We start from the raw sequence: 113,659 nt of genomic DNA, 5'->3' as shown, positions 1-113,659 counted from the left end.
TCTCGCCGCTGCCGCCGTGCACCAGAATCAGGCGCTCGCCCGCCTTCCACCGCGCCGCCAGATCCGCACACACCGCGTCGTAATCGATTCCGGCGCTTCCGCCGACCTTCACCACAATCATGCCCGCACCTTCATGCGCGGCATGCTAGAGCATGCAGCGTCCGGCCGAGCGGCTCTGTCTTTACCCCCTTTACCCCATGGTGCGCGGCAGCGGCTGCGTGGGCAGGATCTTCTTCGGCTCGCGGAACTCGATGTTCTCCCACTCGCCCTCCTCGATGACTTCCAGGGCGGGATTCAGCGCGCGGAAGTGGGCCACGACCTCCTGCACCAGGTCGTCGGGCGTGCTCGCCGCGCTGGTGATGCCGACCGAGCGCACGCCGCTCAGGTCCAGGCCGGCGAGGTCGGCGGCCGTCTCCAGCCGCTCGGCGCGGCCACAGGTATCGTGGGCCAGTTCCAGCAGGCGCATGCCATTGCTGGAGTGTGTGCTGGTGAGCACCAGAAAGGCGTCCACCTGCGGCGCGATGGCCTTGACCGCGTCCTGACGGTTCTTGGTGGCGTAGCACAGGTCCTCGCTGGGAGGCACGATCAGCGCCGGAAAGCGGGCCTTGAGGATGTCCACCGTGCGCCGGGTGTCGTCCACGCTCAGGGTAGTCTGGGTGAGCACCACCAGCCGCTCGGGGTCGGGGACCGTGACGGTATGCGGGTCATGCAGTCCCTGGCCCGTCTTGCCCAGCACGCCCACCAGAATGGTGTGCTTAGGGGCCTCACCGCGGGTGCCGATGACCTCCTGATGCGTGGCGCTGTCGCCGATCAGCAGGATGGTGTAGCCCTCGCGGGCATATTTCTTGGCCTCGCTGTGAACCTTGGTGACCAGCGGACAGGTGGCGTCGATGGTGGCGAGTCCCAGCTCGCGGGCCCGCCCGCGCACCGCCGGGCTGATGCCGTGGGCCGAGAAGACGACCGTCTCGCCGCCGTGGGGCAGGGCCTCGATGTCGTCCAGATTCTCCACGAAATGCACGCCGTGGCCGCGCTGCAGCCGCTCGACTACCGTGTGGTTGTGAACGATGGAGTGGTACACGGTGACCGGCCCTGTCTCGGTGCGCGCGGCCTTTTCCACCGCGCCGATCGCCATGACCACGCCCGCGCAAAAGCCCCGGGGCTTGGCAAGATGAAGACGCTCAACCATGCGGCGTGTCCGGCAGGAGGGTGGGGGAGGGGGTGCTCATGCCCTCAGTTTAGGGGCTGGGGCAGGCCCGGACCGTGGCCGTCACCGCTGCCGGGCGGGTCCGGCTTCCCGGTCAGGTCACGCGGCACGTGCTGGAGCCAGCGCTCGGGCGCAACCGGCACGCTGGCTCCCCGCCACTGCTGTTCAAACCTGGCCTGCTGTTCACTGACCGCCGCCGGGTCACCCGTCGCCAGCGCGGCCTCGGCCAGTCCCAGTGGTCCCCACGAGCTGAAATGAAGGTTCATGCTGCCCACCACGACCATGCGGCGGTCCACGGTCAGGGCCTTGGTGTGCATGGCCCGGGTGACATAGCGGACCTCAAACAGGGCGTCCAGGCCCCGGCGGCGGGCCTCGCGGCGCATCAGGGCAATGCCGCTGCGGTTGGGCCCCGCTCCCACACCGTAGTTGACGGTGAGGACGCGCACATGCACGCCCCGTTCCAGCGCCGACAGCACCGCCCGCAGGTAAACCGGCCAGCTGTCCACCCCACAGCTTCCGGGCTGAAGGTACGCGTACCAGCACTCCAGAGAGGGACTGAAGTCGGCGTGCATCACGTCGATGCTGCGCCGCGCCGCGCCGAGCAGGGCCAGGTGCGCGCGGTCGGCCTGATCCACCCCGCTGCGGCGGTACAGCAAGAAGGCGCGCGCCTGGCTGCTGGGCACCGCCTCCTGCGCCGCCGGGGGATGGGTGACCGGATCGGGCGGCCCCATCTGGCAGCGGGCCTCCAGCTGTGCGGCGCTTACGCCCGGTGGGCAGCGCAACTGGTCGCTGTGCCGCCACAGGTCGTCGAAGGCCGCCACCCCCTCCTGGGCCACCGGGCCGGTCAGCTGCAGTCCCAGGTCCTGCAGGTCATGTCCTCCCGGCTCCACCCCGCCCGCCTGTGGCGAGGGCAGGTGCCAGTCGGTGAAGTTAAACCCCCCCACCGCCACGGTGCGCCCGTCAATGACGTGCATCTTGACGTGGCTGTGCGGCAGGTAACGGTAGTTCAGGAGGCTGAGGTGCCAGCCCACGGCAGGGTCGTCCAGCGGCACGCCCAGCCGCCACAGGTCGCCCGCGAGCGCCAGCGGCTGAGACCGGCCGTCGGGGTGCGTCAGGTCCGGAAAGCCGCCCATCAGCACCCGCACCGCCATGCCGTGGGGGTAGGCGGCAGAATCCTCCCGGACCCGCCCGTACAGATTGGCGACGGCCAGCGCGAAGGTCCAGCCTGGATGGCCCGGCCCGGCGTTCCACTCCATGCTGGAGAGCAGCACCTCGCTGCGGGCGTTGGCCACCTGCGCGGCGATGGCCTCGAAGGCGTCCAGGCGTACCTCGGGGCTGCGCGGGGTCCGCAGGTAGCCGGCAAAGGCGTTGCCGCAGCTCAGGTCAGGCCGTCCGCCCTCCGTCACCACCCTCCAGACGGCCTGTTCCAGCGTGTCCGTGGGGGGCAAGCACCCCGGCAGACTTCGGGGTGCGGGCGGCAGCTGTGGCCCCAGGAACAGGGGCAACTGCGCGGCGTGGCCCGGTTCCGCCGCGCAGAGCATGACGGCCACAGTCAGACAGAAGCGCAGCACGCGGGGCAACACAGCCGCAGCATAGGCCCGCCGGAGCGGGACAATGGGGGCGGTTTAAGGCAATGCCGCCCGCTTCTCAGAGAGGCGTCAGCTGGCGCGGACCGGACGCACAGGCCAGACGGGTGGGACAGACGCACCGGGCAGGACGGTCCGGGGTCGCGCCCGTCGGCCCTTTGGTCTGCGCGCTCAGTCCACCCTTGTTTCGTCCATCTGTACTCAGTCCACCACCGTGAAGCCCAGACGCGCCGCCTGCTCCACGAAGAAATTGATGTTCTCGGTCCGGGTCTGTGGGCCCAGGCTCTTGCGGTCGTGTTCCCCGGTAGCGGCGATGATCAACGTCTCGGCCAGACACGCGGGCACCGCACCCTCGCCGAACTGCAGGTCGATGTGCGAGGTCATGCCGCCGGGGGGGCGCACCACGCCGCCGGGAATGATCCTCACGCTGGGGACCTCGGCCACACTGGGGTCCACATCCGCCGGACGGCCCTCGTCGAAGATCCAGGTGCCCGTTTTGACATGCTGCGGGAAGATTACCGGGTTGGGGTCGCTGGTGGCCGAGAAGATCAGGTCGGCCTCCTTGAGGGCGGCGTAGTCGGTGGTGGTGATGATCTCGGTGTCCGGGTTGGCGCGGCGCAGGGTGGCGGCGCTGCGCTCGAGCTTTTCCAGATTGCGGCCCAGCATGATGATCCGGGCGACCTGCGGCGCAATGGTGCGCGCGATCCCGAAGGCCACCACGCCATTGGCCCCCACAATGCCGGCGGTGGCCGCCTTCAGGTCGCGGCCCTCCTCCTGAAAGTGCTTGAGGATGCCTGGAATGGCGGCCTTGATGGTGCCGGAGGTATAGGCTCCGCCGTTGGTCACGGTGATCTGCGGCACGGCGGCCTGCACGTCCACTCCCTTGTTGCCCACCACCGACCAGAACGCGCCCAGCCCGAAGACCTCTGCCCCCAGTTCATGGGCCAGCCGCGCACCCTCGATGGCGCGGCGGGTCGCCAGCTCGGGCTGGCTGTCGAAGACATCGGGCAGCAGCGGGCTGGACAGCAGGTAGCAGCGGATGCTCTGGCCCTCGGGCGTGCGGATGCCGCGCAACTCGCCCACCTTCATGGGGCGCAGGTTCTCGGCCATCTGACGCACGGTGGCCTCGCTGACCAGACCGTTCTGCACCAGTGGCCGGAGCCACGCAAAGCGGCGCGCCGACCAGAAATTCTCCAACGTCATCGGGTGGATCATGAAGGCCGCGACCACCTCGTCGCGGCGCTTGCCGGCCAGCGGCACGCTCTCGCCAAAACGCGGCTCGGTGCCGTCGAGCATACGTCCGATGTTCTCCTTGAAGCGCCACGTCGCGGCGACCAGCAGGCCCAGCGCCGCGAGTCCGGCGGGTACGCCCAGCGGCAGCAGCGCCACCGCCACGGCGAAGCTGAGCAGCGCCGCCAGGGTCGCCGCACTGACATAGCCCCAGTAGCCGGTTACGCCCGCGTACACGACCACCGGCAGGGCGGCCGTCCACAGGGGCACGGCTCCGCTGACCGCCAGCCCCGCGAGCACCCCCAGCAGCACCAGGTTGCCCCGGCCGCGCGGGAGGGTCGGGCCGTACAGGGCCGCCGGAGGATTGAGGTGTCCCAGGTAGGCGGCGAGCGCCGCGAGCACGGTGACCTCGGGCTGGTCCAGGCTGGAGGCCATCAGAACAGCGAGGAGCCCCTTGCCCGCATCCAGCGCGGCGCTCGCGGCGGCCAGCCCCGGCCCCACCAGCCGCAGCATGTTCTCCACGCCCAGGTTGTGGGCATTGCTGAGCCGGACGTTGACCCCAGCGCGAGACAGCAGCGCGTGCCCCACCGGCAGGCTGCCCACCAGGAACGCGACCAACAGCAACAGGGCCGACAAAAACAACATGGGGGGCATTCTAGGGCTTTTCTGGCCGGCCACGAACCGGCGCTGGACAGGCGGCGCGGCGGGACCTTGGTGACTGCCCCGAACCGCCACGTACATAGCTTAAGGAGTACACAGCTAAGGAGTGGGGTGCAGCTCGGCCCTGCCCCTGAGTCAATTGATCGTGGTGGATCCGGACCCGGCGGAAGAAGACGGAACACCGGCAGGCGGGCCGCTGTGGCGCTGTTCCCAGATCAGGTCGCGCAGAACCCAGCCGCTGCCCGGAAAGCGCAGCCCCAGCCGCAGCTCGCCCAGCAGGTAGGTGCGGGCCTCGTGAACGGGTACGCCCTGGGCGATCACGTTGCCCAGGGTGCGCTCGCCGTCCATGCGGCGGGCCACCGGGTGAAGGGCCGCCCGCTGCCCGGTGGGTTTCAGGCGCAGCCGGAACCATTCGTGGCGCTCCAGGGGCAGAAGGTGACCGGCCCGCACGGCCGCGGCCACCTCCTGCGCGACCTCAAAGACGGGGCGCTCCAGTTCACGGGCCGCGCCCCGGACGCTGCGGCCCGTCTGAAAGGGCGTCACGTCGCCCTGAAAGACCCGGCTGGGGCTGCCGATTACCGCACAGACCTGCTCCCATTCGTCTCCCACCCGCGCCCAGTCGGTGATCAGGTGATCGTAGGTGCCCAGCGGCTGGCCGGTGATGCTGCGGCGCGTGAAGGCAAAAGATCCGCTGTCCGACACCAGCGGGGAGGCGTACAGGGCCTCGACCCCCAGCCAGTCCAGAATGCCGCCCGAGACGATCTCGCCGCCCAGAAACGCGACGGTGTACGGCACATCGGCCTCAACGTCCAGCACGCCGGTCTGGCGGGTGGTGTGGATCAGTTCCAGCACGCCCAACAAAGGAAGGTCACTCAGGAGGCCCTGCATCGGTGTTCTAACCTAGCAGTCCGGCGGCGCGGACGTGACCATTTGTAGGATCTGCGGGCGGGAACGTCGGGGGGACCCGTCTGGGGGAAGGGTTGGGGAAAGGGTCCCGCGCAGGTCCAGCCACGCCGCCCCCAGTTCGGCGCACACGTCGGTGGCGATCAGACCGTAGCCGTGGGCTGCGCCGGCCCGCTCGCCCGCCCGGGCGTGCAGACGCACCCCGGCGACGGCGGCGTCCTGGGCGCTCAGGCCCTGACCCAGCAGCGCCGCCAGGATGCCCGACAGGGTGTCGCCCATGCCGCCCGAGGCCATGCCAGGATGTCCGCCGCGCGCCACGCTCAGCGTCACCCCACCGGAACTGTCCGGAAAGGCAACCACACTGGGACCGCCCTTGAGGACCACCACGCCGCCCAGCAACTCCTGCAGCCGCCGGGCCGCCGCCAGCGGATCGCGCGTGACTGCGCCGCTCGGGGTGCCCAGCAGCCGCGCCGCCTCGCCGGGGTGCGGCGTCCAGATGCAGGCGTCGTGGCCGTGCCCGGCGAGTTCGGGGTGCAGGGCGTCGGCGTCCAGCACGGTGGGCACACGCCAGCCCAGCACCGTGCGCGCCACTGCCCGCGCCTGCGGGCCCAGGCCCATGCCCAGCGCCACGGCGTCCGGAAGGCCCAGGCCATGCAGGCCGGGCAGGGCGCTGGACCAGTCGGCGTGACGGCGCATCATCAGCTCCGGGGTCACCAGCGGCACCTCGGCTTCCGAGTGCACGGTGACCAGTCCGGCCCCGGCCCGCAGCGCCCCCAGTCCGGCCAGCGCCGCGGCTCCCACCGTGCCGGGATGCCCGCCCAGAATCCATATCCGGCCCGCCGTGCCCTTGTGGGCGTCGGCAGAGCGGCGGGGCAGCAGCGCGCCCACCTGCGCATCGGAGGGGCGGGTGCCCAGCGCCTCCCCGCGCACCCAGCCGGGCGGGGCACGCAGCGGCGCGAGGATCATCTCCCCGGAGCGCGCCGCTGCCTCGCCGAATAGCAGCGCGGTCTTGAGGCCCATCAGCGTGACGGTCTGGTCTGCTGTGACGCTGGGTCCGTCTGGATGCGCCGAGCAGGCGTCCAGGCCACTGGGCAGGTCGATGGACACGACCGGCGTGCCCGCGTCGTGGGCGGTGTTCACCACGTCCACCACCGTTGCCAGCGCGGACCTCAGCGGCGGCGTGAAGCCGGTTCCGAGCAGACCGTCCACCACCACACCCGCTCCGGCCAGCGCCCGGCGCAGCGCCGCGGGCGTCAGCGGACGAACTTCGCCGCCCACGGTCCGCAGGCGGCGGCGGTTCAGGCGGGTCAGGGGGTGCCGGGCGGGCTGGGCGAGTACGTGAACCTCACGGCCCAGGGCAAGCAGGTGCCGGGCGGCGACCAGCGCGTCCCCGCCGTTGGCCCCCCCACCGGCGAGCAGCAGCGCCGGACCCACCGGATGACGGGCCATGACCGCGTCGGCCACCGCCCGCCCCGCCTCTTCCATGGTCAGGTCCAGCAGCCCGGCCCGTTCCAGCCGGGCGTCGATCTCCCGCGCGCCCCGTGGGTCCAGTACATACTCGCTCACGCCGGCCACGGCTAGCCCATCAGCCCGCGCAGGCCGAGCATCAGCACCCCCCCCACTCCAGCGATCAGCACCCAGCGCAGCGACCGGAACACCCGGCTGGAGGCGAACTGCGCCTTGATCTCGGCGTCGGTGTCCTCCTTGGAGCGTTTCATGCCCAGCTGTTGGCCGCGCCGGATCGAGCGCACCGCCTCGCCCATCTTGCCCTGACGCCGCAGCGCCACGCCCAGGTTGTGGTGGCCGCCGTCGTATTCGGGGCACAGCCGGATCACCTCGCGGTAACGGACCTCGGCGGCCTTGAAGTCTCCGGCCTCCAGGTCCAGGTTGCCCAGGTTGGTCAGCGCGCGGTAGTGCCCTGCGTCGGCGGCCAGCGCCGCTTCGAAGTGGGTGCGGGCCTCGGTCCCCTCGTCACGCACGGCGCGCAGCACGCCCAGCATGTTCAGCGCCTCGGCGCGGGTCAATGGCTGCGCCAGCGCGGGTTCGAGGGCGCTGTGCAGCGCCTGCGGGTCCGGCTCCTTCTGGTGGGCGATCAGGGCGTCCAGGGCCGTGCCCAGCGCGTCGGGATCGGCGGTGCGGCGAATCACCCCCGACTCTCCGGGCGTCGTGTCGGTCGTCCCGGGTCCCAGCGCTTCCCGGTAGGCCGCGAGTGAGCGCTGGGCCGATGGATAGCGCCGCGCCCGCACCGCCTCCTGAATCCCGAAGACTGCCTCCAGCGCTTCCTGCACCTCGGGGGTGGCTCCCGACAGGCGGGAGACTGCCAGGGCCCGCCGCCACTCGCCCGCGCGGATCACCTCGTTCAGGTCGGGCAGGGGAGCGGTGGGGACCGCGGCGGGACTGGGGCGGGCGGGGGCCGGTTCTGGGGCGGTGGGCGGCCCGGTGCGGGCAGGATCGGTCATGACGGGAATACCTCCGGGGGGTGGGCGGGTCGGGGCGATGATACGGTCCTCGGCCAGGAGCGAGGGGTGTTTGCTTCTCATTGTGCCGCGCCGGCCCCCGCTCTGCCGGCGGCCCCGTTGGGTGCCCGGGACGGGTATACTGACGGGCCCGCGCCGGCACCGGCGCTGCTTTTTTTCCGGAGATGCCCCCTTGACCCCAGCCGACAAACCCGCCGATCCCCCCGCCACCGCCCCGCTGTACTCCCCCGCGCGGGTGCGGGAACTGCTGACCCGCCACGGCCTGAAGCCCACCAAGAGCCTGGGTCAGAACTTCCTGATTGACGGCAACATCCTGCGCGCCATTGCCGAGGCGGGCGGGGCCCAGGCGGGCGTGAGTGTGCTGGAGGTCGGCCCCGGTCTGGGCGTGCTGACCCGCGAGATCGCCACGCGCGGCGCGCACGTCACGGCGCTGGAAAAGGACGAGCGGCTGCGCCCCGCGCTTGACGAGACGTTGGAGGGGCTGGACGTCACGGTGGTCTGGGGCGACGCGCTGGAGTACGACTACGCGGCCCTGCCGCCGGGCACGCGGGTTATCGCCAACCTGCCGTACTACATCACCGGGCCGCTGCTCGCGCGCTTCATGCGCGCGCCGTCCATCGTGTCGGCCACGGTGCTCGTGCAAAAAGAGGTGGGTCAGCGCCTGACCTCCGGTCCCGGCGAGGACAATTACGGATTTTTAAGTGCCCTGGCCGCCCTGTACGGCAGCGTGCGGCATGTGCGTGACGTGCCCAAGGGAGCGTTCCTGCCGGCCCCCGACGTGACGAGCAGCGTGCTGCGCCTGGACTTTGACCGCTCGCGCCCCGGCCCGGCGCCGGAGTTGCTGCGCTTTATCGAGGCGGCGCTGCACCACAGGCGCAAGACGCTGCGCAACAACCTGCGCATGATCGGGCACGCGGGCGAGGCCATTGACGAGGCCCTGGCCGACCTGGGGCTGCGGCCCGACGTGCGGGCCGAGGATGTGCCGCTGGACGCCCTGCGTGGGCTGGCCGGCCGGCTGGGCGTGGTACTTTAGCAGCACGTTCTGCTGTTTCCCTTCCTTTTCCCCGACTCCCTGCGTGGCGGGACGGGCCGCGAGGTGCGGGGCCCCTGGTGCCTGTGCGTGCCGCCCCACCACCCGATGACCGAACAGTTCACCTACAGACAAGGGGCTGGTCCCCGGAGGTTTTTTTCGTGAAGTTCTATGTGATTGGCGACGTAACGGTCGACCACCTGTACCACCTCAAGCGCCTGCCGCGTCCCGGCGAGGAGGTTGCGCCGATTCGCGCGAGCATGAAGCCGGGCGGAGCGGGCGGCACCATCAGCGTCACGCTGGCGCGGCTGGGCCACACGGTCACGCTGGCCGCGTGCGTGGGCGATGATCCCTTTGCCGAATACGCCCTGAGCCGCGTGCGTGAAAGCGGGGTCAGCGAGGTGGCCATCCAGCGCAGCGCCGAACACCTGACCAGCACCATCACCGTGATGCAGACCGGAGACGGCCAGCGCACCATGATCAGTGACGGCGCGGCCAACCGGCAGCTCGACCCCGCCAAGCTCAAGAAAAAAGACATCGAGGGAGCCGACGCCCTGGTGATCAACGCCTACAGCCTGATCGAGGGGCCGCAGCGCGAGTACACCCTGGCGGCCATCGGGTACGCCCGCAATGCCAAGAAGCCGGTGCCGGTCTTCATTGATCTCGGCACCGGGGCGGTGAACAAGGTGGGCACCGGCCTGCGCGACGAGGCGCTGGGTTCGGATTACCTGATGCTCAACCAGCACGAGCTGCAGGCACTGACCGGCACGAGTTCCATCAGCGCCGCGCTGGGCCAGCTGGGCGAGGCCGGGGCGCAGCGGGTAATCGTGAAGGTCGGCAAGATGGGCAGCATCATCTGGACTCCCACCGAGACCGAACTGGTGGACGCCGTGCCCCCCGAGGGTGCGGTGGTGGATTCCACCGGGGCCGGCGACACCTTCACGGCCGCTTTTGCCCACGCGGTGCTGTCCGGCTCCGGCATGGCGCAGGCGGCGCGGGCTGCGAACATGGCTGGGGCGCTCTCGGCGACCAGCTTCGGAGCCCAGGAACGCCCCATCACGGCGGCCGACCTCGCCGACGTTCTGCCCAAGAGCAAGAAAGAGAAAGCGTAGTTCCCTGATCTGGGGATAGCGGGGCGCTGGGAGTTTTGCTTCCGGCGCCCTCTGCGTTGCCTCTGCTGTTTTGCCTCTACCGTCTATAGGGTGCTACAGAGCCCGCGTCTGAAAGACCATCACCTCGCTGCCCTTTTCCAGCGGACCTCCCTGAAAGCTGCCGCTGACGCGCGGGGCCTCAAAGCCTGCGAACCGCAGCAGCCACTCCATCTCGTAGCGGGTGTAGTAGCGCTGCGTCAGGGTGTAATGCCGCCGGGTCAACTGCCCACCCGCGTGCGTGGTGTCCACGTGGTACTCGGTGGTGATGTGCTGGCGCACCTTGTCGTGGCGCTGCACGAAAAAGACGTCGGTGCGGCGACCGTCCGCCGCGTAAAAGGTCTCGCCCTCATGCCGCAGCGTGTTGGATTTGCCAAAACGCGGCAGGTACAGGTCGAAGGCAAAGGTGCCGCCCGTTCCCAGATGCGCGTGCAGGTTCTCCAGGGCCCGCACCTGTTCATTGGGCGTGTACAGGTGCATCAGCGCGTTGAAGGGCGCGATCACCAGATTAAAGCGCCGTTCCAACCCGAAGGTCTGCATGTCGCCCTGTTCCAGGCGCAGTTCCAGACCGCTCTGCGCCGCCCTTTCCCGCGCCCGCTCGATCATGCGTCCGCTCGGCTCCAGACCGGTCACGTCCACCCCACGACGTGCCAGAAAGGCCGTCACGCGCCCGGTTCCGGCCCCGACCTCCAGCACCGGCCCGCCCACCCGCTCGGCCACGCCCGCATAGAAGTGCAGGTCGTCGCGGTACAGGTCGTACTGGTGGTCGTACAGGTCGGCGAAATCGTCGTAGTTCACGGAAGACAGGGTACGGTTAAATAGCGGCATGCCACACGCTTTCAGCGGGCCGCCCACCGAGGTACTGGTGCTGGGCAGCGCCCACCTGGACCACCAGACCACGGACGCTGCCCTCCAGCCCACGCTGGCTCGCCTGCTCGCCTGGCACCCCCAGGCCGTCGCGGTGGAACTCCTGCCGGGTGACGTGGTTCAAGCTTACCGGCAGGAGGGCGACCTTTACGCCGATCTGCGTGTGGGCGGGTATGCCACGGCCCTGCGGCTGGACGCGGCGGCCAGGAAATACTGTTCCTGGAGCCGGGATGAGGCGGAGGCGCGGGCGTTGCATCCCGGCACGCCACCCGCCGAGCGGGTGCTGGCGTGGCTGGTGGCCCTGGAGCCAGTCAGTGCGCTGCTGACCTGGACCCCGGACCTTCCCCTGCCTCCCGATGTCGCCGCCAGATTGGCCGAATACGCCGGCCATACCGGCGAAACCCACCGCCTGGCCGTGCCGCTGGCCCGCCGCCTGGGGCATGTCCGGCTGCATCATTTCGACGACTTCACGACGAACAGGCCGCTTCAGCAGCGTCTCAGCGCCGTCCCTCAGCTCTGGGAGGACGACAAGTTCAGGGCTGAGATTTACAGCGCCCCGGCCATGCTGGAAGGAGGTGAGCGGATGAGGCAGGCCCAGGCGAACCAGGACTACTGGGAGTATCTCAGCTACGCCAACAGTTCACGCTGCGTTCAGGACAGCGAGGCTCTGGAGGTGGGATCGTACCTGAATCACCCGCTGCTCACTGGGGAGCACCGCACGCAGGTGGCCGACTGGAATGCCCGCAACATCTTCATGGCGGCGCGGCTGCGGCAGCTCACGGCGCTGCATCCCGCCGGGCGCGTCCTCGCCATCGTGGGGGCCGCCCATAAGGGGCCGCTGGAAGCCGTATTGTCGGCGATCTCCCCTGATCTCCGACTGGTGGAGCTGTCGGAACTGGACATGCCTAGTTAGGCTCGTCGCCGTACCGTGCCAGAAACGCCTCCCGGCTCAGGATGCTCAGCCTCGGCGTGGGCGCGTCGGGTGGGCTGCCGTAGGCGCGGCGCAGCACGGCGGCCCAGCGCTGTAGGCGGCGGGCTGCCGTGGGCGGCAGGTCGTGGGCCTCGAACCCCAGCGCCGAGAGCAGCGGCGACAGCGCGCTCAGGCAGTAGACGAACTGCGCGCCCTGAAGGTCGGGCCGGTGCTGGAGGTCCCCTGCCACCGCCTGAAAATCCTCACGGGCCTGACGCACGCTGCGGCGCAGCCCCAGGTCCACCAGCAGCGGGTTGTTGACATGGAACTCGGCGCTGGGCGCTCCCCGCTGGACGGGCGTGCCGTCGGCCAGCGTCACGCCGCCCAGCGGAAAGGCCGTGCGGCCAGTGCGGAACAGGGTATCGGCCCGCCCCGCCGTCGGGTGGATGCCGCCGAGGCGGTCGAACACGCCGTCCAGCGCCACAAAAGCCCGCCGGACCAGCGCCCGCCCGCCGACCGGACCCGCGCCGTCCAGTTGCGAGACCGTTTTCAGGGTATAGCCCCGGTCCCGCAGCGCCCACAGCAACTCCGGCAGCATCGGCACGGTGTTGCGCGCGCCGGGCCCGGCGTCGTGCAGCACGACGACCGCTCCGGGCATGGCGCGCTTCAGCACCCCTTCGCGCACCGTTTCCGGAGTCTGCTCCGCCCGCCAGTCTTCGCCCTCGATGCTCCAGTGAACGCCGCGCACCCCTGCCGCCCGCTGGCCTAGCACCGTGGCAAGGGTGTAGGCCCCGTGGGGCGGGCGATGGTACTGCGGGCGCTGGCCTGTGATCCGTTCCAGGCGGCGCACCGCCCGCAGCGGATCGAGAAACGCGTCCCACGGCGTGCGCATCCAGGCGTGGACATGCCGGTCGGCGTGTGCGGCGACCTCGTGCCCCTGTGCGAGCATCCGCGCAATCAGGTGCGGGTACGCTTCAGCGTGTGCGGCGATCACGAAGAAAGTGGCGGATGCACCTGCCGCCTGCAGCGCGTCCAGCACGGCGGGCGTGGTCACGGGGTCCGGGCCGTCGTCGAAGGTCAGGGCCAGTTCCCGGCGGGCATGCCGGCCCTCGCGGATCACGCCGAGGTTGAGCAGCTGCACACTCAGGAAGGGAAGCAGCAGGTAAGCGCTGAGGCCGGCCAGCGCCGCCCACCCGGAGTGGACCGGGGCAAGCTGCGGCAGCGGCACGCGGCGTCCCGCCGGAGGCCTGCCGCTCACCGCCCGAGCCTGCCCAGCAGCGCCGCCGCCACCCGGTCGGCCGCGTCCGGCACACTGATGGCCACGGCGCACCGTCCCAGGCGGGCATTCTCGTCCGGATCCAGCGCGCGCAGCACGGCGGGCCGCAGCGCGCGGCGCTCGCGTGCCCACACGCCCGCTCCGTGGCGTTCCAGATAGTCGGCGTTGTGTTCCTCCTGGCCCGGAATCGGCTCGTGGATCACCAGCGGCACGCCCAGCGTGGTGGCCTCGGCCACCGTGAGGCCGCCCGCCTTGCCCACCACCAGATCCGAGGCGGCCAGCAGTTCGGGAAAGGCGGTGGAGAAGCCCAGGCGGTGGACTGTGGCCCCGCCCACCTGCGTCACGCCGCGTCCCCGGGCCCCGGCCAGCACGAGCACCTGCACCCGCCGCCCCAGCGCGCTGAGTTCGGTGAGCACGGGCCCCAGCGCCCGGAAGGTGCCGGTGCCGCCGCCGGAAATCAGGATCAGGGGCAGGGCCGGGTCCAGCCCGTGACGTTGCCGCAGCGCCGCCCGGTCCGCGCCGATCAGCTGGCGGTAGGCCGGGCCGATGGGAATGCCGGTGACCTCCACCCGTTCCGGCGGGATGCGCCAGCGGACCATCTGCTCGCGCGCCTCCTCGCTGGCGACCATCAGCACCTCGGCCTCTGGACGTGCCCAGTGGTGGTGAACGCGGTAGTCGGTCACGATCAGGGCGTTCAGAAAATCCGTGCCCAGCCGCCGGCGGGCCGTGTCCGCCAGGGCGACGGTGGTGGGATAGGAGCCGACGACCAGCTCGGGGGCCACCTCCTGCACGTCGCGCGTCATGCCGCGCAGCCCCAGCCAGCCGAAGGTGCCGGTCAGCGCACGCGGCTCGGTTTCCGAATCGGTCCAGTTGTAAAAGGCCTTGTACATGCCCGGCGCGTGCCGCAGCCACAGGTCATAGGTTCCGGCGGTAACGGTCCGCTCCAGCGGACTGAGGTAACTCAGAAAATCGGTGTGCCGGGCCGAGAGCTTCATGCCCGCCGCACGCAGCGAACGGTCCAGCGCGTCGTTGGCCTGATGATGCCCGCTGCCGAAGGAGGCCGAGAGAATCAGGGCCCGCAGTTCCGGGCCCTGCGCTGTGTTCACGCGCGCCTGAGCAGCCACAGCCCGGCTCCGGCAAAGAGAACATTTGCCAGCCACGCGCCCAGTTCCGGTACGGCGGGCAGCGCCGCCGCCAGCGTCAGTCCGATGAAGAAAACGAGGTAATACGCCACTGCGATCAGCAGCGCGATGCCCAGGCTGACGCCCAGCGTGCGCCCGAAGCGCAGCGCAAAGGGCAGCGCACACAGCGCGAGCACCACGTTGCCGAAAGGCAGCGCCAGCTTGCGGTTCAGGGTCAGCCGCGCGGCCTCCCGTTCGGCGGGCTGCGTGTTCGGTGCCGTCAGCGCCGTGATGAGTTCCGGCCAGCCCTGGGCATCCGCTCCGATGGCGTCGGCGTAGGCGGCAATGGTCTGCTTGCGCGACAGCCCGGTGTCCACATTCAGGGTGTCGCTGGCGCTTTCGGGAATCACCACGCTGGGAAAAACGTTCTGCACGGCTTCCCGGAAGGCCTGCGGGTCGTTGTCCGGCACGGCCGAGAGCTGTGCCGCCGCCGCGTAGTCCACCGTATAGACGCTGTAGCCCTGCAGGGCAAGCTGGTTGCCCTCGAAGGTGCCGCCGTCCGCGAAGATCAGGGTGGCCCGCCGCTCGCCCCCCGGCGTCCACTTCTCGACCCGCACGCCGCGCAGCTCACGGGTGTCGGGGTTGTAGCCGGCAATGGCGAGCGTCAGGCCCGCACCCAGGTCCACCGTCTTGCCCACCAGCCCAGTCAGCCCCGCGCCGGTCAGCACATCCCAGTACAGCCCGCGCGCGTCCACGTTGGCACGCGGGGCCACCCACAGGCTCAGCCACACGGCCAGCGCCGTCACCAGCGCCGCGATGATTCCGGCCGGACGCGCCACCCGCCCCAGGCTGATTCCCCCCGATTGCACTGCCACCAGCTCGCGCTCGGTGCTCATGCGCCCGTAGGCCACCACGGTCATCAGCACCACGGCCATCGGAAAGACCTTGACCAGCGTGTCGGGCACCTGCAGGGCGATCCAGTGACCGATCAGGCCCAGCGGCACGCCCACGAGCCACTGGCTGGAGATGAAGAAGTACCCGAAGCTCAGGATGGCCGTGAACAGCAGCGTGCCCGCCAGCAGCGGGGGCAGCAACTCGGCGGTCACGGCGCGAGTGAGGCGGCTCATGCGGTACCTGACGGGGGCAAGGTGTTCTGCGCCACACGGCACGCAGGCGGCGCGTGTGCCCCTGGCCCGGGGCCGGGCCGGATTGCCCGCGCCCGCGTCACCCCTTCGCCACCGCGAACAGGATGGTCGCCTCCGCCGCCACCTCGCCGTCCACCTCGGCGCGGCAGGTGGTCTTGCCCAGGCCGCGGCGCAGGAATTCCAGCTTGGCGTGCAGATGCAGCGTATCGCCGGGCACCACCTTGCGCTTGAACCTCGCGCCCTCGAGGCCCGCAAGGTAGCCGACGGTGCCGGGTTCCAGCGTCTCATGCATGCAGAAGAAGCTCGCCTGTGCCAGCGCCTCGATGATCAGCACGCCGGGCATCACCGGCTCCTGCGGAAAATGGCCGGTGAAAAAAGGTTCACCGATGGTCACGTTCTTGATGGCGTGGACCTGCCCATCTTCCACGCTCAGGACGCGGTCGACGAGCAGAAACGGAAAACGGTGGGGCAGGGTTTTCAGGACTTCCTGAATCATGATGGGTTGCATGGGGACTCCTTGCGGGACAGGGGGCGGGGCCAGGCGTACGGGGGAGTCCCGGCCGCCCGCCCTGTGGGAGAGCGGTGCTCAGCGGCGCAGGTACTGGTCGCTGGACACCAGGCTGTCGCCCAACAGTGAGATCATGTCCAGCGCCATGCCGGTGCCCACGGCCACGGCCTCGACGGCGTTCTCGGCCACCGCGACCGGGATGCCGGTGGTCTGACGCAGCAGTTCGTCGAAGTTGCGCAGCAGGCTGCCGCCGCCGGTCATCACGATGCCCCGGTCAATGATGTCGCTGACCAGTTCGGGCGGCGTGATTTCCAGCACCCGCTTGACACCCTCCACGATGCGCGTGACCGGCTCGGACAGGGCCTCGACCACGTCGCGGCTGTCCAGTGTGATGGTCTTGGGCAGACCGTTGATCAGGTCGCGTCCGCGCACCTCGGCCATCAGGTTCTCGGAATCGTCGAGCAGCATGGCCGCTCCCACCTTGACCTTGATCTCCTCGGCGGTACGCTCGCCGATCAGGACATTGTCCTTGCGCCGCACGTAGCGGATGATGCTCTCGTCGAACTCGTTGCCCGCCACACGCAGCGATTCGCTGACCACGATGCCGTTCAGGGAGATCACGGCGATGTCCGCGCTGCCGCCGCCGATATCCACGATCATGCTGCCCACGGGTTCAGAGATCTTGAGGCCCGCGCCGATGGCCGCCGCGAGCGGTTCCTCGATCAGGAAGGCGCGCTTGGCATTGGCGTTCAGGGCCGCGCGCAGCACCGCGCGCCGCTCCACGTCGCTGACGTTGCTGGGCACGCCGACCATCAGCTGTGGCTTGAAGCCGAACAGCCGGCCCGCACTGCCCTGCACCTTGTTCAGGAACATGCTGATCATCTTCTCGGTCAGGCCCTCGTCGGCAATCACGCCGTCCTTGATGGGCCGCACCGCCACGATGCCGTTCGGCGTGCGCCCGATCATGCGGTACGCTTCCTCACCCACCGCCCGCACCTGCTTGGTGTCACGGGTCATGGCGATCACGCTGGGTTCCTGCAGGACAAGGCCGCGGCTTTTGCTGTAAATCAGGAACGTGGCCGTTCCCAGGTCGATTCCGATGTCTTCTGAGAGCCTCACACGCGTCCTCCGCTCAAAACGGCCCTGATCGTAGCACGGGTCACCCGGCGCGTCGGGCACGGGCCCCGCGGCGTTCAGTCACGGGGTTTGACGTAGGCGGCCAGCCCCACCACGGCGCTGGTGAGCACCGCCAGCACCAGTGCCCGCGTGAAGTCCGGCCACTCGCCCGTGCCCAGCTGCTGGCTCAGGGAATGCTCCACGCTGCCCAGCGAGCGCAGCCACAGCGGCGCGCCCGAGCCCAGCGCGGCAAAGGCCCCCAGGGTCAGCGCGCCCAGGACCAGCGCCAGCCCGAACAGCAGCAGCATGGCGGTCCACGCTAAAAACCGCACAATCGTTTTCTCCGGCGCACGCCCATCCGGCGCATTGTATGCGGGAACCGCAGGCCGTCAAGTGTGTCCCCGGCGTGTCCGCACACTTGGCCGGAGGCCGCGCCTGCTCCTAGACTGCCGGACATGAACCTGCCCGCCCGAGTCCGCGTGACCCGCCCGCCCCTGCCGCTGGCCCCCGCCCTGCGTGCCGCCGCCGCCCGGCTGTGCCCGGACGCCCCCCTGGAGCGCCTAAATGCCGCCGCCCTCGCCATTGCCGGGGGCGCGGTGATGGGTGCTCGGCTGCGCTGGGACGGGGGAGAGGCCACCTTCGTGGAGACCGGCTGGCGGGGCCGGGGCATCGAGCAGGCGCTGGAACAGGAACTGGCGCGGACGTAATAGGGCGCGCTCAGCGGCGGTCCACGCCAGCAGCTTTGCACCGACGCGCCTGCGGGCCTCCACTCCCGCTCCCTCGGCCCGCACTCCAATGTTCCTAACGCCCGTTTGGTAGCCTGAACGCATGACCGTCACCGACGCGCCCACCCTCCCCGAGAGCGGCATGAGCTTCGCCCTGAACGACGACGGGCGCATGATCGTGCAGCACGTCCGCGATTTCTGCCGCGCCGAGATCGCGCCTCTTGCTGCCGAATACGACCGCAGCGGCGAGTTTCCCCACGCGCAGCTGCGCGGTCTGGCAGACATGGGCCTGCTCGGGGCGACCGTGCCCGAACAGTGGGGCGGCGCGGGCCTGGACAGCGTGACCTACGCGCTGTGCCTGGAAGAGATCTCGGCGGCGGACGCCAGCGTGGGCGTGATCGTCAGCGTGCAGAACGGACTGCCCGAACAGATGATCCTGAAGTACGGCAACGATGCCCAGCGCGAGCAGTACCTCCGGCCCCTGGCGAGCGGCCAGAAGATCGGCGCGTTCTGCCTGACCGAGGCGAGCGCGGGCAGCGACGCGGCCAGCCTGCGCCTGAAGGCCACCCGCGACGGCGACCACTGGGTGCTGGACGGCACCAAGGCCTGGATCACCAGCGGCGGTCAGGCCGAAACCTACCTGGTGATGGCCCGGACCGGTGGCAGCGGGGCGCGCGGCGTGAGCTGCTTTATCGTCGAGAAGGGGACCGACGGCCTGAGCTTCGGCAAGCCCGAGGAGAAGCTGGGCCTGCACGCCGCGCACACCACCACCGTCACCTTCGAGGGGGTGCGGGTGCCGCATACCAACATGCTGGGCAAGGAGGGCCAGGGCTTGATCGTGGCGCTGGCCAGCCTGGACGCCGGGCGCATCGGGATTGCCATGCAGGCCATCGGCATTGCCCGCGCCGCCCTTGGCCACGCCGCCGCCTACGCCAACGAGCGCGAGCAGTTCGGCAAGAAGCTGCGCGAATTCGAGGGCGTGTCGTTCAAGATCGCCCGCATGGCCGCCCGCATCGAGAGTGCGCGTCTGGTGGCCCTCAAGGCCGCGTGGCTCAAGGATCAGGGCCAGCCGTTCGGCAAGGAGGCGAGCATGGCCAAGCTGCTCGCCTCCGAGGCAGCGGTGGACGTGACCCGCGACGCCATCCAGATCTTTGGGGGCAACGGCTACAGCCGCGAGTATCCGGTCGAGAGGTTGTTCCGCGACGCCAAGGTCACCGAGATCTACGAGGGCACCTCCGAGATTCAGCAGCTGGTGATCAGCCGGGCAGTGTTCGTGGAGCTGGGCCACTGATTCGTCTGGCTGCGGTCCGCGGACCGGCGGGGCGCTGATGGACCTGCTGCGCGGGCTGCTGTGGCTTCCCGGCGCCGTGCTGGTCCTCGCCGTGCTGCTGGACGTGTTGCTGTCGTCGCTGCAGGCCGGCGAAGGCCACCTGAGCCGCTGGATTCACCGGGCCGTCTACGCCGCCGTGCGGGCCGTGGCGCGCTGGACGGCCCACGGGTCGGTGCTGGCGTGGAGCACCGTGGCCCTGATCTCGGGCACGCTGCTGGGCTGGACCGCCCTGCTGTGGCTGGGCTGGACGCTGGTGTTCTGGGCGTCTCCGTCCGCGCTGGAGGTCGCCGAGACCGGGCAGCCTGCCAGCTTCGAGGCCACCGTGTATTTTGTCGGCTACACCATCAGCACGCTCGGCCTGGGCGATGTGGTGGCCCGCGGCGCACCGTGGCGCTGGCTGACCGACGCTGCGGCCATTTCCGGCTTCTTTCTGCTGACCTTCGCCATCACCTTCATCGTGCCGGTGGCGCAGGCACGCGGCAGCCGCCGGGAATTTGCCCTGCGGCTGTACCGCGCCGGGCCCACGGCGCAGGCGGTGGTGGTGAACGCAGCCCGCGAGGGGGCCGGTGGAGTGCAGGGACTGCTGGATGATCTGGCTCCGTCCCTGAACGCGCTGGACATCCAGCATCTCAGTTCGCCCAACCTGCACCGCTTTCATGGCCGTGGGCGCCACGACGCCCTGGATCTGGCCCTGCCGGTGCTGGGCGAGGCGCTGCTGATGCTCGGTGCCCTTCAGGACGATTCCCCGTCTGGCCTGCGCCGCTGCCTGGACAGCGTGGACAGCCTGACCCGTTCCTATGAGCTTGTTCACCGTGGCCGCGACGCGGCCGTTCCGCCGGCCCCCGACCTGCAACCGCTGCGCGAGGCCGGCCTGCCGCTGCGCCCCACAGCCGAGTTCGCCGCCCACCTGCACCGCCACGAGGCGCTGCGCCGCCGCCTGCACAGCATGGCCCGCTCCGGTCTCTGGGCCTGGGATCAGGTGGCTTTGCCGGCCACACCGGTACGTGCCGCGCCGGACGGTTGAAGTCCGCTTAGCCTGGTTGCGCCCCCCCTCCCACGTGCGGGGACAGACTGGCAGGATGCCCCACCTGACCCCGGCTTCTTACGCTGGCGGCCAGCCTGATCCTCGGCCCTGGTCTGGCCGCCGCTCCCTCCTTTGTCCTGCAGACCTCATGGGGTCAGCCGTGGGCGCTGTCGGGCGTGCTGGGCCGGGAGAGAATCCTGATCGTCCACCATTCGCCCGCCGCCTATCTGGCCGAGGTGCGGCACCAGGACACCGAACTGCAGGTGCAGGACCTGCGGGTGGTGGCCAGCTACGGCCACGCCACCCTGATCGACACCATGCCCATGCAGCGGCAGGAGCGTCTGGAACGGGGGCGCTGAGGCGCATGTCTGCCCTGCGGGGTAAAGCCCCTAATTCATCAGCTTCAGGTTGCGGGGCACCGCGCTCAGCAGCACGTCCAGGCGCTCAAGCAGCGTGGGGGCACGCAGGGCGCTTTCCCGCGTCTCGCCGCCGATGGGCAGCAGGGCGGCGGCGAAGCTGGCAAGCAGCAGCGGGTCCTCGGGGGCATGCTCGCGGATCAGGGCGTCATCGGCAGGCCGCAGCCGGGTCAGATCGGCAAGCAGACGGCGGACACTGGCCTCCACCACGGCTTCCTCGCCGGGTGGGTTGGCTTCCAGCGGCCACAGGTCAACCTCGGCGCTCAGGTACGGACGGCTGAACTCGAACCCGCGCACCTGAAAGCGCTCTCCGCCCACCACCACAATGGTGCTGGTGCCGTCCTCGTGGGTCTGGGCCTCCTTGAGGTGGGCCAGCGTGCCGACGGTGGACACCCGCTCGTGCAGCGGGCGGGAAGACAGTTCGGACGGCTCCAGAATCCGCACGATTCCAAACGGCTCGCCGCTGGCCTGGGTGTCGGCCAGCAGGGAGCGGTAACGTTGTTCAAAGACATAGAGCGGAAGAACCACGCCCGGGAACAGCACCAGGTTGGGCAGCGGAAACAGGGGAACGGTCATGGCTGAGGTCATGGTGCGCCCCGGCAGGGGGCATGACTTGAGCGCACCCCACAATAATCCCCTGTTCTACCGGGTCCGGGGGCGCGCGGCGGGCTCATTCCGGGTCTGGAACCGGCCCGCCCGGTTTGCGCCGGCGCCGCCGTTTCGGGGCGGGAGGTGGGGGGGCGCCCCAGGCCTGCAACTGCTCGGCCGAAGCTCCTAGCTCCAGCAGGCTGAGGGTGTCCTGGGGGGTCAGCGGCGCCGCCGGCAGCAGGTCGGGGCGCCGCGAAAGCGTGCGGCTCAGCGCCTGCTGCCGGCGCCACGCGGCCACCGCACCGTGGTTGCCGCCGCGCAGCACCTCAGGCACCGGCTGGCCGCGCCACTCGGTGGGGCGGGTGTACTCGGGATAGTCCAGCAGGCCGCTGCTGAAGCTGTCGGCGCGGTGCGAATCCGGGTCGCCGATCACGCCGGGTCTGAGGCGGGCGACCGCTTCCAGGATGCACGCGGCGGCGGCCTCGCCGCCCATCATCACGAAGTCGCCTACGCTGACCTCCCGCGTGACCAGTCCCTCGGTCCGGGCATCGAAGCCCTCGTAGCGGCCACACAGCAGCGCGAGGTGGCGGCGGCCCGAGAATTCCTCGGCCATCGCCTGTGTGAAGCGCTCGCCCGCCGGGGACAACAGGATCACCTCGTCCGCCGGGGGCAGGCTGTCCAGGGCCCGCTCCACCACGTCCACCCGGATCACCATGCCCGCGCCGCCGCCGTACGGCGTGTCGTCCACCTTGTGGTGCCGGTTGCCCGCAAAGTCACGCAGGTTGACCAGCTGCACGTCCACCAGCCCGCGTGCCTGCGCCTTGCCGAGGATCGCCTCCTGGGTGAAGGGGGCCAGCAGCTCTGGAAACAGGGTCAGGAAGGAGAAGGTCAGGGGGGCGTCGGCGGTTTCAGGGGCGCAAGGGGCGTCGGTCATGACGTGCCGGGTTCCTCCGCCCCGTCGTATGGCCCGTCGTCGGCCTCTCCGAGCAGGCCCGCCGGGGCGTCGGCCGTCAGGGTCAGGGAAGCCGGGCGGCCGCCCATATTCAGGTCCACCGTGACGTACGGTGCCTGAAGCGGCACAAAGGACTCGCCCGCCGCATGCGTCACCACCAGCAGGTCCTGATGTCCGGCGTCCACCACCTCCGTGACCGTTCCCAGCACCGCGCCGTCCGTGTCCAGCAGATTCAGGCCGCGCAACTCATGAAAGTAATACACGCCCTCCTCGGGCACGGGCAGCTCGGCGTCGTCGGCATAGACGTTCAGGCCGCGCAGCGCCTCGGCCCCCTCGCGCGTGCTGATGCCGGCCAGCTGCAGCGCCACCCCCGGCGCAAGGGGATCCATCCGGCGGATGCGCAGCCAGCCGCGTCCTTCCACAAAGACCCGGCGCAGCGCCGAGAACTGGCTGGGGTCGCCCAGCACGTACACCTTGACGCCTCCCTGAACGCCGTGCGGTCCCAGGAAGTGGCCCAGGCGCGTGCGGCCCTCGCCGGCCGGCAGAGTTTCGGTCTCTGCCACGTTTATCCCTTGCGCGGCGCGTCGAGGTCCACGTTGACGCGCTCGCGGGGATCGCTGGCCGCGCGGACCAGCGTGCGGATGGCCTGGATGACCCGGCCCTGACGGCCGATCAGGCGGCCCTCCTCGCCCGGAGCCACGCGTACGAGCACGGTGGGCCCGCGGCGGGACACGCGGACCAGAGACGGCTGATCCACCACACTTTGCGACAGGAACAGGGTCAGATCGGCGGGATCGCTCTTCATGCCGGGCATTCTAGCGTGGGGCGCGTGGCGGTCGCCCCGCCGCCCCGCCTTCTGACCCGGTATACCCTGGCCCTGTATACTCCTTGGCCGTGACTCTCGATGCCGGACAGGCCATCTCGCCCCTGGGGGTGCTGCCCCCGACGGGGCCGACCTGCGTGCATCTTCCCCTGAACGTGACCCCACAGGAACTGGCCCGTTACGCCGTGGGGCTGGCGAACGCGCGCGGCGGCACGCTGCTCGTGGGGGCCGATCTCGTGGGACAGGAGGCAGCAGAGCGCGACGCCGGAGAGCTGCACCCGCTGATGGTGACGCACGCGATCTTCGAGCTCTCGGGTGGGCGGCTGACCGTGAACGTGCAGCACCACCGCCTGCCGGGGGGCGCGCGGGTACTCGCGGTGTTCGTGCCGCAGGCCCCCTATGTGCTGGCCGCGCCGGACGGGGCCGTGATCGCCTGGGACGGAGCCCATCTGGTGCCGGTCACGCCCGCCGAGGGAGAGCCGCAGGCCGATCAGGACTACACGGCCACCGTACCGCCCGACGCCTCTCTGGCCGATCTGGATCCTGGGGAGGTGGCCCGCCTGCGCGGCCTGGGCCGGCGCATCAGCGCCTCGGGGCTGCCCGATCTGGACTTTTTGCGTGAACTGGGCCTGCTCGTGCCCAGCGGCGGAGCGCTGCGGCCCACGCTGGCGGCCATCCTGCTTGCCGGGACCCCCGCCGCCCTGCGCGCGCACGTGCCCCAGGCCGAGGTCTGCTTTTACCACCACGTCAACTCGGAGGCCGAGTTCCAGTTCCGCGAGGACCTGCTGCGGCCCATTCCGGCGCTGCTGACCCGCCTCGCGGAGCTGATTCAGGCCCGCAACCGCTTTACGCCGGTGCAGGTGGGCCTGTTCCGCATCGAGGTCTGGGATCAGGACGAGGCGGTGTACCGCGAGGCGCTGCTCAACGCCCTCACGCACCGTGATTACACCCTGCGCGATGCCGTTCACGTCCACCACCATCCCGAGCGGCTGGACATCCTGAACCCCGGCGGGTTGCCGGGCGGCATCACGCCGGGCAACATCCTGCGCCACCAGCCCAAGCGCCGCAATCCGCTGCTCGCCGAGGTGCTGTCGCGCCTGGGCCTGGTCGAGCGTGCCGGGGTGGGGGTGGACAAGATGTACTCGCTGCTGCTGCGGCACGGCAAGGAGCCGCCCGAGTACACCACCTACGCCGACGCCGTGACCCTGACCCTGCACTCGCCGGGCTTCGACGCCCACTTTGCCCGCTTCGTGGCCCGCAAGCAAGAAGAGATGCAGACCCTCTCGCTGGACATGCTGATCGTGCTGTCACTTCTGGCGCGTGAGGGCGAGGCCACCCGCGCCACGCTGGCCCGCGCGCTGCAGTTGCCCGAGGACCGCACGCCCCGCCTGCTGCGTGGCATGGAGGAACACGCCCTGATCGTGCGCGGCGGTGTGGGGCGCGGCATTGCCTATACCCTCAGCGACGAGGTCCGCATGGCGCTGGGCGGGGAGAAGGTGGTTGCCCGGAGCGCAGAACACGGAAGAGAGCCCGACCGGGTACACACGCCGGAAGCCGAAGCCAGCGTGCGGCCCGCCGCCCCTCCGCGGCGTTCCGCGCCGGCCCAGCCCCGGCCCGATCCGGGCAGTGGTCCCTCGGCGGCGGAGGTGCGGGCCATCGCCCTGGCGCTGGCGCGCGAGAAGGGCCGGGTCCGCAACGCTGATCTGCGCGAGGCCTGTGGCCTGAACACGCAGCAGGCGTGGCGCACGCTGCGGTGGCTGGTCCAGGCGGGTCTGCTGCGCAAGACCGGCACCGGCACCCGTGACGCGGCCTACGAACTGGTGTGAGCGCCGAACTGGTGTGGCCGCCGCAGCCGAAAGACCGGACCGTGGCTTCAAGCCTACGGCCCGGTCTGTGGTGGGCAGGGTTACTCCTGACTGGTGATGAACGGCAGGTTGCGGTCGTACTGCGAGCGGTCCAGGCCGTAGCCGTACACGAAGGCGTCGGGGATGGTAAAGCCCAGGTACTCCACCGGCACCTCCACCTTGCGGCGGCTGGGTTTGGACAGCAGCGCGGCGATCTTCAAGCTGGCCGGTCCGCGCCCCTCGAGGTAGTGCAGCAGGTAATTCATGGTGATGCCGGTGTCCACGATGTCCTCGACCAGGATCACGTGGCGGTCACTGATGGGAAACTGCAGGTCCTTGACCAACCGCACCTCGCCGCTGCTCTGCTTGGCGTTGCCGTAGCTGCTCGCCTGCAGGAAATCCATGGTGCACGGCATGTCCAGGGCGCGGACCAGATCGGCGTGGAACATGAACGCGCCGTTCAGGACGCAGATCAGGTGGGGGTCGCGTCCCGCGTAATCCTCACGGATGCGGGCGGCGAGTTCGTGGATGCGGGCCTGAAGCTGATCTGCAGTGATCTGCACGGGGCCGGGGCCGGGGCCGAGGGCGGGACTCATATGTGGCCCAGGCTAACATGCCCCCAGCCCCCACCGTGCGCCGCGCGCTCCCCGTATACTCCGGCGCGTGACCGGCCCCCTGTCTTCGCCCACCGTCCGGCCCCTGGACCCGCAGCAGCTGGCGCGCGTGCCCGGCGTGCTGGGCCGCATCGTTCATGAGCGGGCCGCCGACTACGCCGCCGCCCGTCCCGAACTCGGACCGCCGCGCCCCGCCTCCCGCCGCTTCGAGAACGCCCTGCGTGCGCCGGACGCGTCCGCGCTGGCCCTGATCGCCGAGGTCAAGCGGGCCAGCCCCAGCCAGGGGGCCATTGCTCCGCTTGATCCGGCGGCGGCGGCCCGGGCCTACGCCCAGGGAGGCGCGGCGGCCATCAGCGTCCTGACCGAGCCGCGTCACTTTGACGGCGACCGGGAAGCCCTCCTGGCCGTGGTGGACGCGGTCGGGTTGCCGGTCTTGCGCAAGGACTTCGTGGTTCACCCCGCCATGCTGCGCGAGGCCGCCGAGTGGGGAGCGGCGGCGGCGCTGCTGATGGTCAGCGTGCTGGGCGAGGCCACGGCCGGGTACCTCGCGGCGGCGCACCATCTGGGCCTGGACGCGCTGGTAGAGGTTCATGACGAGCATGAACTGGACGTGGCGCTGGCGGCGGGTGCCCGCATCATTGGCGTGAACAACCGCGACCTGACCACCCTGCACATTGACCTCGCGGTCAGCCCACGCCTGATTCGGCGGGCCCGCGAACGCGGCTTTGCGGGCGTGCTCGTCGCCGAGAGCGGCTACCGCAGCGCCGGGGAAATTCAGGCCGTGCGCGGGCTGGCCGGCGCGGTGCTTGTGGGCAGCAGCCTGGCCGGCAGCGGAGACCTGGCCCGCGCGGCGCGCGAGTTGATGGCCTCCTGAGTCCCGCATGCCGCGTGACCCGGTGGGGCCGTTGCCCTGGCTCCCACTTCTGCCTTGACCTCAACTTAAGGTGGGCGTAACTCATGGGGACGGTCTCTAAACTGAGCGGGATGTCTGCCGCCCTGCCCCCTCCCCGTCACCTGCGCTGGTTGCTGGTCGGTGGGCTGCTGGCAGCGCTGCTGGCGACGCTGATCCTGCCAGACTCGCGCGCCTTTTTGCTGCGTGCCTACGTGGCCCTCACCGCCCAGGACCCGGAAGTCACGCATACCTTTGTGCGGTCGCTGGGCTGGGCCGGGCCGGTTGCCCTGCTCGTGGGTTATGTGGTGCAGGCGGTGATTCCGCTGTTGCCCTCGCTGGTGATCACGGCGGTCACGGTGCGGGCCTACGGTGTGGTGGCCGGGTTCTTCATCGTGTTCGCCGGGGCGCTGCTGGGCGCGGCGGCGGGTTACAGCCTGGGCCGGGCGCTGGGCGACCCACTGGTGCGGGCGCTGGCGGGCGAGCGGGCCAGAACGCAGGCGCATGACTTCATGAACCGGCACGGTACGCAGGGCGTCCTGCTTGTCCGCCTGATGCCGGTGCTGCCGGCCGAGGTGCTGAGTCTGGTGGCGGGGGCGGCGCGCATGGGCTTCCGGCCGTTCATGCTCGCGACCGCCGTGGGCGTGCTGCCGGTCACGGTGCTGGTGGTGTGGCTCAGCGAATCGGCCAGCCGCCTGGCGTGGGGGCTGGTGCTGATGTCGCTGGTTGTGGGTGGGGTGGCGTTCGTGCGCTGGGTGATGGCGCGGCGGGCGCATGGACCCGCGGGACGCGCTTCCCGGACCCAACAGGACGCCCGGCCCAAGACGAGCGGCGCGGACTCGGGTAAACTGCCCCGCGTACCCGCCTGGGCGCGGGAGCAGGAGGCGCATGACTCAGACTGACCGGGACGCCGCAGGAGCGTCCGCCTACACACGCGCGGGGGTCGACATCGACGCCGGGCACCGCGCCGTGGCCCTGATGAAAGACGCGGTGGCCCGCACCCACACCCCCGCTGTGCTGGGCGGCATCGGGGGCTTCGGGGGGCTGTTCAGCGCCTCGGCCTTCGCGGGCCTCCAGGATCCGGTGCTCGTCGCCTCGACCGACGGCGTGGGCACCAAGACCAAGGTGGCCGTGCGGCTGGGGCAACCCGGCGGCCTGGGCGAGGACATCGTGAACCACTGCGTCAACGATATTCTGGTGCAGGGCGCGCGCCCGCTGTTCTTTCTGGACTATGTGGCGATGGGCCGGCTGTCTCCCGAGACCGTTGCGGAGGTGGTGACCGGCGCAGCCCGCGCGTGTCAGGCCCTGGGCGTGGCGCTGCTGGGCGGCGAGACTGCCGAGATGCCCGGCGTGTACGTGGAGGGCGAGCTGGACATCGTGGGCACGGTCGTGGGCGTGGTGGACCGCCCCGCCCTGATCGACGGCTCACGCCTGGAAGTGGGCGACGTGGTGATCGCCCTGCCCAGCGCGGGCCTACACACCAACGGCTTCTCGCTCGCACGTCTGGCACTCGACGGCCTGGACTGGCGCGAGGAGCGTGCCGATCTGGACGGCCAATCGCTCGCAGCCCTGCTGCCTGTGCCGCACCGCGCCTACCTGGGGGCCCACGACGCCCTGGTGGGGGCCGGGGTGGACGTGCGTGCCATGAGCCACATCACGGGCGGCGGCCTGATCGACAACCCGCCGCGCGTGTTTCCGCCGGGCGTCGGCATGCAGATCGATCCGGCGTCCTGGACTGTGCCGCCCCTGTTCGAGTTGATCGTCCGGGAAGCCCAGGTCGAGCGCCACGAGGCCTTCCGCGCGCTGAATATGGGTGTGGGCTTTCTGTTCATGGTGCCCGCAGACCACGCGCCGGCGGCCCTGGATGCCCTGCGGCAGGCCGGCGAACAGCCCTGGGTGATCGGCGGGATGATCGCGGGCAGCGGCGTGACCTTCGGGCCCCTGGCCTCCGGCGAGGGCACCGCTTGACTCCATCTGCCTCCAGAACCCGGCTGGCGCCGTTTGGCTTCACGCCGCCCGATCGCCGCAGCGCAGCCGAGCTGTGGGTGGTGCGCCACGGCGAGAGCACCTGGAACACCGAGGGCCGGTATCAGGGCCAGGCGGACGTGCCCCTGAGCCACATCGGAGTTCTGCAGGCGGCCAGTCTCGCCGAGCGTCTGACCGGCAAGCACTTCGCTGCCGTGTACAGCAGCGATCTGCTGCGCGCCTCGCAGACGGCCGAGGCGGTGGCCGAACGGCTGGAGGGTCAGCCACGGGTGCAGCAGGTTCCTGGCCTGCGCGAGATCGATGTGGGCGAGCTGTCGGGCCTGGTGATCGCGGACATCCGCGAGCGCTACCCCGAGTATCTGGAGGCGCTGGTGGCCGATCCCTGGACCACCCGGCGGCCCGGCGGCGAGAGCATGCAGGACCTGTATGGCCGCTGCGGCGAGGCGCTGCACGCTCTGCGCGCGCGTCATCCGGGCGGACGGGTGCTGGTGGTTACGCACGGCGGCGTCGTGCGTGTGGCGGTGGGGCTGGCGCTGGGTGGCGTGCCCGAGGGCGCCTGGGCACGTCTGAGCGTCACGAACACCAGCATTACCCGCGTCCTGCTCGGCGAGAACAGCGGCACCCTGCTCGGCTTCAACGACGACGCCCACCTGGAAGATCTGCTCTCGGCCACCGAGGCCGACGACGTGCTGGGGCAGGCACAGTGAGGAGGACAGTGATGGGGGAGGCAGGGCATGACTGACACGTCCACCGCTTCCGATCTGACGGGGCGCTACCTCGCCGGCGATCCGCGCGCCCTGGCCCGCGCCCTTACGCTGGCGGAGGCCGGCCTGAGCGCCGCTCGGCCCCTGCTGCGGGCGGCGCGGGCGCGGGGAGTGCGGTCGGTGGTGCTCGGCGTGACCGGCAGTCCCGGGAGCGGTAAAAGTACCCTAACCGACGCGCTGATCGCGGCGCTGCGGGCGCGCGGCCAGCGGGTGGCGGTGCTGGCGGTCGACCCCAGCAGTCCGTATTCCGGCGGAGCGATCCTGGGTGACCGCATCCGCATGCTGCGCTGGCACGCCGACCCGGACGTGTTCGTGCGCTCGCTGGCCAGCCGCGGCGCGCTGGGCGGGCTCTCGGCGCGAACCATGAGCGTGCTCGCGCTGCTGGAGGGCGCGGGATTCGACTGGGTCATTCTGGAAACCGTGGGGGTCGGGCAATCCGAGGTGGATGTGGCCGCCGCATGCGACCACACCCTGCTCGTGCTGACCCCGGCCGGGGGAGACGGCGTGCAGGCCTTCAAGGCCGGCATCATGGAGATCGCCGACGTGATCGCCGTGAATAAGGCCGATCTGCCCGATTCATCCCGTACGGTCCGCGAACTCATGGCCGCCCAGGGCCTGGGCTGGCACGACGAACACACCTGGATGGCCCCCATCCGCAAGACGGTCGCCTCCTCGGGCGAGGGTGTGGAAGCGGTGATCGAGGCGGTCGAGAAGCACCGCGCCCATCTCGGAGAGGCGGGGCTGCTGGAACGCCGGGAGCGCCGCGCCGAGTTCGAGGTGCGTTCACTGGTGCAGGAGCGGCTGCTGCGCCGCGCCCGGGAGGTCAGTGACGGCGTGTATGCCCGGGTGGCCCGCGGCGAGCTGGACGCCGAGGCGGCCGCCGACGAGTTGCTGGGCAGCTGACGGGTTGACCTGTCGGCCGCACCAGTACTTTCGGTAGGCTCAGGCCATGAATGCCCGGACCCTTGCCCCTTACCTGTTTGGATTCCTGAGTCTGCAACGTCTGCTGGAGCTGCGGCTGGCCCGCGCGAACGAGCGCTGGGCCCGCGAACACGGAGCGGTGGAATACGGACGCGGGCATTACCCCCTTTTCTTCGTTCTGCACCCCGCGTGGATGCTCGCCACCGTGGTCGAGGGCCGCGCCAGCGGGCGACGGGTGGGCTGGCCAGCGCTGGCACTCTTCGTGGCGGCCCAGCCGCTGCGTTACTGGGTCATCCGCACCCTGGGCCGGTACTGGAACACCCGCATCCTGATCGTTCCAGGCGGAACGCGGGTCACGGCGGGGCCCTTCCGGCTGCTCAGGCATCCCAACTACGCGGTGGTGGCCCTAGAGCTGGCCGCCGCGCCGCTGGCCGTGGGCGCGTGGCGCACGGCGCTGGTGGCCACCCTGCTCAACGCCGCGCTGCTGCGCTGGGTGCGTATTCCTGCCGAGGAACGGGCGCTGCGGGCCTATCAGGCCCAGCAGGGTCCGCAGCTTTAGTGGGTCAGTGGGTCGTGTCGGGCTGGGGAAAGCGCCGTTCCAGCGCCAGCCCTTCCGGGGTATCGGCGAGCTGCACCGCCGCGTAGACCACGATGTCCTGCAGCTCCAGCCGGGAGCGGCCCTGATCGTTGGTGCGCTCCAGCGTGGCCGCGACCGAATGCACGGCGCAGCCGTGGGCGGCGGCGAGCAGCGCCACCTCCAGCTCGGGCAGGCCGCTGCGCAGCTGGTGGGTGACGATCACGGCGCTGCGCAGCTCTCCCTGCAGGGGAGGCAGGGTCCAGTGCCCGGTGCGGGTATTGTGGGCGGCCACGACCATGGGGGTGCCGCGCAGCCGCGAAAGGGCGTGCGCCACCGGCTGCGCGTCGGGCAGGCCGATCACCACATCGAATTCGCGCAGCACCACCGAAAACTGCTCGGTGACCTCCTGCCGCTCGCGGGGCCGGGGATCACGCAGCCAAGTCAAGACCCGGTCCTCACTGGGCAGAAGACGGGAGACGGCGGCGAGCAGGGGCGAGGGCATTCCTCCAGCATACCGTGTGAAATCCTTCGCATTCATTGCCGTACCTTGAGAACTTTTCCATGTTCGAGGGGACAAGTCCGCTACGCTGCCGTGACCGGGCCGCTGTGTCCGGCGTGGCCGCTGGGGGCCGGATCGCCCCGCGCCGATCCGACCTGCTGGACGGAGTGGACATTCGTGAATGCTGCCGGGCACGGCGCGGAGTAGGGTGCGTGACATGCAGGCCCGCGTGACCACCCCGACCGTCCTGACCCGCCACGCGACTGCCGTTGCGCTGGCCGTGACCGCCGGCCACTTCATCAACGACGCCTACGGTGCGATGCTCACGCCGCTGATGCCGGCCCTGCAGAACAAGTATGGGGTCAGCATCGCTGCCGTCACGTTGCTGAGCAGCGTCTACAGCCTGACGAGCAGCGTGCTGCAGCCGGTGCTGGGCATCATCGGCGAGGGCCTCGACCGCCGCTACGCCGCCGCACTGGGTCCGCTGCTGACCGGCCTGGGCCTCACGCTGATGGGGTTCGTGCCGTGGTTTGGGGCGCTGATCCTGCTGGTGGCGGTCGCAGGCTTCGGCAGCGGCTTCTTTCATCCGGCGGGCGCGGCCTATGTCGCACAGAACAGCCCCCCCGACAAGCGCGGCCTGTGGGCGAGCATCTTCAGCGCGGGGGGCACAGCGGGCATGGCGCTGGGACCGGTGTTCGCCGGGGTCGGGCTGACCCACCTGCCGTGGTTCGCGCTGATTGGGGTGGGCATCGCGGCGCTGACCTTTGCGGTCACGCCCTCCGGCACCCAGAAGGCCCGGCGGTTCGGGGTGCGCGAATACGTCCGCATCTTCCGGGGACCGCTGCAATGGCTGTGGGGCATGGCGGTGCTGCGTTCGCTGGCGAGCATGGGCTACAACACCATGCTTCCCTTCATGCTGTTCAACCGCGGCTTCGGGCAGCGCGAGGTCGGGCTCACCCTGGCGATCTACGCGCTGGCAAGCGCCTTCGGCGGCATCCTGGGCGGACGGCTCAGCGACCGCTATGGCCGCACGCCGGTGCTGCGGGCCGCCATCCTCACCACCATTCCCTTCTTCGCCGCGTTGATCCTGTCGAATCCGGGCCAGTGGTGGTTCTATCCACTGACCTTCCTGGTGGGAGCGGCGGTGAATGCGAGCATCCCGGTCGGCGTGGTCACGGCCCAGGAATACGCCCCGGAACACGTGGCGGTCGCCAGCTCGATCATGATGGGCTTCTCTTGGGGCTTTGCCGGGCTGCTGGTGTTTCTGGTGGGCATGCTGGCGGACGCGACCACGCCCACCACGGCGGCGCTGGTCAGCCTGAGCCTGCTGATTCCCAGCGCCGTGATCGCCTACCGCCTGCCCGAGCCGGAAAAAGCCGAGTTCAGCTGAGAACGGGACCGGCCGCTGCTGGCTGCTGCATCGCCGTCATCACGAGTTCGTAGGAGCGCCGCCGCGCCGCCGGATCGTGCGTCATGGTGGTCAGGACCAGTTCGTCTGCGCCGGTGTCGTGGGCCAGCCGATGCAGGCGCTGAGCCACCTCGTCCGGAGTTCCCACCACCGCGCGGTTCCGGGCGGCCTCGGCCACGGCGCGTTCCTGCGGGGTATAGGGATAGTCACGGGCCTCCTGCACGCTGGGAAACGAGGCCACCTCGCCGCGCGTCAGGCGCAGGAACATCAGTCCCGAGGACAGCGCCAGCTCCTCGGCCTCGGCGCGGGTGGGAGCACAGATCACGCTGGCCGCGACGATCACCCGCGCTTCGGGAAAGGTGGCCGAGGGCTGAAAAGCCGCCCGGTATGCCCGCGCCGCCGCTGCCGCCTGCGCCGTGTCGGGGTTGATGTGCCACGCGAAGGCCAGTCCCGCGCCGAACTGGGCGGCCACCCGCGCTCCGTAGCCACTGCTCGACAGCAGCCACAGCGGTGGAAACAGGCCCGGTCCCGCCGGTGCCGCCACCGTACCGGCAAAGGGGTGTCCCGCCGGGAACTCGCCGGTGCCGAAGGCGGTCAGCTCGGCCAGTTGCCGCTCAAAAGATTCTTCCAGCAGCCCCGCCGCTCCCCGCAGCGCCCGTGCCGTGCGTCCGTCGGTTCCCGGCGCGCGGCCCAGCCCCAGGTCCACCCGGTCCGGGGCCAGCGCCGAGAGCAGGCGGTAGCCCTCGGCCACGGCGAGCGGCGCGTGGTTGGGCAGCATCACGCCGCCGGACCCCAGCCGAATGCGCCGCGTGACCTGCGAGGCCGCGGCCAGCACGGCCAGCGGCACGCTGGAAGCCACCGCGCCCATGTTGTGGTGCTCGGCGACCCAGTACCGTGCGTAGCCCAGGTCCTCGGCGTGCTGTGCCAGCCGCAGGGACTCACGCAGGGCGGCCGGGACGTCTGAGCCCGAAGCAATGGGCACCAGGTCAAGGACCGATAGGGGCAGCGGCGGGGGCAGGCGAGAAGAAGTCATGGGCCGAGTGTGCGCCTCGCCTTTCACGTCCAACTCTGAATTGCGTTACGAAGCGGTCTTGACTGCACACAGATGACTGCCCACAGATGGAGTCCCGGAAACCAGCGCCCCGGACCCTGAGGAACCGCGTGGACCGCGCCCACTTCTAGCCCTCTGGCGTTCCGCATGACCTTCGCCCCCCGTCCGGGCCTCTATGCTGGCCGAGTGAGGCTTTCCCCGTGAACAACGACATTCCTGTACGGGAGCTGGGACCGCAGGGCGAGGTGATGGCGCATGCCGTGGACGCCTGCGTGCACTGCGGTTTCTGCCTGCCCGCCTGCCCGACCTACGCGCTGCTGGGTGACGAGATGGATAGCCCGCGCGGACGCATCGTGCTGATGAAGGAGGTGCTGGAGGGTGGGCTGGACCTGCTGGACGCTGCCCCGCACCTGGACCGCTGCCTGGGCTGTCAGGCCTGCGTGACCGCCTGTCCCAGCGGGGTGCCCTACGGCGAGCTGATCACCAGTTTCCGGGGCTGGAGCGAGCCGCAGCGGCGGCGCAGTCCACTGGACCGGGCCAAACGCTACGCCATCCTCAAGGCCCTGCCCGCGCCTCGGCTGTTCAGCGTGGCTGCCCGCGTGGGCCAGTACGCCAAGCCGCTGGCGCCCGCGTTGCCCGCCGCGCTGCGCGGCCCGCTGGACCTGTTGCCGGAGCATGTGCCGGCCATGCAGCCCAGCCCACGGGTCACGCCCGCCCAGGGGCCGCGCCGGGGCCGAGTGGCCTTTCTGACCGGCTGCGCGCAGCAGGCCCTCGCGCCCAATTTCAACGCCGCGACCCTGCGCGTGCTGGCCCGCAACGGCATCGAGGTCGTTATTCCTGAGGGCCAGGGCTGCTGCGGGGCCGCCGCGCTGCACACCGGGGCGCGGGACGAGGCGCTGCGGCTGGTGCGCGCCAATCTGGATGCCTTCAATCCCGACGACTACGACGCGGTCCTGTCCAACGCGGCGGGCTGCGGCGCGGGCCTCAAGGAATACCCGGTGATCCTGCACGGCCTGCACGACGAGGCACGGGCGAAGGCCTTCGCGGCCAAGGTGCAGGACATCAGCGAGTATCTGGCGGGGCTGGTGCGGGAAGGCGGACTGGAACCGTTCATGCCCGCCTCGCGTTCCCTCAAGGTTGCCTACCACGACGCCTGCCACTTGGCCCACGCGCAGGGGGTCCGCGCCGCGCCGCGCGAACTGTTGCGAATGATTCCCGGCGTGAGCATCGTGGAAATTCCGGAGGGTGACCTGTGCTGCGGCTCGGCGGGCACCTACAACCTGGAACAGCCCGAACTCGCCGGACAACTCGGTGCGCGCAAGGCCGGGCACATCCTGTCCACCGCCCCGGACCTGATCGCCAGCGGCAACATCGGCTGCCACACCCAGATTCAGAGCCATGTGCGCCGTCAGGGCAGCGCGGCTCCGGTGATGCACACGGTAGAAGTGCTGGACCGGGCGTACCGGGGCGAGCTGTGAGGGGAAGGCATGCCTGCCCTTCGGTCCTTCCGTTGTGCCGGCGCGAGGTCCGTACATGACCCCCGAGAAACTGGCCCTCACCACCACCTCGCCCGCGCCCAGACCCCGCTCGGAGGGAGGGACCGACAGCGCCCTGGCCGCCGAACTGACCCGCTCGCTGGGGCCGAAGAAGGTCCTCTCCAACCTTTCTGAGCGGCTGAGTTACCGCTATGACGCCATTCAGTTTGGGGTCACGCCGCTGGCGGTGGTGTTGCCGGAAAGCACGGAGGATGTTATCGCCACCGTCAGGGCGGCGCGGCGGGCGGGCGTGAGCATCGTCGGGCGCGGGGCGGCCAGTGGCCTGAGCGGCGGCGCGGCCCCGATGAGGGAAGCGGTCGTCATCTCGTTTACCCGCATGACGAAACTGGAGATCTTTCCCGAGCGGCGTGAGGCCGTGGCCCAGCCCGGCGTGATTACCCTGGCCGTGACCGAGGCGGCGCGGCCCCACGGCCTGATCTACCCGCCCGACCCGGCCAGTTTCCGCACGAGCACCATCGGCGGCAACCTGGGCGAGAACGCGGGCGGCCCGCTGTGCTTCAAGTACGGCGTGACCGGCGATTACGTGACCGCGCTGGACTTCGTGGACGCGGAGGGCGAACTGCACTCCCTGACCCGTGACGCCTACGATCTGGCGGGGCTGCTCATTGGTTCGGAGGGCACGCTGGGGTTGATCACCTCCGCCACGCTGCGCCTGACGCCGCCGCCGAGGTTCACCCGTACGCTGATGGCCCACTTCGCCGAGGTCGGGCAGGTGGCCGAGGCCGTGAGTGCCGCGATTGCTGCCGGGGCCGTGCCGGGCAAGCTGGAATTCATGGACGGAGCGTGCACCAACGCGGTGGAGGACTACCTGCACCTGGGCCTCCCGCGCGACGCCGGGGCCGTGTTGCTGGTGGATACCGACGGCGACGATCTGGACACGGTAGAGGAGGAGCGCGCCCTGGTGGAGGCGGCCTGCCTTCAGGCGGGAGGGCAGGTTCGCCGCGCGGCCAGCGACGCCGAGAGCGCCGCGTTGTGGCAGGCCCGGCGCAGCGTCAGCCCCGCACTGGGCCGCATTCGCCCGCAACGCATGAACGAGGACATCGTGGTGCCGCGCAGCGTGCTGCCCGAGGTGGTGCGCGAGATCCGCGCGCTGGGCGACGCCAGCGGCCTCAAGCTGGTGCAGTTCGGGCACATCGGGGACGGCAACCTGCACCCCAACATCCTGTTCGATCCGCGCCGGGAATCCGAGGAGGCCGTGCACCTGCTGGCCCACCAGATCGCCCTGGTCGCCATCCGCCACGGCGGCGTCCTGAGCGGCGAGCACGGCATCGGTACCATGAAGCGCGAGTTCATGCGCGACGCGGTGGACCCCGAAACGATGACCGCCCTGCGAAACGTCAAGCGTGCCCTGGACCCGGCGGGGGCCCTCAATCCGGGCAAGATCCTGCCCGACCCGGAGGACGCATGACCCATCCGCTGTTGTTGCCCCGCTCCGCAGCTCCATCCCCCCTGAAGGTTGCCCATGCCCATCCTTGATCTGTCGCCCGGCGACCAGACCCTCACGGTCTCCGGAAACACCGGACTGTTGGAGGTCTACGCGGCCTTGCCGCCGGGCCTGTACCCCCCGTTTCCACCCGTGGAACTGCCCGGAGGTGTGGGCGGTCTGGTATCGCGCGGCGGCTTCGGGCAGACCTTTTTCTTTGGCGCAGACGTGCTGGGCGTGACCTTCCGGGCCCCCTCGGGCCGGGTGGTGCGCGCGGGGGGGCGGACGGTCAAGAACGTGCAGGGCTATGACCTGACGCGGCCCTTCGTGGGCAGTTTCGGCGCGCTGGGCGAGGCGCTGGAGGTCACGCTGCGCCTGCGCCCCGGGGTGAGCGCCCGCCACGTCACTGCCGCCGGTTCGCTGGACGGAGTGTCCGACCCCTCTGCCCGCTTTGCCTGGGAAGTGGCCGGACACGTTCATCTGATGCATTTCGGGCACGCGCGGCAGGTGGACCGTGCGCTGCAAATTCTGCCCGGTGCGGTGGACGTGACCGGACCGCTGAACCTGAGCGTCTATTTTCCCGGCGGCGTGGGGGTGGGGGCGGGCGGCCCGGTGCGGGACCGCCGCTTCGGCTGGGTGGACGGCGGAGCGGTGCCGCCGGTGCCGCCGCTGTTTGCGCGGATGGCGGCGAGTCTGTAAGGCCCCGGCCTTCTGCCCCTACACTGGCGTCATGCCACAATCCACTCCCCCGGCGGCTGGCCCTGGCCGCACCCGTCAGACACAGATTTTCGTGGACGGTCTGAGCGGCGCCCGTCCCCTGGTCCCGGTGGCTCCCGAACGCTTGCAGGAGGCCGCACGGCGCAAGCTGGACGCCCCGGCCTTCGCGTACCTCGCGGGCGGCGCGGGCGCGGAGCGGACCATGCGTGCCAACCTGGAGGCCTTTGCGGACGTGAAGCTGATGCCTCGCCGGCTGTGCGGCTCGGCGTCGCGGGACCTGAGTGTGGAGCTGTTCGGGCACCGCTACCCCGCGCCGGTGCTGCTCGCCCCGCTGGGGGTGCTGGAACTCGCGCACGAGGGGGCCGATGTGGCGGTGGGCCGGGCAGCGGCCGGAATGGGCGTGCCCTTTATCTTCTCCTCGCAGGCGTCCGAGCCGATGGAGGCGGTGGCCGCCGCGATGGGCGACGCGCCGCGCTGGTTTCAGCTGTACTGGGGCACCGATGAGGAGGTCACGCGCTCCTTTGTGCGCCGGGCCGAGGAGTGCGGCGCGCAGGCCATCGTCCTGACGCTGGACACCACCCTGCTGGGCTGGCGGCCCCGCGACCTGGACCTGGGAAACCTGCCGTTTCTGCGTGGGCAGGGGCTGGCGCAGTACCTGACCGATCCGGTGTTTCGCTCGCGGCTGGCCGCTGTGGGCGGTCCGGCGGCCAGTCCCCGGCCCTCGCCCGCGCTGCTTAAAACGGCGGCCAGCCTCGCGGCACACGGCCGTAAATTTGGCCTCTCTCTGGCGCAGATGCGGGCGGGGGCCGCGCACTTCACCGCCAGTTACACCCGCCCCGACCTGCAGTGGGAGGATCTCTCGCGGCTGCGCGGCTGGACCGACCTGCCCATTCTCCTCAAGGGCATTCTTCATCCGGACGATGCCCGCGAGGCCGTCCGGCGCGGCATGGACGGCGTGATCGTCAGCAACCACGGTGGACGCCAGATTGACGGCGAGGTGGGCAGCCTGAGCATGCTGCCGCGCGTGGTGGAGGCGGCGGGCGATCTGCCGGTGCTGCTGGACAGCGGCGTCCGCACCGGCTCGGACGTGGCCAAGGCGCTGGCGCTGGGGGCGCGGGCCGTGTTGCTGGGCCGCCCCTATGCCTACGGGCTGGCCGTGGCGGGCGAGGCGGGTGTGCGCGAGGTCCTCCGCAATGTGGTGGCTGAATTTGACCTGACGCTGGGGCTGCTCGGGGCACACTCGGCGGGGGAACTGGGAGCGGAGCATCTGGCCTGATGTGGCCCGGGGCTCCTGGGGCAGGGGCCACCGCGGGGAAGGGGGAAGCTCCTTATTGCCCGCTTCCGCCCCCCTCCTGTGCCCCCTTCCCCTCCTGCCTCCCAGACATTTCCCTGACGCAACGCAGTATCCTACAGGGCGTGAATAAACACAATTCTCTGGCTTTAATGGCAGCCCTGTTGCTGGGCGGTCTGGGCTCGGCGGGCGCCCAGACGGTCAACCTGCGGATTCTGGAAACCACCGACCTGCACACCAATGCGCTGGGGTACGACTACTACCAGGACAAGCCCACCGGCGAGTTCGGTCTGGAGTACACCGCCACCCTGATCAAGCAGGCCCGCGAGGAAAAGCGCAACACGCTGCTCTACGACAACGGTGACCTGATTCAGGGCACGCCGCTGGGCGACTACGTGGCGAAGGTCAAGCCGCTGGAGCCGGGACAGGTCCACCCGCTGCACGCGGCGATGGCGCTGCTGAAGTACGACGCGGCAAACTTGGGCAACCACGAGTTCAACTACGGCCTGCCGTTCCTGAGGCAGGTGGTGGCGGCCGCGCCCATGCCCATCGTGAGCGCCAACGTCTATCTGAATGACGGCGACAGCAACCCCGACAACGATAAGAATGCCTTCACGCCGTACGTCATTCAGCGCAAGCTGATGTACGACACCTACGGTCGTCCGTACTACATCAACGTGGGCATGATCGGTCTGCTGCCCCCCCAGATCATGCAGTGGGACAAGGCCAACCTGGAGGGCAAGGTCACCACCCGCGACATCGTGGAAACCGCCCGCAAGTTCGTGCCCGAGATGAAGGCGCGCGGCGCGGACATCATCGTGGCCGTGGCCCACTCCGGCATCGCCGCCGACTACCAGCCGGGACAGGAGAACGTGGCCACCGAGCTGACCAAGGTGGACGGCATCGACGTGGTGCTCAGCGGCCACAGCCACCAGGAATTCCCTGGCCCGGTCTACAAGGACATTCCCGGTGCGGACATCACGAACGGCACCATCAACGGCAAGCCGGTGGTCATGGCCGGATTCTGGGGCAATGATCTGGGCATTGTGGACCTGACGCTGGAGCGCCGGGGCAACACCTGGAAAATCGCCAGCAGCAAGGCCGCCGTGCGTCCCATCTGGGACAAGGCCGCCAAGAAGAGCCTGGTCACGCCGGACCCCGCCATTGCGGCGGCGGTCAAGGCAGCCCACGAGGGCACGCTGGCCTACGTGCGCGGCAAGGTGGCCGACCTCGCGACCCCCATCAACTCCTACTGGGCACTGGTGCAGGACGACCCCAGCGTGCAGCTGGTGAGCAATGCCCAGGCCGCCTACGTCAAGGCCGCGCTGGCCGGCACCCAGTACAAGGACCTGCCGGTGCTGAGCGCCGCCGCGCCGTTCAAGGCCGGTGGCCGCGGCGGGGCGAGTTACTACACCGACATTCCTGCCGGAACGCTGGCGATCAAGAACGTCGCGGACCTGTACGTGTACCCCAACACCGTGCAGGCCGTGGAGGTCACGGGGGCGCAGGTGCAGGAATGGCTGGAGCGCAGCGCAGGGCAGTTTAAGCAGATCGACCCGGCCAAGACCGAGCCGCAGCTGCTGGTGGATGATTCCTTCCCCACCTACAACTTCGACGTGATCGACGGCGTGACCTATGAGATCGACGTGACGCAGCCCAGCCGTTACGACAAGGACGCCAAGCTTGCCAACCCGGACGCCCACCGCATCAAGAACCTGATGTACGGCGGCAAGCCCATCGATCCCAACCAGAAGTTTATTGTGGCCACCAACAACTACCGTGCCAGCGGCGGCGGCAAGTTCCCCGGCCTGAACGGCAAGAACATTGTTCTGGAATCGCCCGACGAGACCCGTCAGGCCCTGATCGCCTACTTCACCGAACAGAAGACGGTGAACCCCACCGCCGACAAAAACTGGAAGCTGACGCCCATCCCCGGCGCCACGCTGCTGTACGTCAGCAGCCCCAACGCCCAGAAATTTGCTCCGGCTGGAGCCACGCTCCTCAAGACGCGTGACGACGGCTTTGCGGAGTACACCATCAAGTTCTGATACGGATAGCAGAAGCGCTCCCCACCTTTTGGGTGGGGAGCGCTTCTGCTGAGGTGTTATTTCGGGTTACGGGCCACGTTGATGAAGCCGCCGGACTGACTGGTCACCACGCCCGTAGAGCCACCCGCCGTCGTCGACATGTCCTCGATCAACCAGGAAACCGAGTAGGTGCCGACATCCGAGAAATTCTGCGACACTCTGATGGGTGCCCCGGATGTCTTCGCGAAGAAGTCGGTGCCCACCTGCTTGCCGTTGGCGAAGTACACCGCAATTACGCGGGAGTTCGCCGGTACGTTGTTCAGCGTCCAGACGCCACTGGTGAAGGTCAGTTCACCCGGTGTCGGGCTGGGCGCATCCGGGCTGGTGGACGTGGAAACCGTGTATCCGGGACGCGTCAGGCCGCGTTCCACTTTGACCGGAACGCACTGAATATTCCGGTTGCCCTCCGCATCGGCCGTGGTCACGCGCAGATCGTAACGTTGCCCAGTCTTGCTGTCCGGCACGTAGGTGGAGCCGTCAATATCGAGTTTCGGAACGAAGACATCCTGGGTCTGGTAAGGCAGCAGGGCCGCACCGGGAATGTTCAACACAAGGATATTGAGCTCACTCTCGCCACTGACGATGCTTCCGCTGGCCTGGCACTGGCGGGTGCCGTCCGTCTCGATGTTCCCTTCAGCGTAAGGCCCCACGATCCGCGCCTCGACGTACTGAATGCTGGTGTTATCACTGACGGTGGCGAAGAAGCCCGAACCGCTGTCGATCCTGGCCGGAACACGGGTGCCGCCGGTCAGGGTGACCGCAGTGGGGAAGCTGATGGTCGCAGCGGGCGGATTCACGCTGACCGTGTTCGAGGTGAAGCGACTGATGACGCTCAGGGGCTGGACCGTCCCCTCGACAGTTACCTGAGCAGAAGCGCGCACGGTGTAGGTATCGGCAGGCAGGCTGGCAATGTCGAAGGTGGTGTCACAGGTATAGGTGGCGGCGTCAACGCTCGCAGCGCAGGAAACGACTTTCTGCTGGATGAGCTGACCGCGGTAATCCATGAGATCGACGTTGACAGTGGCGGGCGTGAAGGTAAAGTTCGTGTCGCCGCTCCGGGTCAGCGTGACCCTGACCGGCACGCTGGGCGTGGTGACCGCAGCTCCGTCAGAGGGTGCCGCAATCGCCAGGACAGGTTTGAGGACGTTCTTGATTTCAGCTTCAGTCACTGGGCTGATGCTCCGGAGACCTGACTTCGTGTACGCGATCAGGGACAGTTTGGCAATCCCGTTGGCCAGTTTTGTCGTGTCAATGCTGAAGGTCGCCTGTGACTGTGTGGTCACGTATGTCGAATTATCGATGATTCCCTTGGCATCCGTGATCTGCAGAATCGTCCGGTCAACCTGACTCAGGCTGTCATAGTTCCCCGAGACGTTCACACTCATGTTGCCGCTGTAGGGTGCGCCTCCAACTACGGAGAGCTTGGGATCTGGAGCCTTCTCGACGGGTGCGGAGTACCGGAAGTTCCGCTTGACGGTGCTGCTGTTGCCTGCTGCGTCACGGGCGATGTACTGCACGGTGTAGTCGCCAGCGACTGATGGGGTGAACACGGCGCTGTATGAAGATCCGTTCTGCCGACCGAGGGTCGTGAGTGTCTGGCCCTGCAAGCCCACGAGCACCTCGATGCTCGTGACGCTGGTGGTTGCGTCCGTAGCCGTGGCCGCCAACGTGATGGGCGCAGTGGTGAACTGCTGTGGATTGGTCTGGTCATCCGGGAGGGCTGGAACGATATCCGGGTCTGTGGAGTCGATCGTGAAGGTCACGGTGCGGGTGCCGACGTTGCCGACGTTATCGACAGCGTTGGCAGTCACAGTGTGCTGACCGTCGCCGGTAATCGGGCCTGCGACGGATTTCCCGTTCTCGCTATACGTGACTGGGATGGTCACATTGGCGCTTGAGGCGGCGTCAATTGCCGTGGCGTTCAGGTCGACGGCTGCCTTTGTCAGGCTGGGGGTATTCCAGGTGATGACGGGCGCGGTCTTGTCGACGAACACGGTGGTTTTGGCAATACCCACCGTGCCCAGCGAGTCAGTGAAGCGAACACCGACGTCGTGCAGGCCCTCGTTCAACGTGTCGAAGTCGAAGTTGAATGTCGGCTGAGCAGCAGGTGCCGTGAGACTGCTGCGCGTCTGACCGTCAACCTGCAGGTCAGCCAGACTGAAGCTGGGGGCGGTGGTGGTGGCCGTGGCGCTGACCACCAGAGGACCGCGAACGTAGGCAAGGCCGGAATCGGTGAACTTGGCGCCCTTGGGATTCGCGCTGGGCACCGTGATGCTCGGATCGTTGGCGATGGTCACGGTGCTCGCCGTCTGAACCTTTACGCCGCTCACAGTTGCGTCGGCGCTGGCGTTACCGGCCCGGTCGGTGGCTCGCGCTGTGATGATGTAAGGGGTACCGTCCGTCTTGCGGGGGAACCAGGTGACGCTGCCGTTTCCGCCGAGCGTACCAATCAGTTCTTCGCCACTGCCGTCGTTCGCGTACACCTTGACGCTGGCGACGCCAGTGCCACTGTCCTGGCCGATCACGTTGATGGTCACCGGGGTGCTGGTGAACATCTGGCCCTGGGTGGGGCTGGTGATCTGCACGGTCGGGGCGGTGCCGTCGTACGTGTAGGTGGAGGTGGCGGTGCCGGTGTTGCCAGCTGTGTCGGTGGCGCGCACCGTGACAGTGTGTGTGCCGTCCGTCTTGGGCAGGGTGGGCACGGTGGCCGTGAATGCGCTGCCGTCAACGCTGTACTCCCGTGTGACGGTGTCGCTGGGAGTCGTGTCGGTTGCCGTTGCTTTCACGGTAGCGTCGCTGGTGCTGCCCAGCAGCGCGCCATTGGCGGGGTTGCTGATGGTGACGGTGGGGGCAGCGTTGTTCACGCGTACAATCGCTTCGGAGGTCGTGAACGTGTTCCCGGCGTTATCGGTGATCACTGCCTTGACCACGTGATTCCCTTCGCTGAGCTTGGTGGTGTCGGTCGGGAAAGTGTATGTCCTGTTTACCCCGGTGGTCTGGGTTCCGCTCAGCAGACCATCAATGTACAGGCTAACCGTGGCAACGCCACTGGCCGCATCTGTGACGGTCGTGGTGTCGAAGGCCGTCACCGTCAGCGCAACTTGGCCTTTGATGTCGCCAGCAGGAGCATTGATATTCCCGGTGGGGGGTGTCGCGTCACTGCTGGTCAGGTTGACCTTGATGCCGCTCAGGGTGGTGGTGCTGGTGCGGCCGGTCTTGTCGGTAGCGGTGGCGCGCAGGGTGTACGTGCCGCTCATGGGGGCCCAGGTAACGTCGCCGCTGGCCGCCGTGACGACCCCCACCTGCGTGTAGCTGATGCCGTCCTTGCTCGCTTCCACGAGAATGCGGTCCAATCCGCTGACGGCGTCGGTACCGGTGACGCTGATCTTGATGGGATTCTGCGTGAAGCTCTGGCCCTGCTGGGGGCTGATGATCTGCACGGTGGGGTCGCTGGCGTCCACCGTGATGACCTTGGCAGGGCTGCTGAAGCTGCGGCCGCCGTCGGTGACGGTGGCGGTGACGCTCTGCTTGCTGCCATCGGCGCAGTCGGCCCCCAGGGTCCAGATGTTCCCAGCGATGGTGCCGCAGGTGGCGGTGTAGATGATCTGGCTGCTCAGGTCCTGGCCGTTGCGGGTGGCGGTGGCCCGCAGAGTGACGCTGCCACCTCCTTTCACGAAGTCGCTGGCGGGGCTCAGCCACGTGAAGGTGGGCGCGGTCACGCCTCCGTTGTCGCCAGTGCTGGCGGCATTGAAGGTCACGGCAATGTTGCGGCTGGTCACGAAGCCTACGCTGTCTTGCGCTTCAACGGTGAAGATTACAGTTCCGGCAGTGCGGGCCGTGTTGCTGGGCGCTTTGGTCAGGTCCACTGTCATGGTGCTGCCACTGACGGATTTGACGAGCGTGCCACTTTCCAGCACACGGATGATCACGGGACCGGGGGTATTCTCGGTATCGCCGCGGGTATCCTGCGCCGTAACGCTGAGCAGAGCGGCGTCACCGACGGTCAAGGTGGCGGTCTCTGCAGCAACTTGGCCGTTCAGATTCATGGTGTTCAGGGTGGGTGCGGCTGCGTCAATGAGGAAGGGGGCCTTAATGGTCGTCACGGCGCCGGCGTTGTCCGTGGCTTCCACGGCCACCTCATGCTGTCCGCCGGTCAGGGCCGGAAGAGGGAGTGTAATGGACGCCGCAGGGGTCAATTCGATCTTGGCACCATTGTCAATGGAATAGCTGACCTTCTTGATGCTGCCGCCGATATCCGGGTCGGAGACGCTGACGTCCAGGCGGCCGCGGCTGGGCAGATAGGTATCAGGGGTAATGGCGCGGCCACCGGCCTTAATATTCACAGTGGGCGCGTTGTTCCCAGGGGTGCTGGGGGTGCTGCCGCCACCACAGGCGACGAGGGTTCCGGTCAGAAGGAGAAGAATGGGGTTGCGGGGAACAATTTTCATTCAGCGGACCTCTTCGGTAACGGTGGCGATGTAAACGCGGACCTGTGCCTGGGGAATGGTGACGGTACGGATGGTGCCGAGGGTGTCCTGGCCGCTCAGGGTGATGTTCATGCGGACTTCAGCACAGCCCCCCTGACCGGGCGCAAGGGCCGCGGAGCCATCCACGCAGCTGTCAGCGGCAGCAATAGCGGCCTGTTCGCTTAGCAGATACAGGTTTGCACCCGGCTCGCCAAACGTGACTGGCGTGGCTGTTTTATCGGTGTAGGTGCAGCTTGCAGCGTTACTGGGGCAGACGTACCCTTCGGGAACTTTAAGGATCATAGAGATGTTGAAGACGTTGGATGGTGCGGCAAATGGAGTACCGGATGCATCCGTGTACACGATCTTGGCCGAGGTGATCGTCAGTCCCAGGCTGGCGGCCTGCACCTGGAAGTTCAGGTTGCCCTGAGTAGACTTGTATGCCTTGACCTCACTGCCTACGTACGCGCCGCGTGTTCCGTCAGCATTTTTCGAATAGACGTTGACGACGTCGGCACTGACTTCAGTGCCATTCAGAGCGGCCGTCATGCCGAAGCCCTGACCGACATTCACACCGGTTTCACCGCACGCTGCAAGAATAAGGGGGAGGGCGAGTAGGGAGAGTTTCTTCATGCGGGGTCCTCCGGGACGGATCTTTCACTGAACAGTGGAGCCTGTAGAAGGCCAGCTGCTTTGTGCTGGCCAGAAAACCGACGTTCCCGGCGATTACAGCACGGCATTCATTACCACTTTCTTGCTGAAAGTTCGCATCAGCCAAGCGGCTCCAGCCTGAAACCGACCATTGCCCGAGGAACGTATAAGGACGCCGCACGCCCTGATTGCAGACAGGAGGGGTGCGGCGTTCTGGGTGTTGCAAAGATGTACGGCTGGAAGGGGAGCATCACCTTGCAGACAAACACCGAGGAATTGAGGTGCTTGCTTGCCTAAGCGGGGGTTTCTGGACCAGTGGGGTCTTTCAAGAGGGGATTGCGGATGTAGAAGGCGAGCCGCTTCATCCCAGCCAGGAAATCGACGTTCTCGACGATTACAGCACGCCATTCATCACCAATTTCTTGCTGTCCACTGCCCTCAGAGGGGCGGCCTTCGGGCAGACGCGGCCCGATGACCACCGGAGCAAAGTTCAGGATGCCGCGTACCCCGGCGTCCACCAGCGCCTGCGCGGCGTCCTGGGCACGCTCGGGTGGCACGGCCAGAAACCCCATGTCCACCTTGTTGTCCCGCACGAAGTCCTTGAGCTCGTCTATGTGGCGCACCGTCAATTGCCGCACCTGCCGCCCCACCAGCTCGGGACTGACATCGAACAGGCCCACGTACTGAAACTGGTAATCGCTGGCCCCCGGATAGTTGGCGATGGCCTGTCCCAGCCGGCCCACGCCGACGATGACGACGTTCCAGGTCTGGTTGAGGCCCAGCACACGCACCAGTTCCCGCTTGAGCAGGGCCACGGTGTACCCCATGCCCCGCGTTCCGAAGCGCCCAAAATAAGCCAGATCCTTGCGGACCTGGAAGGCGCTTACCCCCGCGCGCTCGGCCAGATCGGTGCTGCTGGTGCGGGCGATCTCCTGCCCTTCAAGCTGTTCCAGAATGCGCAGGTAGGTGACCAGCCGGCTGATGGCGGCGGTGGGGATCTCGGACATCAGCGCACCCGGAAGTGATCCAGGTTGTTGGCGTCCAGCCGGTTCTCGGTGCGGGTGAGGGCGTCGCCGGTGTAGGGCCCTACCGCCACCGTCACCTTACGTCCCTCGGGGGCGTTCACGGTGGGCACGTAGCCCAGGTCACGCAGCTGCTCGACCAGCTTCTGCGCGCTCTCGACCCGGTCGAAGGCCCCGACCTGCAGGTAGACCGGACCGTTGGGGGCTGGGGCCGCCGCAGCGGGCACCGGGGTGGAAGGAGTGGAGGTCGCCGGCGCTGGGGTGGCAGTGGGGGCCGGCGTGCTGCTGGCCGGACGGTTGCGCGGCGGGTACAGCAGCGCGCCGGGATACGCCCGCTGCACGTCGCTGAGCGCCTGCCGGGCGGTGGCCTCGTCGGCGAAGGGGCCAATCTGCGCCACCACCTGTTCACCCACGTCAATGGGATAGACCGTGTATCCCAGCGAGCTGACCGGAGCCGTGCGGCTGAGGGCAGTGCCCTCGCTGCCGAAGGTGCCCAGGCTGATGCGGTAATCGCTGCGCAGCGGGACCCGGCTTTCGCTGGTGGCCACGGCGCCGCCGCTGCGGGGAGCAGGCGCGGCGGTGGTGGTATCGCTGGCCGGAGTCTGACCGTCGGCAGCCGTCGCGTCGGTGCTGGTCGTGTCGGCGGCGGGGGTATCCGTCGCAGCCGCCTCGGGGACCACCGGCGTGGCGGTGATCACGGGAGCTTCCGTGGTTCCGGCGGTGTCTGGCGCCGGTGCGGGAGCCAGCGTGACGTCGCTGGCCGTCTCGCCACCGGACGTGGCGCTCGGCGCGGGAGCCGCGCTGTCCGGCGTCTGGGCCGTGCTGGGCGCGGCGGGGGTGATCGTGGGAGCTGCCGGAACACTGGCGGTGTCAGGAGCGGTGGTGTCGGCAGCCGCCGGTTCGGAGGCCGTGGTGTCCGGGGTTGCCGCATCTGGCAGCGGGGCGGTCGCGGTGGTGTCCGCAGCCGGGGAGGTGTCTCCGGTCGTGCCGGGGGCCGTGGGCACGGCAGGCGGGCTGGCCGTGGCCAAGCGGTTTTGTTGCAGCAGCAGGGCCGCAAAGCCGCCGAGCAGAACCACCACCAATACCGCAATCAGCAGGTCGGGCCAGCGGCGGGGAGAAGAGGCCGGTTTGCTCATCGGCCACTCCGTGAGGCATAAGGAGCCGTCGTCTGGACAGTGCGTTGCTGTGCCGGCAGAAGGCTCCGGCCGTGTGTTGCGCTCCGTTGAATGCCGCCTGTGCTGTCTGCGGCCCGATTGAAAAGGCCCTGGCCCGGTGTGTTTGCCCGCATAAAACCCTCCTGAAAAGTCCGGCATCCGCGCCCCCTGAAAATGGTGGCCGGCCCCGCTACACGGGGACCCTGCAGAATGCCGCGCTTCAGCTTACAAAAAAGCGTATGAGCGGGGGACAGAGCGTCTGCCTTTCCTGTGAGTGGCTTTCCCGTGGGTGGGCGGTGGCCTCAGGCTAAATGCAGACGACAGCGGGCGGCGGGGCATTGATACCCCGCCACCCATATACAGACCAGCTACTGTTTGAGTGCTTCCCTGGCCTTGGAGCTGCCCAGGTTGGCCGCGGTTTTCAGGGACTGCCGGGCATCCTCCTCATGCCGCTGCGAGCGCTGGGCCAGACCAAGCATGTACCACGCCTCGGCCGCCTTGGGGTCCTCGGTAACCAGACCGCGCAGCACGGCCTCGGCTTCCGGGTAACGGGCGCTGGCAAGCAGGGCCGAGGCCAGGTTCAGGCGGGCGGTGGGCGTGGGGCTCAGCCGGACGCTCTCGGTCAGGGCGTCGGCCGCCGCCGGGTAGTCCTGGCGGGCATAGGCGCTGAGGCCCAGCCACAGGGCAGTCTCGGCGTCGGGACGGCGGGTCTGGCTGGATTTCAGGGCGGTGACGGCGCGGGCGTACTGGCCCTGGCGGTAGGCCGCCACCCCCTGGATGAACAGCGCGCGGGTCAGGATGGTCTCGTCCGGGCGCAGTTTGAGGGTGAGCAGTGTGTCGTTGGCGGCCTCGGCGTAGCGGCCCAGGTTCAGGCGCACGGCGGCCAGATCGGTGCGGTACCCGGCATTTTTGGGGTCCAGCTTGACGGCGCTGATGTACGCACTCAGGGCGCCGGCGCGGTCGTTGCGGGCGGCCCGCCACTCGCCGATGTGGGCGAAGGCGGCGGCGTTGCGCTGGTCCTCACGGGCAGCGTCCTCGGCGGCGCTGAGGGCCGCGCGGGTATCGCCGCCCGCCGCCAGAATCTCGGCCTTGCGCAGCAGCAGCGCCGAACGGGCCGTGCCGTTGCCCGCCCGCAGCACGGCGGCGTCCAGCTCACGCGCGGCCCGGTCCGGCAGGTCCTGCGCCACATAGATGTCGGCGAGGAGCAGCGCCGCGTCTAGCCGCGAGCCGTCGCGCTGAAGCAGCGCGTACACGCCCGGCAGGGCCAGCGTTCCCTGACCGGCCAGCGTGCGGGCCTGAGCCAGCCGGTAGGTCACCTCCAGATCGTTGGGGGCCAGCGCGGCGACGGCGGCCAGGGTGGTGCTCAGCGCGGCGTAGTCCTGCTTACGGGTCTGCTCGGCGGCCAGGGCTTCAAGCACCTGCCGCTGTTCCGCAGCAGAGGCCTGCCCGGCCATCAGGCCCGCCGCCTGTGTATACAGTTGCAGCGCCTGCTCGTGGTCTCCCCGGCGGCCGGCGAGCACGCCCAGGTTGTACGGTCCCTCGTAGCGGTCCGGGGCCAGCGTCATGAACTGCCCGAGCTCGAAGGCCGCGCCCTTGTCGTTGTTCAGGGCGAACAGCGCCAGGGCCAGACCGAAGTGCGGTTCGGGATTGGTGTAGTTCTGGGCCACCAGGGCCTCAAAGGCGTCACGGGCCGGAACGTACTGGCCGGCCTGGAAGGCGCTGCGGGCCTGCCCCAGCCGCTCCTGCTGCTCGGCGGTGAGTGGAGTGACAGGCATGCGGGGGGTGGGCGTGGCAGGGGCCGGGGTAGGGACCGGCGTCGCCACGCTGCCGGACGTGGGCGCAGCCGGAGTCTGGGCGGACTGGCCCGCTGCCTGTTCGGGCGTGGGCCGCGGAGGCAGGGCCGGCACCTTGAGGCTGGGCATGGCGGCCGACTGCAGGGTGTTCTGAATGCCGACGGACGTGACGGTCTCCATCATGGTCTGGGCCGAACTGCCGCTGGCGAGGCCCATCAGCCCGATAAGCAAGGAACGTTTGTAATGCTTCACCTGAAAGCCTCCTGAGATGCGGGTCGAGAATCGCATCCAGGGTAGCGGGCGCTGTCTTCCTGAACCCTTACTGTAAATGGGGTCGGAGCCGCACCCTCTTCAGGAGGCCGCGCCGCTGGGGATGCCGCCGGTCACCGCTCCGGGCCGTTTCAGCGCGAGCTGGCCGCACGCCGCGCCCGCATCCTTGCCGCGCGAGCGGCGCACGCTGACGTCCACGCCGCGCGCTTCCAGCAGATCGTAGAAGGTCTGGATGTCGGCCTCGGTGCTGCTCTGGAAGCCTGAGCCATCCCAGGGATTCATGGGAATCAGGTTGACGTGGCTGACCAGCCCGCGCAGCAGGTCCGCGAGCAGCTCAGCCTGCCACGGATGGTCGTTGATGCCGCGCAGCATGGTGTATTCGAAGGTGATGCGCCGCCCGGTCACTCCCTGATACTCGCGCGCCGCCGCCATGATCTCGGCAATCGAGTTGGCCGCTCCGGTCGGAATGATGCGCTGGCGGGTCTCCTCGTCGGGAGCGTGCAGGCTGATCGCCAGCTTGAGGCCCAGATCATCCTCGGTGGCCAGCCGCTGAATGCCGCGCGCAATGCCCACGGTCGACAGGGTGATGCGGCGTTTGCTCATGCCCAGCGCCTGCGGGTGCAGCAGGATGCGGGCCGCTTGCATGGTGTTGTCGTAGTTCAGCATCGCCTCGCCCATGCCCATGAACACCAGATTGCGCAGTTCGCGGGGGGCCAGCCCCTCACCTCCGGCCACGGCGAGCACCTGCCCCACGATCTCGCCGGGCGTCAGGTTGCGCCCGAAGCCCATCGCGCCGGTGGCGCAGAAGGAACACCGGGCGGGGCAGCCCACCATGGTGGACACGCACACCGTCTTGCGGTCCAGGTACGGCATGTAGACCGCTTCCATCTGCCGTCCGTCGTGCAGGGTGAACAGGTACTTGACGCTGCCGTCATGGCTGCGTACCGTCTCGATCTCGCGGAACGGATTGAGGTGATACTGCTGCGCGAGTTCAGCGCGGGCCGGCCCCGGAAGGTTGGTCATGGCTTCGAAGCTTCCCACCCCCTGCACGTACACCCATTCCAGCAACTGGGTGCGCCGGAAACCCTCCAGCGGGTAGGAATCGGGGTGAAGGTCGAGAAGAAGCTGCATCCGGGTAGTTTAGGGCCTGCGCGCAGCCGGCAAGGTGACGGCGAACTGTTCTCCTCTGTTCAGAGGTGGGGCACAGTTCAGGTCAGTGGGACAGCTCAGCTCAGTGGAACGGCGGCTCCGCCCACCCAGACCTCGCTGCCCTCGGCCATTCCGGCAAACTGAACGGTCAGCCGCGCAGGTTGCCCCGGTTTTCGCTGCGCTGCCTTCAACAGGTGGGTGTCGTCGGGCAGGCGGCCCAGCCGTCCCAGCGCTCCCACCGTGCAGGCGAGCATGTTGCTGCTCGCGGCGTCTTCCAGAAATCCTTTCAGGGGACCAAACGCCCGGAAGCTCAGGTCCGCGTGCCCGGGCCCGCCCGGCGTGAACACGATCAGCCCGGTCGTGCCGGTGGCGCGGCCCAGTGCCGAGACTGCCTGTGCGTCGGGCATGAAGGCGTCCAGCGCGGCGAGACTGCCCACCTCGACCACCAGGTTGGGGCGGCCCAGGCTGGCCGTCCAGATCCGCTCCGGCGTCAGGCCGAGGGGGGCGGAGAGATCGGCACTTGTCCCGGCCACCTTTACCTCGGCGACCTCTGGCACTCCCTGACGCAGCAGCCACTCGCCGCCGCACAGCTGGGCGGGCAGGGTCTCTCCGCCCATATGAACCTCGGCCACGTCCAGCAGGTGCGGGCGCAGGTGCGTCAGGGCCGCAATGGCTGCGCTGTCCGAACTGCCCTTCTCCTTTTGTGGGGTGAAGACCCGCAGAGAGACTTCGGACGGGCTGACGGACTGTATGAACACGCTCAGGGGGGCCCCGGCCTGTGCTGCCCGGGCCTGCAGGTCGCCTCCCACATCAGGACCCTCCGGACCAGCAAAGACGGCGACGGCCTTGCCGCCCTCCCCCTGCGCGGCGAGGACACGGTAGCGGGCGGCCAGGCGGAACACGGTCATGTCCTGATTCTGACTGGCCTCGTCCCCCGACACTCCGCTGCGCGTTACGCGCTGACCCATTCGCGCAGCAACTCTTCCAGGTGTGCGTCGTCCAGATCATCGTTCTCGGCCAGGGCCTTGATGTGGTCGGTGACGCGGCGCAGGGCGTCCTCGCCGTAGTGCAGGCCCAGCTCGCGGGCCTTGTAGGCGATCGCGTGCTTGCCGGTAACCTTGCTGCCCGCCTGGATGCGCCGGCCCACGCCAAACGCGCCGGGCGGAATGGCCTCGTACGCACCCGGATTCAGGTAGATGGCCTTGAGATGCATGCCGGCCTTGTGGTTGTAGGCGAATTCGCCGGTCAGGTAGTTGTTCCAGGGAATGGGCAGCCCCACCATGCGGGCAATCATGTTGTCGAGCTGCGGCAACATTTCCAGGTTGTACTTGTCCACCAGTCCCTGAGGATCGAAGGTGAACATGCGGGCCAGAAAGCCCCCCAGCGGCGTGATGCCGTTGCGCTCGCCGATGCCCAGAATGGTCGTGTCGATGTGGGTGGCCCCCGCCTCGATGGCCTCGTAGGCGTTGCTGACCGCGCAGCCGGTGTCGTTGTGGCCGTGGAACTCGATGCCACATTCGGCGTGAATGACGTTGCGGACCTCGCGCACCAGGGCGTAGACCTGCCTCGGCGTCGCCACCCCCACCGTGTCTGCCAGACCGACCCGGTGAACGCCCAGATCGGAGACGGCGCGGTACACCGCCATCAGGTCGCTTTCCTCGCTGCGGAAGGTGTCCTCGGCGGAGAAGCGCAGTTCCAGGTCCGGATGGTTGGTCTTGATCCAGCCGATCACCGTCTGGGCCGACTCGATGATCTGCCCAATGTTCTTGCCGTGCGAGAACTCGCGCAGGAAGCTCGATGTTCCGAACAGCAGGTCCAGACCGTCCACGCCGGTGTCTACCGCCCGCTGCACATCATCCATGTGGCAGCGCACGTGCGTGAGGAGCTTGGCCTTCAGCCCCAGCCCAGCCAGCTGGCGGATATCGGCGGCGGTTTGGGAACTGACCATCGGGGTGGTCAGCTCGATGTACTCGGCTCCGAAAGCGTCGAGCGCCCGGGCAATCTCGATCTTGTCGCCGCTCTTGAAGTTGCCGCGTGCAAACTGCTCGCCCTCCCGCAGGGTGGAATCGATGATGGCCCAGGAGTGGGCGGGAATGGGCGGGCTGATGGTGGGGGCGTCGGCGGGGATGTCCTGGGTCATGGGGGCCTCTCGTGCCGGCATTCTGGCAACTGGCTTAGTATATGTCAACAAAATCGTCTAAATGATTTACATTTGACAATATCGAGCGCTTCCTCCAGTACCGGCCATGGGGGCTTCAGGCAGGGTGCAGCCCCGCGAATTCCAGTCCCGCCGTTTCGGGCCAGCCCTGCGCGATGTTCAGCGACTGGATGGCGTGGCCCGCCGTGCCCTTGACCAGGTTGTCGATGGCGCTCATCAGAACGACGCGGCCGGTGTCCTGGTCCATCTCGAAGCCGATGTCGCAGTAGTTGGTGCCGTCCAGCAGCATCGGATCGGGGTAGCGGTGGATGCCCTTGGCGACCTTCACGATGCGGATGAACGGTTCCTGGCCGTACACCTCACGGTAGGCGCTCCAGACGTCGCGGTCGCTGTAGCCGTCGGGAATCCAGGCTTGCGCGGTGGTCAGGATGCCCCGCACGCGCGGCGTGCTGATGGCGGTCAGGTGCAGCGGAAAGTGTCCGGGCAGCTCCTGCTGGGCCTCGGCGGTGTGGCGGTGGCCCACCGGCTTGTACACCCGCAGGCTGCCGGCCCGCTCGGGGTGGTGCGAGGAGTCGCTGGCGCTCGCCCCAGCCGCGCTGCTGCCCACCAGACCGGTGGCGATGATGTCCCTGGGCAGCAGCACTCCCAGCTTGAGCAGCGGGTACAGCGCCAGAATCACCGAGGTGGCGAAGCAGCCCGCACACGCGATGCGCGTGGCGCCGCGCAGGTCCTCTCGGTGCAGCTCGGGGTTGCCGTATACCCAGTCCCCCAGCTGTTCGGGGGCCGGGTGGGCCTCGCCGTACACCTTGCGGTACACCTCCGGGTCCTTGAGGCGGAAGTCGGCGGACAGATCGATCAGGATACGGCCCTTGCCCTCGAACTCGGCCAGCCGTTTGGCGGCCGAGTTGTGCGGCAGGGCCAGAACGATCACGTCCGCTTCCTCCAGCTCGGCCAGTTTGCGGAACTTGAGGGTGGTGCGCCCGCGCAGGTTGGGGTGGACCATGCTGACCGGCGTTCCGGCGCTGCGCTCACTCGTTACCTGCGTGACGTTCAGGTGGGGATGCCCCAGCGCCAGCCGCAGGAATTCCCCGCCTGCATACCCGCTGCCTCCCACAATGGCGACCGACAGTTGTTCACTCATATCCGGTCTACTCTGCCGGAAAAGTGGCCCGTGTGGGTAGGAAGTGGCTAGGGGAGCCGGGGAAGGTGCGGAAGACCGCCGAGGATCAAAAGCAAAGCCCCGTCCCTCACAGTGAGGAACGGGGCCGGTGGAGGAGGGCTGCGCTCAGGCCTTGGCGGCCTTGCCCCCGGAGTGGCGCTTCTTGTTCCATTCCTCGACGTACACGACCAGCGGCGCCACGATGTAGACGCTGCTGTAGGTGCCGATGATGATGCCGATCAGCAGGACCAGGCTGAAGTCGCGCAGCACCGGACCGCCGAAGACCAGCAGGCTGGCCAGCGGCAGCATGGTGGACACCGAGGTCATGATGGTGCGCGAGAGGGTCTGGTTGATGCTGGTGTTGACGATCTCGCGGAAGCCCTTGCCGCGCATCTCGCGGATGTTTTCCCGGATGCGGTCAGAGACGATGATCGAATCGTTGAGCGAGTAGCCGATCAGGGTGAGCAGCGCGGCCACGCTGGCAATGCCGAACTCCAGACCCAGCAGGGAATACAGCCCCATCACGATGGCCACGTCGTGCAGCACGGCCACGATGCTGCCCAGGCCCATGACGAAGTCGAAGCGGAAGCCCACATACACCAGAATCAGGCCCAGGCCCAGCAGCACGGCGTAGATGGTCTTCTGGGTCAGCTCCCGGCCCACGGTGGGGCCCACCGTCTCGGTGGCCTGGATCACGCCGCCGGGCAGCTTGGCCAGGGCGGTACCCAGCGTCTGCGTCTCGGCGGCGGTCAGTTCCGGCACCTTGACGCTGTACTGCGCGCCGCTCAGGGCGGGGTTGATGTCGCGCTGGATGGCTGCGCTCTGGGCATTCACCTTGGACACGCCGGCCGCCGCGGCCGCCGCGCGGACCTGCTCGGTGTTGGTGCTGGCGTCGGTCCGCAGGGTCACGGTGGTGCCGCTCGTGAAGTCCACCCCGAAGTTCAGGCCCTTGGTGGCCAGGATGCTGCCGCCCACGATGGCGAGCAGCACGCTGGCCGTGGTGATGTACGGCGCGGCCTTGATGAAGTCGATGCGGGTGTTCTTGATCCACTGCGGCGCGCTCATGTTCGGGCGGCGCTGGGCCAGCCAGCCGATGAACCACTTGGCGAACACCAGATTGGAGAAGGTGGCGGCGATCACACCGATCATCAGCGTGACTGCAAAGCCCTTGACCGGCCCGGTGGAGTAGTTGTACAGGGCGATGGCCGCGAGCAGGTGCGAGGCGTTGACGTCCAGAATCGCGGCGGTGGAGTGCTTGTAGCCGGCCTCGATGGAGTTCCGGATGCCCTTGCCTCGGTACAGCTCCTCCTTGATGCGCTCGAAGGAGATCACGTTGCCGTCCACGGCGGCCCCGATGGTCAGAACCAGACCGGCGATGCCCGGCAGCGTCAGCGTGGCCCCGAAGCCCGAGAGCATGCCCAGGATCAGGATGCTGGAAAACAGCAGTCCCAGCGCGCCGACCAGCCCGAACCACAGGCCGTAGTACGCGAAGAGCATTACGAAGACCAGGCCGATGCCCACCAGCGCGGCAATCGCGCCGCTGCGGATGGCGTCTGCGCCCAGCGTCGGCCCGATGGCCTGCTCGGCCTCGGTCTTGATCTTGATGGGCAGCGCGCCGGACTTGAGGACCAGGGCCAGCTGGTTGGCTTCCTCGGGGGTAAAGCTGCCGCTGATCTGAATGTCGCGGAACAGGCGCTGGTTGATGGTCGCCACGCTCTGGATCTGGTCATCGAGCACCACGGCCATCAGCTTGCCCACGTTCTTGCCGGTGAAGTCGCCGAAGGTCTGTGCGCCCGTGTCGGTGGTCTGGAAATTGACGACCCACTGCCCGGTCTGGGGATTGGTGCCCGAGGTGGCGCTTTCCACCGTTTCGCCGGTGGCGAGGACCGGTCCCAGCTGGGCAAGGGTGTACCCGCCGGAGCCGGGCTTGCTCGTTCGCAACGCGGGATCGGGCTGCGCGCCGTCCTGCACGATGCGGAATTCCAGCTTGGCGGTGCGCTGGATGATCTCGCGTGCCCGCTGCTGCACGGCGGGCGTGGCGCCGGGAATCTCGACGACCACGCGCTTGCCGCCCGCCACCGTCACGGTGGGCTCGGCCACACCCAGGGCATTGACGCGGTTCTCGATGACGGTTTTGACGCGGTCCAGCTCGTCCTTGGTGGCGGTACCGGACTCGGGGGCCAGTTCGATGCGCAGGCCGCCCTTGAGGTCCAGGCCCAGGGTAATGAACTGGAACTTGTCGTTCCACAGGCTGCCCAGGCTGTTGGGGTGTTCCCAGGGGCGCCAGATGTAGGCCAGGCTGGCGAGCAGCGTGAGCAGCAGCAGGACGGGAACCCAGGGGCTGGAGCGGCCGGCGCTGGGTGCGGCCTTGCGCCGGGGCGGTGGCGGGCGGCGGTCGTTGCCACCCTTGTTTTTGCGGTTGTTGCCGTAGGTCACGGTGGGGCTCCTGAAGGGGGAAGAGGGGGAAGGGGTCGGGGGCGACGCATCTGCGCCCCGCTAGCCGCCGTCCGTCTGCCGCCGCCCCAGCACGGTGAGTTCGGGGCGCAGGTGGGGCGCTTCCCAGCGGGTCAGTACGCTGCCCGACCGCCGTCCTGCCCCGGATGGGCGGAAGGACTCGGTGGGCGGCGCGCCCAGTACAGGGGCCGTGGGGCCCGGTTGTGGCGCGGCCCGGAGTTCGGGCAACGCGGGCGCCACGTTGCTGGCGCTCAGACGCGGACCCAGGTCCGGCGGACGCACCGGCGTGCCCAGCACCACCGCCAGCACCGACAGCAGGGTCAGCACGCCCGGCCAGGTGCTCAGGCGCGCGTACCACAGCGCGGCGGGGGCGGAAAAGCGTCGCAAAGCGCCGCAGCATACCAGAAGGCCTCCAGAGCGGAGGAGACCGTTGCCACCTTCCGGGTCGGGTGGGTGAACCGCGCCTTCACCGTTCCTGCAAGGATCGTGCGCTGGTTCTGGATACGGCGCTGGCACGCTGAGGGCAGGGCAGGAAACGCATTCCAGCCCACGACCCCTACAGGAGGACTCCACATGAGTCAGGAAAAGCAAGTCAAGAAGACCATCTTCAACAAGACCCGCCTGCCACTGATCGCCCTGGCTGCGCTGCCGCTGACGGTGGGAGCGGTGCTGGCCCAGCAGACCGGCACGGCGGCCACCGGGACAGCGGCCACCGGAACGGCCACCCAGGCTCAGCCCACCCCGCAGCGCGTGCAACCCGCGCAACCGGGACAGCGGCAGAACAGGCAGGGCCAGACTCCGCAGGGCAGCGGCACCAACTACGCCGACGTGTATCTGCAGAAACTGGCCGCGCAGCTGGGCATCAGCCTGGATAAGCTCAGGGCCGCCGCCCTGGCCGCCGGGAACGCCACCATCGATCAGGGCGTGAAGGACGGCAACATCGCGGGCAACCGCGCCGCCGACATGAAGACCCGGCTGCAGAATGATCCCTTCAGGATGTTCGGGGGCAGGGGCGGCCCCGGGGGAGGGGGGCGCGGGATGCACGGTCCTGGCGGGCGTGACGGCGGACCGCGCAGTGGACCGCGCGGAAGTCTGGACGCTCCGGACGGACCTCAGGGGCAGACCGACGACGGCGCCGCCGCCGCAGACGACGCTGCCACGGGCAGCTGAGCTTCACCCCTCCTCACCCTGACGGCCCCATCTGAGAAGCCGGCCTGGAAGCCACGTGCTTTCAGGCCGTTTCGCTGAAGGCCTGCGCCGCTATACGGTCGCCCGCGCCTCCCGCAGCACGGCGCGGACCTGCCGTTCCATCGCGCTCAGGACCGGGCGGCTCTTCAGGCAGGCCACCAGGGCGCGGGTGGCGTGGTGTTCGTCTCCGGTCAGGCCATCTTGCAGGTGGGTCCGCACGTCGGGATGCAGCTGGCCGCGCACGAACAGCAGTTCGCCGAGCAGGTCGTCGACCGGCAGCCGCCCCAGCACCTCGCCGTCTGCCGAGACACTCTGAATCACCGCGCGGTCCCGTTCATCCAGGGTGAGAACGGCATGCAGCGGCGTGCCGGCCCGGCGCGTGACGTGTTCCACCGTGGGCCCGAAGGCCCGGACCAGATTCAGCGCCAGACTGCGGCCCAGAAGCACCAGACGGTTCTGGTCGTGCAGGGTGCCGCCCAGGGTCTGGGCCAGGTGCCGGGCCAGCCGGTCCCCTTCCAGCAACAGGGCCGCCGTCTCGGGGTCATTCGCGGTCATGGAACAGAGCCTAGCGCCGCGCGTGGCCACCTGCGCCGCAGCGGTGGCCGCGCCCGCAGCCCCAGCAGCACGGAAAAACAGGGCGCGCCGTACTGTCTGGACAACTCCAATTTTTGCCGTCCACAACGCCATCTTTGGGGGTATCTGCTGGCAGGGGCGTGGTGTAAGCTCTGCGGGTATGAACGTTATCGGCAAAGTCACGGTGCTGCCCCAGCTGCCGCCGTCTATCGCGCGGCTCTCGGAGCTGGCCTACAACCTGTACTGGTCCTGGACCCCCCACGCACAGATGCTGTATCAGGATCTGGATCCGGTCATTTGGGAGCGCTTCCAGCGTAACCCGGTCCGCACGCTGCTGGAGGTTTCGCAGGCACGGCTGGACGCGCTGGCCGCCGATTCCGGGTACCTGGCGCGCTACAAGGCGGTCATGGCCGACTTCGATGCCTACATGGGCAAGAAGGCGACCTGGGCCAGCCGCAACGCGGCCGGGATGGCTCCGGTGGCCTACTTCAGCATGGAATACGGCTTTCACGAATCGCTGCCCATCTACAGCGGCGGCCTGGGCGTGCTGGCAGGCGACCACTGCAAGAGTGCCTCGGATCTGGGCCTGCCCTTCACGGCGGTGGGCATGCTGTTCCACCAGGGCTACTTCCGGCAGCTGTTCGACCGGGACGGCTGGCAGAACGAGGCCTACGACGAGATGGACCTGACCACCCTGCCCATTACCCCGGCGCGCACCGCCAGCGGTCAGGAAGCGCGGGTCGCGGTGCGCATCGCCGGGCGCGACGTGTCGGTGCGGGTGTGGAACCTGAACATCGGGCGCATCCGGGTGCTGCTGCTGGACACCAACGTGCCCGAGAACAGCGAGGAGGACCGCAAGCTGACCGCCCGGCTCTACGGCGGCAACCAGGACCTGCGCGTGCAGCAATACGTGCTTCTGGGGGTCGCGGGCATCCGCGCGCTGCGGGCGCTGGATATTCCGGCGTCCGTGTACCACATGAACGAGGGCCACGCCGCCCTGCTGGGTCTGGAGCGTGTCCGCGAGTACGTGGAGGCGGGGCTGGACTTCCGCACCGCGCTGGAAACGGTCGCGAGCTCCACGCTGTTCACCACCCACACCCCGGTCGCGGCGGGCAACGACGCCTTTACCTATGACCTGATGGACCGCTACATCGGCGAGTGGCCCGGTCGCCTGGCAACCTCGCGCGACGAGCTGTACGGTCTGGCCCGCCACGACCAGAACTGGGACGGCCAGACGGTGCCGGCCTTTTCCATGACCGTGTTCGCCCTGCGCATGAGCCGCGCGGCCAACGGCGTGTCTGAGCTGCACGGCGAGGTCAGCCGCGACATGTGGAAGTTCCTGTATCCCGGTGCGGAGGCCGAGGAGGTGCCCATCGGGCACGTCACCAACGGCGCACACAACCTGACCTTTACCAGTCAGGCCATGCGCGACCTGCTCTCGACCGTGCTGCCCAAGGACTGGACCGAGCGGCTGGAAGACGAAAAGATGTGGACGGCGGTGGAGAAGCTCACCGATCAGCAGCTGAGCGGCGTGCAGCTGGACATGAAGTGCGAGATGATCACCTTCATCCGTGCCCGTATGCGCGAGCAGATGCTGCGCAACGGAGCGAGCGCCGCCGACGTGGCCGCTACGGACACGCTGATGAGCGAGAACGCCCTGACCATCGGGTTCGCGCGGCGTTTTGCGACCTACAAGCGCGCCACGCTGCTGTTCCGTGACCGCGAGCGCCTGAGCCGCATCGTCAACGACCCGGAGCGCCCGGTGCAGTTCGTCTTTGCGGGCAAGGCCCACCCGGCCGACAACCCCGGCAAGGCCTTTATCCAGGAAATCTATAAGATGTCGCAGGAACCCGAGTTCCGCGGCAAGATCGTGATTCTGGAAAACTACGACATGAACGTGGCCCGTCATCTGGTGCAGGGTGTGGACATCTGGCTGAACAACCCGCGCCGCCCGCTGGAGGCTTCCGGCACCAGCGGCATGAAGGCGTCGTTCAACGGCAGCCCCAACTTCAGTGTGCTGGACGGCTGGTGGCGCGAGGGCTACGACAGCACCAACGGCTGGCCCATCGGGGAGGAGCGCGAGTACGCCGACCTGAACGTGCAGGACGACGCCGACGCCTACAGCCTGTACCACACGCTGGAAAGCGAGATCGTTCCGCGTTACTACGGCCACGCGACCGGCGACGCGTCCTGGGCGCACTCGGTCCGGCGTGCCATCCAGACCGTCAGCCCGCGCTTTTCCATGCAGCGGCAGGTCATCGACTATGTGCAGCAGTACTACCTGCCCATCGGCGAGCGTGGCCAGCAAGTCGCCGCCGACGACAGCGCCCGCGCCCGCGCCATCGCCGGCTGGAAAACCTGGGTGCGCCAGCAGTGGCCCCACACCCACCTCACGGCCCACGCCGATCTGCCCGCCACCTGCAACCCCGGTCAGACGGCTCCGGTCGTCGCCCAGGTCAACCCGGCCGGCATCGGCCTGGATGAACTGCGGGTGGAGGCGGTCCTGAACCGCGGCGGCCACCTGACCCGCGTGCCCCTCAAGAACCAGGGCGACGGCACCTTCAGCGCCGACGTGCCGCTCAAGGAAAGCGGTCTGTACTCGGTGGGCGTGCGCATGATTCCCGAAATCGGTGGCCTGAGCAATGAGCTGGAAGTCGGCCTGATCAAGTGGGCCACGGCCCGGTAAATCCACCCGCCGACCGTGCGGACGGTTCAGTGAGGACGGGCAGAGCTACTCTGTCTGTCCTTTTCCCTTTTCCGGTGGTCCGGCCTTCAGGGGCCGGGTGCTGTGGGATTCGGGGCCGCCGTCTGGAAACTCAGGACAGCAGGCGCCGGGCCTCGTCGAGCACAATCTGGGCGTCGTTGCCGGGTTCCACGGCGGTCCAGTGATGCCGGACCACGCCGTCCGGGTCCACCAGAAAGGTCTCGCGGCGCACCCGGCGCACCGGCTCGTCGGGCCACTGTTCGTCCTGCACGCCAAACTGCTGGCTCAGCCGGCGCTGTTCGTCAAGCAGCAGGGGATAGTCGAGCCGGCACACGTCGCGGAACTTCATCAGGGCGCGGCGCGGGTCGCTGTTGACCCCTACCACGTCCACCCCCAGCGCCTGAAATTCCGCATACAGCGCCTGATACCGCCGTGCCTGCAACTGGCAGTGGGTGGTGGCGGCCTTGGGAAAGAAGAACACGACCTGCCACCTTCCGGCGCGTGGCATGTACGGCTGACCGCTGTCCATGACGGCGGAAAAGGTCGGCACGGTGTTGCCGGGAAGAAGAGCCATGGCCCCGAGTCTAATGGCCGGGGCCGGCCGGACCATGAGTGTTCTGGTGGCCTGCGGCCGGCCCCGGCCGGTCTGGACCTCTGGCTGGTCAACCGCCCCCGCCTTCCTCCACGCGGCCCCATAATGGCCCCGGATGCGCCCCTTCTCCCTTCCTCCGATTCCGGCGCTGCTGCTGTCCATGCTGAGCATTCAGGGAGGGGCGGCCTTTGCCAAGACGCTGTTTCCCACGCTGGGACCGCTGGGAACGACCGGGCTGCGGGTGGGGCTGGCCGCCGCGCTGCTGGCCCTGGTGTTCCGGCCCAACCTGCGCCTGCTGACCCGTGAAGACTGGCGGGCGGTGCTGCCGTACGGGGCGGCGCTGGGCCTGATGAACCTGACCTTCTACCTGTCGCTGACGCACCTGCCGCTGGGCCTCGCGGTCACGCTGGAATTTGTGGGACCGTTGTTGCTGGCGCTGTTCTCGTCGCGCCGGGCGGTGGATTTCGCGTGGGTGGCGCTCGCGGCGCTGGGCATCGCGCTGATCGCTCCGCTGACCGGGGGCGGGGCCGCGCTCGATCCGCTGGGGGTCGTCCTGGCCCTCACGGCGGGCGGCTTCTGGGCGGGGTACATCCTGGCCGGGGGCGCGGTGGGCCAGCGGCTGCCCGGGACCACCGGCGTGGTCGCCGGCATGCTGGTCGCCGCCGTGATCTGCGTGCCGTTCGGGGTCGCGCAGGCAGGAGTGGGGCTGCTCGCGCCCGGAGCCCTGCTGGGCGGGCTGGGCGTGGCCGCGCTGTCCAGCGCCCTGCCGTACACGCTGGAAATGCGCGCCCTGCGGGCCATTCCCGCCCGCGTCTTTGGGGTGATGATGAGCCTGGAACCCGCGCTGGCGGCCCTCAGCGGCCTGCTGTTCCTGTCCGAGCGGCTGTCGGTGCGGCAGTGGCTCGCGCTGCTGTGTGTGATTGCGGCCAGCGCGGGCATCAGCCTGACGAGCGCCCGGCGGGCCCGGCGGCCTGTCGTGGCCGAGGCGCTGAAGTAGCACGGGGCGGTCTGGCAGGAGCCCGATCCGTTTTGCGGCGCCCCTCCTGAAGTCTGCCCTTCTGAAGCCGGGTCATGAAGAAGGACGCTGTGGGCAATCCGCAGCGTCCTTCCGTTTATTTCTGGTGTTCCCAGTCTGCCTGCGCTCGCTCAGAAGTCGCCGCGCTCGCCCCGTTCCCGCGTGGTGCTGATCTCTCCGCTGCGCCCACCCGACGGCGCGGCATGCTCGCTGCTGCCGGTCATCAGCAGACCCAGCTGGGTCTCGGTGGCCTGGGCCGCGGGCACCTCGCCCACCACCTTGCCCTCGTACATCACCAGAATGCGGTCGGCCAGATTCATGACCTCGCCCAGATCGGCGCTGATCAGCAGCACGGCCAGTCCCTGGTCGCGGGCCTCGACGATGCGGGCGTGAATGAACTCGATGGCTCCGATGTCCACTCCACGGGTGGGCTGGCTGGCGACCAGAATCTTGGGGCCCTTGCGCATCTCGCGCGCCACGATCAGTTTCTGGGCATTGCCGCCGCTGTACTGTCCGGCCCGCAGGCTGGCGCTGCGGGGGCGCACATCGTATTTCTCGCTCAGTTCGCGGGCGTTTTGTTGAATCTTATCGAGCTTCAGAAATCCGAAGCGTCCGGCAAAGGGGGCGCGGTCCTGCTCCCCGAGAATGTAGTTCTCGGCGGTGGTCATCTCCAGCACCAGTCCGCGTTCGTTGCGGTCCTCGGGAATATGTGACAGCCCCGAGGCCTCCACCTCCTTGACCCCGCGCGCCTGCCGCCCCAGGTAAGTGATGGCGCCGCCGTAGGGCATCAGGCCGGTAATGGCCTCGACCAGTTCGCTCTGGCCGTTGCCTTCCACACCCGCAATGCCCACGATTTCCCCGGCCCGCACCTGAAAGCTCACGCCGTCCACCGCGTTGCGGTGTTCGCCCTTCACGGTCACATTCTTCAGGTCCAGCGCAACCTCGCCGGGTTTCGCTTCATTCTTGTCCACCTTCAGCGTGACCTCGCGGCCCACCATCATCTGAGCGAGCGTCTCGGTGGTCGCGCCCTCGGCGGGAATGGTGCCGATCATGCGGCCGTCGCGGATCACGCTGATGCGGTCACTGATCTGCAGGACCTCGTGCAATTTGTGGGAGATAAAGACCACCGCGTTGCCGCTCGCGGCGTACTGGCCCACCAGGAACTCGAACAGTTCGTCGGTCTCGCTGGGGGTCAGCACCGCCGTCGGCTCGTCGAGAATCAGGATGCGGGCCCCCCGGTACAGCGTCTTGAGGATCTCGACCTTCTGCTGCAAGCCCACGGGCAGGTCGCCGACGAGCGCGTCGGGGTTGATGGCGAAGTTGAACTGCTTGATGAGTTCGGCCACCCGCTTGCGCGCCGTTCCGTAGTCGATGGACGTTCCCGAAGTGGGTTCCGCGCCCAGGATGACGTTCTCGGTAACGGTCAGCGTTTCGACGAGCATGAAGTGCTGAAACACCATGCCGATGCCGCGGCGAATGGCGTCGGCGGGATCATTGAAGTTCACGGTCTCGCCGTCCACCACGATCTCACCGCTCGTCGGCGGCTGGATGCCGTATACGATCTTCATCAGAGTGCTCTTGCCGGCCCCGTTCTCTCCGCACAGGGCGTGAACACTGCCCCAGCGGACCTGCATGGAAATGTCGTCGTTGGCGAGCACCAGCGGAAAACGCTTGGTGATTCCGCGCAGTTCCAGCGCATATTCAGAGTTGTGCCGCACCTCTTGCAGCACGTCGGGGGTGGCCGTGGGGCCCGTTGAAGCGGTCATGAATCCAGTTTAATTCAAAGGCGGGCCGCCGGGCGGGGTCTCCGGCCAGAAAGGTGCCCCCCCGGGCACGCGGCCCCACACCGCATCCGGCACAATGTCCGGCATGGAATCTTTCTGGCTGGCGGTGACGGCCCTGGGGCGGGACGAGGTGTTCATCGTGGTGCTTGCGCTGTACACCTGGCTGTGGAATCCGGGGGGTGGGCGCCGCCTGGGTGTGGTGTTCGCGCTGAGCTATCTGGTGAACAGCGCCCTGAAATACGGATTGAATCTGGGCCGTCCGTTCACTGCCGATCCCGGCCTGGCCTCCGAGGCGGCGCGGGCGACGGCGGGCGGGCCGGGTCTGCCCAGCGGCCACGCCCAGATGGCGGCCACCCTGTGGGGGGGCATTGCCGCGCAGCTGCGGCGGCCGGCGCTGTGGCTGGTTGCGGGCGTGATCGTGGCCCTGATCGCGGCCTCGCGGCTGGCGCTGCACGTTCACTATCCCTCCGATGTGATGGTGGGGCTGCTGCTGGGCGTGGCCTTCGCCGTACTTGCGGGCCGGGTGGCCTTTGCCGGGACCGGTACGCTGCGCTGGGCCGTGCCGCTGGGAGCGCTGGTGGTGGCGGCGTTCCTGCCCGCCGGAACGCCGCGCGAATACGGCGCCGGCCTGGGCCTGTTCGCGGGCTTCTTGTTTGTCCGCCCAGATTTTCTGCCGCCGCGTGATGTGGCGGGCCGCGTGATCGTGGGGGTGCTGGGGCTGGCGGTGGTGTTTGCGGTGTTCTTTGCGCTGGGAGCGCTGCCCAGCGCCGTCAAGGACCTGGGGCTGGTCCGGGCGCTTCGCTACGCCGTGCTGGTGCTGGTGGCGGTGGAGGGCGTGCCGTTGCTGCTGCGCCGCTGGCTGCCCCGCCACGCCGCAGCCCCGGAGCGCCGGGCCGCCGAGGCCGTTTCCTGACGTCCTGTACGGTGAGCCGCAGGCCAGGGTCCGGCGTTCTTCCGAAGGAGACAGGCGGTCTTGCTGGCCGCGTTGTAGAGACTGAAAAGCACGGCTTTCGGGGGTTCGGTGTGCTTTGCCCACGGCCCTTCGGCTGGGAATGAAGTCCTATACCCATGACCGACCGAGCGGGAGATGCGTGGTGGACAGCTCAAGTGGAGACAGTTCAAGGGCGGAAAGTCTTACACTGCCGGTACGATCCACAGTTTGTCCATGCAGGGAGGCCCGTTATGCAGCGCACCGTCCGACTGTCCGTGTGGCTTGCCGTTCCGTTCGCCCTCTTTGTTCCCACCCTTTCGGCGCTGGCGCAGTCTGCCCTGGGTGGGGGCGGCGCACCTTCCGGCGGGAATCCACTGGCCCTGAGCTACAGGACGCCGGATCCGGCCCGGGGACAGCAGGTCTCGCAAAGCTGTCAGGGTTGTCATGGACCGGGGCTGGTGAGCCGCGACCCGGAAGTTCCCTCGCTGGCCGGACAGCATTTCAGCTACGTGCAGTTTCAGCTGGCCGTCTACCGTGCCAAGCTGCGGCCCGGCCCCGTGATGCAGCAGGTCGCGGGAAAACTCTCGGATCAGGACATCGCAGACATCGCTGCCTACGCCGAGACCTTGCAACCCGGCCCGGCCTGGAAGACCGAGAGCGCTGCGCTGCGGGTCAGGGGAGCGGCCCTGTTCCACGTGGGTGATGGACCACGCAACATCATCGCCTGCGCCATCTGCCACGGAGACGATGGCCGCGGTAACAACCGGCTGGGCGTGGCGAGCATTACCAACCTCGCACCCGAATACGCCCTGGAAGTGCTGCACGAATTCAAGAACACCCCTGAGTTCGGAGTGCCGCATCCCAATGCCATGCGCATCGCCCTGCAACCCCTGACCGAGGACGACCTCAAGGCAGTGGCCGCCTACATCAGCAGCATGGGCCAGTAGAGCTGGATCCGCGCGCCCTTCAGCGCACCCGCACGCCCCTGCTGGCCGGCTGCTTTCTGATCCAGGCCACGTAGCGCTGCACGTCGGGATGGTCCAGCAGGACCTCCACCGTGGGGTAATCCTGCGCGAGCTCCGCGTTGGAAAAGGTCCGGTGCAGAAACTTGTGGCACGGCGGACACAGGAGCGTGGTGGGGAGTTCGGTCACCCGCACGCCGCGCCGACGTCCCTGGGACCGCGGAATCAGGTGGTGTTCGGTGAGCTGCGGCACGGCCCGTCCGCACAGCGCACAGACCGGCGTGACCGGCGCAGGCGGGGGCCAGGGGGACTCGGGCAGGCGGCGGGCCATCGGCAAAAGGATAGGAAAGACCGCTGCCCGGGACTGTGGCGGTGGGCCCTACAACTTGGTCAGATTGGGGTATTTCATGATCGCCTCGTCCTCGCTCAGGAATTCACCCGGCATGTCGGGGCTCCACACGACCTCGGCGCGGATCAGGTCCGAGGCGTTGACGCTGCTGATGGTGCCCAGGGCCGCCCGGGCCTCGGCGGCGGTGGTCACCGCGGCGGGCGGCAGGTTCCCCAGGGTGTGGGCCGCCACCGCGATGGTCACGGCGAGGTACATGTCCCCGGCGTCTCCCTTGTGCCGGTAATCGTCCCTATGAACAAAGCCGCTGTTGGGGTCGCGGTTCTGGTAATTGCTGGTGGTCTGCTCGGTGAAGGCCGCCCTGGCCTCGGTGGCCCAGGCCCCCACCTGGCTGTCGGCGGCATTGGGGGCACCCTGGGCACGCTCGACGTTGCCATAGACCCAGCGTTCAGGATGGCGCAGAACCACCAGCGCCGCTTCCTGAAGCATGCGGGCCAGCCCGGTGTTGGTGTCGGGATCGCCGGACTCGGCCACCCGCTGCAGCGCCCGCTTGACCTCGTCACCCTCGGCCAGCAGCAGTTGCACGCTGACGGCCTGGGCCGTGCCGCTCAGGGTGCCCAGGCCGCCGCCCAGGCTGCGCGCTCCGCCCGCGCCGATGCTGCGGCGCATGTGGCCCACCACCATGAAGATCAGCACGCCAAAGACGATCAGCCCCATCAGTCCCGCGCCCCCTCCGCCCGAGCTGTACCCGTACCCGCCCCCACCGTTGATGATGATTGGCCCGTAGCCGCCACCGGAATACCCGCCTCCCGAATACCCGCCCCCGGAGTACCCGCCGCCCGAACTGCCCCCGAAGCTGCCGCCCCCGCTGCTTCCGCCGGAACTGCTGCCGCCAAAGCCCCCGCCGGACTGGGCCAGCGCTGCGCCGGACAGGGTCAGGCTGCCCACAGCGAGCAGCAGGGCGGCCAGGACGGGCAACACGCCGCGCAGCCACGGGCGGAGTGCGCGGAAGCCAACAGGGGAAGAACGCCGCATGGCCGCAGTGTACGGTGTGGACCTGCCGGGGGTGGGCGAGCGTCCTGGCGAGTGGGGGAGCGGGCACGCTGTCCTGGCTACACTGCCTGCATGACCCAGGACCCCCTGCCCCCCACCATCACCCTCAATGCCACCGACTGGCAGCACTTTCTGGACAGCCTGTACGAACGGGACGACCGGTTGGAGCGCCGCGCGCCGGATACCGTGGTGGCCCCGGACGAGGAGGTCGATGCCTACACCCTGAGCGCCCACGTCGAGGCCCTGCGCAGCGGCGAGGTGGACGGGGACGTGTGGGGTACGTTGGAAGACATCGAGGAAACCGCCGGAGATGAGGAAGAAGCCTGGACGAAAATCACGGCCTTCTATCGGTCAAGGGGCTGCGTGCTGGTGCAGGTGCTGGATCAGGAGGAACCCGAGGAGTGGCTGCTGAGCGAGGCGCTGGCCCGGCGGCTGGGCCTGCAGTCCATGCGGGGGTCCGGCGAACAGGAGGGGTAAATCTGCCCTGAAGCGCGGCTCATCCTGCACAGATGAGGGGCGCGTAAGCTGATTCTCATGTCTAACAGCAACAGTCATTTTCCCCTCAAACGCCTGCTGGTTCTGGGTGCGTTGGTCGGTGCGGGCGCGTATTACTTCAGCCGTGAACAGAACCGCAAGGCGCTGGACGCCAAGTTGGCCGAACTGGGCCTCAAGGACGCCGCGCAGGATATGGGCAGCAGCGTCGCCAAGGGCTGGGAAAAGACCAGGGAAGCCGCCACACAGGCCGGCGGCGTGCTTGCCGACAAGGCTGCCGAGGTGAAGGAAGCCGCCGCGTCGGGTGGCGCCGGAGCCGCCGTGGACAAGGCCAGGGAAGTGGCCGGCAGCGTCAAGGAGGCCGTGGGTCAGGCGGCGGGCGAGGCCAGGGACGCCGCGCAGGACGTGAAGGCCAGTGCCCAGGATCAGGCCAAACAGGACCAGCAAAAGCAGGACCAACAGAAACAGGATCAGGCAAAATCTGCGGGCGGACCGGCCAAGCAGGAAGATCAGGCGGCCCCAGCGCCGAAATCCGCGCAGGACACCGGGACGGCTGCCAAGGCGCAGACCAACCAGCCCCAGACCAACCAGCCGCAGCCCAGCCAGTCGCAGTCCAGCTCGACCTCATCCAAGCTGAGCGACCTGCCGGCTCCCCCCAAGGACTTCGTGGCCGAGGCCCGCGCCCAGGCCGAGAAGCAGGCCCAGAAAGCCGCCGACGAGGCCACGCACAAGCCCGGGGACCTGAGTACCAACGCCCGCAACGCCACGCAGGATGTCAAGACCAACATGCAGGGCAGTGCCCAGAAGTCTGCAGACGACGGGAAGAACACGGCCAGCGACGCCAAACGCAACATGTAAGGTTCAGAGCCCCCGCTTCAGACCTCCCCTCGCGGGAGGTTTTTTTGTGCCGCCGTCCGGGTGGGGCGCGTCCCTGTTCCCGAAGGTGCGGCCCACAGGGCGCAGACGGGAACGCTACAGTGAGGCCCATGAAGTTGCGCGGCACGCTCGGCGGTCTGAATCTGTTGCTGGAACCGGGAGATACGGCCCAGACGGTCCAGCAGGCACTGGGCGCCCACCCGGAACTCCTGGCGAGCAGCGTGACGCTTGAGATTGCCGGAGACGCCGATCCGGGAGCACTGGAGGCTGCGCTGGGGGCCGTGCGCGCCGCGGGGGGCACGCCGGGACGGGTCCGTGCCCCCCGCGTGACGGTAAGTGCTCCGGCGGCGGCGCCCGCTGCCCCCGAAGCCCATCCGCTGGACGATGGCCGCACCGTGATCGTGCCGCACACCCTGCGGGCGGGGTTCCGCGGGGAATTCAAGGGCAGCGTGATCGTGCTGGGCGACGTTAATCCCAGCGCTGAGGTGGTAGCGGGCGGCGACGTGATCGTGATCGGGGCGCTGCGCGGCGTGGCCCACGCGGGTCAGGGCGGCCACGCGGACGCCATTGTGTGGGCGCGCCCCATTGCCAGCACCCAGATCCGCATTGGCGACGCGGTGGCCCGCGCCCCCGAGGGCAGCAGCCTGAGCAACATGCGTCACCGCGACGATCAGCCGCTGGCGGAGATGGCGAAGTTGCAGGACGGCGTGATTGTGATTGACGTGCAGCGCTGAGGGGACGGGCACGTCCCCACCCTCTGCGCGTGGCCTGGTCCCTGTTGCGGGTCCAGGCTTCGCTCAGGGCCGTCCTGTTCAGGATTGTCCGGTGCCGCGCCGTTTCCGGCCCGCGTGGGCCTGCTCCTGGGCCGCGGCCCAGAACGCCTGCTCCAGCGCCGCCAAGTGTGCGGGGGAACTTTCCGGCGTGCCCGGTTGCCGGTGGTCGGTCACCTCCAGGCGGGCGAGCAACGAGGGATGGTTCGGGCGGGCCAGGGCCGCGTCGAGCGCCGCGTCCTCGGCGGCGTGGGCGGCGGCCCCCACCAGGGCGCTGTAGGCCCGGCCCAGCGCCTGCAGGTCGGCCACGCTGGCGACGTATACCCAGGGACCGTGTTCGCCCAGCAGCGCCAGCAGGCCCGACCACTGGCTGTGCATGACGGCGCCCACCACCTCACGCGCCGGGGTCTGCGGCAGCCACGGGCGGACCGCGAGCAGATCGGGGGCCAGCCACACTTCTCCCGCAAATTCACGGCCCACCCGCTCGGCGTCGGCGGGCGAGAACACGTCGCGCAGGTCCGTCAGGTGGCCCAGCCGGGCGCGGGTGGTGGGGGTCAGGGTTACCGTGCGCGGCCTGGGCTGACCCAGCGCGGCCCACGCGACCCGGCGCAGCGCCTGCGCTTCCAGCGACACGCCCTGCTGCCGCAACCCTGCCTCCAACCCGGCGAGGCTATGCGCGGTGACCTCTGCCCGCAATTCCTGTCCCTCGCGGGCCAGTGCGGCGTGCAGCCGTCGGCTCCACATCAACTGCTCGCGCTCGTGTAGCTGGCGACGGCCCGCAGCCAGAACCAGCGCGTGGCGGCGAACAGCGCCAGCGCCACCAGCGGCGAGGCCAGCGCCAGCAGGGGAGTCAGGCGGCCGGTCATGGCCTGTGCGGGCACGGTGGTGATCAGGGCGATGGGCACGATGAAGGTGAGCAGAAAACGCACCGGCAGCGGAAAGGCGCTGACCGGAAAGCGCCCGGCCCCGAAGATGCCGTTGAACAGCTCGGCCATGTTCTGGGTCTTGACGAACCAGAAGGCGGTGGTGGACAGGGCCAGCCAGATGCAGTACACGATGGACAGGGCCGAGAGGTACAGGACGGCCGCCGTCAGCACGCCCGCCAGCGTGACGGTGAGGGCCGAGGCCGCGTACCCGATCAGCCCCAGACCGATGAGCAGATCGGGAAAGCGCAGCACATTCAGGTAGCGGGTGCTGACGTTGAACTGCGCGTCCACCGGTTTGAGCAGCGTGAAATCCATGCTGCCGGTGCGGATGGCCTCCGCGATGCGGCTCATGTTGGGCTGCACGAACACGCTGATGAAGCCCTCGGTAAGCATGAAAAACCCGGTCACGAGCAAAGCCTCACGGAAGGTCCAGCCGCCCACCGTCTCGGTCTGTGCGAACAGCACCCCGATGGTCAGCAGCGCCACCCCGACCTGACCCAGGCTGCCCAGCACCGCTCCCAGGAAATTGGCCCGGTACTCCAGCTGCGCGGAGATGGTTGCCCCGGTAAAGATGCGGATCAGGCGCAGGTAACGGATCATGCGCCCACCGCGCCGTACTTTTTCAGGCCCAGCCGCCACACCGCCAGCCGCACGAACCAGAAGACCACCACCCAGCCGAGCAGCACCAGCGCTCCCTGGCCGGTCTGGGCCAGCGTGGCCTTGCCCGCGAGCAGCTGGGCCGGCAATCCCAGCATGTAGGGAAAGGGCGTCCAGACGGCGACGTTCTGCACCCACGGCGGGTAGAACGCCAGCGGGGCGAACAGGCCGCCCAGCGCGGCGTACAGCAGCCACGCCACCTCGGTAAAGGACGTGCTGCTCTCGGTCCAGAAGGCGAGCAGGCCCAGGGTGTACTCGTACAGAAAGCGGCAGGTAAACCCCAGTGCGATCAGGCCCAGCGCGGCCGGGTAGGCCCACCACTCGTGGGTAAAGGACGCTCCTGAAAGCAGCGCGAAGACGACGAGCAGCGCGAGCAGCGGCCCGATGCGCACCAGCCGCTCGGCGACGTGCGAGGCGTACTCGATCCACATGGGGTCCATGGGACGCAGCAGTTTGGGCGACAGCGTGCCCTGCCGGATCATGAGGTCCAGCTCCCAGCCCACCCACACCACCAGCAGCTGGCCCACCAGCCACACGCTGAGAAAGTAGGTGGCGAAGCCGGAGGCATCGTACCCGCGGATCTGCCCGCCGGGGGCCGACGCTGCCTGGGACATCCATACCAGCATCATGATCAGGGACAGGGTGCCCGAGAGCATCCAGATGATGATCTCGGCGCGGTATTCGGCCATCTCTGCAAAACGGGTGGCGAACAGAACCCGGATTTTTTTCCACAGGGGGCTCATGCGTGCCCCGGCGTTCGGCGCAGGGTGGCCCGGTCAGCCATGTACAGCCTCCCTGGCCCGGTCCTCCCGGTCTCTGGCTCCGAACAGCTCGGCCATTACGGCCTCGATGGGAGGGTCCTCCACGGTGAGGTCGGCCACGTCCAGATCGGCGAGCAGCCGGGCCGCGCGGGCACTGACCTCGGCGCGGGGAACAGTCAGCTCGGCGCTCAGGCCATCCACCCGCACGTCACTGCCGTAGCGGGCCAGCTCGGCGGCGCTGACCCCCCGGCGCAGCTGCAGCCGGACGGTCTTGCCGCCGCGGCCCTGTTCGGCGAGGTGGGCCAGGTCACCGTCGAAGACCAGCTCGCCGCGGTCAATGACCAGAATGCGCCGGGCCAGGGCGGTGACGTCGGCCATGTAATGGCTCGTCAGAATCACGGTGGCTCCGTAGCGCTCGTTGTAGTCGCGCACAAAGGCGCGCACCGACTCCTGCATGTTCACGTCCAGGCCGATGGTCGGTTCGTCCAGAAACAGCACCCGCGGGCGGTGCAGCAGCGCGGCGGCCAGTTCGCACTTCATGCGCTCGCCCAGGCTGAGCTTGCGGACCTGCTTCTTGAGGATGCCGTCCAGAGACAGCACCTCCGTGAACTCGCGCATGGTCGCGCGGTACTCGTTATCGGGAATCTCGTAGATGGCCTGATTCACGAGAAAGCTGTCCAGCGCGGGCAGGTCCCAGATCAGCTGCTGCTTTTGCCCCATCACCAGCGTGATCTGCTTGAGAAAGGCCGTCTCGCGCCGGCGCGGCTCGAACCCCGCCACCCGCGCCGTACCGCCCGAGGGATGCAGCAGCCCCGAGAGCATCTTGAGGGTGGTCGTCTTGCCCGCGCCGTTGGGCCCCAGAAAGCCGACCACCTCGCCCGGGGCAAGATCGAACGATACCCCCCTGACGGCCTCCACATACCTCGTCTTGCGGCGCACGAAACTGCGCAGGCTGCCCATGAAGCCGGGTTCCTTCTCATGGACGGCATACCGCTTGTTCAGGTCGCGGACGTGGACGGAGGCGTCCGGGGGCGAGGTGGTCATAGGTTCTTCCAGAATACGTCGGAACCGGATTTGCGGCGCCGGGTCAGCGAGGTGGCGTAACGGCGCCGTCCATGCACCGTGAGCCAGCTTCCGCCCCGCTTCCGCGCCGCCCGCTACACTCGGCCGCATGACGCGCCGTGACGGCGGCCAGGACCCCCAAGGCCGCACCCAGACCCTGGAACGCACCGAGACGCGGCAGCCCAGGCTGTACCGGGTGCTGCTGCTGAACGACGACTACACGCCGATGGATTTTGTGGTGATGGTGCTGTCGCGCTATTTCCGCAAGGCCGAGCAGGAGGCCGAGCTGATCATGCTCGCCGTGCATCACAAGGGGCAGGGAGTGGCCGGGGTGTATACCCGCGACATCGCCGAGACCAAGGTGGCCCAGGTCACGGCCCATGCCCGCCAGGAGGGACATCCTCTGCGCGTGGTGGCCGAGCCGGAAGGGGAGGGAGGACCGTGAGACAAAGCGGCATGACGGCAGGGGATGGACTGGAGAAAGGCACGGCGGGCCATCCCGCTGGCGGCCCCGCTCCGGGGGACCAGAGGGGTTTCCCCACGCTCCCCTTCCGGAGGCACCCATGATCGGCGACCACCTGCAGGTCACCATTGCCCGCGCCGCGGACTACGCGCGTGGGGCAGGACATGAGTACGTGACCCTTGAACATCTGCTGCTCGCCCTGACGCACGACCCCGAGGCGCGCGAGGCGCTGCTGGCGGTGGGCGTGAACGTGGAGCGCCTGCGCGACGATCTGGAAACGCAGCTCGGCACCCTGGACGTGCTGGAGGACGCCGAGCCGGACTTCACGCTGGGTGTTCACCGGGTGGTGCAGGGCGCGGTGCTGCAGCTGCATGCCAGCGGCAGGGGGGGTGAGGTCGCCGACGGAGCGCGGGTGCTCGTGGAACTGCTGGAGGAGGCCGACTCACCGGCCCGCGCCGCCCTTGAAGCCCAGGGTGTGACCCGCCTGGACGTGCTGGAGTATGTGTCCCACGGCGCGGCGAAGGTCGAGGGGCGTGGCCGCGAGCGCCGGGCGGCGGGGGTAGACGGACCCGTGCCGGCAGAAGCCGAGGCCCCCGCCGAGCAGGACCCGCTGGAGGCCTACACCGTGGACCTGACCGCCGGGGCGCGGGCCGGGGAATACGATCCGGTGATTGGCCGGGACGCCGAGTTGACACGCGCCGTTCACATCCTGGCGCGGCGCGGCAAGAACAACCCCGTCCTGGTGGGCGAGCCGGGCGTGGGCAAGACCGCGCTGGCCGAGGGACTGGCGCAGCGCGTGGTGGACGGCAAGGCTCCCGGCTTCCTGAAGGGCGCCTCGGTGTACGCCCTGGACCTGGGAGCGCTGCTGGCGGGCACGCGCTACCGGGGTGATTTTGAACAGAGGCTCCGGGCAGTGCTGGCCGCCCTGGACGGTCAGAACAGCGTGCTGTTCATTGACGAGCTGCACACCCTGGTCGGTGCGGGAGCCACCGAGGGCGGCAGCGTCGACGCGGCCAACCTGCTCAAGCCGGCGCTGGCCCGCGGCAAGCTGCGGGTGCTGGGCGCGACCACGCCCGCCGAGTTGCGTCATCTGGAAAAGGACCGGGCGCTGTGGCGACGCTTCCAGACCGTGGAGGTCGCCGAGCCGTCCGAGGACGACGCGCTGGAGATCCTGCGCGGTCTGGCCTCCAAATATGCCGCGCACCATGGGGTGACCTACACGCCCGACGCCCTGGACGCCGCCGTGCGTCTGAGCGTGCGCCACCTGCGCGACCGTTTTTTGCCGGACAAGGCCATTGACGTGCTGGACGAGGCGGGAGCGGCCCGCAGCAGCGCGGGGCAGGGGGGCACCATCGCCGTGGCCGACATCGAGGCCACCGTGGCCCGCATGGCCCGCGTGCCGGTGGGCGCGGTGAAGGCCGAGGAAGTGCAGTCCCTCGCCACGCTGGAAGCGGACCTCGGGGAGCGGGTGTACGGACAGGACGCGGCGGTGCAGGCCGTGGCGAGCGCCGTCAAGCTGGCCCGTGCGGGCCTGCGCGACCCGCGAAAACCGCAGGGGGCCTTTCTGTTCGCCGGGCCGACCGGGGTAGGCAAGACCGAGCTGGCGCGCGCCCTGGCCGAGCGGCTGGGCATTCATCTGGCCCGCTTCGACATGTCCGAGTATCAGGAGGCGCACACGGTCGCGCGTCTGATCGGTGCGCCGCCCGGATACGTGGGTTTCGATCAGGGCGGCCTGCTCACCGACGCGGTGGCCAAGAACCCCCACGCCGTGCTGCTGCTCGACGAGATCGAGAAGGCCCACCCGGACGTGTACAACATCTTCCTGCAGCTGATGGACCACGGCACTCTGACCGACCACGCCGGGAAGAAGGTGGACGGCCGGGGGCTGATCCTGATCTTCACGACCAATGCCGGAGCCGCCGACGCGGGCCGTCCGGCGCTGGGGTTTGGGCGGGAGGGCCGGGCCGGCGAGGAGGCCGAGGCGGTCAAGAGGACCTTTACCCCGGAGTTCCGTAACCGGCTGGACGCCGTGATCTACTTCCGTGCCCTGTCCCGTGGGGTGATGGCGGACGTCGTGGACAAGTTCCTGCGAGAACTCTCGGCCCAGCTCGCCGAGCGCGGCGTGGTCCTGAGCGTGTCGGACGCCGCCCGTGCCCGTCTGGCCGAGCTGGGCTACGATCCCCTGATGGGAGCGCGTCCGCTGACCCGGGTCATCGAGGAACACCTCAAGCGCCCGCTGGCCGATCAACTGCTGTTCGGCCGCCTCAAGGACGGGGGAGAGGTGCGGGTGGACGTCTCTCAAGAAATCTTCACATTTGCCCCTGAATGACGGGCTCAGGGGCTGCCATGCGGCCCAGGTGCCGATGCCCCGGCGATGGAGGTAAAGGTTCGCCCTAGCTTCTTTCATGTGACTTGAAGGGTCGCCCCGGACAATTGGAGCATGAAAAACATTCTGATGATCCTGTTGACTGGTTCCCTGCTGGCGGCCTGCACGCCCAAGAGTGAAACGACCACCACCACCGATACCACCACGACCACCACCGACACCACCCTGCCGGATACCACCACCGACACCACCCTGACCGACACCACCACCGACACCACCACCGACACCACCACCGACACCACCACGGGCGACGACAACCCCGCCGATCCCGGCATGGACAGCACCCTGACCAACGCCGATAACGCCGACGCCGGTGAGGAACTCGACATGGCCGCCGGCGACGGCCTGGAGGGCACCATCATGACCTTTGACGCCTCTGCCCAGACCTTCGGCTTGAACGAGAACGACCAGAACTACAACGTGACTGTGGATTCCGACACCTTGTTTGAAGGTGCAGCCACCACGGCGGATGAGTTCTTCGCTACCGACCGCATCAACGCGGACGTGGCCGTTGAAGGCTCCATTGACGGCACCAACCTGAACGCCACCAAAGTTACCCTGCGCTAAAGCAGCTCACTACACCCAGCTTGACCGGAGGGGCGGGGCCGCAAGGCCTGTGCCCCTCTCTGGCTTTTTCCCGGCGCTTCTTGTGGGAATACGGGCGCTCCAAAGCAAAAACAGTCGCGGCCGTTGAAAGACGTCTGCCGGGAGGGGGTCTGCTATCCTCCGCTTCGCATGACCCCTGTCCGTTCCGCTGCTCCGCCCGCCTCGCCTGCGCTGGCGTGGTCGCTGGCATGGGCACATCTGCGCCGCCGCCGCACCCAGAATGTCCTGACCATCCTGGGCATCGCGGTGGGTGTGATGGCCCTGATCGCCGCGCTGAGCCTGACCAACGGCTTTACCCGCGCGCTGGTGGATGCCACCCTGCGCGCCAGCCCACATCTCAGCCTGAACGCCTTCACGCCCACTGCACGCGACCCCGAGATGGAGCGCGCCATCCGGGCCGACCCGCGGGTGGCGGCCTTTACACCCTTTCTGGCCGATAAGGGCCTGCTGACCCGGCCCGCCGGGCAGGGCAACCGGGCCGGGGTGGATTTTGCGACCCTGTTCGGTGTGATGCCCGAGGCCAGTCAGGTGCTGCAACTGCCCGCCGAGGAGGGCCGGCTGCTCGCCACCCTTCGGCCCGGCGAGGTGCTGCTCGGCTCGGCGCTGGCCCGCAGCATAGGCGGCTTTACCGGCGATGAGCTGCGGCTGCTCAACAGCGGTCAGCGCCGGACCACCCTGCAGGTCAAGGGACTGTTCACCACCGGCAACTATCTGATTGACAGCGCCTACGCCTTTACCAGCCTGGGCACCCTGCAGCAGTTGCAGGGCGGGGAGAACATCACCGGCTACCAGCTGCGGCTGACCAACCCGGACCTCGCGCCCGCGGTGGGCAACGAGCTGACCCGCATCCGCGCGTACACGCCGCTGCCGTGGCAGAGTCTGTATGGCACCCTGCTCGATCAACTGGCGCTGCAAAAGCGGGTGATCGGCTTCGTGGTGTTCCTGATCGTGATCGTGGCGGCCTTCGGCATCGCCAATGTCCTGACGCTGGCGGTGTTCGAGAAAACCCAGGAAATCGCCATTCTGCGTGCCATCGGGGCCACGCGCAGCCTGATTACCCGCATCTTCCTGTTCGAGGGGCTGGCGCTGGGGCTGGGCGGCCTGCTCGTCGGCAACCTGCTCGGGCTGGGCATCAGCCTGTACTTCACGGTGAGGCCCTTCCAGATTCCCGGCGACCTGTACTTCATCACCTCGCTGCCGGTGGAGGTCCGCTGGACCGATCTGCTCGCGGTCAATGCGGTCGGTCTGCTCACCACGCTGCTCGCGGCCCTGATTCCAGCCCGCCGCGCGGCAGGAATCGAGCCGGCCCGCATCATCCGCTGAGGGTCCTGGATCGAGTTTTTTTGAAGCCCACTGTCTCCTGATTTCTGTTTTCAGGGCCGCTCCCCAGCAGGACTGATCCAGCGAGGAACACGCCCGCTGGCATGCCCATCAGCCCGCCGTCATTTGCCTGACCGTAAGCTGAAGCACCATTAACGTTGCCCCGTGACCCGCTCATGGGGCGTCATGTTTGTGGCTTTAGTCTGCTTCTCGGAGGTACCACCCGTGAAGAAACTTCTGATGATCCCCGCAGCCCTGCTGCTGAGCACCGCCGCCGCCGCCCCTAAAATCAGTGCCCAGAGCATCATCGTAAACCCCACCCAGCCGGACCTGAACGTGAGCGTCCGCATCAACAAGGACAGCACCGGCAGCCAGAACCCTGCCTACAAGATCGGCGAGAAGGCCGTGATCAGCACCACCGTGAACCGCGACGCCTACGTGTACCTGTTCAACGTCAACCCCGACGGCAGCGTGGACCAGATTCTGCCCAACCGCCTGAGCGACAGTGACAGTAACTTCGTCAAGGCCGGCACCACCAAGAGCTTCCCCGCCGAGGGCGACGGCTTTGAGTACACCATTGCCGGTCCCATCGGACAGAACAAGGTGCTTGCCCTCGCCAGCCTGACCCAGCTGAAGCTCGACCAGATCAGCTCCTTCAAGACCAGCCAGGACCAGTTCGCCACCGTGAACGCCAAGAACCAGGCCGGTCTGGCGCAGGCGCTGAGCATCGTGGTGACGCCCATTCCGCAGAACTCCTGGGTCAGCGACACGGCCTTCTATACTGTGGCCGCGCAGAACCCGGTCAGCACCGGCAGCCTGTTCGTGGGCACCAACGTGGACAACGCCACCGTGATCCTCAATGGCCAGCGCCTGGGCGGAGCGAACGTCACCTACAACAACCTGCGCCCCGGCAGTTACCCCGTGCGCGTTCAGGCCCCCGGCTACCGGGACATCGCCACCACCGTGGCCATCCGCGCCGGTACGACCACCAACCTGAACGCCGAGTTCGCGACCGTGGCGACCCCTGCCCCCGCTCCCACGCCCAGCCAGTACACCGTGTCGCTGCGCAGCAACGTGGCCGGAGCGCGCGTCTTCGTGGACGGCACCGAGGCAGGCACCATCCGCAACGGCGGACTGGACCTCAAGGTCAGCCGTGGCGGACACGAGATCGTGCTCGTCGCCCCCGGCTTCCGCACCTTCGTCGGCAACTACAACGTGACCAAGGACGGTCAGATCACCATCAACCCCACCCGCTAAAGTTCCTGTGTGGTTGCACCCCCCACCTCGTTGGTGGGGGTTTTTCTTTGGATTGTCGCGCAGTCTGGCCAGGCGGCGGGTCGTCAGGGACGCTCGGACTGTGGACCCGAGGTCAGCAGGTCGTGCAGTACGCGGGCCGTCATGCCCCAGATGTCGTGGCCCTGCCAGGGATAGCGGTACAGCACGGCGCGCTGACCGTCCGGCAGCGTTCGCCATTCCCGGACCGGGGTCAGGGCGCGCAGCTCACCCAGGGTGGGGGTCAGGATCTGGGTGACCTCGGCCGTGAGGGTCAGCGCCGGTTCGGCCGGCACGCGCGCGAGCACCGGGGTGACGTGAAAACCAATGGGCGTGAACACATCGTCGAGTTCGCCGAGGACCTTCACGCTGACCGGCGGCAGGCCCACCTCCTCCCACGCTTCACGCAGCGCCCCGGCCACCACAGGTTCGCCGGGTTCCAGGCTGCCCCCCGGAAAGCTGATCTGTCCCTGGTGGGTCGGCAGGTCGGTGGAGCGCACGGTGAGCAGCACGCGGGGGTCGGGCTCGCGGGTCAGGGCCACCAGAACGGCGGCGCGGCGGTACTGGGGCAGGTGCAGCGGCTGACGGCGGCGGGTGGCCAGCCAGTCCGCCCAGGGATCGGTGGTCGTCTCGGACCGGAGGTCTTCGAGCAGGGCAGCGTCCAGGGGATCGGTCACGGAGCGGCGGCCTCGTCGGGCAGGGCGGCCAGCGCACGGGTCGTGTGGTCGCGCAGGGCCAGTTCGGCGTCAATGCCCTGGGTACGGGCCCACGCCACAACGGCGGCCAGCACCGTGGCCACGCCCTGCGCGGTGTCGGGGGCCGTGTCCAGCGTGCGGGAGAGGTGTTCCCGACTGCCCTGTTCTGCCTCGGGTGCGGTCAGCTTCTGGGCGGCCGCCTCGCGCGCCAGCGCTCCCAGAGCGGCGGGAACGCGATCCACAGGTCGTCGGGCCCTGCCGCCCTGCTCGGCCGCCTTGATGGCCTGCCAGTTTGCCACGACCTGCCCGCTGCCGCTGACTGTCACGTCCCCGAACACATGGGGATGTCGCCGCACCAGCTTGTCCACGATGCTGTGTTCCACATCCGTATACGCGAAGGTGCCCGCCTCCTCGGCAATAACGCTGTGAAAGGCCACCTGCAGCAGGACGTCGCCCAGTTCACCGGTCAGCTCTGCGGGCTGCCCGGCGTCAATGGCGTCCACCGCTTCGGCTGCCTCTTCGAGCAGATAGGGGCGCAGCGACGCGTGTGTCTGTTCCTGATCCCAGGGGCAGCCGCCGGGGCCACGCAGGCGGCGCATGATGGTCAACAAATCCTGCATGGCGGCTACTTTAGCGCCTGGCTGGACCTGGCAACCGGCGCAGCGCTCACACGGAATTCATGCCCAGACAGACGGGGTGTGCTCGACTGTGGGCATGTTCCCCGTCCGTTTCCGTCTGGCTCCTGCGGCACTTCGTTCTCTGGGACTCGCCGCCGCGTTCTCCGGTGCGCTGGCTGCGGCCCAGGCGGCCCAGGGCTGGCCCACGGACTGGACCGGCCAGCGCCTCTCGACCGCCACCTACGTCATCCTCGATCCACAGATGCAGGGCAATCCCGACCTGCTGGGCGGTGCCCAGCGTCAGGGCATTCTCGACGCCATGCGGCGGGACTCGGCGCGGGCGCTCAAGCGGCGCTATCCGGGTGCGACCATCGCTGTGGCCGGCACCACGGCCCACGACAGCATCCGCGTCACCCCGGTACTGATCACCCCCGGCGCGCTGCTGCCGTGGCTGAAACTGACCGCGCAGCTGGAATTCGCCCTGCCCGGGGGACAACGCGTGGTGCTCGGCGAGCAGTTTGGATTGCTGGTGCTGTGGCAGAAGCAGGCCGACGCTGCCAATTACCTGTATGACCAGCTGGCCCGCAAGCTGCCGTAACAGGTTGCAGGGCGGCGGCGTGTTGAGTTTTTAACACTGTGGGCCCACCGTGCTTTATGCTGGGGGCCATGAGGCAGATATGAGAAGAGCAGATTATCTGACCCGCTGCGTGACCATCAGCTTGAAACGGAGGGTAGGGTGGCTCCTGCTGGCGGTGACGGCGGCCCTGGCGATCGCGGCGCAACTGGGTCTGGGAACGCTGGCCCTGATGGGGGTGTCTATTCTCGTGGCGGTCGTGGTGGCCGGGGGCATCGCTCTGAGCTCATGGTGGCGCCATGCCCGGGACATCGATTCCACCCCCACCTCCCAGACCCACTGGTCCCACCGCGGCAGCACACCCCACTGACCCTGGCCTGCCGCGGCTTCATGCGGTCTTATGCCTTGGCGTGAAGGTGCCCGGTCAGGGGTTTTCTCCGGCGGGGGGCATGTTAGCGTCGGGCCATGACAGCAACCACAGACCACAAGCAGGGTCAGCGCGGCAGCGCCTTCGTGACCGGCGGCAGCAAGGGCATCGGCTATGAGGTGGCGCGGGCACTGGCCGGGGCCGGGTATTCCGTGACCATCACCAGCCGCGACCAGCAGGAAATCTCGCGGGCCGCCGGTGACCTGGGTGAACAGGTCCGCGGCGTCGTGTGTGACGTGCGCGATCCGGCCGCCCTGGAGAGGGAGGTATCGGCCCATGTGGACGCCTTCGGGGGCCTGGACGTGCTGTTCGTGAATGCGGGTGTGGGCAACTTCGCCAATATTGCCGACATGACCATCCAGCAGTGGCAGGACGTGATCGACACCAACCTGTCGGGGGCCTTCTACACCATCAAGGCGGCCATTCCGGCCATGAAGGAGCGGGGAGGCTACATCTTCACGCTGTCCAGCCTGGCTGGGAAGAACCCCTTTGCGGGCGGCGCGGCGTACAACGCGAGCAAGTTCGGCCTCAACGGCCTCTCGGAAGTCCTGACCCTGGACCTGCGTCAGCACGACATCAAGGTGACGCAGATCATGCCCGGCAGCGTGGCAACGCATTTTGCGGGTCACACCCCCAGCGACGCCGACGCGTGGAAGATCCAGCCCGAGGACATCGCCCAGCTCACGGTAGACCTGTTGAACATGCCCGCCCGCACGCTTCCCAGCCGTGTGGAAGTGCGCCCGAGCAAGCCCCCGAAGAAGTAAACAGAGGGGCGCGGGCCGCCTGAAGCAACGAGGTCTTTCCGTCTTATCCCTTGTGAAAACGGCCAATTCTGTAGAAAGTCCCCCGACGCTGGTCACAGGTCGGGGGACTTTCGGTGGGGTTCCTTGCGTGGGGAGGCCTGCGGGCCCGTAGGCTTAGGCCCGGTCCTCCACACCATGCCTGAAGTTGAGGTATCTGTAAGGGCGGGTCTTCGGCGGCGCAGCTGTGGGCCGAGCAAAACGTCTGTGCTGGATTACTTGCCGACGTACTGGATGCGCCACACCTTGCCCGCGCCGTCATCGGAGAGCAGCAGCGCACCGTCCCGGGTCACCACCGGGTCAACGGGTCGGCCGCTGACCTGCTGACCCTTCAGAAATCCGGTCATGAAATCCGAGACCTTGCCGCTGGCCGGATCGACCATGATGACCTTGTACCCGCTCTTCTCACTGCGGTTCCAGCTGCCGTGCAGCGCCACGAACATCTGTCCCCGGTATGCCTCCGGAAAGGTCTGACCGGTGTAGAAGGCCAGCCCCAGCGGCGCGGCGTGCGCGGTGGTCAGGGCAAAAGCCGGGGTGGCGTCTTGGCAAACGGCGGCACTCTTGCGGCCAAAGTCCTTGTCCCAGACCTGGGCCTCACCGGGCCGGGTGGTGTAGCAGTACGGCCAGCCGAAGAACTTGCCGCTGTCTACCCTGTAAAAGCCTTCGGGGGGAATGTCGTCGCCCAGCTGATCACGTCCGTTGTTGGTGGCATACAGCTGGTCTTTCCACCACTCCAGACCCACAGCGTTGCGCAGGCCGCTGGCGTACTCCTGGCCGTTCTTGCCGTCGGCGTCATAGACCCAGACGGCGGCGCGCTTCGGATCACTCTCCTCGCAGACGTTGCAGCTGCTTCCGGCCGAGACGTACATCCGGTCATCCGGCCCGAAGACGACGGTGCGGGTGGAATGCCCGCCCCCGCTGGGCAGGCTGACGAGGTTCTCTGCCGGGCCGCTGGCCTTCAGGTCGCCCGCCTTGTAGGGAAAGCGCACCACCTGGTCGGTATTGGCGACATACAGATACCCCCCGTGGATGGCGAGGCCGTGCGGCTGGTTAAGACCGCTGGCAAAGACCTCCTTGCGGTCGGCCTGGCCATCTTTGTTGCGGTCGGGCAGAACGTACACCCGCCCGGCGGATGTGTCGCTGAGCAGCACGTCGCCGTTGCTCGCCACCACCATCAGGCGCGGTTTCTGGAATCCCTCGGCGTAGGGAGTGACCTTGAAGCCCGTGGGCACGCTGAACCCCGAGGTATCCAGCGGCGTACCGGAGGAGTTGCCGGTCTGGCCCGTATTCTGTGCGCAGCCCAGAGTGCCCAGGGCCAGCGCGCCGGCCACCACAAATCGGAAAAGAGGCATGGATCAGTCGAGCATCCACGGGTGAGAATGCCGGCCAGGAAGCATTAAAGCTGGCCCGCAGAGCGCTCACCGGGCGTCGGTGTGGGCGTCGGTGGGCAGGTATTCGAAACGCGCACCCAGTGTTTCCAGGTGCCGGAAGAACAGCGGATAGCTCTTGCGGATGTGGTGTGCGCCGGTGATGCGGACCGGGGCCTCGGCGCGCAGGCCCAGGACCGTGAGCAGCATGATCATGCGGTGGTCGCCGTGGCCGTCGGCGGTCACGCCTCCGGCGACGCGCCCGGTCCCGGTGATGCTCAGGCTGTCCGGGGTTTCTTCTGCCCCGATGCCCAGCCGCTGCAGTTCGTGCCGGGTGTCGCTGATGCGGTCACATTCCTTGAGCCGCAGGGTCGAGACGTTCTCCCAGGTGGTGGTGCCCTCCGCCACGGCGGCGGCGGCGCTCAGGGCCTGCACGGCGTCGGTGAAGCCGTCCCCGTCGCGCGTGACGGCCCGCAGCGGCCTTCCGCCCCGCACGACCAGCGTGTCGCCCTCGCGCACAAGGTCCGCGCCCATCTCCTGCAGCACGGCCACCGCCTCCCGCTCGCCCTGCAGGTCGTGTTCGCGCAGATTCGAGAGGCGAACCTCGCCGGGAACCAGCGCCGCCGCCGCGAGCACGGCGGCCGAGCCGGGGTAGTCGCCGGGCACCGTGACCCGGCCCGCCCGGTAGGCCTGCGCGCCCGGCACGGTGATGCGGCTCAGGTCGCCGCTCGCGTGATGCGAGATGCCGAAGGCGCTCAGGGTATCCAGGGTCTGGCGCAGCGGCGCGTGGCTCTTGATGGTCCCGGTAAGGTGCAGGTCCAGCCCGCCGGGCAGCAGCGGCGCCAGAAACAGCAGGGCGCTGGCGTACTGGCTGGAGCGCTCGGCGCTGACTTCCACCCGGCCTCCCTGGACCGGCCCGCTGACGCTCAGGGGAAACCGTCCGTCCGCGCTGCTGACCCGGGCCCCCAGGCGCTGCAGGGCGTCGAGCAGGTCGCCCTGAGGCCGCCGGCCCAGCGAATCGGGGTAATCGGTGACGAACAGGGTGTCCCGGGTCAGAGCCGCCACCCCCATCAGAAAACGGGCCACCGCCCCGGCGTTGCCGGGGTTGAGGGTGACGCCCGCGCGCGGCGAGGCGCCGAAGCCCTGGATGATGGCGTCGTCTCCGGACAGCGTGACGCCCGCGCCCCAGTCTTGCAGGCAGCCCAGCATCGCCGCGGCGTCCTCGCTGGTCGCCGCGCCCACCACGCGCGTCTCGCCGCGCGCGAGCGCCGCCGCGAGCAGATAGCGGGTGGTGTAGTTCTTGCTGGGCTGGGCACGCAGCTCGCCGCGCAGCTCCCCGGCAGGGTGGACCAGCACATCAAAACGCTCGGGCAGACCATCGGCACTCATGGCGCTCAGGCTAACGCGGCCCGGTTCCGCCGCCGCCCCGCGGGCAAGACAGCCCCCCCCCGCTGGAGCTGGGCTGGAAGGAGGGCTGTTGTTGAAAGAAGGACTGGGCCGTGCTGGAACCGGAAGGGGGGACTCAGCCTGCGCGGCGTTGCGGGGGCTGGGCCTGGGTCCGAATCTGGGTCTGGTGCTGGGACGCCTGGGCCTGCGCGGTCTGGGCCGAGCGCCGCAGGCGACCCAGCAACGACAGCACCTGACGCTGCTCCTCGGCGAGCAGGGACAGCGCCAGCCGCTCGGGGCAGACCTGAAGCCCGTGGTGGACCCCGGGTCCTGCGCCGACCACGGCGTCGCCGGGATGAGGGCCTCGGAAACCCCATCGCGGGGACGCCTCGTAGGTTCTGGTCATGCCCCCAGGGTAGGCGGCGGCTTGGCACAGCAATCTGACGGACCGGTCAGTTGCGCCGGCCCGCGGCGGAGTACCCCAAAAACCGTGTGTGGACAGCGGCGGGGCGGCCCGCCGGGTCCGGGCGCTATGCTCGTCCGGAAACGGTTTCTGGCCCCGCTCTGTCCCCCCAATTCCCGTGGAGGTGTTCCGCCCATGCCCATCCTGACCGAACTGTCCGCCTGGACTGCCCTGAACGCGCACCACCGCATGATGAAAGACACCCGGCTGGGCGACCTGTTTGCCGCCGACTCCCGCCGGGGTGAACGGCTCAGCGCCGAGGGCGCGGGCCTGTATCTGGACTACAGCAAGAACCGCGTGACCGACGAGACGCTGAGCCTGCTGATGGACCTGGCGCGTGAAACCGGCGTGGAGGAGTGGCGCCGGGCCATGTTTGCCGGCGAGCGCATCAACATCACCGAGCAGCGGGCCGTGCTGCACACCGCCCTGCGTCAGCCCCGGGAAGCGTCGGTGGTGGTGGACGGCCAGGATGTGGTGCCCGAGGTCCACGAGGTCCTGGACCGCATGGCGGTCTTTGCCAGCGCCGTCAGAGGCGGGCAATGGCTGGGCTTCACGGGCAGACCCATCCGCAACATTGTGAACATCGGCATCGGCGGCAGTGATCTGGGTCCGGTGATGGCCTACAAGGCCCTCCGGCACTACGCCCAGCGCGACCTGACGGTCCGGTTCGTGTCCAATGTGGACGGCACCGATCTGGTGGAGAAGACCCTTGACCTGGACCCGGAAGAAACGCTGTTCATTGTGTCAAGCAAGACCTTTACCACCCAGGAGACGATGGCGAACGCGGCCTCGGCCCGCGCGTGGCTGCTGTCGGGTCTGAAAGACGGCGCGGCGGTGGCGCGGCACTTTGTCGCGGTGTCCACCAATGCCGACGCGGTGCAGAACTTCGGTATTGACCCGGCCAATATGTTCGGCTTCTGGGACTGGGTGGGCGGGCGCTACAGCATGGACAGCGCCATCGGCCTGAGCGTGATGCTCTCCATCGGCCCGGACGGCTTCTCTGAACTGCTCGCAGGCTTTCACGAGATGGACGAGCATTTCCGCACCGCACCGCTGGAAGGCAACCTGCCGGTCCTGATGGCGATGCTGGGGGTGTGGTACAACAACTTTTTCGGCGCCCAGTCCCACGCGGTGCTGCCGTATGACCAGTACCTGCAGTACTTTCCGGCCTACCTGCAGCAGCTGGACATGGAGAGCAACGGCAAGCACGTGACCCTGGGGGGGCAACCGGTGGACTACCAGACCGGTCCGGTGATCTGGGGTCAGCCGGGAACCAACGGCCAGCACGCCTTCTATCAGCTGATCCACCAGGGCACCAAGCTGATTCCCTGCGACTTCATCGGTTTCTGTCAGACCCTCAACCCGCTGCCTACCCCCGGCGGCCCCTCGCACCACGACCTCCTGATGGCCAACGTGTTCGCGCAGACCGAGGCGCTGGCCTTTGGCAAGTCGCTCGACGCCGTGCTTGCCGAGGGCGTGGAGGAGGCGCTGGCCCCTCACCGCGTCTTTGAGGGCAACCGCCCGACCAACACCATCCTCGCCGACCGCCTGACGCCGCGCACGCTGGGCGCGCTGATTGCCCTGTACGAACACAAGGTCTTCGTGCAGGGCGTGGTATGGAACATCAATTCCTTCGATCAGTGGGGGGTCGAACTGGGCAAGGTGCTGGCCGGACGGATCGTGCCGGAGCTGGGGACCGGACCGGAGCCGCAGCTGAAGCATGACAGCAGCACGAACACGCTGATCCGGCGGTACCGAGAAAGGCGGTGATGGCCGGCGGGTGACGGACCCTTTCGGCGTCCGTTCACCCTGGCCGCCCGGTCACCGCCGCAGGGTGCTCAGAATTCCTGCGGCGATCTCCTCCACGCTGGTGCTCGTCGTGTCGCGCACAGGCAGGCCGACGCGCTGGAACAGCCGTTCGGCGCGCCGGACCTCGAACTCGCACTGCTCGGGACTGGCGTAGCGGCTGCCCGCCTTGCGCTGGGTGCGGATGGCGTGTAGCCGGCGCGGATCGATGGTCAGGCCGTACAGCTTGGTGCGGTGCTTTTCCAGCGGCAGCGGCAGGCCGTTGCGGTCAAAGTCGTCCTCGGCCAGCGGATAGTTGCTGGCGCGCACTCCATGCTGCAGGGCCAGGAACAGGCTGGTGGGCGTCTTGCCCACCCGGCTGACCCCCACCAGGATCACGTCGGCCAGCCCGTACTGCTTGTCGCCCACGCCGTCATCGGTCGCCAGGGCAAAATCCAGCGCCTCCATGCGGCCCAGGTAAGCCCCGGAATCGTGCATGTCGTGGTATCCGCCCACCGTGCCGGACGCCTTCTGCCCGAATTCCTGCTCCAGCACGCTGATGCCGGGGGTCAGCAGATCGAAGACCTGCACGGGAGTGGTCTGCAACTCGGCGAGCACGGCAGGCTGGGTGATGGTCGTGAAGAGAATTGGACGCTCACCTGCCTCCATCAATGCCGCGACCTCGCGCGCCACCGCCCGCGCCGCATTCACGTCGGCCGTGAAGGGCCGGCGCAGGTAGCGCAGCGGTTGCTGGGGGAAATGGGCCAGGAGGGCGCGGGCGATGTTCTCGGCGGTGATTCCGGTGTGGTCGCTGACGATCAGCACCGTGCGGGCGGAAGCTCGGGGAGAGGACACACCTTCAGAGTGACATGTCCGCAGCCGCGTCAGGGGCGGGGCCGGTTCTTTGGTGCCGAGCTGGCCCTGTCCCGGCTGCGGAGACAGCACACGGCGGGCCGGACCCGTTAAGCTGGAGGAGACCAGCAGACACAAACCCACCCGCCCCAAGGGGGCAGACCTCCCAGCCCACCGGAGAAAAGACATGGACATGATACGTGCGTTTCAAACACTAAGGATGACCGACGTGGACACCGTGGGGGGCAAGAACGCCTCCATTGGCGAGATGATTCACGGGCTGGGCGAGGCCGGGGTGCGGGTGCCGGGCGGGTTTGCCACCACCGCGGACGCCTTCCGGCTGTTCCTGACTGAGAACCACATCGAGGAAAAGATCAATGACCGCCTCTCGGCCCTGGACGTGAACGATGTGGTGGCCCTGGCCGCCGCCGGCAAGGAGATCCGGGGCTGGGTGGAACAGGCGTCGTTGCCCCAGGCACTGGAAACAGCCCTGCGCGAGGCCTACGCGGCCATGGCCCACGAATCGGGTGGCCTGGACCCCGATGTGGCCGTGCGTTCCAGCGCCACCGCCGAGGACCTGCCCGAGGCCAGTTTTGCCGGGCAGCAGGAAACCTTCTTGAATGTGCGTGGCATCGAGAGCGTCCTGCACCACGTTCGTCTGGTGTTCGCCAGCCTGTACAACGACCGTGCCATCAGTTACCGCGTGCACCACGACTTCGCGCACGCCGAGGTTGCCCTCTCCGCCGGAATTCAGCGCATGGTCCGCACCGACCTGGGCGTGTCGGGGGTGGCCTTTACCCTGGACACCGAGAGCGGCTACCGCGACGCCGTGCTGGTCACTGCCGCGTATGGGCTGGGCGAACTGGTGGTCCAGGGCGCGATCAATCCGGACGAGTTCTTCGTGTACAAGCCCGCGGTGCGCAGCGGAAAGAAGGCCGTGCTGCGCCGCACCCTGGGCAGCAAGGCCCGCAAGATGATCTACGCCGAGGGTGGCGCCGGCGTGGACAGCGTGGACGTCTCCGAGGAGGACGCCCGGCGGTTTTGCCTGTCGGACGAGGACCTGACCGAGCTGGCGCGGCAGTGCATCGCCATCGAGCAGCACTACGACCGCCCGATGGACATCGAGTGGGGCCTGGACGGACGCGACGGCCAGATCTACATTCTGCAGGCCCGCCCGGAAACCGTGCAGAGCCGCGCCGGGCGCACACTGGAGCGCTTCGAGATGAGCGGCGGTGCGGGCGAGGTGCTGGTGGAGGGCCGGGCGGTGGGCAACCGCATCGGCAGCGGCACGGTGCGCGTGGTGCGTGACCCTTCCGAGATGGACGCGGTGCAGGACGGCGACGTGCTGGTGGCCGACATGACCGACCCCGACTGGGAACCGGTGATGAAACGGGCCTCGGCCATCGTGACCAACCGGGGCGGGCGCACCTGCCACGCGGCCATCATCGCCCGCGAACTGGGCATTCCGGCCGTGGTGGGCAGCGGCAACGCCACCCGTGAGCTAAAAAGCGGGCAGGCAGTGACCGTGTCGTGTGCCGAGGGCGACACCGGGTATGTGTACGCGGGCAAGCGCGAGTTCAAGGTTCACCGCATAGAGCTGGACTCGATGCCCGACGTGCCCATGAAGATCATGATGAACGTGGCCTCGCCGGACCGCGCCTTCTCGTTTGCGGCGCTGCCCAACGATGGTGTGGGGCTGGCCCGGGTGGAGTTCGTCTGCTCGAACGTGATCGGCATTCATCCGCGCGCTCTGCTGGACTACCCGGATGTGCCGGAAGACGTCCGGGCCCAGATCGAGGAGCGTATCCGGGGCTACGCCTCGCCACGCGACTTTTTCCGCGAGAAGCTGATGGAAGGCGTGGGCAACATCGCTGCCGCCTTTGCGCCCAAGCCGGTGATCGTGCGCCTGTCGGACTTCAAGAGCAACGAGTACGCGCACCTGATCGGCGGCGCGGCTTACGAGCCAAAAGAAGAGAATCCCATGATCGGGTTCCGGGGGGCGAGCCGCTACCGCAGCGCCGACTTCTCGGCGGCCTTCGCGCTGGAATGTGAGGCCATCAAGGCCGTGCGTGACGACATGGGCCTGACCAACGTGCAGGTCATGATTCCCTTTGTCCGCACGGTGGGCGAGGCGCAGACCATCATCGAAATTCTGGGCCGCAACGGCCTGAAGCGCGGCGAGAACGGCCTGAAGGTCATCATGATGTGCGAGGTGCCCAGCAACGCCATTCTGGCCGAGCAGTTCCTCGAACACTTCGACGGCTTCTCCATCGGCAGCAACGACCTGACCCAGCTGACGCTGGCACTGGACCGGGACTCGGGACTGGTGGCCGACCTGTTCGACGAGCAGGACCCCGCCGTGCTTGCGCTGATGGCGCAGGCCATTGCCGCCGCGAAGAAACAGGGCAAGTACATCGGCATCTGCGGTCAGGGCCCGAGCGACCACCCCGCGCTGGCCCACTGGCTGATGGAGCAGGGCATCGACTCGGTGAGCCTGAACCCGGACAGCGTGCTGACCACCTGGCTGGATTTGGCCGGGAAGGGTGTGGAGGTTTAAGCCACTGTTTGCCGGGGGTATGCCCCGAGACAACCGTGCCTGAGGCGAGGTGGGGCACTCAATCCTGCGGCGCCGGATCGAACAGCCCCGGCTGCCCCACACCCTCGCCGACCCCGCACAGCCCTGCCGCCGTGATGCCGGCGAGGCGCACCCCCCGCTCCGCGAGCAGCTGCGGCGTGAGCAGGTGCGCGGCGGCGCGGGCCAGATCGGGAGCGGCGTGAACGGGCACGGGCAGGGTGACGCGGCGGGTGATCACGGCCCGGTCGCTGAACTTCAGCTTCAGCACGACCACCCGGCCCGCCAGCCCCGCCCGCGAAAGCCGCCGCTCCACTGCTCCGGCCAGGAGGGGCAGCCGCGCTCCCACGGCGTCTACCCCTCTCAGGTCATCGCCATAGGTTTCTTCTGCCCCAATGCTCTTGTGCGGCCTGTCGGCCTCCACCGGCCGGTCGTCCTGTCCGTGGGCAATGCGCCAGAAGTGCCCGCCCAGCTTGCCGAACTGTGCGGTCAGCGCTCCGGGCGAGACGGCGCGCAGATCGGCTCCGGTATGAATGCCCTGTGCGGCCAGCCGGGCGGCGGTGGCCGGGCCGATACCGTGAAAGTCGGACACCGGCAGTGAGGCCAGCAGGGCGTCCACCTGCTGGGGCAGCACCACGGTCAGGCCGTCGGGCTTGTTCATGCCGCTGGCGAGCTTGGCCAGAAACTTGTTGACGCTGACGCCCGCGGTGGCGCTCAGGCCCGTCTCGGCCCGCACCTCCGCGCGGACGTGCTGGGCGATGCGGGTGGCGCTGGGTCCGCCGCGCAGTGGCTCGGTCACGTCCAGGTAGGCCTCGTCCAGCGACAGGGGTTCCACGAGCGCGCTGTAGCGGGCGAACACGGCGCGGATCTGCGTGCTGACCTCGCGGTACGCCTCGAAGCGCGGCGGAACCACCACGAGGTCCGGGCAGCGTTCCAACGCCCGGTACAGCGGCATGGCGCTGCGCACTCCAAACGGCCGCGCCTCGTAGCTCGCGGTCAGCACCACGCTGCGCTTGCCCCCCCACGCCACCGCCAGCGGACGTCCCCGCAGCCGGGGGTCATCACGCTGTTCCACCGACGCATAGAAGGCGTCCATGTCCACATGAATGATTTTCCGGAGCGGCGCCGACACCCCCTGATGTTACGGTCCCGCCAGAAGGCGAAGATGGGATTTTCGGTTCAGGCCCGCGGCCCGGACCTCAATCCAGCTGCAGGTAGATGGCCTTCAGGTACTCCGCTTCGGGAAAGGTCGCGTGGTGGTCGGGGGCGTGGCGGGTGGTCGCCAGCTCCTTCCACTTCCGGCCGCTGGACTGCGCCGCGCCGCGCACGGCGTCCCAGAATTCCTCGGCGCTGACGTGGGCCGAGCATGAGGCGCTGAGCAGTACCCCGCCCCGTGCCAGGCGGGCGATGCCGTCGGCGGCCAGCTTGCCATAGGCCCGGATGGCCCCGGTCCGCTCGGCCTCGCGCCGGGCCAGCGAGGGCGGATCGAGAATCACCAGATCAAAGGTGCGCCGGGTATCCGAGAGCCACCCGAACACATCGGCCTGCACCGTCTCATGCGGCGTGGTCAGGGCCGGATTCAGGGCGAAGTTGCGCGTCGCCCCGGCGAGCGCGTGGGCACTGATGTCCAGACTGACGACCTCTGCGGCCCCGCCACGCGCTGCGTACAGCGAGAACCCGCCGCTGAAGGAGAAGGCATTCAGCACCCGGCGGCCTGAGCTGAGCCGCTCGACCCGCCGCCGGTTCTCGCGCTGGTCCAGAAAAAAGCCGGTTTTCTGGCCGCGCACCACGTCCGCCTCAAAGCGCAGGCCGGATTCCTGGAAGACCACCGGGGCGTCGGGCAACGTGCCCAGCACCACCTGGCCGTCGTGGAGGCCCACCTTTTCCGCTGCCGCCTGGATGTTGCGGCTCAGGCGCAGCACCGCCGGGAACCCTGCAAAACGCTCCGAGAGCAGCCCCAGCATGCGCTGCAGGTGCGGAAACCACGCGGCAGTGTAGATCTTGACCACCAGCACGTCCGCGTAGCGGTCCACCACCAGCCCTCCAAAGCCGTCGGATTCGCCGTTCAGGACCCGGTAGCCGTCGGTCTTCGCCTCGGTGCCGGCAGAGTCGAGCAGCGGCTGCCGCCTGAGCAGGGCCGTGTCCAGCCGCGCCCCCCACCACGCATCGTCGAGCGTGACCGGGGACCCGGCATGCAGCACCCGCATCCTCAGCGGCGAGTGCGGATCATAGAGACCGATGGCCAGGAAGCGGTCGCGGCGGTCATAGATCACGGCGAGTTCTCCGGCCTCGCCGGGGCGGTTCTGTTCGCGCACGCTGGATTCATAGACCCAGGGGTGTCCGGCGCGGACATGGGCCTCTGCCGCCGCCGTGACGCGCAGGCGCAGGCGGGAAGGAGCGGAAGTGGGGGACGGAGCAGGCATCCGGGAAGCGTAGCGCATGCGTGCGCTGGACACCGGAACCTGTGGAAGGCGCGCCCCAAGGTGGCCGGCAGCGCCGGCAGGCGCAACCCGCCCAGGTGCCATTTGAGGCGGGCCCGGGACGGCATACTCGCCCGCATGAGCGCGTCCCCTTCCGCCGCCGAACATCTGGCCGACCTTGCCCAGCACCTGGGGGCAGATGCGGTGGGCTGGGCAGCCGCGCAGGTGCCCGCCGGGGCCGTGGACGAATATGCCCGCTGGCTGGACGCTGGCCGGCACGCGGGCATGGCGTATCTGGAGCGCCAGCTTCCGGTGCGCGCCGACCCGTCGTCCCGGCTGGAGGGCGTGGGCAGTGTGCTTGTGCTGGGCGTTTCGCATGCCTTCGCCGAGCCGCCGGTGCCGGCGGGCGGAATCCGGGTGGGCCGGGTGGCCCGTTACGCCTGGACCCCCGACTACCACGACCAGCTGCAGCCGGTGCTGACCCGCCTGGAAACCGAGGCGGCGGCGCTGGGGGTGCGGGCACGCGGGTACGTGGACCACGGTCCGGTGATGGAACGGCTGTTCGCCTCGGGCGCGTTTCTGGGCTGGCGGGGCAAGTCGGGCATGCTGGTCAGCACCCGGCTGGGCGCCTTTGTCACGCTGGCGGTGCTGCTCACCGACCTGCCCTCCGGGGGTTCCGGCGAGGCGCATCCGGACCGCTGCGGACGCTGCTTTCGTTGTGTCGCGGCGTGTCCCACCGGGGCCATTGGCGATGACCGGGCCATCGACGCGCGGCGCTGCGTCTCCTACCTGACCATCGAACACCGTGGCCCCGTCCCCCATGACCTGCGATCCGGGGTGGGGGAGTGGCTGTTCGGCTGCGACGTGTGCAGCGAGGTCTGCCCGTGGTCGCAGAAGGCGGGGCCGCTGGCCGGGTTGCTGCGGCCCGATCCCGAACTCGCCCACCCGGACCTCAGCGCCTTTTTTGGAACCGGCGAGCGTGAATTCAACCGCCGGTTTGCCGGCAGCGCGTTTCTGCGTCCGCGCCGCAAGGGTATGGCCCGCAATGCCCTGACGGTGCTTGGCAATACCCGGTCGCCGCAGGGCTGGCCGCTGCTGTTGGCGGGAGCCCAGGACCCCGCCTCTGAGGTGCGCCAGACGGCAGCCTGGGCGCTGCAGCAGTGGGGTGAGACACGGCGGCTCCGGGCGCTGCTGGATGATCCGGACGGGGAGGTCCGCACAGAGGTGGCCCGGTTGATCGAGGGAGCGTCCGTTCGAGCCTGAGTTCAGAAGGGGGCCTTTTTGCCGCATGGGGGCCGGTGTCGAAAGGTCCTCTCAAGAACACCATCAGCAATGTCAGATACCGAACACTCTTCCCCTCTACCATGGGTGGTGTGCGCGTTCCCTCTCTTCTGTTTGTGATCACTGTGGGTCTGCTGGGTGCGGCGGCCCTTGCCCAGACCACGCCGCCGGCCTCCTCGCCTTCTGGTCCCGCTTCCGCCAGCGTCCGCCCGCCCGTGCTCACCCCGGTCGTGGTGGCCCGCCATCCGCATGACCGCGCCGCCTTTACTGAGGGGTTGCAGTATCTGGGAGACGGCACATATATAGAGAGCACCGGTCTGGTGGGCGAATCCGGGGTGCGGCGGGTGGAGCTCAAGACCGGCAAGGTGGTGGACCGGGTCGCCACACCGCTGGCGACGGCCTTTGGCGAGGGTGTCGCGGTGCTGGGCGGCGTGGCCTACCACCTGACGTGGCAGGAGGGCGTGGCCTTTGCCTTCGACGCCACGACCCTGAACGAGGTGGGACGCTACCGCTACAGCGGAGAGGGCTGGGGGTTGACCACCGATGGCAAGCAGCTGATCATGAGCAACGGCAGCTCCACGCTGGTGTGGCGTGATCCCAAGACCTTTGCAGTGAAACGCAGCGTAACCGTGACCGACATGGGTCAGCCGGTCAAGAACCTCAACGAGCTGGAATATGTGCAGGGCAGCGTCTACGCCAACATCTGGCTGACCGACCGGCTGGCGCGCATCGATCCCCAAAGCGGCAAGGTGACCGCGTGGCTGGACCTCTCGGCCCTGACCCGTGAAGCCAGCGCCAACGCTGCCCGCGCCGGCAAGCCGCTGACCTTCGATGACATTCCCAACGGAGTGGCCTACGTTCCCGAACGCGGCACGCTGCTGCTGACGGGCAAACGCTGGGGTACGGTCTTCGAGGTGAAGGTGCCGGGCCTGGGCACCGTGAACGGGCGCGGCAATCCGCGCCGGTAGATTTCGGCGTTTAGCTGGGCAGCCGCGCCTGGACCGCCCCCCAGATTCGGGCGGCCAGTTCAGCCTCGGGCCGGGTGGCGTCCAGGGTTAAAAAGCGCTGGGGTTCCTGTGCGGCGAGGGTCAGGAATCCCTGGCGCAGCCGCTGATGAAACTCCAGGTCGGCGCGTTCCAGGCGGTCGGGCTGGCCGCGCCGCGCCGCCCGTTGCAGGCCCACGGCCGGGTCCAGGTCCAGCAGCACGGTGAGGTTGGGGGTCAGCCCCCCGGTCGCCGCCTGCGTGATCTGACGCAGCAGCCCGGCGTCCAGGCCGCGCCCGAAGCCCTGATAGGCCATGCTGGAATCGGCGTAGCGGTCGCAGACCACCACGTCTCCGCGCCGCAGCGCTGGCCGGATCAGGTTGCCCACGAGCTGCGCGCGGCTGGCGCTGTACAGCAGGAACTCGGGCAATGAATCTATGGTCAGCGCCGGGTCAAGCAGAACCTCGCGCACCCGCATTCCCAGCGGCGTGCCTCCCGGCTCGCGCGTCAGCACATGCGGGATTCCCGCGTGCCCGAGCTGAGCGCCCAGACGGCCGATCTGGGTGCTCTTGCCCGCTCCTTCCGGTCCCTCGAAGGAGATGAACAGGCCGCTGCCGCTCATGGGCGGTACGCCGCAGGCGGCTTCACAGGCCTGTGGGGTGGTGCAGGAACTGCCACGGCAAGCCGAATTCCTCCTCGATGCGGGCGGCCAGGGCGCGGACCCCGAAGACCTCTGTTTCATAGTGCCCGGCGAAAACCACGTTCACGCCGTACTCGAAGGACTCATGGAAGTGCTTGTGTTCGGGTTCGCCGGTGAGCAGGGTGTCCAGACCCGCCGCCGCCGCCTCGGCCACCGCGCCCGCGCCGCTGCCGCTGAGGATGCCGACCCGGCGCACGGTGGGCTGGCCGCCGCCGTGGACCAGACAGATCTCGCCGGTCAGCTTCTGGATGCGGTCGGCGAAGTCCTGCAGGCTCTGCTCGAAGGGCAGTTCGCCCGCCAGACCGATCTTGTGGCCCTGCCAGTCTCCGAAGGGCTGTGCGTTTTCCAGAGACAGCGCGCGGGCGATCATGGCGTTGTTGCCGACCTCCGGGTGGGCGTCCAGCGGAATATGGGCGGCGTACAGGTTGAGGTCTGCCGACAGTGCGGTCTGCAACCGGGTGCGGTGTGGCCCGGTCACGGCCAGCGCATCGCCCCAGAACAGGCCGTGATGCACGAGCAGCAGGTCTGCGCCGCTGTCGGCCGCGTGCTGCAGCGTCTTGACGCTGGTGTCCACGCTGGCGGCCACCCGCGTGACGGTGGACGTTCCCTCGATCTGCAGGCCGTTCAGGCTGGGGTCGGGATAGGCATTGATCTTGAGGTAGTCATTGAGCCAGCGGACGAGGTCGTCGCGCCTCACTTCGCCGGTTCGGTGGGGGGAAACGTCAGTCATGGGGGGCATTGTAGAGGCCCGCGCCAGACCAGTCGGTCTCCGGGGTCACCGGGTCAGACGGACGCGGGGGTGCGGACCGTCGCATCTTCGGGCTGTTTGATGCTCAGGACGCGGCTCGCCCCACTGGTATCGGTGGTGACCCCCCACAGTGCGCTCGCGACCTCCATGGTCGCCTTCTGGTGCGTGACCAGCAGAAACTGCGCGCCGCGGGCGCTGAAGCGTTCCAGAAAGGCGGTGAAGCGGCGGATGTTGGCCTCGTCCAGCGGAGCGTCTACCTCGTCCAGCACGGCGAGGGGCAGGCCGCCCCCACCCTGCCCCTCGCCGCCGGCATGGTTCAGCGCAAACAGAAATCCCAGCCCCGCCATGGTGCGTTCGCCGGCGCTCAGCAGGGTAAGGCTGCGGGTGCGTTTGCCGCGCGGTTGCACGGCCAGGCGCAGGCCATTCAGGCGGCCCGCCGCGTCGGTTTCGGGTTCCAGCTCTCCCACCCCGCCCAGCAGTTCGGCGCTGTACTCGCGGAAGGCGGCGTTCACCCGGGCAAAGGCGGCGCGGGTGGCGGCTCCCTCGGCCTCCTCCAACTCGGCGAGGTGGACGCGCAGTTCGGCGGCAGCGGCCCCGGCGTCGTGGACCTCGGCGCGCTGGGTATGCAGGATTTCCAGCTCGGCGGCGTGGTCGGCCTCGGCGCGGGCATTGACGGTCCCCAGCGCCTCCAGTTCGGTGCGTGCCCGGCCCAGTTCCGCCGTCCATTCACGGGGCGTGCCGGGGGGCGTGCAGCCGTCGGGCAGCGTTTCCAGACTGCCCTCCCGCCGTGCGGTCAGCAGCCGCAGGTCGTCCAGCCGGGTGCGGGTTTTGTTCTGCTCGCCAATCAGGGTGGTATAGACCCGGGTGGCGGCCTCACGCGCGGCCTCGGCGCGGGCAAATTCGCCCTCGTCCAGCGTGTCCAGCGCGGCCTCGCGGCGGGCAAGTTCGGTGGCGGCCGCCCGCAGGTGGGTTTCCTGGCTGGCGGCGGCGGTGGTGCTGGCCTCCAGCCGGGCCTGCAGGTCCCCGGCGCGACTCTGCGCCGCGCTGTAGGTCCGCCACGCTGCGGCCACCTCGCGGGCCAGGGCCAGCGTCTCGGCGGCCTCACGCTCGGCGCTGCGGCCGGCTTCAGCCTGCCGGCGGGCCGCCAGCAGCTCGGCTTCCAGCGCCTCCAGGTCGGTCACGGTCGGCGCATGTCCGGCGGTGGGTTCGGGGGGCGCAGAACCGCCCGCCGGTTCCAGCCGCGCCCTCAGACGATCGCGGTGGGCGCTCAGACTGCGGGCCTGCGCTTCCAGCTCGGTGACGCGGCGTTCGGCCTCACGTTCCTCGCGCACCGCACGTTCGCGGGCGGCGAGCAGCTGGTCATGATTCCCGGCACCGTCGGACAGCGTGGTCCGGACGCGCTCCAGCTCGGCCATCAGGCGCCGTCCCAGCAGGTCGGCCTCCTCCAGCTCGGCGTCCAGCTCCTGAAAACGGCGCTGGTCCCCAAGAATGCCCGCGCCGCTGTCGCGCATGCGCCCCCCGGTGATGGCTCCGCCGGGTTCGACGAGTTCGCCGTCCACGGTAACCAGGCGCGGGCGGCTGGCGTGGGCGCGGGCAATGCGGTTGGCCGCGCGCAGGTCCTGCACGACCAGCGTGTCGGCCAGCAATGCCTCCCCGACCAGCGGTGGATCGCTGGGGCACAGGTCGGCGAGATTGCCGATCACCCCGGGCTCACGCAGCAGGGAACCGTCGCGGCGCATGCGGGGGCGCAGCAGGTCCAGCGGCAGGAACGTGGCCCGCCCGCCCGCCCGTTTCAGCTCCTCGATCAGCTCGCGGGCGTCCTCGGCGCGGCCCACCACCACCTGTTCCAGCCGCCGCCCCAGCGCGGCCCCGATGGCCGTCTCGTAGTCGGCGGGCACCGTGAGCAGGTCGGCCACCGAGCCCACGATGCCGGGGTGTTCCAGCCGCAGCGCATTGCGCGCGCCCTCACCGTAGCGGGCGTAGCTGTTCAGGGCGGTTTCCAGGCGTTCGCGCTCGCGCCTCAGGGGGGCCACGCTGGCATTCACGCGGGCCAGCTCGCCCGAGAGGTGGCGTTCGTGTTCCACGGCGGCCCCGCGTTGATTGGCCAGGGCGGTGTACTGCGTTTCGGCGTGCTCGCGGGCGTGGCGCGACAGGGCAAGGCGCTCGGCCGCGGCCTGCAGCCCCTCCTCGGCCACGTCCAGATTGCCCTGAGCGCGGTCCAGTTCGGCACGCAGGGTCTCGCGGCTGGCGTCGGCGCGGGCCAGCCCCTCGGCGGCGCGGGCGGCGGCGGCGCGCGCCCGGGTCAGCTCGGCGTCCAGTGTTCGGGCGAGGCGTTCGGCGGCCTCGGCGTCGGTGCGCAGGCCCGTGGAGGCGGCCTCCAGCGCCCCGAGATCCGGCGCGGGCTGGCTGGGCGGCTGGGTGGGCAGTCCGGCCAGCTCGCGCTGTAATCCGGCGGCCTCGGCCTGCAGGTGTTCGGCGTAGCGCTGGGCCTGGGTGTGGGCGTCGCGGGCGGCGCGCAGCGCGTCCAGGGCCCCCGCGTGGGCGTCGCGGCGGGCGCGGGCGGCGGCGGCGGCCTCACGGGCGGTGTCCACGGCGGCGGCGGCGGCCTGCACCTGCGCGGCCAGGGCGGCGCTCCGGGCTTCCAGGGTCTGCGCCTCGGCCCGCGCTCCGGCAATCTCCCGCTGCAACGCGGCCTGACGCTCGCGCCTCAGCGCATCTTCCAGCGTCAGGGCGCGCAGACTCAGCCCGCGCCAGCGCCGGGCCGCGTGGGCGGCACGTTCCAGGCGTTCGGCGGCGGCCTCGCGCTCGTGCAGCAGCAGCAGCGCGCGTTCCAGGTGGCTGTCGGCCTCCTTCAGGCGGCCCTCGGTTTCCTGGCGCGCTCCCACGGCGCGGGACAGCCCGGCCGCCTCCTGCACGTAGCCCAGCAGGGTGCGCCCCTCCGCGCCCACCACGCCGCTGACCTCGCCCTGCCCGATCACCGCCAGCCCGCCGGGACCCAGGCCGGTACCGCGCAGCGCCGCCTGCACGTCGCGGGCGCGGGCCGGGCGACCGCCGAGGTCCTGTTCTCCCGTGCCGTCGCGGTAGATCCGGCGGGCCAGGTTGACCCGGCCTCCGGGCGTCTGCAGTTCCAGCTGCACCTCGGCCAGTCCCAGCGGGGCCTTGCCGCCGCTGCCGTGAAAGATCAGCTCGGAGGCCCGTCCAGCCCGCAATTCACGCGCCCGCGCTCCGTGGGTGGCCCAGCGAATCGCCTCGACCACATTGCTCTTGCCGCTGCCGTTGGGGCCAATCACGGCGCTGACGCCGGGGCCGAACTCCAGACGGGTCCGCTCGGCAAAACTTTTAAAGCCCTGAAGGGTGATGCTGCGCAGCATGGAATGGGGGTGGCCAGCTCAGGGTGAGGTGGCGGCGCTCCTGTTCACGGCAGACCGGGGGCGGGGAAAGGGAAGGCGGCGCGGTGCCCGGCCCCTGCGTGTGCGGCGGGTCACTGGTCCGCGCAGTCCTGGCGCGTGAACGGTTCGCGCAGATCGATCTGGCCCAGGGTTTCGACCGGCTGTCCGTCCAGCACGAAGGTCACGTCCTCGCCGCGCGTCTCGAGCAGGGTGCGGGTCAGCGTGCACAGCAGCATGCGCGTGCCGCTGGTGCCGTAGCGCAGCGTGGCGTACTCGGCGGGCAGGTCCACGTAGTAGTGCAGGCCGCGCAGGTAGACCTTGGGGGTGGCCTTGTCCCTGGGGACCACCGCCAGAAGGCCCGAACCAGCCGGCCCCGCCGCCCAGATGTTCAGGGCCGCCTGGGCCACCGCGCGCGGGTTGCTCTGGGCCACCTGCACCGTGCGGGTTTCGGCCTTGAGCGCCTGCACCTGTGGATCGGTGAAGTACACCTTGACCTTCATGGGGGTGCGCTCAGCCACCTGCAGCGTGGGCGCCTTGGGGGGGGTGGGTGGCTTCTGCACCGCCTGGGACGCCAACGCGGCCACGACCAGCAGCGCGGCGCTGAGCACGTTGAACAGCGAGAACAGCCGCCTCACTGGGCCGCTCCGTTGCCGGTCACGGCGCTGATGTTGGCGTTGTTGTTGGCGCGGGCCGTCAGGTAGGTGGCGACCGAGCGGGCCACCGCCACCGCCATGGTCTGCAGGCGCCGGTCCACTGCGAGGTTGGCCAGGTCGCTGGAGTTGCTGGTCCAGCCCAGTTCCAGCAGCAGCGCTGCCTGGGGAGCCTCGCCCAGCGTCAGCACGCGCGAGGTGCTTTCCTGTTTGGCCGTCACGCCTCCTCCCTTGAGTTCGCCGCGCAGCAGCTCGCTCAGGCGGCGGGTGCCGCCGGTATCGCCCACGACCAGCGGGCCGTAGGGCAGCTTGTTGCCGGTACGCACGGCATTGACGAGCTGCGAGGCGGCGCGTCCGGTCTGTTCGTAGACCGTCACGCCCCCGCGCGGGGAACCGGGAAAGCGGCCCAGGTCCAGCGCCAGATACACGTCGCTCTGGCGGGCCAGCCGCAGGGTCTCGTTCTGGCTCAGCGACTGGGCGGTGCCGCGGGTGACCTGCACCTGCCAGCCGGCGCCGGTGAGCAGTTCGGCGGCGCGGCGGGCAACCTCCAGGGTCGGGTCGCGGCCCAGGCCCGGCACCTGCGCCGGATCGAGGACGATCAGGGGACGGGTCACGCGTTCCAGCACCGCAGGACTGCTGCGCGGAATGCCGGGTCCCAGGTCCAGCACCACGCGCACGCCGCTGCCCCGGACCACCTTGTAGACGCGGTAGCCGCTCGCGGCGGTGATGGGTACGCTCAGAATCAGGTTCTCTCCGTCGCGGATGATCTCGGCGCCGGGCACGAAGGCGCCGCGGGTGGTGTACTTGCGCGCCTCACCCTTGACTCCGCGCAGGCTGATGATCACCCGGCTGCCGCGCGCCTCGTCACTGATGCGCACGTCCCGGCTGAGGTCCAGCACCAGCCGGTCGCTGGACTGCCCCGCGCGGCTGCTCACGCCGAGCAATTCGGCGGGTTTGAGGGTCAGCTTGCCCGCCTGGTACTCGGCGCCCAGGCCGCGCGCCAGGATATCGACCGGCAGGAACAGCTTGCCGTTGACGAGCGTGGCGGCCCGGCCCGGCAGGCGCTGCGTGTCGAGCTGCACCGTATTGAAGGTGGTCGTGGCGCGCTGCTGGTCCTCGTCGATGGGCAGCAGCAGGGTGTGGCCCAGGCCGGTGACCCGCACGACCTCGCCGTCGCGGGTGACCGTGACCAGTTCGCCCAGCGCCGACTCGCTGGCATATTCCGCGCCGTACAGCCCGATGCTGTCCACCTGCCGGCCAGCGAGATTGAGCTTGCCGTAGGTGATCTGCGCGCCCGCGATTCCGGCGATCACCAGCGCGCCCGCGAGCAGCGGCCAGGTCAGGCGCAGCGCGGGCCGGGGCAGCTGCAGGCGCCTCACAGTTCCCGCAGCTCCCGCCGGACCGTCTTCTCGGCCTCTGCGCGGCGTTTGTCGTGCAGTTTCTTGCCGCGCGCCAGGGCCAGCTCCACCTTGAAATGGCGTCCCTTGGCGTACAGCCGGGTGGGGACCAGCGTCAGGCCCTTCTGTTCCAGTCCGCGGCGCAGCTTGGTGATCTCCTCGCGGTGCAGCAGCAGACGGCGGGTGCGCCGGGGCTCGTGGTTGTTGTAGGTGGCCTCGGTATAGGGAGGAATGTACAGGCCCTCAAGCTCGATGTTGCCGCCTGCAAGCCGGGCGAAGGCGTCACGGAAATCGACGCCCCCGGCCCGGATGCTCTTCACTTCGCTGCCCGTCAGGCTGATGCCCGCCTCGAAGCGCTCCAGCAACTCGTACTCGTAATGAGCGCGGCGGTTGGTATACACGCCCCGCAGTCTAGCAAAAGAGGTCCTGGCAAAACCGTGCCTCCACCGCGCGCCCGCTTGCGTTCACGCGCTTTTGCGCCATGCGCTAGACTAGAGGGCGTGTTTTTCCGTTGTGGTGATCCGAGCGGCTGCGCCGGGCTCAGGCCGGTGGGGCCGTGAAACTCAGCCGTCTGCCGCCGGGCTTCGGGCTGGATACGGCCGCGCAGGGGCTGGCGCTGCGTGAGGACGCCGTGCGGGACGTGCGCCGCGAGTGGACCGAGGCGGGCTGGCGGGCCGAGGGCACGGTGCTGGAGGGGGAGAGCGCCTTCCAGTCCTCGGTGGACCTGCTGCCGCCGCCCGATCCGCAGTTGCTCGGCTCGTCGTGCACCTGCGGGCGCTACCGTTGTCGCCACGTCGCGGCGCTGGTGCTCGCCACCGATCCGCCGGAGGGGCCGCGTCCGGTGGTGACGCCCGACGCGGCCCCTGCCGAGCGCGCCGCCGCCGAGGAGACGCTCGACGCGCGCACGCAGCAGTGGCTGGCCAGCTTCGGGACCTCCCCGCAGGGGCCCACCCGTGGCCGGCAGTTCGAGCTGAGGTACGTGCTGCGCCTGTTGCCGCCGCTCAACGGCGCGGTGTCGGCGCGGCGCGTGGCGGTGCGGCTGGTGCGGGTGCCGGTGCGCGGCGACGTGCCCGACCTGCGCTCTACCGAGAACTACAGCGTGCCGCGCAGCCTCTCGACCGCGCCCGCCTTCGTGCGCCGCGACACCGACCTGCTGCGGCTGCTGGAACTCGCCACCACCCCGGCCCGTGAACCGGGCCGCTACGAGGAACTGCTGCATGCGCTGGGAGACCACCCGGCGGCGGACCTGCTGATCGAGTCGCTGCTGGAGTCCGGACGGCTGTGCTGGGAGCGCCCCGAAGGGGTACTGACGCGTGGTCCGGACCTGTACGGCACGCTGGCCTGGACCTCCGACGCCCGGGGGTTGCAGTCTCCCACCCTGGACCTGACCGGCGTGCCGGAGGCCGTGCTGCTGCCCGCGCCCAAACCGTGGGCGGCGCAGCCGCAGGCGGGCCTGCTGTCGCGCGTGGTGGCCGACGTGCCGCCCGATCAGGCCGCGCGCTTTCTCGCCGGTCCCACGCTGCAACCCGCGCAGGCCACCGCCCTGGCCCACGCCATCACCGCCCAGGGGCTGGGGCTCCCCATTCCGCAGACCGTCGAGGTCCGCGAGGAGACGCTGCCCTACACGCCGCAGCTGCACCTGATGGGCCGCGTCGCCACGGTGTATGTCCGCGCCGGCGAGACCCTGCGTCCCGAGACCCTGACCTTTCCGGTGGCCGAGCTCAGGCACGCCTACGGCGGCATTCCGGTGCCCGATCTGGTCGGCGGTACCGAGCAGGCCGGGCCGACCGTCTACCGTGAGGGCGTGCTGACGCGCATATCGCGCGACGCGGCGCTGGAACGTGGGGCCGCGCGGGCCGTGGGGCTGGCGGGCTTTGGGCGCATGGAGGACACCTTTGCCGACGAGTACGCCCTGACTCCCGAGTTGGGTGACCTGCTCACCCTGGGCGATGAGGAGTCCTGGATGGAGTTCATGCGCGGTGGGCGCGCCGAGCTGGAAGACCGGGGCGTCACCCTGCAGCTGCACCCCGACTTTCCGCTGAACTTCGCGGAGATCAGCGAGTGGTACGGCGAGGCCGACGACTCCTTCGGCGGCTGGTTCACGCTCGACCTCGGCATCGTGGTGGACGGCGAGCGGGTCAGCCTGATCCCGCTGCTCGCCGACCTGATCGCCCGCCAGCCCGAACTGTTCACCGCCGAGGCCCTGGCCGCCCTGGAGGACGACGAGACGCTGTTCGCCGCGCTGGGTGACGGCCGCCGGGTGGCCCTGCCTGCCGGACGGGTGCGCGCCATTCTGGGCGTGCTCGTCGAGCTGAACCTGCGCGACCTGCCCGCCGGGCCGCTGCGCCTTCCCCTGCTGGACGCGGCGCGGCTGGCCGAGCTGGAAGGATCGCTGCGGGCGCGCTGGGTGGGAGCCGAGCGGCTGCTGGAACTGGGCCGCAAGCTGCGTGACTTTGGCGGCATTCAGCCGGTGGGCACGCCGGAGGGCCTGAACGCCGAATTGCGCCCGTACCAGCTGCAGGGTCTGGCGTGGCTGCAGTTTCTGCGCGAGTACGAGCTGGGCGGCATCCTGGCCGACGATATGGGGCTGGGCAAGACCGTGCAGACCCTGGCCCACCTGCTGATCGAGAAAGATGCGGGACGTGCCGACCGCCCCAGTCTGGTCATCGCGCCGACCTCGGTGATCGGCAACTGGCAGGCCGAGGCCGAGAAGTTCGCGCCGGGACTGCGGGTGCTCACGCTGCACGGCAAGGACCGCCACCACCTGTTTTCCTCGATTCCCGACCACGACCTGATCCTCAGCACCTACCCGCTGCTGCCGCGCGACCTTGAAGAACTGCGTACCTGCGGGTACCACCTGCTGATTCTGGACGAGGCACAGAACATCAAGAACAGCAAGACGGCGGCGGCCAAGGCGGCGGGCAGCCTGGACGCCCGGCACCGCCTGTGCCTGACCGGCACGCCGCTGGAAAACCACCTGGGCGAGCTGTGGTCGCAGTTCAACTTTCTGTCGCCGGGCCTGCTGCACGACGAGAAAACCTTCCGCGAGCTGTACCGCACCCCCATCGAGAAACGTGGGGACGCCTCGCGCCGCGCCGCGCTGGCGGCCCGCGTGCGCCCGTTTATCCTGCGCCGCGAGAAACGCGACGTGGCCCGGGAGCTGCCGCCCAAGACCGAGATCCCGGTGCGGGTGACCCTGGACGGCGACCAGCGCGACCTGTACGAGACCGTGCGCGTCACCATGGAAAGCCGCGTGCGCGAGGAGTTGCAGGCGCGCGGGCTGGCACGCAGCACCATCGCCATCCTCGACGCGCTGCTCAAGCTGCGCCAGGCCGTCACCGATCCCCGCCTCGTCAAGCTGGAGGCGGCGCGCAGCGTGCAGGGCAACGCCAAGTTCGACTGGCTGCAGGGCAACCTGCCGCAGATGATCGAGGAAGGCCGCCGGGTGCTGATCTTCAGCGGCTTCGCCACGCTGCTGGGGCACCTGGAAACGTGGCTGGCGGAGCAGAAGATTCCCTACTCCATGATTACCGGCCAGACCCAGAACCGCCAGACGCAGATCGACGCCTTTCAGCGCGGCGACACGCATGTGTTCCTGATCACCCTCAAGGCCGGGGGGGTGGGCCTGAACCTCACCGCCGCCGACACCGTGATTCACTACGATCCGTGGTGGAACCCCGCCGCCGAGGACCAGGCCACCGACCGCGCCTACCGCATCGGGCAGGACAAGCCGGTGTTCGTGTACAAGCTGATCGCGGCGGGCAGCGTGGAAGAGCGCATCCTGGACCTGCAGGCGCGCAAGGCCAGCCTGGCCCGCGGCATCCTGGACGGCGGCCTGAGCGAGGCGACGCAGCTCACCTCCCGCGACCTCGACCGTCTGTTCGCCCCGCTTGAAGACGGCGAGGAAGAACCCGAGCCCGTCGGCCAGGGCTGAGGAAGGCCGAGGAGGATTGTGGGAGGGGGACAGGAGCGTCCCTGGTTGTCCCCTCCAGCCGCGAAGATCTGAGGCACCGGCGGCCAGAACCGTCTGGCATGCTGTCGGGTATGGATACCCTGGCGGTCGCTGCCCTCATTCTCCTGGCCCTTTTCGTGGGCCTCTTTGCGCTGATCCGGCCCTGGGCACGCGGCAGCGATCCTCTGGACGTGAACGTGAACGGCGACTGGGGCAGCGGAGATTACGGCAGTGAGTGCGGCGGAGACGGCGACTGAGCCGCCTGGGCAGCGTGCCCACCCCCGTTCCCTTTGGCCGTGCCGCGCGCTATGCTGTTTTCATGACCGTTCGCCGCGCGTGGTGGTGGCCCAGTTTCGCCTGGGTCTAGCGCGCTGATCTCTTCTTGCGGTATCCGTTGCGCCCAGGTGGGTTCCCCGCCTCCGGGCGCTTTTTCTGTGTGCCTTTGCCGTTTGCCCCGTTGTACAGGAGTGCCATGACCCAGACCGCTGCCTCACAGACCCCATCCGTCACTGCCCTGGCCGTTCAGGAACTGAACGCCGACCTAGACACGCCCGTGACCGCCTACCTGAAGGTGGCGCAGGGCGAGGACATCTCGTTCCTGCTCGAAAGCGTGGAGGCGGGCGAGCGTCTGGGCCGTTACTCGTTCATCGGGGTGGGGCAGGGGGGACGCTTCGTGTGCCGCGCCGGACACGTCGTGAGCAGCGGCATGTTCGGGGACCATGACGGTCCCGAGGCCGACCCGCTGGCCCGGCTGTACGCGGCCACCACCCGGCCGCTGCCGCTGCCTGCCGGCCTGCCCGCCTTTGTGGGCGGCGCGGTGGGTTACGTGGCCTATGACCTGATCCGCGCCTACGAGCGCCTGCCCGACGCCAACCCCGATGAGCTGAGCGTCCCCGACGCGCTGTTCGTCGCGCCGCGTGGCGTGGTGGTGTTCGACCACCTGCAACACCGCCTGCTGGCCGTGGCGACCGCCGCCACGCAGGCCGGGGCAGACGCGGAGGTCGCCGCGCTGGTGGACAAGCTGCGCGGTCCCCTTCCCGACGTGCCCGGCCGCGATCCGGCCCCGGCTCCCCAGTTCGGCAGCAACTTCACGCCGGAGGGCTTTCACGCTGCGGTGGAGCAGTGCCTGGAATACATCCGCGCCGGGGACATCTTTCAGGTCGTGCCCTCGCAGCGCTTCAGCGCCGAGCTGACCGTTCACCCGTTCGCGTTGTACCGCGCCCTGCGGCGGGTCAATCCCAGCCCCTACCTGGGCTATCTCAGCCTGGGCGAGGTCACGCTGGTGGCCTCCAGCCCCGAGAGTCTGCTCAAGAGCGACGGCCATACCGTCACCACCCGCCCCATCGCCGGGACCCGGCGGCGCGGGGCCACCCCCGAGGCCGACGAGGCTCTGGCCCAGGAACTGCTCGCCGACGAGAAAGAGCGGGCCGAGCACCTGATGCTTGTGGATCTGGGCCGCAACGACCTCGGCCGGGTCAGCCGCTACGGCACGGTGCGGGTGGAGAATGCCTTTTCCATCGAGCGCTACAGCCACGTGATGCACATCGTCTCCAGCGTCAGCGGAGAGCTGCGTGAGGACCGCACCCCACTGCATGCGCTTGCCAGTGTGCTGCCGATGGGCACGGTCTCGGGAGCGCCCAAGATCCGCGCCATGGAGATCATTGATGAACTGGAACCCGTGCGGCGTGGTCCCTATGGCGGCGCGTTCGGCTACATCGCCTTCGACGGCAGTCTGGATATGGCGCTGACCCTGCGGACCATGGTGATTGCCGGGAACCGGGTCCACATCCAGGCCGGCGCCGGAGTCGTGGCCGACAGCGATCCCCACGCCGAGGAGGAGGAGACGCGCGGCAAGGCGGCGGCGCTGATGCGGGCGGCGGAACTGGCGGCACGGGGACTGTAGGGTGACGGCATTGAGTCGGTGGATGCGGGGGTGGTGCCAACAGCAAGGGCGTCAGGCTGTCCCCCCACTTCACGCCCCCGCACGGCCCCCGGTCCAGAACATTCATTTCAGCAGGCAAGGAACCCGAACATGACCCAGACTCCGCAGGCCCCCATGCACCTTCTCCTGATTGACAACTACGACTCCTTTACCTACAACCTCGTGCAGTATTTCGGCGAACTGGGTTGCCGGCTGACGGTGTGGCGCAACGATGAGTTCACGCTGGAGCAGGTGCGGGCGCTGGACCCCGACGCCATCGTGGTCTCGCCCGGTCCCTGCACCCCGCTGGACGCCGGCCTGAGCGTGGACGTGATTCGTGAGTTCGGGCCAAACGTGCCCACGCTGGGCGTATGCCTGGGGCATCAGAGCATCGGGCAGGCATTCGGGGCGCGGGTGGAGCGCGCGCTGCGGCCCGTTCACGGCAAGACCAGTCCGCTGAGGCACGACGGCACCGGCCTGTTCGGTGGCCTGGAAGACGGTCTGCGCGTTACGAGGTACCACTCGCTGCTGGTCCGGGGGCTGCCACCCGAACTGGAAGCCACTGCATGGACGACCGACCCCGGCGAGGAGGTGGTGATGGCGCTGCGTCACCGCGAGTACCCGGTGTACGGCGTGCAGTTTCACCCCGAGAGCATTGCCACGGCCTCGGGAATCGAGATGCTGGGCAACTTCCTGGCGCTGGCGAGGGGGCACCACGGCGCCCAGGAAACCGCATGACGGCCCCCATGCACGCCCGGCTGATGAACGGTGAGGTGCTGTCGCAGGACGACGCGGCGGCCTTCATGCGCGAGGTCATGGCGGGCGAGATGAGCGGCGTGCGTCTGGCGGCGGCGCTGGCGGCCCTGCGGGTGCGCGGCGAGTCGCCCGGTGAAATCGCGGGCTTTGCCCAGGCCATGCGCGAAAACGCGGTGCGCGTCAACGTGGCGCCGCGCGAGGTGCTGCTGGACGTGGTGGGCACCGGGGGAGACGGCGCCCACACCTTCAACATCAGCACCACGACCGCCTTCGTGGTGGCCGGAGCGGGCGTGCCGGTCGCCAAGCACGGCAACCGCGCCGCGAGCAGCCGGGCAGGCAGCGCCGATGTACTGGAGGCCCTGGGCGTCAATCTGGACGCCCCGCCCGAGGTGATCGAGGACGCCGTGAACACGCTGGGTGTGGGCTTCATGTTCGCCCGCAACTACCACCCGGCACTGAGGCACGCCGCCGCCGTGCGCTCGGACCTCGCCGCCCGCACGGTCTTCAACATCCTGGGACCGCTGAGCAACCCCGCCGGGGCCACGCATCTGGTCGTGGGCGTCTTCAAGCCCGAGCTGACGCGCACGCTGGCCGAGGTCCTGCGGCTGCTGGGTGCCAAGGGAGCCACCGTGGTCTACGGCGACGGTCTGGACGAGTTCACGGTCTGCGGCGTGAATACCGTGTCCGGTCTGCGGGACGGCGAGGTGCGGGACCGCACCTTGCATCCCGAGGAAGCGGGGCTGGCCCTGCACCCCCGCGAGGCGCTGGTGGGAGGGACCCCCGCCGAGAACGCCGAGATCACCCGCGCCCTGCTCACCGGGGGGGGCACCCCGGCGCAGCGGGACATCGTGGCGCTCAACTCGGGGGCTGCCCTGCGAACGGCGGGCCGTGCCGGGAGCATCCGCGAGGGTGTGCAGCAGGCCCGCGAGATCATGCAGACCGGGCTGGGCTGGGACGTGCTGCAGCGCTATGCGGCCTTTACGCGGCGTGGCTGATCCGCCGACTGCCGGGGGACGTCTGAGCAGATATTCAGATATATTGAAGCATGTCTGATTCCGTGGTTCCTTCGGCAGGCCCCTCCGCCGCCGTCCTGACCTACTTTGTGGACGGCATGGACTGCGCCAACTGCGTCCAGAAGGTCGAGCGCATGGTGGACCGCCTGCCCGGTGCGCAGGAGGTGCGGGCGAGTTTCAACCGGCAGACCCTGGAAGTGTCTCTGGACGAGGCGCAGACTCCGCGCACGGAACTGGAAAAGGGGCTGCGGTCGCTGGGATATGTGCCCACGCTGCAGGTGCCCGCCGTCCTCACTGCCGACCATGCGGGCCATGACCACGCCGGGCATGTTCACGAGGTTCTGCCCGCCGGAACGCCGTGGTATGCCGGCAAGCAGGGCCGACTGGTGATTCTCTCGGGCGTGCTGCTGGTCCTGGCCTGGGGGCTGGGATTTGCCGCGCCGCAGTACGCCGTCTATGGCTACGTCGCGGCCACGCTGCTGGGAGTCTGGCCCCTGTTGAAGCAGGCTGTGGCCAGCGCGCGGCTGGGCGATCCGTTTTCTATCAACATGCTGGTCTCGTTGGCGGCCGTCGGCGCGGTGCTGATCGGTCAGGCGGCAGAGGGCGCGGTGGTGGTGTTCTTCTTCGCCATCGGGGAGTTGCTCGAAGGCGTGGCGGCGGGTCGGGCGCGGGCGGGGATTCAGGCACTCGCGGCGCTGACTCCCAAGACCGCGCTGCTCGTGGAGGCGGGCGGCACGCGCGAGGTTCCTGCCCGGGCGCTGCAGATGGGGCAGACCGTGGAGGTGCGTCCCGGGGGGCGGGTGCCGGCAGACGGCATCATCGTCGCGGGCAGTTCCGGCCTGGATGACAGCCCGGTGACGGGCGAGAGCATCCCCGTGGACAAGTCGGTGGGGGACAGCGTGTTTGCGGGCAGCATCAACACCCATGGCCTGCTCCGCATTCAGGTGAACCGCGAAGCCAGCGACAACACCATCGCCCGCATCATTCATCTGGTCGAGGAAGCCGAGGGCAGCAAGGCCGCCACCGCCCGCTTCATTGACCGCTTCAGCCGCCTTTATACGCCGGGCGTGGTGCTGGTCTCGGGGCTGGTGGCCGTGGTTCCGCCGCTGCTGTTCGGGGCCGAGTGGTATCCATGGCTGTACCGCGGCATCACGTTGTTGTTGATCGGCTGTCCGTGTGCCCTGGTGCTCTCGGTGCCTGCCGCGATCACCAGTGCGATCAGTGCCGGTACGCGCCGGGGGCTGCTGATCAAGGGCGGCGCGGCGCTGGAGACCATCGGCACGGTCAAGACGGTGGCCTTCGACAAGACCGGCACGCTGACGGGGGGCCAGCCACACGTGACCGATGTGCTGGGGGTGGGCCTGGAACGTCAGGAGGTGCTGCGCCTGGCCGCCGCTGTGGAAGGCGGCAGCTCGCACCCGCTGGCCCGGGCGGTGGTGAATGCGGCCAGCGACCTGGGTCTTCTCCTGCCCACTGTCACGGATGCGGGGGCGGCGGCGGGCCGGGGCGTGACCGGTATGGTGGAGGGCCGGCGGCTGTTCATCAGCTCGCCGCAGCATGCCGCCGGCACCGTGGCCCTGCCCGGCGACCTGCAACACCAGGTCACGGACCTTGAGGAAGAGGGCAAGACAGCGGTGGTGCTGCACACGCAGGACGCAGTGCTGGGGGTGCTGGCCATCCGCGACGAACCGCGAGAGGACGCCCGCAGCGCCATCGCCCGCCTGAATGCCATGGGCATTCACACGGTCATGCTGACCGGCGACAATGCCCGCACGGGCCGGGCCATCGCCTCGGGCCTGGGGCTGGAAGTGCAGGCCGGGCTGCTGCCCGAGGACAAACTGCGCGTGATTGCCGAACTGAAACGGCGCGGCGGCGTGGCGATGGTGGGCGACGGCATCAACGATGCGCCCGCCCTGGCCCAGGCCGATGTGGGCATCGCGATGGGCGGGGGAACCGACGTGGCCCTGGAAACCGCCGACGCGGCCCTGCTGCGTGACCGGGCGGCGGACGTGGCCGATCTGGTGCAGCTCTCGCGCGATACCATGACCAACATCCGCTGGAACATTGCCTTCGCGCTGGGGCTCAAGGCCATTTTCCTGGTCACCACCCTGCTGGGCTACACCAACCTGTGGATGGCGGTTCTGGCCGATACCGGAGCGACGGCCCTGGTGACTGCCAACGCGCTGCGGCTGCTGGGCTGGCGCGGGCAGGATTCGGGCGTGGCCCCCCCCGCCCGGACCTCTCTGGCGTCCCGTCGGGGGCGACCCGCATGACGGTCCTGCACCGGCAGTTGCCCGGGCGTCCGGGAAAGACCCCGGCGCAGGACGACGCGTGTGAGGTGAAGTGTGTGCATCCCGGGGCGGTGGAGGTTGCCCGCGCGCTTCAGCCTCAAGACAGTTGCGTGGAGCGGGCCACCACCCTGCTGAAACTGGTGGGGGACCCCACCCGCCTGCGGCTCCTGAGCGCTCTGAAGGCGCGCGAGCTGTGCGTGTGCGATCTGGCAGCGGTGGTGGGCCTCAGCGAGAGCGCGGTGAGCCACCAGCTGCGCCTGCTGCGGGCGGGCCGGGTCGTGACCTTTCGCAAGCAGGGGCGGGTGGCGTATTACCGCCTGCTCGACCACCACGTGACCGTCCTGATCGAGAGCACCCTTGAGCATGCTGCGGAATAGGTTGCGCCCCGGCGCTGTGATGGCCGGCGTGCTTGTGCTCGCGCTGCTGGGGGTGGGCATAGGGGTGTGGTTTGCCCGCGAGGCCCGCTGGCAGGGGGCGCTGTACTGCATCGAGCGCCCTGGCATGCTGTGGAAGGACGTGGCCGCCGTCCCTGACATCGCCCAGCCCGAATGCCCCTCCAGCCGCAGCTACCGCCAGGAGGTCCGGGCGGGCGAGAGCCGGGTCGAGCAGTACCGCCTGCCGGGTTGGCAGCCGCGCGCCCTGGTGCCGCTGCTGGGGCAGGGGGGCTACCGGCAGATCACGGACGAGGACATCGGGCCGGGCAACTACGCCGCTTTTCTGGGCCGTGCGGGCGTCCCCGAACTGCAGTACCTCGCAGCCCAGGAGGGCGACACGACCCTGATCACCCTCAGCGGACGGCCCTGAGGGCGCTGCTGCGCGGCAGAAACAGGGAAGGGGCCTTTTGCCGGAACACTCCTTCTAGAGCCCGTTTTGGAAATGAAAAGACTGTCTCAGACAGTCTTTTCATATTGTGACCAGCCGGCGGAGCAGGAGACGGGT

The 113,659-nt window shown here is 69.0% G+C and carries 103 protein-coding genes (1 of these 103 cut by a window edge); 48 read left to right on the top strand and 55 right to left on the bottom strand.

Translation table 11 applies throughout. The features are described 5' to 3' along the window. From IEY21_RS03020 to IEY21_RS02990, 7 genes are all read right to left on the bottom strand, one after another. Positions 1–121 carry the start of a [LysW]-aminoadipate kinase gene (locus IEY21_RS03020; RefSeq protein WP_188901210.1) on the bottom strand. 683 nt of this gene lie to the left of the window's left edge, so the window shows 121 of its 804 coding nt (coding positions 1–121); its start codon is at positions 119–121; its stop codon lies beyond the left edge, outside the window. Positions 122–190: 69 nt separating this feature from the next. After that, positions 191–1,186 (bottom strand): 4-hydroxy-3-methylbut-2-enyl diphosphate reductase, encoded by a 996-nt coding sequence (ispH, locus tag IEY21_RS03015; protein WP_188901209.1) that lies wholly within the window; start codon positions 1,184–1,186, stop codon positions 191–193. Between the two features lie 44 nt (positions 1,187–1,230). Next, the gene (locus IEY21_RS03010; RefSeq protein WP_229752825.1) at positions 1,231–2,787 is read right to left on the bottom strand and encodes a phospholipase D-like domain-containing protein; all 1,557 of its coding nucleotides are present in this window, start codon (positions 2,785–2,787) and stop codon (positions 1,231–1,233) included. 204 nt (positions 2,788–2,991) lie between these two features. Beyond that, positions 2,992–4,665, bottom strand: coding sequence for a glycerol-3-phosphate acyltransferase (locus tag IEY21_RS03005; protein WP_188901207.1), 1,674 nt, complete (start codon positions 4,663–4,665; stop codon positions 2,992–2,994). Between the two features lie 150 nt (positions 4,666–4,815). Beyond that, on the bottom strand, positions 4,816–5,568 hold the full coding sequence (locus IEY21_RS03000; protein ID WP_188901205.1) for a DUF4388 domain-containing protein: 753 nt from the start codon (positions 5,566–5,568) through the stop codon (positions 4,816–4,818). A gap of 12 nt (positions 5,569–5,580) precedes the next feature. Continuing rightward, positions 5,581–7,149: an NAD(P)H-hydrate dehydratase gene (locus IEY21_RS02995; protein ID WP_188901203.1), complete on the bottom strand. Its 1,569-nt coding sequence runs from the start codon at positions 7,147–7,149 to the stop codon at positions 5,581–5,583. A gap of 11 nt (positions 7,150–7,160) precedes the next feature. Continuing rightward, entirely contained in the window at positions 7,161–8,042 is an 882-nt protein-coding gene (locus tag IEY21_RS02990) for a tetratricopeptide repeat protein (protein ID WP_188901201.1), read from the bottom strand. 190 nt (positions 8,043–8,232) lie between these two features. Between IEY21_RS02990 and rsmA the strand changes: the two genes are divergently transcribed. Then, entirely contained in the window at positions 8,233–9,093 is an 861-nt protein-coding gene (gene rsmA / locus IEY21_RS02985; RefSeq protein ID WP_188901199.1) for a 16S rRNA (adenine(1518)-N(6)/adenine(1519)-N(6))-dimethyltransferase RsmA, read from the top strand. 158 nt (positions 9,094–9,251) lie between these two features. Continuing rightward, positions 9,252–10,202: a carbohydrate kinase family protein gene (locus IEY21_RS02980; RefSeq protein ID WP_188901197.1), complete on the top strand. Its 951-nt coding sequence runs from the start codon at positions 9,252–9,254 to the stop codon at positions 10,200–10,202. Between the two features lie 93 nt (positions 10,203–10,295). Here the strand turns inward: IEY21_RS02980 and IEY21_RS02975 are convergent, their stop codons facing one another. Continuing rightward, positions 10,296–11,036 carry a class I SAM-dependent methyltransferase gene (locus IEY21_RS02975; RefSeq protein ID WP_188901196.1) on the bottom strand — a complete coding sequence of 247 codons (741 nt, stop codon included), beginning with the start codon at positions 11,034–11,036 and terminating at the stop codon, positions 10,296–10,298. Between the two features lie 28 nt (positions 11,037–11,064). Here IEY21_RS02975 and IEY21_RS02970 point away from each other — a divergent pair, with 28 nt between their 5' ends. Further along, complete coding sequence (locus tag IEY21_RS02970; protein ID WP_188901194.1) at positions 11,065–12,018, top strand: DUF5694 domain-containing protein; 954 nt, start codon at positions 11,065–11,067, stop codon at positions 12,016–12,018. Here IEY21_RS02970 and IEY21_RS02965 read toward each other — a convergent pair. From IEY21_RS02965 to IEY21_RS02940, 6 genes are all read right to left on the bottom strand, one after another. Then, complete coding sequence (locus IEY21_RS02965; RefSeq protein WP_308424811.1) at positions 12,011–13,273, bottom strand: polysaccharide deacetylase family protein; 1,263 nt, start codon at positions 13,271–13,273, stop codon at positions 12,011–12,013. The two genes, IEY21_RS02970 and IEY21_RS02965, sit on opposite strands and share 8 nt — an antisense overlap. Continuing rightward, positions 13,270–14,397 carry an MGDG synthase family glycosyltransferase gene (locus IEY21_RS02960; RefSeq protein WP_229752823.1) on the bottom strand — a complete coding sequence of 376 codons (1,128 nt, stop codon included), beginning with the start codon at positions 14,395–14,397 and terminating at the stop codon, positions 13,270–13,272. The genes IEY21_RS02965 and IEY21_RS02960 overlap by 4 nt, the downstream gene beginning before the upstream one ends. Next, entirely contained in the window at positions 14,394–15,539 is a 1,146-nt protein-coding gene (locus tag IEY21_RS02955) for an LptF/LptG family permease (protein WP_188901192.1), read from the bottom strand. The genes IEY21_RS02960 and IEY21_RS02955 overlap by 4 nt, the downstream gene beginning before the upstream one ends. A 97-nt stretch (positions 15,540–15,636) precedes the next feature. Continuing rightward, a complete protein-coding gene (fabZ, locus tag IEY21_RS02950; RefSeq protein WP_188901191.1) occupies positions 15,637–16,065 on the bottom strand; it encodes a 3-hydroxyacyl-ACP dehydratase FabZ in 429 nt (142 codons plus the stop codon). A gap of 78 nt (positions 16,066–16,143) precedes the next feature. Next, on the bottom strand, positions 16,144–17,184 hold the full coding sequence (locus tag IEY21_RS02945; protein WP_188901188.1) for a rod shape-determining protein: 1,041 nt from the start codon (positions 17,182–17,184) through the stop codon (positions 16,144–16,146). A 74-nt stretch (positions 17,185–17,258) separates the two neighbouring features. Further along, entirely contained in the window at positions 17,259–17,489 is a 231-nt protein-coding gene (locus IEY21_RS02940) for a hypothetical protein (RefSeq protein WP_229752822.1), read from the bottom strand. A gap of 147 nt (positions 17,490–17,636) precedes the next feature. Between IEY21_RS02940 and IEY21_RS02935 the strand changes: the two genes are divergently transcribed. The 4 genes from IEY21_RS02935 to IEY21_RS02920 all read left to right on the top strand — a co-directional run bounded on the left by IEY21_RS02935 (position 17,637) and on the right by IEY21_RS02920 (position 20,619). Next, the gene (locus tag IEY21_RS02935; protein ID WP_188901184.1) at positions 17,637–17,888 is read left to right on the top strand and encodes a hypothetical protein; all 252 of its coding nucleotides are present in this window, start codon (positions 17,637–17,639) and stop codon (positions 17,886–17,888) included. A gap of 121 nt (positions 17,889–18,009) precedes the next feature. Next, positions 18,010–19,197 (top strand): acyl-CoA dehydrogenase, encoded by a 1,188-nt coding sequence (locus tag IEY21_RS02930; RefSeq protein WP_308424810.1) that lies wholly within the window; start codon positions 18,010–18,012, stop codon positions 19,195–19,197. 37 nt (positions 19,198–19,234) lie between these two features. Further along, positions 19,235–20,260: a potassium channel family protein gene (locus IEY21_RS02925; RefSeq protein WP_229752821.1), complete on the top strand. Its 1,026-nt coding sequence runs from the start codon at positions 19,235–19,237 to the stop codon at positions 20,258–20,260. Between the two features lie 176 nt (positions 20,261–20,436). Then, a complete protein-coding gene (locus tag IEY21_RS02920) occupies positions 20,437–20,619 on the top strand; it encodes a hypothetical protein (RefSeq protein ID WP_229752820.1) in 183 nt (60 codons plus the stop codon). A 30-nt stretch (positions 20,620–20,649) separates the two neighbouring features. Here IEY21_RS02920 and IEY21_RS02915 read toward each other — a convergent pair whose 3' ends face one another. The 4 genes from IEY21_RS02915 to IEY21_RS02900 all read right to left on the bottom strand — a co-directional run bounded on the left by IEY21_RS02915 (position 20,650) and on the right by IEY21_RS02900 (position 23,021). Continuing rightward, positions 20,650–21,252 (bottom strand): LON peptidase substrate-binding domain-containing protein, encoded by a 603-nt coding sequence (locus IEY21_RS02915; RefSeq protein ID WP_188901182.1) that lies wholly within the window; start codon positions 21,250–21,252, stop codon positions 20,650–20,652. A 94-nt stretch (positions 21,253–21,346) separates the two neighbouring features. Further along, the gene (trmD, locus tag IEY21_RS02910) at positions 21,347–22,198 is read right to left on the bottom strand and encodes a tRNA (guanosine(37)-N1)-methyltransferase TrmD (RefSeq protein ID WP_188901180.1); all 852 of its coding nucleotides are present in this window, start codon (positions 22,196–22,198) and stop codon (positions 21,347–21,349) included. Next, entirely contained in the window at positions 22,195–22,779 is a 585-nt protein-coding gene (gene rimM / locus IEY21_RS02905) for a ribosome maturation factor RimM (RefSeq protein WP_229752819.1), read from the bottom strand. Before rimM ends, trmD begins: the two co-directional genes overlap by 4 nt. 2 nt (positions 22,780–22,781) lie before the next feature. After that, positions 22,782–23,021 carry a KH domain-containing protein gene (locus IEY21_RS02900; protein ID WP_188901178.1) on the bottom strand — a complete coding sequence of 80 codons (240 nt, stop codon included), beginning with the start codon at positions 23,019–23,021 and terminating at the stop codon, positions 22,782–22,784. An 89-nt stretch (positions 23,022–23,110) separates the two neighbouring features. Between IEY21_RS02900 and IEY21_RS02895 the strand changes: the two genes are divergently transcribed. After that, positions 23,111–24,865: an ATP-binding protein gene (locus IEY21_RS02895; protein WP_188901176.1), complete on the top strand. Its 1,755-nt coding sequence runs from the start codon at positions 23,111–23,113 to the stop codon at positions 24,863–24,865. Between the two features lie 80 nt (positions 24,866–24,945). Here IEY21_RS02895 and hpt read toward each other — a convergent pair whose 3' ends face one another. Further along, positions 24,946–25,479: a hypoxanthine phosphoribosyltransferase gene (hpt, locus tag IEY21_RS02890; protein ID WP_188901174.1), complete on the bottom strand. Its 534-nt coding sequence runs from the start codon at positions 25,477–25,479 to the stop codon at positions 24,946–24,948. Between the two features lie 67 nt (positions 25,480–25,546). Between hpt and trpC the strand changes: the two genes are divergently transcribed. The 6 genes from trpC to IEY21_RS02860 all read left to right on the top strand — a co-directional run bounded on the left by trpC (position 25,547) and on the right by IEY21_RS02860 (position 30,616). Next, on the top strand, positions 25,547–26,371 hold the full coding sequence (gene trpC / locus IEY21_RS02885) for an indole-3-glycerol phosphate synthase TrpC (RefSeq protein ID WP_229752818.1): 825 nt from the start codon (positions 25,547–25,549) through the stop codon (positions 26,369–26,371). A 110-nt stretch (positions 26,372–26,481) separates the two neighbouring features. Further along, positions 26,482–27,288, top strand: a complete 807-nt coding sequence (locus IEY21_RS02880) for a TVP38/TMEM64 family protein (protein ID WP_188901172.1) — start codon at positions 26,482–26,484, stop codon at positions 27,286–27,288. Further along, on the top strand, positions 27,275–28,354 hold the full coding sequence (gene purM / locus IEY21_RS02875; protein WP_188901169.1) for a phosphoribosylformylglycinamidine cyclo-ligase: 1,080 nt from the start codon (positions 27,275–27,277) through the stop codon (positions 28,352–28,354). Before IEY21_RS02880 ends, purM begins: the two co-directional genes overlap by 14 nt. Continuing rightward, positions 28,351–29,079 (top strand): histidine phosphatase family protein, encoded by a 729-nt coding sequence (locus IEY21_RS02870; protein WP_188901167.1) that lies wholly within the window; start codon positions 28,351–28,353, stop codon positions 29,077–29,079. Before purM ends, IEY21_RS02870 begins: the two co-directional genes overlap by 4 nt. 27 nt (positions 29,080–29,106) lie before the next feature. Further along, positions 29,107–30,039, top strand: a complete 933-nt coding sequence (gene meaB, locus IEY21_RS02865; RefSeq protein WP_188901165.1) for a methylmalonyl Co-A mutase-associated GTPase MeaB — start codon at positions 29,107–29,109, stop codon at positions 30,037–30,039. 46 nt (positions 30,040–30,085) lie between these two features. Next, positions 30,086–30,616 (top strand): isoprenylcysteine carboxyl methyltransferase family protein, encoded by a 531-nt coding sequence (locus IEY21_RS02860; RefSeq protein ID WP_188901163.1) that lies wholly within the window; start codon positions 30,086–30,088, stop codon positions 30,614–30,616. Between the two features lie 4 nt (positions 30,617–30,620). Here IEY21_RS02860 and IEY21_RS02855 read toward each other — a convergent pair whose 3' ends face one another. Next, positions 30,621–31,136, bottom strand: coding sequence for a hypothetical protein (locus IEY21_RS02855; protein ID WP_188901161.1), 516 nt, complete (start codon positions 31,134–31,136; stop codon positions 30,621–30,623). A 214-nt stretch (positions 31,137–31,350) separates the two neighbouring features. Between IEY21_RS02855 and IEY21_RS02850 the strand changes: the two genes are divergently transcribed. Next, entirely contained in the window at positions 31,351–32,523 is a 1,173-nt protein-coding gene (locus IEY21_RS02850; protein WP_188901389.1) for an MFS transporter, read from the top strand. Here the strand turns inward: IEY21_RS02850 and IEY21_RS02845 are convergent. Next, positions 32,516–33,574, bottom strand: coding sequence for an LLM class flavin-dependent oxidoreductase (locus IEY21_RS02845; RefSeq protein ID WP_188901159.1), 1,059 nt, complete (start codon positions 33,572–33,574; stop codon positions 32,516–32,518). The genes IEY21_RS02850 and IEY21_RS02845 overlap by 8 nt on opposite strands. Before the next feature lie 218 nt (positions 33,575–33,792). Between IEY21_RS02845 and glcF the strand changes: the two genes are divergently transcribed. From glcF to cpdB, 5 genes are all read left to right on the top strand, one after another. Further along, positions 33,793–35,070, top strand: a complete 1,278-nt coding sequence (glcF, locus tag IEY21_RS02840; protein WP_188901157.1) for a glycolate oxidase subunit GlcF — start codon at positions 33,793–33,795, stop codon at positions 35,068–35,070. A 55-nt stretch (positions 35,071–35,125) separates the two neighbouring features. After that, entirely contained in the window at positions 35,126–36,556 is a 1,431-nt protein-coding gene (locus IEY21_RS02835; protein WP_188901155.1) for an FAD-binding oxidoreductase, read from the top strand. A gap of 54 nt (positions 36,557–36,610) precedes the next feature. Continuing rightward, a complete protein-coding gene (locus IEY21_RS02830) occupies positions 36,611–37,270 on the top strand; it encodes a DUF5639 domain-containing protein (RefSeq protein WP_188901153.1) in 660 nt (219 codons plus the stop codon). A gap of 31 nt (positions 37,271–37,301) precedes the next feature. Then, a complete protein-coding gene (locus IEY21_RS02825; protein WP_188901151.1) occupies positions 37,302–38,564 on the top strand; it encodes a lactate 2-monooxygenase in 1,263 nt (420 codons plus the stop codon). A gap of 167 nt (positions 38,565–38,731) precedes the next feature. Then, the gene (gene cpdB / locus IEY21_RS02820) at positions 38,732–40,627 is read left to right on the top strand and encodes a 2',3'-cyclic-nucleotide 2'-phosphodiesterase (RefSeq protein ID WP_188901387.1); all 1,896 of its coding nucleotides are present in this window, start codon (positions 38,732–38,734) and stop codon (positions 40,625–40,627) included. Between the two features lie 56 nt (positions 40,628–40,683). Here the strand turns inward: cpdB and IEY21_RS02815 are convergent, their stop codons facing one another. From IEY21_RS02815 to IEY21_RS02765, 11 genes are all read right to left on the bottom strand, one after another. Continuing rightward, complete coding sequence (locus tag IEY21_RS02815; protein ID WP_188901149.1) at positions 40,684–45,114, bottom strand: beta strand repeat-containing protein; 4,431 nt, start codon at positions 45,112–45,114, stop codon at positions 40,684–40,686. Next, the gene (locus IEY21_RS02810) at positions 45,115–45,765 is read right to left on the bottom strand and encodes a hypothetical protein (RefSeq protein WP_188901147.1); all 651 of its coding nucleotides are present in this window, start codon (positions 45,763–45,765) and stop codon (positions 45,115–45,117) included. Between the two features lie 311 nt (positions 45,766–46,076). Then, the gene (locus IEY21_RS02805) at positions 46,077–46,790 is read right to left on the bottom strand and encodes a redox-sensing transcriptional repressor Rex (RefSeq protein WP_188901145.1); all 714 of its coding nucleotides are present in this window, start codon (positions 46,788–46,790) and stop codon (positions 46,077–46,079) included. After that, complete coding sequence (locus IEY21_RS02800; RefSeq protein WP_188901143.1) at positions 46,790–47,941, bottom strand: SPOR domain-containing protein; 1,152 nt, start codon at positions 47,939–47,941, stop codon at positions 46,790–46,792. Before IEY21_RS02800 ends, IEY21_RS02805 begins: the two co-directional genes overlap by 1 nt. 386 nt (positions 47,942–48,327) lie before the next feature. Then, positions 48,328–50,004 (bottom strand): tetratricopeptide repeat protein, encoded by a 1,677-nt coding sequence (locus tag IEY21_RS02795; protein ID WP_308424809.1) that lies wholly within the window; start codon positions 50,002–50,004, stop codon positions 48,328–48,330. 99 nt (positions 50,005–50,103) lie between these two features. Continuing rightward, complete coding sequence (gene rlmN, locus IEY21_RS02790; RefSeq protein ID WP_188901140.1) at positions 50,104–51,153, bottom strand: dual-specificity RNA methyltransferase RlmN; 1,050 nt, start codon at positions 51,151–51,153, stop codon at positions 50,104–50,106. Positions 51,154–51,248: 95 nt separating this feature from the next. After that, on the bottom strand, positions 51,249–52,079 hold the full coding sequence (locus IEY21_RS02785) for a PhzF family phenazine biosynthesis protein (RefSeq protein WP_188901138.1): 831 nt from the start codon (positions 52,077–52,079) through the stop codon (positions 51,249–51,251). A 44-nt stretch (positions 52,080–52,123) separates the two neighbouring features. Next, positions 52,124–53,311 (bottom strand): homocitrate synthase, encoded by a 1,188-nt coding sequence (gene lysS, locus IEY21_RS02780; protein ID WP_188901136.1) that lies wholly within the window; start codon positions 53,309–53,311, stop codon positions 52,124–52,126. 115 nt (positions 53,312–53,426) lie between these two features. Beyond that, a complete protein-coding gene (gene argC / locus IEY21_RS02775) occupies positions 53,427–54,470 on the bottom strand; it encodes an N-acetyl-gamma-glutamyl-phosphate reductase (RefSeq protein ID WP_188901134.1) in 1,044 nt (347 codons plus the stop codon). Positions 54,471–54,614: 144 nt separating this feature from the next. Then, positions 54,615–56,924 (bottom strand): protein translocase subunit SecD, encoded by a 2,310-nt coding sequence (gene secD / locus IEY21_RS02770; protein WP_188901132.1) that lies wholly within the window; start codon positions 56,922–56,924, stop codon positions 54,615–54,617. A gap of 60 nt (positions 56,925–56,984) precedes the next feature. Beyond that, positions 56,985–57,329 (bottom strand): hypothetical protein, encoded by a 345-nt coding sequence (locus IEY21_RS02765; protein ID WP_229752817.1) that lies wholly within the window; start codon positions 57,327–57,329, stop codon positions 56,985–56,987. A gap of 186 nt (positions 57,330–57,515) precedes the next feature. Here IEY21_RS02765 and IEY21_RS02760 point away from each other — a divergent pair, with 186 nt between their 5' ends. Then, positions 57,516–58,112 carry a hypothetical protein gene (locus IEY21_RS02760; RefSeq protein WP_188901130.1) on the top strand — a complete coding sequence of 199 codons (597 nt, stop codon included), beginning with the start codon at positions 57,516–57,518 and terminating at the stop codon, positions 58,110–58,112. Positions 58,113–58,202: 90 nt separating this feature from the next. On the opposite strand, the gene IEY21_RS02755 is transcribed toward IEY21_RS02760, so the two are convergent. After that, positions 58,203–58,685, bottom strand: coding sequence for a hypothetical protein (locus IEY21_RS02755; protein ID WP_188901128.1), 483 nt, complete (start codon positions 58,683–58,685; stop codon positions 58,203–58,205). Between the two features lie 178 nt (positions 58,686–58,863). Here IEY21_RS02755 and IEY21_RS02750 point away from each other — a divergent pair, with 178 nt between their 5' ends. After that, positions 58,864–61,389 (top strand): glycosyltransferase family 1 protein, encoded by a 2,526-nt coding sequence (locus tag IEY21_RS02750; protein WP_188901126.1) that lies wholly within the window; start codon positions 58,864–58,866, stop codon positions 61,387–61,389. 130 nt (positions 61,390–61,519) lie between these two features. On the opposite strand, the gene IEY21_RS02745 is transcribed toward IEY21_RS02750, so the two are convergent. Continuing rightward, the gene (locus IEY21_RS02745; RefSeq protein WP_188901124.1) at positions 61,520–61,981 is read right to left on the bottom strand and encodes a peroxiredoxin; all 462 of its coding nucleotides are present in this window, start codon (positions 61,979–61,981) and stop codon (positions 61,520–61,522) included. 133 nt (positions 61,982–62,114) lie between these two features. Here IEY21_RS02745 and IEY21_RS02740 point away from each other — a divergent pair, with 133 nt between their 5' ends. Next, entirely contained in the window at positions 62,115–62,996 is an 882-nt protein-coding gene (locus tag IEY21_RS02740; protein WP_229752816.1) for an EamA family transporter, read from the top strand. A gap of 149 nt (positions 62,997–63,145) precedes the next feature. Here IEY21_RS02740 and IEY21_RS02735 read toward each other — a convergent pair whose 3' ends face one another. Next, the gene (locus IEY21_RS02735; protein ID WP_188901123.1) at positions 63,146–64,780 is read right to left on the bottom strand and encodes an ABC transporter ATP-binding protein; all 1,635 of its coding nucleotides are present in this window, start codon (positions 64,778–64,780) and stop codon (positions 63,146–63,148) included. A gap of 103 nt (positions 64,781–64,883) precedes the next feature. Between IEY21_RS02735 and IEY21_RS02730 the strand changes: the two genes are divergently transcribed. Further along, entirely contained in the window at positions 64,884–65,711 is an 828-nt protein-coding gene (locus tag IEY21_RS02730) for a phosphatase PAP2 family protein (protein ID WP_188901121.1), read from the top strand. Between the two features lie 269 nt (positions 65,712–65,980). Further along, entirely contained in the window at positions 65,981–66,676 is a 696-nt protein-coding gene (locus tag IEY21_RS02725; protein WP_188901119.1) for a c-type cytochrome, read from the top strand. A 19-nt stretch (positions 66,677–66,695) separates the two neighbouring features. On the opposite strand, the gene IEY21_RS02720 is transcribed toward IEY21_RS02725, so the two are convergent. Together IEY21_RS02720 and IEY21_RS02715 are read right to left on the bottom strand one after the other, a co-directional pair. Continuing rightward, positions 66,696–67,022: an HNH endonuclease gene (locus IEY21_RS02720; protein ID WP_188901117.1), complete on the bottom strand. Its 327-nt coding sequence runs from the start codon at positions 67,020–67,022 to the stop codon at positions 66,696–66,698. 48 nt (positions 67,023–67,070) lie between these two features. Further along, the gene (locus IEY21_RS02715) at positions 67,071–68,072 is read right to left on the bottom strand and encodes a DUF1517 domain-containing protein (protein ID WP_188901116.1); all 1,002 of its coding nucleotides are present in this window, start codon (positions 68,070–68,072) and stop codon (positions 67,071–67,073) included. A gap of 90 nt (positions 68,073–68,162) precedes the next feature. Here IEY21_RS02715 and IEY21_RS02710 point away from each other — a divergent pair, with 90 nt between their 5' ends. The 3 genes from IEY21_RS02710 to IEY21_RS02700 all read left to right on the top strand — a co-directional run bounded on the left by IEY21_RS02710 (position 68,163) and on the right by IEY21_RS02700 (position 70,192). Next, complete coding sequence (locus tag IEY21_RS02710) at positions 68,163–68,567, top strand: hypothetical protein (RefSeq protein WP_188901114.1); 405 nt, start codon at positions 68,163–68,165, stop codon at positions 68,565–68,567. Positions 68,568–68,624: 57 nt separating this feature from the next. After that, complete coding sequence (locus IEY21_RS02705) at positions 68,625–69,440, top strand: hypothetical protein (RefSeq protein WP_188901112.1); 816 nt, start codon at positions 68,625–68,627, stop codon at positions 69,438–69,440. A 128-nt stretch (positions 69,441–69,568) separates the two neighbouring features. Continuing rightward, positions 69,569–70,192, top strand: a complete 624-nt coding sequence (locus IEY21_RS02700; protein WP_188901110.1) for a septum site-determining protein MinC — start codon at positions 69,569–69,571, stop codon at positions 70,190–70,192. Between the two features lie 78 nt (positions 70,193–70,270). Here the strand turns inward: IEY21_RS02700 and IEY21_RS02695 are convergent, their stop codons facing one another. Genes IEY21_RS02695 through IEY21_RS02680 form a run of 4 tightly spaced genes read right to left on the bottom strand, consistent with a single transcriptional unit; the run spans position 70,271 to position 73,616 of the window. Further along, positions 70,271–70,972: a hypothetical protein gene (locus IEY21_RS02695; protein WP_188901108.1), complete on the bottom strand. Its 702-nt coding sequence runs from the start codon at positions 70,970–70,972 to the stop codon at positions 70,271–70,273. Then, on the bottom strand, positions 70,972–71,754 hold the full coding sequence (locus IEY21_RS02690; protein ID WP_188901106.1) for an ABC transporter permease: 783 nt from the start codon (positions 71,752–71,754) through the stop codon (positions 70,972–70,974). The genes IEY21_RS02695 and IEY21_RS02690 overlap by 1 nt, the downstream gene beginning before the upstream one ends. After that, entirely contained in the window at positions 71,751–72,554 is an 804-nt protein-coding gene (locus tag IEY21_RS02685) for an ABC transporter permease (RefSeq protein ID WP_188901104.1), read from the bottom strand. Before IEY21_RS02685 ends, IEY21_RS02690 begins: the two co-directional genes overlap by 4 nt. 33 nt (positions 72,555–72,587) lie before the next feature. Further along, complete coding sequence (locus IEY21_RS02680; RefSeq protein WP_188901102.1) at positions 72,588–73,616, bottom strand: ABC transporter ATP-binding protein; 1,029 nt, start codon at positions 73,614–73,616, stop codon at positions 72,588–72,590. A gap of 127 nt (positions 73,617–73,743) precedes the next feature. On the opposite strand from IEY21_RS02680, the gene clpS reads away from it, so the two are divergent. The 5 genes from clpS (at position 73,744) to IEY21_RS02655 (ending at position 79,666) form a co-directional block, all read left to right on the top strand. After that, positions 73,744–74,079 carry an ATP-dependent Clp protease adapter ClpS gene (gene clpS, locus IEY21_RS02675; protein WP_188901100.1) on the top strand — a complete coding sequence of 112 codons (336 nt, stop codon included), beginning with the start codon at positions 73,744–73,746 and terminating at the stop codon, positions 74,077–74,079. Between the two features lie 118 nt (positions 74,080–74,197). After that, complete coding sequence (locus IEY21_RS02670) at positions 74,198–76,426, top strand: AAA family ATPase (protein ID WP_188901098.1); 2,229 nt, start codon at positions 74,198–74,200, stop codon at positions 76,424–76,426. Between the two features lie 111 nt (positions 76,427–76,537). Further along, positions 76,538–77,050 (top strand): hypothetical protein, encoded by a 513-nt coding sequence (locus IEY21_RS02665; RefSeq protein ID WP_188901096.1) that lies wholly within the window; start codon positions 76,538–76,540, stop codon positions 77,048–77,050. Between the two features lie 168 nt (positions 77,051–77,218). Beyond that, entirely contained in the window at positions 77,219–78,412 is a 1,194-nt protein-coding gene (locus tag IEY21_RS02660) for an ABC transporter permease (RefSeq protein ID WP_188901094.1), read from the top strand. A 222-nt stretch (positions 78,413–78,634) separates the two neighbouring features. Then, the gene (locus IEY21_RS02655) at positions 78,635–79,666 is read left to right on the top strand and encodes a DUF4384 domain-containing protein (protein ID WP_188901092.1); all 1,032 of its coding nucleotides are present in this window, start codon (positions 78,635–78,637) and stop codon (positions 79,664–79,666) included. Between the two features lie 83 nt (positions 79,667–79,749). On the opposite strand, the gene IEY21_RS02650 is transcribed toward IEY21_RS02655, so the two are convergent. Both IEY21_RS02650 and IEY21_RS02645 read right to left on the bottom strand, forming a co-directional pair. After that, on the bottom strand, positions 79,750–80,358 hold the full coding sequence (locus tag IEY21_RS02650) for an NUDIX hydrolase (RefSeq protein WP_229752814.1): 609 nt from the start codon (positions 80,356–80,358) through the stop codon (positions 79,750–79,752). Beyond that, a complete protein-coding gene (locus IEY21_RS02645) occupies positions 80,355–80,996 on the bottom strand; it encodes a MazG family protein (protein WP_188901090.1) in 642 nt (213 codons plus the stop codon). The genes IEY21_RS02650 and IEY21_RS02645 overlap by 4 nt, the downstream gene beginning before the upstream one ends. Positions 80,997–81,090: 94 nt before the next feature. On the opposite strand from IEY21_RS02645, the gene IEY21_RS02640 reads away from it, so the two are divergent. The 3 genes from IEY21_RS02640 (at position 81,091) to IEY21_RS02630 (ending at position 82,758) form a co-directional block, all read left to right on the top strand. Next, the gene (locus tag IEY21_RS02640) at positions 81,091–81,591 is read left to right on the top strand and encodes a hypothetical protein (RefSeq protein WP_229752813.1); all 501 of its coding nucleotides are present in this window, start codon (positions 81,091–81,093) and stop codon (positions 81,589–81,591) included. 79 nt (positions 81,592–81,670) lie between these two features. Continuing rightward, positions 81,671–81,937, top strand: a complete 267-nt coding sequence (locus IEY21_RS02635; protein ID WP_188901088.1) for a hypothetical protein — start codon at positions 81,671–81,673, stop codon at positions 81,935–81,937. A gap of 95 nt (positions 81,938–82,032) precedes the next feature. Continuing rightward, on the top strand, positions 82,033–82,758 hold the full coding sequence (locus IEY21_RS02630) for an SDR family oxidoreductase (RefSeq protein ID WP_188901087.1): 726 nt from the start codon (positions 82,033–82,035) through the stop codon (positions 82,756–82,758). A gap of 251 nt (positions 82,759–83,009) precedes the next feature. On the opposite strand, the gene IEY21_RS02625 is transcribed toward IEY21_RS02630, so the two are convergent. The 3 genes from IEY21_RS02625 to IEY21_RS02615 form a co-directional block, all read right to left on the bottom strand. Next, a complete protein-coding gene (locus IEY21_RS02625; protein WP_188901085.1) occupies positions 83,010–84,146 on the bottom strand; it encodes a PQQ-dependent sugar dehydrogenase in 1,137 nt (378 codons plus the stop codon). Positions 84,147–84,212: 66 nt separating this feature from the next. Beyond that, positions 84,213–85,550: a 3-phosphoshikimate 1-carboxyvinyltransferase gene (aroA, locus tag IEY21_RS02620; protein ID WP_188901083.1), complete on the bottom strand. Its 1,338-nt coding sequence runs from the start codon at positions 85,548–85,550 to the stop codon at positions 84,213–84,215. Between the two features lie 133 nt (positions 85,551–85,683). Beyond that, a complete protein-coding gene (locus IEY21_RS02615) occupies positions 85,684–85,953 on the bottom strand; it encodes a hypothetical protein (RefSeq protein WP_188901081.1) in 270 nt (89 codons plus the stop codon). A 192-nt stretch (positions 85,954–86,145) separates the two neighbouring features. Between IEY21_RS02615 and pgi the strand changes: the two genes are divergently transcribed. Further along, entirely contained in the window at positions 86,146–87,780 is a 1,635-nt protein-coding gene (gene pgi / locus IEY21_RS02610; protein WP_188901078.1) for a glucose-6-phosphate isomerase, read from the top strand. 51 nt (positions 87,781–87,831) lie between these two features. On the opposite strand, the gene IEY21_RS02605 is transcribed toward pgi, so the two are convergent. Beyond that, positions 87,832–88,650: a pyruvate, water dikinase regulatory protein gene (locus IEY21_RS02605; protein WP_188901076.1), complete on the bottom strand. Its 819-nt coding sequence runs from the start codon at positions 88,648–88,650 to the stop codon at positions 87,832–87,834. Positions 88,651–88,834: 184 nt separating this feature from the next. On the opposite strand from IEY21_RS02605, the gene ppsA reads away from it, so the two are divergent. After that, complete coding sequence (gene ppsA / locus IEY21_RS02600) at positions 88,835–91,204, top strand: phosphoenolpyruvate synthase (RefSeq protein ID WP_188901074.1); 2,370 nt, start codon at positions 88,835–88,837, stop codon at positions 91,202–91,204. Positions 91,205–91,262: 58 nt separating this feature from the next. Here ppsA and dinB read toward each other — a convergent pair whose 3' ends face one another. Both dinB and IEY21_RS02590 read right to left on the bottom strand, forming a co-directional pair. Then, on the bottom strand, positions 91,263–92,351 hold the full coding sequence (gene dinB, locus IEY21_RS02595) for a DNA polymerase IV (protein WP_188901072.1): 1,089 nt from the start codon (positions 92,349–92,351) through the stop codon (positions 91,263–91,265). Between the two features lie 67 nt (positions 92,352–92,418). Beyond that, positions 92,419–93,642 carry a 23S rRNA (cytosine(2499)-C(5))-methyltransferase gene (locus IEY21_RS02590; RefSeq protein WP_188901070.1) on the bottom strand — a complete coding sequence of 408 codons (1,224 nt, stop codon included), beginning with the start codon at positions 93,640–93,642 and terminating at the stop codon, positions 92,419–92,421. A 135-nt stretch (positions 93,643–93,777) separates the two neighbouring features. Here IEY21_RS02590 and queG point away from each other — a divergent pair, with 135 nt between their 5' ends. Continuing rightward, on the top strand, positions 93,778–94,902 hold the full coding sequence (gene queG, locus IEY21_RS02585; RefSeq protein WP_188901068.1) for a tRNA epoxyqueuosine(34) reductase QueG: 1,125 nt from the start codon (positions 93,778–93,780) through the stop codon (positions 94,900–94,902). 110 nt (positions 94,903–95,012) lie between these two features. Continuing rightward, the gene (locus tag IEY21_RS02580) at positions 95,013–95,888 is read left to right on the top strand and encodes a glutaminyl-peptide cyclotransferase (RefSeq protein ID WP_268237768.1); all 876 of its coding nucleotides are present in this window, start codon (positions 95,013–95,015) and stop codon (positions 95,886–95,888) included. 10 nt (positions 95,889–95,898) lie between these two features. Here IEY21_RS02580 and tmk read toward each other — a convergent pair whose 3' ends face one another. The 6 genes from tmk to smpB form a co-directional block, all read right to left on the bottom strand. Continuing rightward, complete coding sequence (tmk, locus tag IEY21_RS02575) at positions 95,899–96,525, bottom strand: dTMP kinase (RefSeq protein ID WP_188901064.1); 627 nt, start codon at positions 96,523–96,525, stop codon at positions 95,899–95,901. Between the two features lie 22 nt (positions 96,526–96,547). Further along, the gene (locus IEY21_RS02570; protein ID WP_373290469.1) at positions 96,548–97,333 is read right to left on the bottom strand and encodes a Nif3-like dinuclear metal center hexameric protein; all 786 of its coding nucleotides are present in this window, start codon (positions 97,331–97,333) and stop codon (positions 96,548–96,550) included. Positions 97,334–97,386: 53 nt separating this feature from the next. Next, the gene (locus IEY21_RS02565; protein WP_188901060.1) at positions 97,387–100,722 is read right to left on the bottom strand and encodes an SMC hinge domain-related protein; all 3,336 of its coding nucleotides are present in this window, start codon (positions 100,720–100,722) and stop codon (positions 97,387–97,389) included. A 110-nt stretch (positions 100,723–100,832) separates the two neighbouring features. After that, positions 100,833–101,375, bottom strand: coding sequence for a GerMN domain-containing protein (locus IEY21_RS02560; RefSeq protein ID WP_188901058.1), 543 nt, complete (start codon positions 101,373–101,375; stop codon positions 100,833–100,835). After that, the gene (locus tag IEY21_RS02555; protein WP_373290468.1) at positions 101,372–102,769 is read right to left on the bottom strand and encodes an N-acetylmuramoyl-L-alanine amidase; all 1,398 of its coding nucleotides are present in this window, start codon (positions 102,767–102,769) and stop codon (positions 101,372–101,374) included. The genes IEY21_RS02560 and IEY21_RS02555 overlap by 4 nt, the downstream gene beginning before the upstream one ends. Continuing rightward, complete coding sequence (gene smpB, locus IEY21_RS02550; protein ID WP_188901376.1) at positions 102,766–103,197, bottom strand: SsrA-binding protein SmpB; 432 nt, start codon at positions 103,195–103,197, stop codon at positions 102,766–102,768. The genes IEY21_RS02555 and smpB overlap by 4 nt, the downstream gene beginning before the upstream one ends. 146 nt (positions 103,198–103,343) lie before the next feature. On the opposite strand from smpB, the gene IEY21_RS02545 reads away from it, so the two are divergent. From IEY21_RS02545 to IEY21_RS02510, 8 genes are all read left to right on the top strand, one after another. Beyond that, a complete protein-coding gene (locus IEY21_RS02545; RefSeq protein WP_188901056.1) occupies positions 103,344–106,721 on the top strand; it encodes a DEAD/DEAH box helicase in 3,378 nt (1,125 codons plus the stop codon). Between the two features lie 110 nt (positions 106,722–106,831). Next, positions 106,832–106,996, top strand: a complete 165-nt coding sequence (locus IEY21_RS02540; RefSeq protein WP_188901054.1) for a hypothetical protein — start codon at positions 106,832–106,834, stop codon at positions 106,994–106,996. 215 nt (positions 106,997–107,211) lie between these two features. Then, complete coding sequence (gene trpE, locus IEY21_RS02535; protein ID WP_188901052.1) at positions 107,212–108,642, top strand: anthranilate synthase component I; 1,431 nt, start codon at positions 107,212–107,214, stop codon at positions 108,640–108,642. A 129-nt stretch (positions 108,643–108,771) separates the two neighbouring features. After that, entirely contained in the window at positions 108,772–109,398 is a 627-nt protein-coding gene (locus IEY21_RS02530) for an anthranilate synthase component II (RefSeq protein WP_188901050.1), read from the top strand. After that, the gene (trpD, locus tag IEY21_RS02525) at positions 109,395–110,411 is read left to right on the top strand and encodes an anthranilate phosphoribosyltransferase (protein ID WP_229752812.1); all 1,017 of its coding nucleotides are present in this window, start codon (positions 109,395–109,397) and stop codon (positions 110,409–110,411) included. Before IEY21_RS02530 ends, trpD begins: the two co-directional genes overlap by 4 nt. Positions 110,412–110,461: 50 nt before the next feature. Next, entirely contained in the window at positions 110,462–112,702 is a 2,241-nt protein-coding gene (locus IEY21_RS02520) for a heavy metal translocating P-type ATPase (protein WP_188901047.1), read from the top strand. Beyond that, a complete protein-coding gene (locus IEY21_RS02515; RefSeq protein WP_188901045.1) occupies positions 112,699–113,097 on the top strand; it encodes an ArsR/SmtB family transcription factor in 399 nt (132 codons plus the stop codon). The genes IEY21_RS02520 and IEY21_RS02515 overlap by 4 nt, the downstream gene beginning before the upstream one ends. After that, complete coding sequence (locus IEY21_RS02510; RefSeq protein WP_229752811.1) at positions 113,084–113,524, top strand: hypothetical protein; 441 nt, start codon at positions 113,084–113,086, stop codon at positions 113,522–113,524. Before IEY21_RS02515 ends, IEY21_RS02510 begins: the two co-directional genes overlap by 14 nt. Positions 113,525–113,659: the final 135 nt, after the last annotated feature.

Source organism: Deinococcus aerophilus (assembly GCF_014647075.1).
Lineage (GTDB): Bacteria > Deinococcota > Deinococci > Deinococcales > Deinococcaceae > Deinococcus > Deinococcus aerophilus.
The sequence above is the reverse complement of the archived record's forward strand: the minus strand, read 5'-3'. Positions and strand labels throughout refer to the sequence as shown.

What these genes read in the sequence shown, in the direction of transcription:
- ispH (WP_188901209.1), bottom strand. Translation starts at nt 1,186, where the DNA reads ATGGTTGAGCGTCTTCATCTTGCCAAGCCCCGGGGCTTTTGCGCGGGC.
- IEY21_RS03005 (WP_188901207.1), bottom strand. Translation starts at nt 4,665, where the DNA reads ATGTTGTTTTTGTCGGCCCTGTTGCTGTTGGTCGCGTTCCTGGTGGGC.
- IEY21_RS03000 (WP_188901205.1), bottom strand. Translation starts at nt 5,568, where the DNA reads ATGCAGGGCCTCCTGAGTGACCTTCCTTTGTTGGGCGTGCTGGAACTG.
- IEY21_RS02990 (WP_188901201.1), bottom strand. Translation starts at nt 8,042, where the DNA reads ATGACCGATCCTGCCCGCACCGGGCCGCCCACCGCCCCAGAACCGGCC.
- IEY21_RS02970 (WP_188901194.1), top strand. Translation starts at nt 11,065, where the DNA reads ATGCCACACGCTTTCAGCGGGCCGCCCACCGAGGTACTGGTGCTGGGC.
- IEY21_RS02955 (WP_188901192.1), bottom strand. Translation starts at nt 15,539, where the DNA reads ATGAGCCGCCTCACTCGCGCCGTGACCGCCGAGTTGCTGCCCCCGCTG.
- fabZ (WP_188901191.1), bottom strand. Translation starts at nt 16,065, where the DNA reads ATGCAACCCATCATGATTCAGGAAGTCCTGAAAACCCTGCCCCACCGT.
- IEY21_RS02940 (WP_229752822.1), bottom strand. Translation starts at nt 17,489, where the DNA reads ATGCTGCTGCTGTTCGGGCTGGCGCTGGTCCTGGGCGCGCTGACCCTG.
- IEY21_RS02935 (WP_188901184.1), top strand. Translation starts at nt 17,637, where the DNA reads ATGAACCTGCCCGCCCGAGTCCGCGTGACCCGCCCGCCCCTGCCGCTG.
- IEY21_RS02930 (WP_308424810.1), top strand. Translation starts at nt 18,010, where the DNA reads ATGACCGTCACCGACGCGCCCACCCTCCCCGAGAGCGGCATGAGCTTC.
- IEY21_RS02925 (WP_229752821.1), top strand. Translation starts at nt 19,235, where the DNA reads ATGGACCTGCTGCGCGGGCTGCTGTGGCTTCCCGGCGCCGTGCTGGTC.
- IEY21_RS02915 (WP_188901182.1), bottom strand. Translation starts at nt 21,252, where the DNA reads ATGACCGTTCCCCTGTTTCCGCTGCCCAACCTGGTGCTGTTCCCGGGC.
- trmD (WP_188901180.1), bottom strand. Translation starts at nt 22,198, where the DNA reads ATGACCGACGCCCCTTGCGCCCCTGAAACCGCCGACGCCCCCCTGACC.
- IEY21_RS02900 (WP_188901178.1), bottom strand. Translation starts at nt 23,021, where the DNA reads ATGAAGAGCGATCCCGCCGATCTGACCCTGTTCCTGTCGCAAAGTGTG.
- hpt (WP_188901174.1), bottom strand. Translation starts at nt 25,479, where the DNA reads ATGAGTCCCGCCCTCGGCCCCGGCCCCGGCCCCGTGCAGATCACTGCA.
- IEY21_RS02880 (WP_188901172.1), top strand. Translation starts at nt 26,482, where the DNA reads ATGTCTGCCGCCCTGCCCCCTCCCCGTCACCTGCGCTGGTTGCTGGTC.
- purM (WP_188901169.1), top strand. Translation starts at nt 27,275, where the DNA reads ATGACTCAGACTGACCGGGACGCCGCAGGAGCGTCCGCCTACACACGC.
- meaB (WP_188901165.1), top strand. Translation starts at nt 29,107, where the DNA reads ATGACTGACACGTCCACCGCTTCCGATCTGACGGGGCGCTACCTCGCC.
- IEY21_RS02860 (WP_188901163.1), top strand. Translation starts at nt 30,086, where the DNA reads ATGAATGCCCGGACCCTTGCCCCTTACCTGTTTGGATTCCTGAGTCTG.
- IEY21_RS02855 (WP_188901161.1), bottom strand. Translation starts at nt 31,136, where the DNA reads ATGCCCTCGCCCCTGCTCGCCGCCGTCTCCCGTCTTCTGCCCAGTGAG.
- IEY21_RS02850 (WP_188901389.1), top strand. Translation starts at nt 31,351, where the DNA reads ATGCAGGCCCGCGTGACCACCCCGACCGTCCTGACCCGCCACGCGACT.
- IEY21_RS02845 (WP_188901159.1), bottom strand. Translation starts at nt 33,574, where the DNA reads ATGACTTCTTCTCGCCTGCCCCCGCCGCTGCCCCTATCGGTCCTTGAC.
- IEY21_RS02835 (WP_188901155.1), top strand. Translation starts at nt 35,126, where the DNA reads ATGACCCCCGAGAAACTGGCCCTCACCACCACCTCGCCCGCGCCCAGA.
- IEY21_RS02830 (WP_188901153.1), top strand. Translation starts at nt 36,611, where the DNA reads ATGCCCATCCTTGATCTGTCGCCCGGCGACCAGACCCTCACGGTCTCC.
- IEY21_RS02825 (WP_188901151.1), top strand. Translation starts at nt 37,302, where the DNA reads ATGCCACAATCCACTCCCCCGGCGGCTGGCCCTGGCCGCACCCGTCAG.
- cpdB (WP_188901387.1), top strand. Translation starts at nt 38,732, where the DNA reads ATGGCAGCCCTGTTGCTGGGCGGTCTGGGCTCGGCGGGCGCCCAGACG.
- IEY21_RS02815 (WP_188901149.1), bottom strand. Translation starts at nt 45,114, where the DNA reads ATGAAAATTGTTCCCCGCAACCCCATTCTTCTCCTTCTGACCGGAACC.
- IEY21_RS02810 (WP_188901147.1), bottom strand. Translation starts at nt 45,765, where the DNA reads ATGAAGAAACTCTCCCTACTCGCCCTCCCCCTTATTCTTGCAGCGTGC.
- IEY21_RS02805 (WP_188901145.1), bottom strand. Translation starts at nt 46,790, where the DNA reads ATGTCCGAGATCCCCACCGCCGCCATCAGCCGGCTGGTCACCTACCTG.
- IEY21_RS02800 (WP_188901143.1), bottom strand. Translation starts at nt 47,941, where the DNA reads ATGAGCAAACCGGCCTCTTCTCCCCGCCGCTGGCCCGACCTGCTGATT.
- rlmN (WP_188901140.1), bottom strand. Translation starts at nt 51,153, where the DNA reads ATGCAGCTTCTTCTCGACCTTCACCCCGATTCCTACCCGCTGGAGGGT.
- IEY21_RS02785 (WP_188901138.1), bottom strand. Translation starts at nt 52,079, where the DNA reads ATGACCGTGTTCCGCCTGGCCGCCCGCTACCGTGTCCTCGCCGCGCAG.
- lysS (WP_188901136.1), bottom strand. Translation starts at nt 53,311, where the DNA reads ATGACCCAGGACATCCCCGCCGACGCCCCCACCATCAGCCCGCCCATT.
- argC (WP_188901134.1), bottom strand. Translation starts at nt 54,470, where the DNA reads ATGAGTGAACAACTGTCGGTCGCCATTGTGGGAGGCAGCGGGTATGCA.
- IEY21_RS02760 (WP_188901130.1), top strand. Translation starts at nt 57,516, where the DNA reads ATGAGTCAGGAAAAGCAAGTCAAGAAGACCATCTTCAACAAGACCCGC.
- IEY21_RS02755 (WP_188901128.1), bottom strand. Translation starts at nt 58,685, where the DNA reads ATGACCGCGAATGACCCCGAGACGGCGGCCCTGTTGCTGGAAGGGGAC.
- IEY21_RS02750 (WP_188901126.1), top strand. Translation starts at nt 58,864, where the DNA reads ATGAACGTTATCGGCAAAGTCACGGTGCTGCCCCAGCTGCCGCCGTCT.
- IEY21_RS02745 (WP_188901124.1), bottom strand. Translation starts at nt 61,981, where the DNA reads ATGGCTCTTCTTCCCGGCAACACCGTGCCGACCTTTTCCGCCGTCATG.
- IEY21_RS02740 (WP_229752816.1), top strand. Translation starts at nt 62,115, where the DNA reads ATGCGCCCCTTCTCCCTTCCTCCGATTCCGGCGCTGCTGCTGTCCATG.
- IEY21_RS02735 (WP_188901123.1), bottom strand. Translation starts at nt 64,780, where the DNA reads ATGACCGCTTCAACGGGCCCCACGGCCACCCCCGACGTGCTGCAAGAG.
- IEY21_RS02730 (WP_188901121.1), top strand. Translation starts at nt 64,884, where the DNA reads ATGGAATCTTTCTGGCTGGCGGTGACGGCCCTGGGGCGGGACGAGGTG.
- IEY21_RS02725 (WP_188901119.1), top strand. Translation starts at nt 65,981, where the DNA reads ATGCAGCGCACCGTCCGACTGTCCGTGTGGCTTGCCGTTCCGTTCGCC.
- IEY21_RS02720 (WP_188901117.1), bottom strand. Translation starts at nt 67,022, where the DNA reads ATGGCCCGCCGCCTGCCCGAGTCCCCCTGGCCCCCGCCTGCGCCGGTC.
- IEY21_RS02715 (WP_188901116.1), bottom strand. Translation starts at nt 68,072, where the DNA reads ATGCGGCGTTCTTCCCCTGTTGGCTTCCGCGCACTCCGCCCGTGGCTG.
- IEY21_RS02710 (WP_188901114.1), top strand. Translation starts at nt 68,163, where the DNA reads ATGACCCAGGACCCCCTGCCCCCCACCATCACCCTCAATGCCACCGAC.
- IEY21_RS02705 (WP_188901112.1), top strand. Translation starts at nt 68,625, where the DNA reads ATGTCTAACAGCAACAGTCATTTTCCCCTCAAACGCCTGCTGGTTCTG.
- IEY21_RS02700 (WP_188901110.1), top strand. Translation starts at nt 69,569, where the DNA reads ATGAAGTTGCGCGGCACGCTCGGCGGTCTGAATCTGTTGCTGGAACCG.
- IEY21_RS02695 (WP_188901108.1), bottom strand. Translation starts at nt 70,972, where the DNA reads ATGTGGAGCCGACGGCTGCACGCCGCACTGGCCCGCGAGGGACAGGAA.
- IEY21_RS02690 (WP_188901106.1), bottom strand. Translation starts at nt 71,754, where the DNA reads ATGATCCGTTACCTGCGCCTGATCCGCATCTTTACCGGGGCAACCATC.
- IEY21_RS02685 (WP_188901104.1), bottom strand. Translation starts at nt 72,554, where the DNA reads ATGAGCCCCCTGTGGAAAAAAATCCGGGTTCTGTTCGCCACCCGTTTT.
- IEY21_RS02680 (WP_188901102.1), bottom strand. Translation starts at nt 73,616, where the DNA reads ATGACCACCTCGCCCCCGGACGCCTCCGTCCACGTCCGCGACCTGAAC.
- clpS (WP_188901100.1), top strand. Translation starts at nt 73,744, where the DNA reads ATGACGCGCCGTGACGGCGGCCAGGACCCCCAAGGCCGCACCCAGACC.
- IEY21_RS02670 (WP_188901098.1), top strand. Translation starts at nt 74,198, where the DNA reads ATGATCGGCGACCACCTGCAGGTCACCATTGCCCGCGCCGCGGACTAC.
- IEY21_RS02665 (WP_188901096.1), top strand. Translation starts at nt 76,538, where the DNA reads ATGAAAAACATTCTGATGATCCTGTTGACTGGTTCCCTGCTGGCGGCC.
- IEY21_RS02660 (WP_188901094.1), top strand. Translation starts at nt 77,219, where the DNA reads ATGACCCCTGTCCGTTCCGCTGCTCCGCCCGCCTCGCCTGCGCTGGCG.
- IEY21_RS02645 (WP_188901090.1), bottom strand. Translation starts at nt 80,996, where the DNA reads ATGCAGGATTTGTTGACCATCATGCGCCGCCTGCGTGGCCCCGGCGGC.
- IEY21_RS02640 (WP_229752813.1), top strand. Translation starts at nt 81,091, where the DNA reads ATGTTCCCCGTCCGTTTCCGTCTGGCTCCTGCGGCACTTCGTTCTCTG.
- IEY21_RS02635 (WP_188901088.1), top strand. Translation starts at nt 81,671, where the DNA reads ATGAGAAGAGCAGATTATCTGACCCGCTGCGTGACCATCAGCTTGAAA.
- IEY21_RS02630 (WP_188901087.1), top strand. Translation starts at nt 82,033, where the DNA reads ATGACAGCAACCACAGACCACAAGCAGGGTCAGCGCGGCAGCGCCTTC.
- IEY21_RS02625 (WP_188901085.1), bottom strand. Translation starts at nt 84,146, where the DNA reads ATGCCTCTTTTCCGATTTGTGGTGGCCGGCGCGCTGGCCCTGGGCACT.
- aroA (WP_188901083.1), bottom strand. Translation starts at nt 85,550, where the DNA reads ATGAGTGCCGATGGTCTGCCCGAGCGTTTTGATGTGCTGGTCCACCCT.
- IEY21_RS02615 (WP_188901081.1), bottom strand. Translation starts at nt 85,953, where the DNA reads ATGACCAGAACCTACGAGGCGTCCCCGCGATGGGGTTTCCGAGGCCCT.
- pgi (WP_188901078.1), top strand. Translation starts at nt 86,146, where the DNA reads ATGCCCATCCTGACCGAACTGTCCGCCTGGACTGCCCTGAACGCGCAC.
- ppsA (WP_188901074.1), top strand. Translation starts at nt 88,835, where the DNA reads ATGGACATGATACGTGCGTTTCAAACACTAAGGATGACCGACGTGGAC.
- IEY21_RS02590 (WP_188901070.1), bottom strand. Translation starts at nt 93,642, where the DNA reads ATGCCTGCTCCGTCCCCCACTTCCGCTCCTTCCCGCCTGCGCCTGCGC.
- queG (WP_188901068.1), top strand. Translation starts at nt 93,778, where the DNA reads ATGAGCGCGTCCCCTTCCGCCGCCGAACATCTGGCCGACCTTGCCCAG.
- tmk (WP_188901064.1), bottom strand. Translation starts at nt 96,525, where the DNA reads ATGAGCGGCAGCGGCCTGTTCATCTCCTTCGAGGGACCGGAAGGAGCG.
- IEY21_RS02570 (WP_373290469.1), bottom strand. Translation starts at nt 97,333, where the DNA reads ATGACTGACGTTTCCCCCCACCGAACCGGCGAAGTGAGGCGCGACGAC.
- IEY21_RS02565 (WP_188901060.1), bottom strand. Translation starts at nt 100,722, where the DNA reads ATGCTGCGCAGCATCACCCTTCAGGGCTTTAAAAGTTTTGCCGAGCGG.
- IEY21_RS02540 (WP_188901054.1), top strand. Translation starts at nt 106,832, where the DNA reads ATGGATACCCTGGCGGTCGCTGCCCTCATTCTCCTGGCCCTTTTCGTG.
- trpE (WP_188901052.1), top strand. Translation starts at nt 107,212, where the DNA reads ATGACCCAGACCGCTGCCTCACAGACCCCATCCGTCACTGCCCTGGCC.
- IEY21_RS02530 (WP_188901050.1), top strand. Translation starts at nt 108,772, where the DNA reads ATGACCCAGACTCCGCAGGCCCCCATGCACCTTCTCCTGATTGACAAC.
- trpD (WP_229752812.1), top strand. Translation starts at nt 109,395, where the DNA reads ATGACGGCCCCCATGCACGCCCGGCTGATGAACGGTGAGGTGCTGTCG.
- IEY21_RS02520 (WP_188901047.1), top strand. Translation starts at nt 110,462, where the DNA reads ATGTCTGATTCCGTGGTTCCTTCGGCAGGCCCCTCCGCCGCCGTCCTG.
- IEY21_RS02515 (WP_188901045.1), top strand. Translation starts at nt 112,699, where the DNA reads ATGACGGTCCTGCACCGGCAGTTGCCCGGGCGTCCGGGAAAGACCCCG.
- IEY21_RS02510 (WP_229752811.1), top strand. Translation starts at nt 113,084, where the DNA reads ATGCTGCGGAATAGGTTGCGCCCCGGCGCTGTGATGGCCGGCGTGCTT.